Source organism: Lentimicrobiaceae bacterium, assembly GCA_023227965.1.
Lineage (GTDB): Bacteria > Bacteroidota > Bacteroidia > Bacteroidales > JALOCA01 > JALOCA01.
Map to the genome: position 1 here is coordinate 1 of JALOCA010000002.1, position 115,343 is coordinate 115,343.

Consider the following 115,343-nt stretch of genomic DNA (forward strand, 5'->3'; position numbering starts at 1 on the left):
TGTCCCATAGTCCACAATTGCTCCGGGTTGTACAAAAAGTTCTTCGCGTCCGCCGTAGGTGGTTTCCCCAATGGCAAGTTGGTGCTCATTCATGTTTCCGATTACCGAATAAGTATGGTTTACCTGTTTTATTTTACCAAGGTATTTGCCGGAATCCCATTCGTAAACGTCAACCATGCTCCCGTCGGGATAATCAGCTGTCGGGCGATAATATAATTCACCATACAGCACATGCGAATCGGCAGAGTAAGAAATCATGGTAGAACCATCGGTAGTAGCGCCTTTTGTAACAAGAAAATTGGTACAGGCAATGGCGGAAAACTGAATTCCCGATAACAGCAATGCAATTGCTATAGAAAACATCAATGTGTATTTTTTCATAGAAATAAGATTAATTAAGTGCCGCCAAAAATATTAAAAATTTTACATTAAGAATGTTTTTTAAAAATTTTACACATTACCAGTTGTTTATATTTTATTGTAGTCAAAACAAGAATCAGAAGATGCATTTCAACAGGTTTTTCGGATAAAAAACAACAAACCGGAAACATCAAAACAGAAACGATTTCTTAAAAGCAGTTAAGTTTTAAATTACCTTTACAAACGATTAAAACATCACCTTATGCTTAAAAAACCCACTAAAAAACAAACGAAAACTGCCAAAAATTCCTTTGTAAATACCGTTCTCGGCGTGTTTGCAGGCAACCCTTTCCAAACGTACAACTTCCGTCAGGTAGCTGCCAAACTTGGCATTAACGATAAAGCCAGCAAAGAACTTGTATCGAACATTCTACACGACCTGGCTATGAAGCAAACCATTATTGAAGTAAAGCGCGGTAAATTCAAGATGAACCCGGAACACATCAGCGAGATGCCTTCACAACATGAGGTTACCGGCATCGTGGATATGAAGCAAACCGGTAAGGCTTACGTAATGGTGAAAGACCAGCCGGAAGATGTTTTTATTACTTCCAACAATACCCATCATGCCTTGCATGGTGATACCGTGAAAGTCCGCCTTTTCCCGGCACGTAAAGGGCGCAAACCGGAAGGTCAAATTGTAGAAATTGTAAAACGTGCACATAATCAGTATGTGGGAATCATGCAAGTTACCAAAAAATTTGCTTTCCTCGTTCCTGATGCGCTCACCATTCCTGTTGACATTTTCATTCCACTCGAAAATCTGAACAAAGCTAAAAACGGGCAAAAAGCCGTTGCCCATATCACCGAATGGCCCGAACATTCCCGTAATCCTTTCGGGGAAATCATTGCCGTGCTTGGCGAACCGGGCAACAATGATGTGGAAATGAATTCTATACTTGCTTCCTTCGATTTTCCACTTTTCTTTCCAAAACAAGTGGAAAAAGAAGCCGGATCTATTCCTGCTGAAATTCCGGAACAGGAAATCAAAAAAAGACGGGATTTTCGTTCTGTTTGGACCTGTACCATTGACCCACCCGATGCCAAAGATTTTGACGACGCCCTTTCGTTACAAAAACTCGAAAATGGCAATTGGGAAGTAGGTGTCCATATTGCGGATGTTTCCAATTACGTAAAGCCTGGCTCTTCCATTGATAAAGAAGCTTTCGAACGTGGTACTTCTATCTATTTGGTGGACAGAACTATTCCCATGCTTCCCGAAAAACTTTCCAATAACTTATGTTCATTGCGTCCAAAGGAAGACAAGCTGTGCTTCTCGGCCGTTTTTGAAATGGATGAAAAAGCCCATGTGCTGAATGAATGGTATGGTAAAACGGTAATCTGTTCAAGTCGCCGCTATGCTTATGAAGAAGTGCAGGAAATGATTGAAGGCAAAGAAGGAGATTTCAAAAACGAGTTGATGATTCTGAATCATCTTGCAACACAACTGCGTAATATACGGTTTCAAAAGGGATCCATCAACTTCCGTTCACAGGAAGTGAAATTTATTTTAGATGAAAACGCAAAACCCATCGGAGCCTTTGTTAAAGAACAAAAAGAAGCCAACTGGCTGATAGAAGATTTTATGTTACTTGCTAACCGGAAAGTTGCCGAAAAAATTGGTAAGAAAACCTCTGCTAATGCTCCCAAAGCCTTTGTTTATCGTATCCACGACGTTCCTAATCCGGAAAAGCTGCAAAACTTTGTGGAATTTCTGAAAAAGTTAGGCTATTCCCTCAAAACCGGAACCCGTAAAAGTCTTGCAGACTCCTACAATAGCCTCTTTCAGAAGATTGTCGGCAAAGGAGAAGAAAACATGATAGAAACCATTGCAGTACGTACCATGGCAAGAGCCGAATACTCTACGCACAACATAGGGCATTACGGACTTGCTTTCGACTATTACACGCATTTTACCTCTCCCATCCGCCGCTACCCCGACCTGATGGTACACCGCCTATTGGAACGCTACATGGACAAAAAACCTTCCGTTGACCAAGAAGAATATGAAGAACGATGCAAACATTCTTCCGATATGGAACGCAAAGCTGTAGAAGCTGAACGCGCTTCCGTAAAATACAAACAGGCTGAATACCTGCTCGACAAAGTAGGACAGGAATTCGACGGTTTGATTTCCGGTGTAAGTAAATGGGGAATCTTTGTGGAATTAGTAGAAACACGCTGCGAAGGTATGGTATCTATCAAATACATGGACGACGATTTTTATTACCTCGACGACGAAAACTACCGCGTAATAGGTCAACAGTTCGGAAAAGAATACAAACTTGGCGACCCTGTCCGTATCAAGGTCCGCAAAGTGGATTTATCGCGTAAGCAAATGGATTTTGAACTGGTAAAATAATCTATTTGCTTTGTAAACAATCGTTACAAAATTTGCAATCCTTTCTTGTTTGGGTATTGTATATCTTATCAAGATTAACAAGACCGTTGCAAAAGTTGTGTTTCCTGACTTTGACAGTAATAGCTTTAGTTTTGTATAGTATTAAATTTTAGCTATATATGAATTTTGCATTACCCATTTAGGTGGCGCAAGTGTCAAAAAGATGTATTTTCGTATATGTTTATTATAAATCGGTCAGGTACAACCAGCGTTGTAGTGGTAAATAACCATGGTTTATACCAAGAAATCCGCACAATAGACTGTTGGTTTTGATGCAATACAGGTTGAGATATTAAAATCGGACTTCCGGCAAGCTGTACCACTCTGTTCAAAACTATGCTGCTAACTCCAAAACACAAATCTATTGCTTTGTTATTTGATGAAGATTTTTGGAGAAATTTTTAGGGTGACGCATTGTCAAAGTCAGGAGCGAAGCTGTAAACGGAAAACCGCAATGCGGAGCATAAAATACAAACGGAAATTTTTATAATATCGGAGGTTTATTTACTTCCGGGTTTTTATATAAACAGTGATAATCAAAAGGGTTCCCGATATTACTACTCCCATTGAAAATAGTCCAAACCGTACATTATCCAGCGTAGTACCTCCTATGTTTTTAGTATCCAGTCCATAATGAATACCAAGGACAATAAGGAAAATACCAAAAAACACCAATAACATATCCGTAACGAAACGAAGCTTCTTCTTTAGCTTGAATTTTACAATTTTTTCTTCAGCCATTTTCAAAACAATTTTGATTAATTAATATGCTTTGAGTTATTTTGCAAAGGTAGAATAAATTTAATTCTAAAAAAAATGCATCCATTTACCCATATTGATGAAAAAGGAAAAGCCCAGATGGTAAATGTGGGGCATAAAACTCCACAATTACGAAAAGCAAAAGCTTCGGGCGAAATTTTATTACAACCGCAAACTCTTGCGCTGATAAGTGAAAATAAAATCAAAAAAGGCGACGTGCTTACAGTTGCTGAACTTGCGGGAATTCAGGCAGCCAAACAAACTTCGCATTTGATTCTGCTCTGCCATCCGCTTTCGGTTACCCATGTGGCGGTAAAAACCCAGCTTACCGAAAGGGGAGTAACCATTACATCAGAAGTGGAATGTATCGGGCAAACCGGTGTGGAAATGGAAGCGCTTACAGCAGTTAGTGTTGCATTGCTTACCATTTACGATATGTGCAAAGCTGTTGACAAAACCATGCGCCTTTCCGACATTCACCTGGTTGAAAAAACAAAACAGACGATAAAATGGGAATAAAAAATCTTTTGATCTGTTTGAAACCCGGCGTTTCGCACCGTACTTTGGTATTTACGGCTGCTTTGATCTGGGGTTTTGCCGGACTCAAAATTTTATGGATCGGTATTCCGGGGCTTTTATATTCTTCCCATCACGTTGCTTTGCATTTTTCCATAGGATTAGCCGGAGTCATCCCCTTTTTCTATTTTGTTTTCCGGAAAGTTTTCCACAATCATCTTCGTCGGATAAACACTCTTATGGCTGATAAACCCTGTATTTTTTCTTTTTTCAGCTTCAAAAGTTATCTGCTAATGATTATGATGATTGCACTGGGAATTCTGGTAAGTAATTTCCACATTTTTCCCACTCTTGAAAAAAATATTTTTTATATTTCCCTGGAAATGTCATTGTTTACTTCCGCCCTACTGTTCTTTTGGGTGGGATTATTTTTCAACAAATAACTCATTATGTTAATCATGAATAATATTTCACCAATAAAAATATTATCTGTCAATATTTCTGAAAAGAAAGGAACCATCAAAAAACCCGTAAACGAGATAAAACTCGGACCGTTGGGTGTGGAACACGACGCCCATTCCGGAAAATGGCATCGCCAGGTGAGCCTTCTTGGAGTGGAAAGCATAGAAAAGTTTACCCGGCAGAGCGGCAGAGCGATTTCTTACGGAGAATTTGCCGAAAACATCACCACATCAGGTATGTTGCTTTATCAGTCCCATCCGCTCGACTGCTTTACTTTTGGAGAAACGGAGCTGGAAGTAACTCAGATAGGTAAAGAATGTCATGGCGACAACTGCACTATTTACAGGGAAGTAGGTAAATGTGTGATGCCTAAGGAAGGTATTTTTTGCCGGGTAATCAGGCATGGAATTCTGAGAGCAGGCGACAGCGGGCTGTACCAGCCAAAAGTTTTCAAAATTGCCGTAATTACTTTAAGCGACAGAGCTTATGAAGGCATTTACGAAGACCGTAGCGGAAAATGCATTGAAGAAAAAATGACGGAATTTTTCGGGTTACAAGACCGGAAAAGCCAGGTTTCCCGCCAGGTCATTCCTGATGAAAAAGAAAAGCTTTTGGAAGCTCTTCGCGAAAGTCTGAAAAACAAAGCCGACATCATTATTACCACCGGAGGTACCGGTATAGGCGAACGCGACGTCACCCCTGATATTATTAAACCATTGTTGGATAAAGAAATACCAGGCATTATGGAACTTATCCGGATGAAATATGGACAGGAAAAACCACAGGCTCTGCTCAGCCGGAGTGTTGCTGGTGTAATTGGCAAAACATTGGTTTACACTCTTCCCGGCAGCGTTAAAGCCGTGGAAGAATACTTTTCTGAAATTCAGAAAACGATTTTCCATTCCATATACATGCTCCACGGTTTAGATTTACACTAAAACCGGATTTTTTTACTTTTACCCGTCGAAAAAATATAACCATGACAAGAGAACAAGCCATTGAATTACTGCATAATTATGTAAAAAATGAAAAGATGCTTTTGCATTGCTATGCTTCGGAAGTTGTGATGAAAGCACTGGCACAAAAACTTGGTGAAGACGAGGGAAAATGGGGTATTGCCGGCCTGCTTCACGACCTGGATGTGGAAGTTACTAATGCCGATGCTTACACTCACGGATTAGAAACTGAAAACCTGCTTAAAGGCTTTGATGTTGACCCTGAAATAATTGACGCCATACGCCACCACAACGAAGTTGCTACCGGCGTAGAACGTAACACAAAATTTCAGCATGCCCTTGCTGCCGGAGAAACCATTACCGGGCTGATTTTTGCCACCACTTACGTTTATCCCGACCGTAAACTCACTAGCGTAAAGCCAAAATCCGTTGTAAAACGCATGAAAGAGAAAGCTTTTGCCGCTTCCGTAAAGCGCGAAAATATCCTCGAATGCGAAAAAATCGGCATCCCAATTGACGAATTTGCCGCCCTTGCCATTTCTGCCATGCTCCCTATCAGGGAGCAATTGGATTTATAATTTTTTTTTGACAAATGTTGTAGAATTAAAAAAATTTATACTTTTGCTTCGTAATTTTACGAAATACGAAATGAAACCAAATTATACTGAAAATCAAGTAAAACTTGCCCGTTTTGCCAAAGCGCTTAGTCATCCGGCACGTTTGCGCATCCTCGAAATGCTTGCCGGACAAAATTGTTGCTACAGCGGAAACCTGGCTACAGAATTGCCGATGGCTCTTTCCACCCTTTCGCAACATTTGAAAGAACTGAAAACCGCCGGACTGATCCAGGGTGAAATCAATCCCCCAAAAATCAAATATTGTATCAATCGCGAAAACTGGGAACTTGCCCGGCAACTGATGAATGGTTTTTTTGAAACAGAGATAAAAACAGAAGGTTCATGCAAATAACCTCATCTAAAATAAATTACAAAAAATACCTGCCGCTGGCTTTATTGCCGGTATGGTTTGCCATTTATCATTATCTGAAGCCGCTGAGCGATTATCTGATAGAAAAGGGCGCTTCGCTGGGAACAGCGCTGGCATTTATGATGGCGGTAATCGGACTTTCGCTGCCCGAGATGATTATTCTTCGAAAAGTATTAAAACTTCCGTTGATATTCACTTTTATAGGTGTGGTAGCCACCGGAATTATAATAATAGGATTTTTGTTTAACATAATATTTTAAAATATGAAAATTAAAGTTTTAGGAACAGGATGTTCCAATTGTAAAAACCTGGAAAAAGCAACCGTAAATGCTCTTGCAGAAATGGATTTAGCAGCCGAGGTAGAAAAGGTAGAAGATATTCAGAAAATTATGGCATACGGTGTCATGCGTACACCGGCACTGGTGATTGATGAAAAGGTTGTCTTAAACGGAAGAGTACCGTCGGTAAGCGAATTGAAAGAAATTATTGGAAAATATGCTAATTTGCTAATTAGTTAATGTGCTAATAAGATGATTGTTAATTAAATATCTAAAAATATGAAAAAGTTATGGATTCTTGTAGCCTTTCTGACGATTGGCACCTTGGTTTTCAGCCAGAAAACAACAACAAAAGCAACTACCCCAAAAGCAAAGGTTTTGGTTTATTATTTCCACGGAACGCAGCGTTGTCCAACCTGTCTTTCCATTGAAGCAAACACCAAAAAGACGTTGGAAACCTATTTTAAAAAAGAAATAGCAGATAAAACCATCGTTTTCTCGGTAGTAGATGTGGATGAAGCAAAAAATGAAAAACTTGCAGCAAAATACGAAGCCTCGGGTTCGGCATTGCATGTGGTACAGGTGATGAAAGGCAAAGAAAAGGATGAAGACCTGACCAATTTTGCATTCAGCTATTCGCGCAACGAGCCGGATAAATTCATCAAAGGGCTGAAGGGTAAAATTTCAAAAAAATTAGCTAATTAGCTAATGTGCTGATTGGTTAATTAAAAAATCACATCATGGAACCAAAGAAGAATGTCGTTTTGGAAAATTATTGTCCCGACTGCTTACAAGCATCATTGCTACTTCAAAAAAATATTAGCTAATTAACTAATTAGCTAATTAACAAATTAAATCATGGAACCAAAGAAGAATATTATTTTGGAAAAGAGTTTTGATTTTGCTTTACAGATTATTGAATATTCTGAATTGCTGGAAGAGAGCAAAAAATATGTGATTGCACGACAGCTATTAAAATCAGGTACTTCCATAGGAGCAAATCTACGCGAAGCCCAAAATGCTGAGAGCAAAGATGATTTTATTCATAAAATAAAAATATCGGCAAAAGAAGCCGAAGAAACAGAATATTGGCTGCTTCTGTGCAAACATTCCAAATCTTATCCCGATTGTGAAGTATTATTATCCGGAATAACAGAAATTAAAAAACTGCTCACCAGCATCATTGCTACTTCAAAAAAGCATTAGCACATTAACTAATTAGCTAATTAACAAATTATCACATTATGAACTTCCTCCAGCAACTTCTCGACAGCACAACCGCACCGATGCTAACGGCATTTCTTCTCGGTTTGATGACTGCCATCAGTCCGTGTCCGCTGGCAACCAACATCACCGCCATCGGTTACATCAGCAAAGACATTAAAGTCAAGCGAAAAGTGTTTATCAACGGTTTGCTCTACACTTTGGGCAGAGCAATCACCTACACCGGATTGGGTGTTATTTTATATTTTGGAGCAAGCAAATTCCAGATTTCTCGACTGTTTCAGGCAAATGGAGGAAAAATATTAGGTCCGTTGCTGCTCATCGTCGGGATTTTAATGCTTGATGTGATAAAATTCAGGTTGCCCGGTGGAGGTAGTCTCACCGATAAAATCAGCTCGAAATTAAAATTTAATTCCGGCTGGAGCGCCTTGCTGCTTGGGATTGTTTTTGCGATGGCTTTTTGTCCGTATTCCGGTGTGTTATATTTTGGAATGCTCATTCCCATCACCATAACGAGCGCAGGCGGACTTTACCTTCCATTGGTTTTTGCCATTGCCACAGGATTGCCGGTAATAGTCATTGCCTGGCTTTTGGCTTACAGCATTTCAAGCATAGGTTCATTTTACAACAAAATGAAAATCTTTGAAAAATGGTCAAGGTTGGTGATAGCTATTATATTTATCCTTGTCGGTATCTACTACATTTTAATTTATTTTTTCAAATAAATTTTCTATCAAAAAAATAAAATTATGTCTGAAACAAAAAAACCTGGTTTTATTATGTGCGTTTGCACTGGAAAATGTCCCGGATTTTCAAAAATGGATATTTGGGATTTTATAAATAGAGTGAGAGTTGAACTACCGGTTGAATATGGATTTATCCATCCGCAACTTTGTGAGGAAGACGGAGACCGGTTTTTAAATGATTTTCTTAAAGCGCACCGGAAAGTTGTTATCGGAGCTTGTGCTCAAAATATGCAACGCAAGATGTTCCGAGACGCTTTTGCAGAAGCCGGCCTCGACGTAAACAAAGATTTAACCGCAATTGATGTGCGCGACATGACTACCGATCAGGCAGTTGAAAAAGTCAATGCCGCACTTGAAAAATTGGAGGAGAAGAAATGAGCGAAACCACTTTCATGGGAGTTGAACGCGATAAAATCGATTGGAATCCAACCATTGATTATACAAAATGTGATTTTTGTATAGAATGCACCAAATTTTGTCCCCATCAAGTCTTTGAAGTTAGAAAAACTGAAAATATTAAATTGATTGTAAAGAATCCTAATAATTGTGTGGTTTTTTGCCGGGCATGCTCAAAGATTTGCGGTCCCGACGCACTATCGTTTCCTGATAAAAATGCGACGACTCAACGAATCAAGGAAATAAGAAAGGAGGAAAACAATGATTGAAAATTATGCCATCCTGCCCTGCAACGGTTTGGATAAATGCGCTGGAGCAATTTCAAGGGAAATAGCGATAAAATTGTGCGAAAACGCTAAAAATGAAATTATATGCCCTGTATTTTACAGAGTTGCTGAAGCGAAATACAATAAAATTGCGGGCGAACATCCTCTTTTAGTCATAGATGGCTGTCAGACCCGATGCGCGAGTAAACTTGCTGCGGAAAAGAATTTAAAAGTTTCCAAAAAAATAACAATAACCGAAGAAGCTAAAACCCATAATGTTGAATTAAAGAGCAACCTCAGACTTCTGAAAAATGAAAATGCTCTGATAGAAATAATATTAAACGGACTCAACAGTGCCGAAGAGAAAGCCGCATCATCTTCTGATAAAACAAATGCTTCGTACAATTTCGAATACGAAACATATCAAAAAGACAAATTCCTCTTCAGGGTACCTAAGAACCCCGAAATTTACTTTAATGAAAATGATTGCTGGGCTTATGTAATCGGAAACCGGGCCAGAATAGGCGTTACAGATTTCGTTCAACAAAACCTTTCCGATATTCTATATTATACACCGCCCGAAATTGGCGCGGAAAATGACCAATTCGGCGAAGTTGGTGAGATTGAATCGTCAAAGAGTGTAATCGATATAATTTCACCTGTTAGCGGTAAGGTTGTTTCTATAAATGAAACGCTCATAGAAAAACCGGAACTTATCAACGAAAATCCCTATGAATTGGGTTGGATTGCAGAACTTGAATTGACTGATTTTGAGAGTGACAAAGAACTCTTAGTCGGATTCGACAAGTATTTAGAAATAATGAAAAAAAAGTTGGAGGACTTAAATGCATAAAAAAGTGAAAGTTATCCCATGCAGTGGCATTGGTAAAGTATACGGTCTCATGGCAAGAGAAGCTGCTTTGAAAACAGTCCATGAATTATGTCCGGAAAAATCAGAAACAGTTTGCCTTGCTTACATAGTAACCGGCGACAAAGAAGCTAAAGAAAAAATCGAAGGTTATGATTGCATTACCGTTGACGGTTGCCCAAAAATGTGTGCTTCAAAAAATGTTTCAATAGCTGGAGGCATTATAATAGAAGAAGTTAAAGTCCTTGACACGGTGAAAGAACATAAAGGGAAAAAATTCGGTACACCTACACAGCTTGATGCTGACGGCGAAGTAGTAATAAGTGAAATCGCGGCTAAAATCGCAGCTAAAATAAATAAAATCAATTAAGTAAGGAGAAATATTAATGTCAAAAGTAGGTATATTATCATGCAGTGGCGAGGAATGCCTCGGCGGAACCATTTCAAGGCTCGCCACGAGAAAAGTTCTTGAGGAACTTAAATTTATCGATACAGTAACACTCTGTCTACCACTGTATCTTGCGGGCGGCGAAGAAGAAAGAACCTTTGCAAAAGTATTTCCAACAATATCGGTTGATGGCTGCGCTAAACTTTGTGCTAAAAGAAGCACTGAAAAATATAGCGGCAAGATAAACGGTTCTTTAGATGTTTCGAAAATCATAGGTAATAAAAACGCACTGAATACAGAAATCGTAAGGAATCAAGATCTTACAGATGAGCACCTTCAAATGGTAGATAAAGTTGCCAGCGAAATCGTAAAAATAATAAGCAGCTTGCCTCCAAATTCTTATTCCGGAAAATTTGGTGGATGTTCCTGCGGTAGTTGATGATAGTTTTAGGAAATCTTTACCTTTAAATAACCCCTAAGCGTACATTAATTAGCAAACAACATGATAACCAAAAAGATTTCACGGAAAAAATATACTTCTGAAAGTTGGAAAACGCAAAAAGGATACGGACTTGCCGATGGCAAGCCTGTTGTTTCGCTACAGGATTTATCATAATTGGGAAAACAAATGGTATCCAACTGTCGAATGGCTATGCCTGTTTCTTCAGGTTGGTACATCGGTTGAATTTTAATTGATTTTATGAATACATTCTCTATAAATAATAACAGGTAAATATTTGATTTTATATGTTTTATAACCTTGTAATAAAAAAACAAAATTATTTAACGTATTATTACGTTATTTCAAAATAAGACGTATTTTTGCGTCATAGAAATATTAATCTTAAAACCAATTGTATGAAACTTATTCGAAAAATCGTTTTTTTAATGATCTGCGGATCGTTAATGGTGTCCTGCAACAACTCACAAACATCGGCGAAAGCCAATAATACGGTATCTGCCGCGACTAATTTCCAAAAGGGAATTACACCAACGGAAAATAAAGCAGATGATAAAATAGCTGCTACCAACAAAGCAGGTAAAGTTGTCTTCCTTGTTGCTTTTGATCAGACAGGAAAAGACAAGGATAAGGCAATGGCTGTTGCCAAAAAAGTATCTGCAAAAAAATCAAAAACTATTGAAGTCATTGAATTAAATACTGCTGATGCAAGCAACAGAACATTGGTTAGCAAATATCGTTTAGCCGGTGCACCCATGCCACTTATTCTTGTTATTGATAAAAACGGTATTGCGTGCGGAGGGCTTACGTTAAAGGATGCAACGCCTGATGCCCTGCTAAAAATAATTCCTTCTCCAAAATACTCTGAAATAATGAAAGCTCTTGATGAGAAAAAAGCTGTTTTTGTTGTGGCTTATACGGAAAAAATGGTAGATAAGGCTAAGGCAATAGTTAATTGCAACGAAGCTGCCAAAGCAATGAATAATGGTGCCGTAGTGGTACAAATTAATATTGAAAGTAAAGAAGAAACAACACTTTTTGATGATTTAAAAATAAATACCATGTCGAAGGAACCACTTATTTATGTTATTAATAAGTCAGGTCAGGTAACCCAGACATTTGATATTAAAGCAAATAAAACTCAATTAACCGCGGCAGCCAAAAAGGTGGCAAGTAGTTGTTGCGGTAGTGGTAGCAGTTGTGCCCCCAAAAAATAGCAATTTTTTTTAACAATCTGTTTTTATGAATATTTATAAAATAGTTTGGTTGGAACTACTAAACCGTAAATCTCAACTGATCAGTGGCATACTGGCAATTACCCTTGGTATAGCTGTAATCGTTGCCATACAAAGTATTTCGAAAGTATCGAAAGAAAATGTGGCAAAAAAACTTGATAACCTGGGTGCAAACATTATGGTATTGCCGCAAGGCGGCAGCATTGACGATTATTATACATCGGATATTGATGCACCGACTATCCCAATGGATTATGTGGAGCGAATTTTAAACTCTACCATACAAGGAGTTGACAATATGTCGCCCAAACTTACCCGGCGAATAAAGGTTGGAGAAAACAGTATTGTTCTTACAGGAATTTTACCAAAAAGCGAAATTGCATCGAAGCCATTGTGGCAAAATTCAGGATTGTCGGGCAATGATGTTAAAGCCTCCTGCGCTCCCACAGCCGGGGCAAACAAATCATTAGGCTATAAAGATGAAAAACTACAGCGAAAAGTAATAGACACCTTGCAGCGACTGGATTGTTTAGCCGGTTCGCAGGCAGCCAAACAATTAAACCTTAAAGAAAACTCCAAGCTTTCCATTTCTGGCAAAGAGTTTAACGTGGTTAAAATTCTACCCGAAACTGGCACGGTGGACGACGACCGTGTATTTGCACATTTAGCGACTGTTCAGGAATTATTAGGTATTCCAAATCAAATAAGTGCCATCGAAATAATGGGCTGTTGCAACGCCATTTCGGAAGGATTGCTCGGAAAACTACGTAATATTTTACCCGATACCCGCATCACCACCATTAGTCAGATTGTTTCCACTCAAATAGAAACCAACCAACTGATGAATAAGGTTTCGTTGGTTTTTCTCATCATCATTTTCTTTGTTGGTAGTATTTCGATGGGTAATTACATGTGGGCTAATGTGAACGAACGAAAAAAGGAAATAGGCACCCTGCGAATGATCGGTGCATCAAAAAAAACGATTTATCAGTTATTTTTATTAAAAGCTTTATTTTTAGGCATTAGCGGTGGAATTGCCGGCTATATTGTTGGCACTCTCGCCGGTTTAATTTTAGGTCCTTATCTGGCTGGTATGGTAGTACAGCCGGTTTACATTTATTTACTATGGTCGGTTATTTTATCAATAATTATTGCATTTGCCGGAACAATAATCCCTGCATACATGGCTGCTAAGATTGATCCACACACTAATTTACAGGAGGCTTAAGAAATGATCATTAAAGTTGAAAAACTCACAAAACAATACAGACATAAAGACGGTTTGATTGATGCGTTAAGCAATATAAGTTTTGCTGTAGAAAAAGGCAGTTTTGTAACCATTACCGGACCTTCAGGTTCAGGAAAAAGCACCTTGTTGCTATCGTTGTTCGGGTTAATAAAACCCACATCCGGAAAGATATTTTTCAACGATGCGGAAATTAGTAATGCAACGGATAATGAATTAGCCGAAATCCGTCAGAAACACGTTGGTTTTATTATGCAAAATTTTGCCCTGATACCTTACCTGACAACCATTCATAATATAATGGTTCCCCTGACATTAGAAAAGATCAAAAAAAATGAGCAATGGGAACGGGCAATGGAAGTACTGAAATTTATCGGATTGGAAAATCGCGTAAATCATTTACCACGGGAATTATCAACCGGCCAGCAACAACGAGTGGCCATTGCACGGGCATTGGTTCATCACCCTTCGGTAATATTGGCTGACGAACCTACCGGAAATCTGGACCCTGCATTATCATTGGAAATACTCGATTTTCTAAAAAAAATAAATCAAACCAAAGGTATTACCGTGATTATGGTTACGCACAGCCCCGTTGCAGCCGGGTATGGAAACCTAAAAATTCATTTGAGTGACGGACATTTGTCAGAACAAAAAGTCAGGGAATCTGTTCTTGTTTCTTAATTTTGTAAAAAAATGAATTATGGCATACGCTAAAATAGACCTATTCGACACTGAACTTCAAACTTGTGCAGAGCTGTATAAAGCGTTGGCACACCCGGCACGGCTGGCGATATTAAAGTACCTGGCAGAAACCCGGACTTGTATCAGCGGTGATATTTCGGATGAGTTGCCCCTAAGCCGGACAACGGTAAATCAGCATTTAGCAGAACTTAAAAATGTCGGTTTGCTCATTTGGCATACCGAAGGAACCAAAACATTTTATTGTTTAAACCTTGAGAAAATTAAGGCTTTAAAAATAATGTCAGAGAAATTTATTAATGAAATCAATATTTCTGAAAATTGTAATTGTAAATAAAACTATTTAAGATGAAAATCCTGATTTTATGTACCGGTAACTCCTGCCGCAGCCAGATGGCTGAAGGTTTTCTCCGTTCGTTGCACCCGGAATGGAAAATCTTTTCGGCGGGCACAAAACCCGAAAAGGAAGTCAATCCTTTGGCTGTAAAAGTAATGGAAGAGGCTGAAATAGATATAAGCCATCATCAACCAAAAAATATTCAGCAATTTATTGGCTATGATTTTGATTATGTGATTACCGTGTGTGATAATGCCCGCGAAAGTTGCCCAATATTTACAGGGAAGGTTAAACATCGTCTGCATATCGGTTTTGAGGATCCTGCTGATGCCCGTGGCAATGAAGAAGAAAGGCTTGAAGTTTATCGTCGCATACGAAATGAGATAATGAATCAATTTGAAAATTTGAAAATAAAGAAGTTATGAGAAATGATAGAGATAATTTAATTGTGAAGCTGTCGCTTGAATTTGCGCTTGATATCATTGACTTTTCCGAATTGCTGGAGGAAAACAAGAAGTTTGTAATTGCAAAACAACTTTTAAAGTCGGGAACGTCAATAGGTGCAAATATCCGGGAAGCACAAAATGCTGAAAGTAAAGCCGATTTTATACATAAAATGAAGATTGCTATAAAAGAAGCCGATGAAACGGAATATTGGCTAACACTCTGTGAAATGTCTAAAAATTATCCTAAAAATGAACAGTTAAAAATAAAACTTCAATCCATGATCAACATTCTTTCTAAAATAATCAGTTCATCGAAAGCTATTTGAGGCATTTTCAAATTAAACCATTTTCAAATTTTCAAATTATAAAAATATGCCATCACAAAAAAAATTAAAGTTTCTTGATCGTTATTTAACGCTCTGGATTTTCCTGGCCATGTTTGTAGGGGTGATGTGGGGTTATCTCCATCCAGGAATTGCAAAGTTTTGGGATGCTTTCAGCTCCGGGACCACCAACATTCCCATTGCCATCGGGCTCATCGTGATGATGTATCCGCCACTGGCAAAGGTGAAATATGAAGAATTAGGTAAAGTTTTCAAAGACTGGAAGATATTACTTCTTTCGCTGGTACAGAACTGGCTCATCGGTCCGGTGCTGATGTTTGGGCTGGCAATTCTGTTTCTTCAGGATTATCCTGATTATATGATCGGACTGATTCTGATTGGCTTGGCACGATGTATCGCCATGGTGATTGTATGGAACGATCTTGCCAAAGGCGACACAGAATATGCTGCCGGGTTGGTAGCATTCAACAGCATTTTCCAGGTGTTGTTTTTCTCGGTTTATGCTTGGGTGTTTATCACCATTTTGCCCGGAGTATTTGGGCTGAAAGGCATGGAAGTAAACATCACCATCGGCCAGATTGCCAAAAGCGTTTTCATCTACCTTGGTATTCCTTTCCTTGCCGGCATCATTACCCGCTTTTCGCTTATCCGGCTGAAAAGCAAGGAGTGGTACCAAACACGCTTTATTCCAAAAATCAGTCCGCTCACGCTCATAGCTTTGCTGTTCACCATCCTGGTCATGTTTTCGCTCAAGGGCGAATATATTATACAATTACCATTAGATGTAGTCAGGATAGCCATTCCGCTGCTGATTTATTTTGTGGTGATGTTTTTGGTTTCCTTTTTTATGGGAAAGAAAATCGGAGCAGGTTACCCGAAAACGGCAACCATTTCGTTTACTGCCGCAAGCAATAATTTTGAATTAGCCATAGCTGTGGCTGTAGCCGTGTTTGGAATCAATTCCGGCGTTGCCTTTACGGCGGTAATCGGTCCGCTGGTGGAAGTGCCGGTGATGATAGGGCTGGTGAATGTGGCTTTGTACTTTAAAGGAAAACATTTTGCGAAAGCTTAAATTGTAATAGTATGAACCAATGGTTTGAAAATAAAGGATTAAAAATCGGAGAAGTAGCTTTTCTATCTCCCCGCCAGGCAGCCGAAGCCATTGAAAATGGCGCTGTTCTGGTTGACATACGGGAAGATTTTGAAATTGACATGAAAGCTTTTGCCGTGGAGCAGATTCTTTTTTGCGCAAACGGTAACCTGAAGTCGGATTTTCATTCTCTGCCTTTGGACAAACCGCTGATAATTGCCGATTCGGTAGGATTGCACAGCAAACCGGCGGCGCTTTTCCTTTTGGAAAACGGATTTACCGATGTGGCAGTGCTCAACGGCGGCATCGCCGACTGGGAACGCGACGGGATGCCCCTGCTTTCCGATACCAGTCAGCGGTTGAGCGGACAATGTATGTGCCAGTTGAAACCACGCGAAAAAAAGAAATAACCCGACCTTCCAGAGTCAGCCGAAGGCAGACCTGGAAGAGTCAAAAAAAATAAATAACCAACTCTGGAAGGTTCGCTTCCGGCGAACTTTACCAGGTCAAAAACCAAATAATTAATAACCATTAACAAACAAATCATGAAAACACCTGAAAAAATCAAAGAAATCGTACAGGAAAAGTACGGACAAATTGCTAACCAGAGCAAAGCTCAAAATGAAACCTCCCTCTGCGGATGCGGCACCTCCTGCTTTGGCGTTGAATACTCTGTATTTAACGAAGACTACAAAAATCTGGAAGGCTACAACCCCGATGCCGACCTTGGCTTGGGCTGCGGATTACCTACCGAATTTGCCCTGATAAAAAAAGGCGATACGGTGATTGACCTTGGCTCGGGAGCCGGTAACGACTGCTTTGTTGCCCGTGCCATCACCGGCGAAACCGGAAAAGTTATCGGCATTGATTTTACGGAAGAGATGATCAAAAAAGCCCGTGAAAATGCCGAAAAATTAGGTTTCAACAATGTGGAATTTCGCTATGGCGACATCGAGAAAATGCCCGTAACCGCCAATAAAGCCGATGTGATCGTAAGCAACTGCGTGCTGAATTTAGTTCCTGACAAGCAGAAAGCCTTTGCGGAAATTTACCGTGTACTCAAACCCGGCGGACATTTCAGTATTTCCGATGTAGTGCTCAGGGGCGAACTTCCCGAAAAGCTGAAGGATTATGCCGTAATGTACGCCGGATGTGTTGCCGGTGCATTGCCGCAGGAAAACTACCTTGGCATCATTGCCACAACAGGCTTTAAGGAAGTAAAAGTCCAAAAAACCAAGGTTATTACCCTGCCCGACGAAATCCTGCTGCAATATCTTGATAAACAAGAACTGGATGCTTACCGCAACAGCGAAAACGGCATTTTCAGCATCACCGTGTATGCCGAAAAACCGGGTTGCGGATGTGAAACGGGACGTTGCTAAATAATTTATTTAATTATAATTCAGTCAGCGATTTAAACTCTGACTGAATTATTCATCCTATTAATCTAATATTTTACCCTTTCTCACTGATCTGACGAAGCAGTTTTTCGTTTAAAATCGTTATTTCGCGATTTTTAATTTCGAGGATTTTTTCATTATGAAATTCAGTAAGAATGCGACTGGCACTTTCCCGTGTAATACCGGTCAAATCTGCCAGATCTTGTCGCTAAATAGGTAATGTAAACGTGTTGGAGTTATAAATTTGGTTTTTTATCACTTTGAGTGGGTAACATAGTAAGGATTGATTTTAGAGAAATTGGTATAAAGATGACTTCCAGGAACAGTCCGGAAAATTACCGAGGCATATCAACATCCATTATTGCCTGCTACTTAATCCAGGCTCTGATTATAAGATATTTAAGCATCCTTTTTGTTTAGTTATATATACTGGTTGTATGATTTTATAAATACAACAAAAACCATTATGGTAGTGGATATTCTGATGATTGAAATAGCATTCCTGTATCTTAGCTCTAAGGTTGCTGTATGATAGCTGTATGCTCCATAAAAAAAGAAGTAGTTTCTTCATATCGAAAAAGCTACTTCTTTTTAAAAAGCATTTAACAATTAAACTTCTTTTTCCTGTTCAGTAAGGTTACCCGGAATGTCAGATACACGAATAATGATTTTATCTCCTTCCAATGAATCGTTTACAGCCGTTGCTGTATATCTCCACCAGATGCTGCCTTCCTGCAGAGTAGCAGAACCACTTTCTACCTGTGTACCATCGGCATTTTGAATGATTATGGTAACTTCTTTTACTTCAAAATCATCAACGGCACGAATCTGGATGTAACTGCCGGGCTGACCGATATAATGGCTCACGTCTATCTCATCAATATGCGGAGCATTCATAAAATCGGCTACTGCTACATTATAGGCGGTTTCACCCTCTTTTGCAGAAGCTTCATAAGCTTCTTTGGTTGCCTCATTTGCTATTGCATTTTTTGCATAAAGTACTGCTTCCTGAAAGTGTAAACGGTGCCGTTCCTGTGCTTCACTCCATTCGGTTGTTTTCTTTTTAGGGGCTTGAGCTACATACGTTTTTCCTCCACGATTACGGAATACAATCAGGTTGCCCAGCTTCCCGCTGAGCCCTGTTGTTACAATGTTGTTTCCTACTTTTGCCATAATTGTTTACTTTTTATAGATTATTTTCTTGCCGGCAATGGTTTTGTGGTTGCTAACTAATTGAATGAAATATATCCCGGAGGGGAGGTTCAGTGATTTCATATTCATGCTTTGTGTGCTTTCATTCGTGACAGGGCCGGAATAGACAACCTTACCTAATGTATTCAGAATGTTTACGCTGCAGGGCTCATTGCCCGGGTTTTCAACAGTAAGAATGTCAGTTACGGGGTTGGGGTAGAAGCCACCGGATGAATTAACGGGTTCTTTCACACCTACCGTATTATTGATTTTGAAGGCAGGCGAAACAACCTGTTCCTGCTTGTTTCCGGCAGCATCCGTACAAACGATCCTTACATCGTACCAAACATCATTTCCCGCGTTTTCAATTCCTTCCAGTGAAGCCTCGTAATAGTCTCCAAATGCAGGCATTTGGAAATACTCGGGATATTTGGTGAGTTCGAGTTCTGTCCAATCATTCTGGTCGTACAGGCTGTAAGATAATTCAACCGTGTTGCCTTCTTTATATGCGAAATGGGATGATCCTGGTATGAATTCAAAGTCTCCGGCAGCCAAACGTACAGTTCCTTCAGCGGCAGAGGTAAAGCGGTCTGTTACTTTACCGGATATGTTGCGGAATTGCAGCATCTGTAAAGTAGGGGGAGTTGCATCTTCTGCTTCTTTGTCAAATATCACCTGAGTAATATTTTTACCGGCCAGGCCATCTACTTCAATATTGGAGTTGGTAAAAGTAGCCTCCAGAAGGCCGCTGTCGGGCAGGAAAAACTGCATAAAATCAATATAACTCCCGGAGAAAACGACATTGCTGTTTTGTTTTATTTCGACATGGGTATTGAAAAAATCACTTTCCCTTGTTTCGCCATATCTTCCTTTGTATTGCGTCTTAATCCTTACCCCTCTAACAGCTGAGACAGCGATTGGCGTATTGTTTCCCTGTTTGATATCCAAATTATCTGTTGAGGTGAACGAGAATTGAGGATGAAAAGGCAAAAATTTAAGCCCGGTTTCCGTATTGTAAAACGCATCGCCTAAGAAATACTGACCAAAAGAGAGATTTCCGGAACCATAGATAACTTCATTATCGTTTCCTGCCACGATGGCATTGCTGGTGATTAAAAAATCTTCTTCTCCACACTCGGGGTCTATTATTCCTCTATAATCTACCATGCTTGGAAAAACAAGCCAATCACTTGGATTTTCATCAAAAGGATTGTTTAGGTAAACTCTAAACCCTTCTTCGGGGTCTATCCCATTTCCTCCCATATTGGAAACCATCCAACCTCCTAAAAAACACCCTTCTTCCCAGACACTCAGGGTTGAAAACCCGGGATAAACGGCCCCTGCAGCTTCTCCCAACGGGCTTGGTTGAAACTTTTCCTGGAGGAATACCCAATCTTCGGGGTTGTTTTCCAAGTTAACAGATTCGGAAATTCCCGTCAATGTTTCATATTTGGTGAAATAATTGTCGCCTTCATATCCCATTCCAAATATGGTTTGTATGATGGAGTAACGGTTACTTACATCCGAAATATAAAAATTCCACACCGGTTCTTCATCTTCCGAATACCTACCGCTCCAATAATAGCTAAAATAGGCAGGAACAGAGTTGATAGGAGCAAAAAATAAGGAGCGGTCGGCCATTACCCCGGCGTTTCCTCCTGTAATAGTGCCTGTCCCGGGGTCATATATACCGGGTTCCAAAGGTTCTCCCGTTTCGTTATATATCGCGGTTGTGATGTGGTTGTCTGCTTCGGCCACATCGACCTCTATGGTGGTCTCTTCCTGGACATCCACAAGTTCTTTTATTACAATATGGCTTGTGCGGCTTGTGACCCCGCTGGTAAAATTAGCATAGATATCATAGCTGCCCGGTGGCACGTTTATGGTAACCGGGTTGGCTCCCTCCCAGAAAGCGCCATTCATATAACCGGTTTCATCAAAAACATTTATTACCCAAGGGGCTTCATATTGATCTGGGTCGAAAACCAAATTAATGTTTAAAGTAACGTCATCTACACTTTCCTTACCAACGAGTGTATTATTCTGGCCGGGCAGGTGGTTGAGGGTATAAACTTTCCTGCCGTTTTCATCCAAAATTTTTGTGTAATCATTGGAGTTAAAATAGTGCTTGTACTTTACGGAAGAGCCAGGCATTACCTGTGAATTTTCTTCTATAATTGACTGAGCGTTCAGTCCGCCATTGTTTGCCAGCAGAAAAACAATGACCATGAATTTCAAAAAATAAAAATATCTCATAGTAGTTAAATTTAAATGTTCTGCAAGAATACCTCATGTGATAATATAAACAAAAAAAGCACCTACCTCAAATCTCCTTTTTGCAAGGGAAGACACTTACCTCAAATCTCCTTTTTAAAGATTTTGTTTTACAAATTACAGAAAAACAGATAATGAACTACCTCGCTGCAAGCAGAGGGATATCAAAAAGAAAATTTATTTTTCTAAACACACCAAGGTGCGGGGAATAAACCCAAAGATCCCTCGGCAAAAGCCCGGGATCAGTTCGACTTTGTAATTCCAGTTCTCCGTCAGTCGACGGATCCTGAAATCACAGTCTCACTGATTTAAAACAGGCTAAACCAATTGTATATATCTACACCTTTGGGTATGTTGAGCTTTTTTCTGATAAAATACTTCTTATTTTGCACAGATTTGAGTGTGATAAATTTGTATCTGGCAATCTCGTGAGAGGGCATTTTTAACTTCAGCAAGGCGCAGAATTCAATATCAGACTGAATGATTTTCGAATTTATCTTAAGTAGTTTTTGAGTGAAATCGGGAAATACTTCGTCAAAATAGGGCATGAATGCCAGGTTATTTTTTTTCAACATTTCCAGAAGTCTTGAATAATCCTCCCCGTTTTTGCTTTCAGGATTTTCCTTCAAATACTCTTGGCTGATTTTCTCCTGGCGGGTCAAATTCCAGTTTTTCCTGATAATGAAAAACATAAAGATTGCCATCAACACAAGAAAAAAAACAAGCGCATAGATATATTGGTTTTTTTGTGTCTTTCCATTTTCATTCAGTAAGTTATGCAGGGATTTATTTTGATTTTCAGAGATGTCCAGTTTCAGTGAATCCCGTTTTGTTTCGTATTCTTTAACCTTTTCGCGCTCATTCAACATCCTGTATGCTTGAATGATATTATCATACAATTCTAAAATATTCAGATGATTTTTGTATCCTTTAACTTTTTCGGCTTCTTTAAAATATAAAACGGCATTTTTGTAGTCCGCTTTTTCCGTGGAAATCCGCCCCAACACCAAAAAATTAGAAAATTGGATATCATTTATGCTGTTTCCTTTATCTTTTGAAACAGATAATTTAACGTAATATTCTGCCGAATCTATATTTTTCAGATCAATAAAAACTCCGCTTCGGTTTGAATAGTCAATATACCGAAATTTTTCTTTCTCTTTTTCGTCCGTGAATTTTTCATACTCATGAGCGCTCAGTTTGAGATATTTGAGTTGATTTTCATAATCCTTTTGAAAATAATAATAATTAGAAAATGATATGAAAAGATTTACCCTTGTAAGGATAGTTATAAAATCTTTATTTTCAACCTTGTTGATAATATTTTTACCTTGTTTTAATTCCTCAAATGCTTTGACATAAAGTCCATTAAAGGCATAAGCGCTGAAAAGATATAGTTTTGCAGAAGTCTGATAAACAGGATTCTGGTAAGATTCCGCTTTTTGAAATAATAATTTTGCCGTAATCATTAATTTCTCAAAATTATTTTTCGATTCGTAATAAACACATTGAGTCGAAATAGCACATAATTCTGCTTCCTTATTTTTTTCGTTTTGTGCTTCCTGCATGATGATTGCAGCCTTTTGAAAAGCCTCTTCGGGCCTTGTAAAGACTAATCTGTCGTTCTCATATGCTCTTTTCAGTAAATCTTTTTGGGCAGTGGTTTCCTGCGAGAAGAGCATTGCGGTTCCCAAAAAGAAGATTGCCAATATTGCATAATACTTTATCATAAAAACAAAATTAAGTTTTTTATCACCTAATCCTTTTTTAAAAACCGGTTTAGAGTCTGTTTTATGCTGCTCTTTTTGAGGTAGATTATTTTTAAACCCAAATCCGTCATTAGAAAGTGCATTAAATTGTTTGTCAAATATTTATATTATGAATTTTCTAATGACCATCATTAGAAAATTCATGATTTATTTCATTGATTAAATGTATGATACTTCAAATTATTAGAATTTAAATGACGGATCTGAGATGATCAAATAGACCATATCTTAACCTGGTTGCTAACTTGTTTACACATGAACCCAATCGCCTTTTCAGGTAAATAAAGCCAATAAAATTAGATATGTTTTATACACCTTTTCAACCTTTTTAAGGTACATATTATTTAATGCAATTATAAGAATATTTTTTCAACAGATTATCAAATGAACCTGAAATATTTTGAAAAACTTTTTTTGCTTACATGGGCGTATGCAGTTTTGCTACTTTTATATTCTACGGAATCACTACTGATGCGTTAAAATTAATCACAAAATAAATCGTATTGTTATTTGACATTTTGATTGGCTTGTACCTCGGTAAGCAGTTCCTTAACTGAAGTTTTATCGAAAGCAGATATTCCTAAAATTTGCATTGTTTCGTAAACCGACAAGTTGGTTTTGAGTGAATGCTTGATATATGCCACAATCAGATAAGTGCAGATAGCCACCCATATATGAATGTTTACTGCATTTTCTGAGTGACCCCATAATCTTTTGATGGTGAGGTTCTGCTTTATCCATTTGAAAAACACCTCTATTTGCCATCGATTTTTGTATAAACGTGCAACTTCAAGGGCCGATACGTCAAAATTGTTGGTTAAAAACACGAGCAATAAGGCTTTTTCTTGGTCGTAATATTCAACAAGCCTAAGGTTCTCCGGGTAAAGTTTTTTAGACTTATACCCATTAAGTTTGATGGTTTTATCACCTTTTAACCCCATTGAATCATCAATATTGAAGTTTCTTTCGATTTCAATATAATCGAGCGATATTTTTGCTCTGGTTACAAAATATGCCCCTACTTTATGGATATTGTACAATGCGAGAAAATCGACATAAGCCTTATCCATCAAATAAATAGCATTAGAAACTGGAATGATCTCATCAAGTGCGTTGCTGTCATGGTATTTACCATCGGTAATAAGGATAAAGGTCGGTATGCTACCCCGCAAATCAAGCAAGGTATGGACTTTTATTGCACCCCGTGAGTATTTTCCAGGTGCCCATTGGAACAACTTGATGCTAAGCGATATCGTTGTCGAATCTAAAGCAAACACATCATTGTCAATGTCGATATTGGAGATTGGGGTATCTTGATAAAGAGGTCTTTCCAGTTTTATCAGATACTCTCCAAAATCAGCAAATATGTGCCAATTACGATTTTCATTTGCCCGCGATAAAGTTGATTGTTCAACATGTTGCTTAATACCCAGATGATAAAGCTTCTTCTTGTGAGCTTTAAGACATAAACAAATATCACGTAATGAATTAAGAGAAGTCAGTTGACCAAAGAAAAGTTGTAAAAACTGGTTCCAACAATTCAAATTTCTGATCCTGTGGTCACCATTATACCGATTTACACATTTTTCAAACTCATACCTGTTGACAAATTGTAAAAGCTGGGTGAATACATACTTACCTGAATTCATAATCATGCACTTAAAAAAATGCAAAACTACAGGTCAATTCAAATCAAAAAATCAAAGAACGATTATATTTGTTTTTATATCAATTATTTACAACTAATTTTGAAAAGTTAACGCATCACTAGTATTCATTGATAATGTTTTTACTTCCAAATAGCAATCTGTCCCGGGTTTAATCCTGCACGAAATGAATATTTTTTCTTCCCTTGTTTATCAAAACAATATACTTCACCTGTATTGATAAATCCGTGTGCATCGCTAATGAATACATCACCTGAATACTTATCCACTGCTATGCCATACACGGTTTCTATTTCAGTACCATCGCTGACAAACTGATTGCCGATAAGTTTCTCGTTTTTAACATCAATCAACATAATTTTTGAGCCGGAGCCAGTAATGTAATCGTAATAATAAACATAAGCTGTATCGCCATTAATGGCGAGGTTAAGTGCTTCCAGGTCGGGAAAGGTATATTTCAACTGGTCGGTTTTGCTATCAATTACCTGGAGGCACATTTTTATTTTTCCGTAATTACCACGTGAGATTACGTATAAATCACCATAATCATCGGCAACGATGCGGTAAGGATTGATGCGAACAGTAATTTTCTTAACTTCAGATTGTGTGGCAATATCTATCACCGAAACAGTACTATCGTAATCCGGAGCATCCAGTCCACCGGAATTGGAAACATAAATTTTACCGTTTGTTATAGCGATTCCGTCAGGATTATTTCCTGTAGTAATGTAATTTTCTATTTCGAGTGTTGCTGTATCCACCACGGCTACCGTTCCATCGAAACTGCAAACGTAGGCTTTGTTTTTATCGAAAGCAATGTACCGCGGCTGGCGTGGTGTATCTCCATTGAAAAAAGGAATTCTTTTTATACTCACACCTGAAGCAGCATCCACCACTTCCAACTGGCTCGAAACATTTACCACGATATATATTTTACTTCCGTAAATGGCAATGTCATTACCCGTATCGCCAAGTTTACGACCGTTTTTAGCAAGGAAATAATCCGTTTGAGCCGCTGAATCGAAAAAATTGAAAAAGGTAAGCGAAGCATTATTCATGTTGAAGAGTCCCTCGTTGAGCACATAAATCGCTTTTGCAGGTTCATTACCGGATTGCGGGTCGTCCGGGGCAGATGGTTCTTTTTTGCACGAGGCAAACAAGAGCGGCAATAACAGCAGGGGTAAAAAATATTTCTTTATCATATTCATACAGAAGGTTATTGTTTTAATATACTACGGTTATGGCAAAAGCATAGGCGCGTCCCGGCATGGGGAAACTACGTATTACTTCATATTGGGTATCAAATAAATTACTGATCTCTCCTTTCAGTCTTACAGAATATAAGGTTCTTTTTATTTCATAGAGCAAAGACACATCGCTCGTCCACCAGGAAGAAAGCATATTCTCATAAATATTTTCTCCAAGCACATAGCGATAGCCATTATACAAAGCGTTATAACTTAAAGAAAAAGAACGATAGGTTGCGGAAGCCCTTGCCGAGAAAGTTTCGTAAGGGATATATGGAATTTGCTGATTGTAAGTGGAAGAGTTCTCGTCCGTAACATCAGTAGCTTCCTGGTAAGTATAATTACACGAAAGTGCATAGCTGATATCCCAAAGCGGGCGGGTTTTCATGTCATACTGCAATTCTGCACCCCGAACATCCACTTTACCAATATTCCGCATCGACCAAACAAAAAGATTTTTGGTAGGAACAGCCACAATTTTATCCTTTACATAATTGTAAAAAGCATCCGCTTTCAGCGACACATAATCAATAAAGTCAAAATTACAGTAAGCTGTCAGCCCAAGGTTGTATTCCCTGGCATATTCAGGATTCAGTTCATTGTTTCCCACAAGGGTATAATATAAATCGTTGAAAGTAGGCATACGAAAGATGTCTTTGTAAAGGAATCGTATTCTAAGCGAAGGAAAGTCCATCAGCTTGTACCCGGCAGAAAACGAAGGACTGAGAATGCTTCGCGAAGGTGCAGATTTTCCCTTTTCTGTTTCGTCGTGCACCAACGTAGCAAGCAGGTTGCCGTTACATTCTATTCTGTTACGTGAATACTGCAGGGCAAAAACATTAAGAAAAGAATAACGGATCGGGGTAACAAAATCATCCAAATTAGCATCCAGCTTATTTATAAAGAAATCAGAAGCCAATGATAAACGAAGCGAATCAACCGGTTTCCAGGCAACAACCTGCGAAAAATAATATTCCTGCTGAAGATAATGATTATCCAGTTTTCCACTTGTATTCAGGTAGTCCGGGTCAAGATAGCGCAGCCAGTTACGCGAAAACTTCAGGTTGGTAAGCCATTCCCAGTGTTTTTTATTGTTACTGCGGAACTGAAGATTGGCAAAAAAGTCGCTGTTCCAAAGCCGTTGCGAGGCAAAGGGATTGTAATAAATTACTGCACCCGGTAATCCCCTTTCCGAATTGTAATAATATAGTTTCAGCGAAAGCTTAGAACTGTCGCAAAGCACCGAAACCACACTTCCGTTAATGTTCAGGGATTCTATATCAGAATTTTTCCGTTTTTGCGTAGAATCATGGTTGTTACCATAGTCTATTTTTACCGGATAATCTCCGGCAGCACTGGTATAATCGAAGGAAAAATCAGAATAAGTAGTTTTATTCCAACGATTTTGTATGGTAAAAACCGGATTAAAAAGACCGAAAGAGCCTGCTTTTATTCCGGCTTTTACATTTATGTTTTTATTGATAAAGGCAGGTTTTTCTGATTGTATGCTGATGATGCTCGCTGATGCATAATAACGTGCAGGCAGACAATGGGCAGAACTCTGTCCAATAATCAAAGACACATCGTTGGAATTTCCGGTTGATACTTTTCCCAGGTCAATTTGTCCGGTAGCCATGTCGCTGAAAGGTACGCCATCCATGAATACACCTGTATGATTGGCTCCCAAACTTCGTACCATCACCGTTTTTAAGCCACCTATACCACCATAATCTTTGAGTGTAACCCCTGAAAAAGTCTTAATGGCATCGGCAGCAGTATTTCCGGCAATCCTTTCCAGTTCAATTTTGGTAAGGGTTTGCATGGGAGTTATTGACTTGTCTTTAAGCAGTGTTTTTGTGCCGGTTATTTCCACGCCTTTTAGCCGGAGCGTATCCCTTACCGGTTTCTGGGCAAAAGATACTCCAAAGCTAAAGCTGATACATAACAATACTACAAACCGGCAATTCATTGCAAAAATTTATATAAAAGCTCTGTGCCTTTCGATTTCGCTCAAGGCACAGGGATTTTTAATTATCAGGTCTGATTATTTTTTTATTAGTTTAACTGTACTTATTTCCGTTCCATTAATTACCCTCAGCAGGTAATATCCTGGTTTTAATGCAGAAGTGTTTATCATAAAAGATGCCTCCGTACATTTCTTACACAATAACTGCTTGCCGGTAACATCCAGCAAAGTAACTTCACTTTCTTTGGCATTGCTTACATAACAATAGTCAGCACATGGATTGGGATAAACATGAATATCTGTTTTTGCAACAGGATTATCGTTAATACCATAAGTACCACTTGGCAACAAGGCTAAATTATCCATGCAAAAATAGGCAGGAGTATTTATTCCGTATAAACCGGCATCGGTTGATTCAACGTAACAGTCCAGTTTCGTTACCTCATCAAGTAAAGAAAGGTCAACCCACCGCCAGTCTTTTACCACATAATCCTGTGAATTATCTTCAAAACGATAATCGGCAAGATAAAAAATTACGGAATCGGTAATGATATTCTGGCTATCATATCCGCGTACGATCAAACGGTACCAATCCGGGTCGTTGCCTGTGACTCCGCCAAATTTTTTGGCATAACCATCTCCGTTGATCATCGAAAGAGCCGTATAAGTATCATTTGTAACATAAAAACCTGAAATATGATGCGAATGATTATCCGTAAAATTGATTTCTGCAGGGATAGGTACATTACCGTTCATCCAGTCGGTAGCAACAAAGCATACGGCATAGTTGGTAGAATCGCCATCCACGCCGGCAGTTTCCAGGGCATCCCTTGTATAGGCACTGTATTGGTTAGTATAACCTGCTGTTGACGTATCGTTCATCGAACTGTAAGCAAAACCATTCCACGAAAAATATGTATTGTCGTAAGTATTGGAAAAATGAGCCACCCCGCTGTTGAATCCGCCGGTTCCATCGGAACCATTCCAGTAAGAATTGGCATCTAAAGTCAGATCGTTAAATGTTGACATAAGATAAGGTGTTCCGGCATGGATAATTCCTACTGCATCCAGGTCGAAGCCACAGGAATAATACGGTGTAGGCCAGGGATCATTAACTTTATGTCCTTGCGAATCGTAAGAGCAGTAAGGTTCAAGAATATTTCCAACCACATCTGTAATCTTAACATAACGTATATTGTTTATGTCTAAATTGGCAGAATCAGCAAGGTCGGCAAGATCGAAAGGAGTACCATAACCCTGACGGTATTTCCCTGCGAGGTTATTAATCTTGGTAGGATTCAATGCATCATAGCCTCCTACCTGGGTAGTTTCATCGGTAAGCGATACCGATGGAAACCTTACGAAATGAGTACCATCAGAACTTACTTCCACAAAAGCAAGTTCGAGAAAAGCATCACTAAACCCATTTTCAAACACGGCAAAATCAAATCCATCCCCGTTAATGATAGTACGGTCAAAGGTTAATATGGCATAACCACCATCACCTAAGCTTGCTACGTCCATAGAACTTTCCTTTGCCTGCCCTAATGTGATGGAAGGCGTTCCGAAAGAAGCATGATTGTAACCTCCGTAAGTTATAGTAGGATCATCTATTTGAATCAATCCTCTGTGTACCTCGCAACCCGTAGCCCAGGATTGAAAAATGGCAGAATCCCATTTGATAGCCGTAGAACCTTCCTGACCGGCAGCGGGAGGATATTGAGCAAACAGCAATATGGACGAAAACATTAATAAAACGGATAAAGTAATTTTTTTCATTGTATAAAATTGTATTGATTAATGATTTTTATGAAACAATATGCTTGCTTTGCAATGCAGGAATCCGGCTTTGCAAAAATTCAAACAAACCAAATAACAACCCAATATAAACCAGATCGCCAATAAGAGTATGGGAAAAGAATGGAAGTCCGGCTACGTAACAAGCCATTAGTCCTGCCTGGGTATGTGGATACATGACGGTGGAGAACCATACACCAAAGTTGGAAACAATAAAGAACAGTAAGGATGCCGAGAGGCTTGCCACAAGCATGCTTTGTACTTTCACTTTCCGGATAAGAAAACCCGACAGCAAAACGATGAGTGCAAAAGTCCCGTAAGTGAAATAAAACCCGTCGTAAAACAACACAAACTGGTGGTAATACGAGTAGTTTAGCAAGATATCACTCAGCCATAGCGAAACAAGCGGAACAAGATAAGCCATATACCTTTTGGAATAATAAATTCCGCCAAACAAGGCAATGGCTGCAACAGGCGAGAAATTGGGTGGATGGGGCAGCAGGCGGCAAAGTGCCGTAATTACAATAATAAACGCAATGACTCTATTACGAAGATGTACATTTTTCTTGTTGATCATACCTGATATAATTTTAGTTTGTAAATACTTTCAATCACATCATCGTTGACAGGTATAACAAAACCCCTCAACAAAACGGTAACCAAAACGGGAAAAGAAAAATAAAGAATGATTATAGTATATTCTTTATTCTTCGCCTTTCACCCGAAAGCTACGAATTATTACATGCGGCAGGTCTTCTGGCTTGTTCTGTTTTAACCGGCGCCTTCCCATCCCATAAACGGGGCAGTGGCAAGAGGAGTGATTAAAATCTGATAGAACTTACAGCTACGGGGATAGCTCCTGTTTTCCACAGGATTCCCTTTTAATCGGCTAAGAACCGTATGCAAGGCAAAAATACATTTTTTATTTACTTCGTTGCGGCAATAAAAAAATAAAAATATTAACCAAGGGTTGTGAATATCGTTTCTCTTTCCAGAAAATAAAAAGGGATGGACAATGCCACCCCTTCTTATATCAACGATAAAATCCTATAACTTTTTAACAGCTTCTTATTTATCTGACTTGTCAGTGTAAAAAAAATCAACAACTTCCTACACCCTGAATTTTCATCTTTAAATTTACCAAATCAAAAAGTTGCATTCGTAATTATCTACTCAACCCAAAGCACCAGCCCTTTCAGGTATTCGCCTTCCGGGTGAAATGCATTTACAGGGTGGTCGGGCGACTGGGTAAGGTGGTGCATAATGCGCACATTACGCCCGGCTTCAATGGCAGCCGACACCACTGTGGAAGTAAACAAATTCCTGTCAATAGCCTGTGAGCAGGAGAAAGTAAACAGCAAACCACCTGGTTTAATATGCTTTATAACCTGATAATTGATATATTTATAACCTTTTATCGCTTGTTTGCGCTGGCTTAAATGTTTGGCAAAGGCGGGTGGGTCTAAAATAATAAGATCGTATTTTGCTGGCAGGTTTTCGAGATATTTTTTAGCATCTGACACTATTGATTGATGCCTGTCACCGGTAAAACTATTAATGGCAACATTTTCTTCCGTAAGTTCTATGGCTTTTCGCGAGCTGTCGAGCGACACCACCCTTTCAGCCCCCGCCTGCAACGCATACACCGAAAAGCCTCCCGTATAGCAAAACATATTCAGCACATTCCTTCCTGCAGCATAGGTTGCAAGCAATTGCCGGTTGCAGCACTGATCGAGGAAAAAGCCCGTTTTTTGCCCCTGCTCCCAATCAATATGAAAGCGGTGATTGTTCTCCTTAATAATAGTACTGCTTTTTTCTCCTTTCAGGTATTCGTTTTGCGTAGCTATTCCCGGCAGGGTTTCGCAACTTTTGTCGTACACGGCATCAACTTTTTCGCCCAGCACTTCGGTTATGGCGTCGGCTAACTGATGTCGCAGTGCATACACCCCAGCAGTATGCGCCTGAATAACAACAGTAGAAGCATACACATCGGCAATCAGCCCGGGTATTCCGTCGCCTTCGGTAAAAAAAAGCCGGTATGCATTGGTAGCATCCAAACCACTTGCACCTATACTTTGCCGGTAAACGAACGCTTTCCTGATTTTTTCTTTCCAGAAAGCATAGTCGGCATCGGTACGTTCGAAAGAAAAGATTTTAACGGCTATTGAATTATGCTGATAAAAACCGGTAGCCAGGTATTCCCCTGTTGCCGAAAACACTTCTACAATATCCCCCTCCTGTACCTTTCCTTTTATCTTATCAATGGCTCCCGAAAATACCCAGGGATGAAAACGACGCAAAGGCTCTTCTTTACCTTTTTTCAGTAGTATTTGTGTAAACATGTTTATTGTTTTCCTGCAAAAATACGGTGTTTACAGGGTATAAGTGAAGTAAAATTATGTATATTTGCAGGTAGATTGAACATCGTTCAAATCTTTCCAATTGATTATATGTATTTTAAAAAAAAAGAAATATTTTTTTTATGATGTATATTTTTGGTAAAACTTAGTATTTTTGCATTTCTAAAGTATCATTAACCCTATAAAACAAACAACTATGAAAAAGTTTTTATTCATTTTATTGGTAATTCCAATTGCTTTTGGCTGTAATCAAAAGAAAATTAAAGATTTAGAACTAAAAAATGACAGTCTTACAAGCCAGGCACAATTGAAAGATACCACTATCATGTCGTATCTCAAATCGTTCAATGATATCCAAAGTAATCTCGATTCTATCAAGGGACGCGAAATGGTTATCAACGAAAGCACTTCCGGTAATGTGGAAATGAAACCCAACACACAGGAAAAAATTCTGAACGATATTCAGATTATCAATGATCTGATGCAACAGAACAAACAAAAATTAGGTGCTTTACAGGCAAAACTGAAAAAATCGAACGTTAAAGTGGTAGAACTGGAAAGAATGGTAGAAAATCTTACCAAACAAATTGCCGACAAAGATGCCGAAATTATTACCCTGAAAGAACAACTCGCCAAGTTAAACCTTGACAATGAGAAATTGAATGCCAGCGTTAGGGAACTAAATGCGAGAACCGATGCGCAGACAAAAACCATCAATGAACAAACTTCAAAAATTAACGAACAAACTACTGCGCTCAACACTGCTTTTTGGTGCATAGGTACCAGAAAAGAACTGAAAAAGAACAATGTAATTGCCCGTGGTGGAAAATTGCTTCCCAACTTTAACAAAAATTTCTTTACCAAAATTGACGTTACCCAGGTAACATCTATCAATATTGGCGGAAAGAAAATCAAAATGCTCACCACCCATCCTTCTTCATCCTACAAAATGATAGGTGATAAAAAAATCGAGAGCATAACCATTACCAACCCGCATGAATTTTGGAGCACCTCCAAATTCCTTGTGATTGAAGAATAAATTTGCTTTTTAGATAGTAAAAACCCGTTTCCGGAAAAGAAACGGGTTTTTTTTATACGTTTGTGAGAAAATTGCATTCTGCAAAAAGAATGTCCAATAAAAGAAAAACATGATAAAAATCCATAAAATAGCCCTCGCAGCCGGAATAGTACTCCTGGCATTTTTAGCATGGTATTTCAGCACCATTGTTTCCTATATTTGTATAGCTGCTATCGTTTCGTTTATCGGGCAACCGATGGTAACCCGGCTCAATTCTATCCATATCAGGAAACGGAAATTACCTCCCGTCGTCAGCACCCTAATCACCTTATTCCTGTTGCTACTGGTGATTACCTTATTCATTCTGTTATTTGTCCCCCTCATAGCGCATGAAGCGAAAGTTCTTTCAGCCATTGATTACAACAAAATGCTTGAAGATATTCAGGTTCCTCTTGCCCGCCTCGAAATGATGCTGAATGATTATGGCATACTTGCACATGGAGAAACCTTGCAATCGGCATTAAAAACTCAGTTACGCTCTATCATTGATGTTGCCACCTTTTCCGATTTTTTCGGACAAATCATCAGTTTTACAGGTTCTTTTTTTGTGGGATTATTTTCAGTGCTGTTTATCAGTTTTTTCTTTTTGAAAGATGAACATTTGTTTTACAAAGGAATAATGCTGCTTGTCCCTTTGAAATACAAAGAACAAACCTCACGTGTGCTCGACGAAACCAAGCACCTGCTAAGCCGGTATTTTACAGGTTTAATTATCGAATTGATAAGCGTAATCGCATTACTGAGCATAGGACTGAGCATTCTGGGAGTTAAAAACGCACTGATTATGGCGTTTTTTGGAGGAATAATGAATATCATTCCCTATGTGGGTCCGGTTATCGGCACTTCGGTAGGGGTAATTCTGGGTGTTGCAGGTAGCCTTGATTCAGGATTAACTACGGATTTGCTGTGGCTTACCCTGTTTATCATTGCCGTTTTTGGCATTACCAATAGCATTGACGGAATGCTTCTTCAGCCTTTTATTTTTTCAAATAGCGTAAAAGCCCATCCCCTCGAAATCTTTCTGGTAATTTTAGTTGCCGGCAGCGTTTCGGGTATAGTAGGTATGATTATAGCTATTCCCGTTTATACGGTTATCCGCATCGTGGCGAGGGAATTTTTTAGCCGGTTCCGCATTGTAAAACAACTTACCGATAAAATGTAAAAGGGGGCAAAAGCCCATGAAAAAGTGGATTATACGGCTAAATAATTGTTACTCATTGCTTAATTTGATGACTTTCAGGCGTTTGCTCAACCTGAGTAAACTTGTTTTGAGTTATTTTATGAGCGTGATACTGAAAAAGCCTGTTTACTGGGGTATGCCTTTTTCGATAGCAATTGAGCCTGTAGCTTTTTGCAATCTGCAATGTAAAGAATGTCCTACAGGGAAACAAAACCTGCAACGGGAAACCGGTACCATGGAATTCGACGTTTTTAAAAAAATCATTGATGACCTTCCCCCTGAAGTGTTTTACCTTACTCTTTATTTCCAGGGAGAGCCTTATCTTAATAAGCATTTTTTCGAAATGGCGGCTTACGCCTGTTCCCGGAGGCTGTATGTTTCTTCTTCTACAAACGGACATTTCCTCGATATTAACAGTGCCCGCAACACCATTAATTCGGGTGTTCACCGGCTCATAGTGTCGCTCGACGGTACCGATGTCGAAAGCTACTCATCTTATCGTACCGGTGGCGACTTTAATAAGGTTACGGAAGGAATACTTACCCTGTCGGAACAGAAAAAACAATTGAAAAGCCTGCACCCTTATCTTATCGCACAGTGCATTGTGTTACGAACCAATGAGCACCTGCTTGGAAAATTTCAATCATTGAGTAAAAAACTTGGTGCCGACGCCGTAAGCATAAAAACCGCCCAGTTTTACGATCTCACCGACAGTAACCCGTTGATACCTTCACTTGAGAATTATTCGCGCTATAGCCGGGATAGTCAGGGTATGTACCATATCAAAAATCCGCTGCATAATCATTGTTTCCGCATGTGGAGTGGTGCTGTAATTACCTGGGATGGCCAATTATTGCCCTGTTGTTACGACAAAGATGCTTCGTACACGTATGGAAATCTTAACCGTGAACCCTTCCGCCGGTTATGGAAAAACGAAAAGGCTTCCGCTTTCCGAAAAGCAGTTTTTTCACACAGGAAAGCGATAGATATTTGCCGGAATTGTACCGAATAGTTTCCGAAACCTTTTAAAAACAAAGAGATTCGCTACCACAAGGATAGCGAATCTCTTTTGTATGAAAGGGCTTTTAGGTTATTTTTTTAGTGTCATGGGTTTGCCTAAGTAAAAGTCGAGAACTTTAGTTTTGAAAACGTAATCGTATTTCGATTGCAGCAACTCGGAATGAGATTTATTCAGTTCTTTTTTGGTATTGTTATAATCAACAGTATTAAGCAAGCCAACGGTAAATTTTTGTTCTGAATATTTAAAGGCTTCTTCCGAAGCAGCCACTTTTTTCCCGGATGCCTGGTATCTGTTGAGCGATGCCTTGGCATCAGCATAGGCTTGCTGGATAGTTTTCCTCAGGTTATTTTCGGCAAGTTGAAGGTCGAGTTCGGCACTTTTAATTCCAATTTTTGATTTATTGATATTGGTGCGAACCTGCCAGGTATTAAAAATAGGGATATTCAATGAAAGTCCTATGGATTTATTGTCGTTGTCTTTAATTTGATTGGAGAACGAACGGGTTTTGTATTCGTAATCATAAACCGGTTGCAAAATTTCTTCCCCACTTTTTGTTTTTAATACAGAAATTTCATATTTACCAGTTCCCAGTTGACTGGCATCTTTGCTGGCACCAGAGTAGCCTGTAGCCCAGCTTCCTCCCAAAGAAAGTGTAGGGTATTGATAACCACGTACACGTGCAAGCCCCAGTTCAGAACTTTTTACTTTTAATTTGGCACTTTTTATTTCTGGCTGGTTGTTAAGGGCAAAATCATAAATTTTATCAGGATTTTCAAGCAAATAAGATTGTTCTCCAAGTGAAATTTCAGGCTTTTCGATGCTGAAGCCGTTAACTGAAGGCAAATCCATCATTTGGGCCAAACTAAGATACGCCAGGTCGAGCTGGTTTTGTGTTTCCACAACCGACAATTCTTCAGTGGCAGCCTGGGCTTCAATTGTAAGGAGATCGCCATTGGCAAGAGTTCCGGCTTCTACCATTTTTTGCATACGGGCTACCTGCATCTGTGTAATTTCGAGCTGGTTTTTGTTTACATCAAGCATTTCGGTATAATACAACACCTGCAGGTACATCGTAGCGATACTGAGTGCAATATCATTGGCATATTTTTCTTTATCCAGTCGGTTGTAGTCGAGTTTTACCATGTTCTGGCGGATAGTATTTATTTTTTCAAATCCGTTAAAAAGGGTAATGGAACTTTGCAGGTAAAAGTTGTTGGATTGCACCCGTTCGGTAGCAAACTGATTGGTGTAACGGTCAATGGTTTGTCCATAATTATAGGAATGAGTGGCACCTCCGTTAAGGTCGGGAAGAAGCCCCATTTTGCTTTGCAAAAGATCGGCATCGGCATTGTCAATAGCCAGTTGTTGCTGTTTGATCTGCAGATTCTTTTCCATGGCATACTGAATACAATCCTCAAGAGACCAAAGTTTTTGGGCATTGGCAGCCCAACTTGTGATCAACACCAGTAAAAAAATAATGATGGGTTTTTTAATCATATAGATATATTTTTTTTAATTAGCCATTTAATGTTAAAATATCATGCCAGTTTTAATAATTATCTAATTTTCATTTACTTATAATCTATCCATTTTTTTTGAATGTTCATGCCCGCTCAAAGCAAGTACATTTCCGGACAGGAAAAACCGGAGTATTGGATTTCTTTGCAACGACAAGGTAAATTTCAGAAATTTATTGTCATCTTTGTAGAACAAACGCATAAATTTACACAATAATATTTTTCTGGTATGAAAACAGTAAATTTTTCTGGTTTTTTTATATTTTTAGTTGCATTTTTTGGAATTCCATCATTGGTTTTTGCAGATAAAAATCCGGGCGACAGCCTCGACGTTATTCATTATGACATTCATTTACAAAATATTGATATAACTAGCCAAACCATTGAAGGATTCACTACCCTTACTCTTACCCCCAAAACGGCTACCCTTGCTGAGTTACACATTGAACTCTTAGCATTGACGACCGATTCGGTTAAGGTAAATGGTATTTCAGCAGATTTCGAGCAAGCGAACAATATCTTGCTGAAAGTTATTCCACAGCAGCCTCTTATGATGGGCGATACTGCCGAAGTTTGTATTTACTACCATGGTCACCCGTTTACCGATGCTTCCGGTTGGGGAGGATTCCATTTTTCAGGAAATTATGCATTCAACCTCGGAGTGGGTTTCGATTCCAACCCTCACAATTTAGGCAAAGCCTGGTTTCCCTGCATTGACGATTTTACTGACCGTGCCCTTTACGACATGTATATTACTGTTGCCGACGATATTACAGCAATTTGTGGAGGCACTCTCATCAGCGAAACCTCTAACGGAAACGGAACAAAAATATTCCATTGGAAAATGGCAAACGATATTCCCACTTACCTGGCTTCTGTGGCTGTGGGCAGTTACGTAGCTGTTCGCGATACTTTCGACGGCATGAACCAGCGGGTTCCCATCGCCATTTATGTGCGTCCGGCTGATTCGGTTAAAGCCGTAGGTTCGTTTGTACATCTGAAAGAGATATTGGCAATTTACGAAAACCGTTTCGGCCCTTATTCCTGGGAAAGAGTTGGATATGTTGGCGCTTCATTAGGCGCAATGGAACATGCCACCAATATCACGTATCCAAATTCAAGTATAAACGGGAATACTACTGACGAATGGCTTTATGCACATGAATTATCACACATGTGGTTTGGCGATAAAGTTACCTGTGCCAGCGCCGAGGATATGTGGCTTAACGAAGGTTGGGCTGTATTTTGTGAATCGGTATTTAAAGAAGGATTGTATGGCAAACAAGCGTACAAGGACAATATCCGCAGCAAACTCAAGGAAGTTTTGCAATTTACACATCATACAGATCTTGAATACAGGGCGATATACGGAATACCTCCTGAATTTACCTATGGAAGTACCGTTTACGATAAAGGAGGGCAGGTAGCCCATACCCTGAGAGGCTATCTTGGCGACAGTTTGTTTTTTGACGGAATAAAAGGCTTTCTTACCGAATTTGTTTATAACCATGCATCTTCCTGGGATTTGCGTGATTATCTCACTGCACGTACAGGTATTAACTTAGATGCCTTTTTTGAAACATGGATTTTTACCCCGGGATTTCCCCATTTCTCGGTAGATTCGTTTACTGTAGTACCTACTGATAATCAATACAATGTTACTGTTTATACGAAGCAAAAAGCCAGAGGAACAAACCATTATTCCGCAGCTAACCGTGTGGAAATTACTTTTCTTAACGACCAATGGAACTTCACAAGTGATACCATGATTTTTTCCGGTTTAACCGGACAAAAAACTTTCCAGTTGCCTTTCGCACCCGAAGCCGTACTTATGGATGCTAACGACAAACTGAGCGACGCAGTTACTGCCTATTCCGATACTATAAAAGGAACAGGTTTAAGGGAATATCCCGATTGTTTTTTCAAACTCGATGTTCAGAATGTTTCGAATTCTGCTTTTCTCCGTATCGAACACAACTGGGTAGCTCCTGATTCGCTTAAAACTCCGCAGTATGGACTTACGCTTTCCGATTACCGCTATTGGAAAGTAGATGGGATTTTCCCGGCAGAATTTTCAGCCAATGGCTGGTTTAACTATAACAAAGGCTCTTATCTTGATAATACCCTGATTACTGACCCCGACGATTCTTTAGTAATCCTTTATCGTCCTTCACCGGCTTCCGACTGGCAGGCAATTGCTTTCACACGTATCGGTCCATGGGGCATAGGAAATGTCATCGTGAATAATCTGCAAAAAGGGGAATATACACTTGCCGTTTGGGACGAAACAGTTGCAGGAGCAGGCGAAAAGAAAAACAAAGCAGGAGGTTTTTTATTGTATCCCAATCCCTCAGGAAGTGATGTTATTATTGAATATAGCATTGAAAAAAAGGGGGTGATGGAAGTATATTCTTTAGCAGGAAAAAAAATGGATGCCTTCAGGCTTTCCCCCGGAAAACATCAGTATTGCTATAAACACAGCCAACTTACTTCCGGCACATACCTGCTGAAAATGCGGCTCGATGCGGGTGAAGATTACATAGTTAAAAAGTTGGTAATTCACTGATTTACTATCAGCCTGAATCCAATCCCGTGGACATTGATTAATTCTACATTGGGGTCGTTTTTCAGATATTTTCTCAGTTTGGCGATGTAAACGTCCATACTTCTCGCATTAAAATAACTGTCGTCGAACCAGATTTTTATCAATGCATAGGAACGTTCAACCACCTCTTGCATGTTTTCGCATAAAAGCATCAGCAAATCCGATTCTTTTGACGTGAGTTTCTGCTCAAACCCTGGAAATGTAAGTAATTGGCGGTTGTAATCAAAAATGTAATTTCCAATTTGGAAAACTGTATTATCGTTGCTTCTGAGAGATCCTGTTCGCCGGATAATGGCTTGTATTCGCATTAACAGTTCATCCATGTTAAAAGGCTTGGTGAGATAATCGTCGGCGCCTACTTCAAAGCCTTTCAGTTTGTCCTCAGGCATTGTTTTTGCCGTAAGAAAAAGGATCGGAATCTTTTTATCGAGGCTTCTTATATCTTTAGCAAGTGTAAAGCCATCTTTTACAGGCATCATAACGTCAATAATGCAAAAATCGAAATTGTGTTCTTTAAATGCAACTAAAGCCTTCATTCCATTATCACACAATGTAGTAGAATATCCTTTTGCTTCAAGAAACGTTTTGAGAATACTCCCGAGGTTGGGGTCGTCTTCTGCTAATAAAATGTTTACTTTTCTCTTTTCCATTACATTTATTATTAATTTTCACGGTTATTATCTAATGGTAAAAATATTTTAAATATTGAGCCCTTTTTCAATTCACTCTCAACGGTAACGCTGCCATCATGTTTGTTTACAATAGCTTTTACGTAACTAAGACCTAATCCAAATCCTTTTACATCGTGTACATTTCCTGTGTGGACCCGGTATAAATTGTCAAAAATTTTCTTCTGATTTGATTTACTGATACCAATACCGTTATCTTCTACGGTAATCATTATTCCTTCACTTACATTACCGGTCGAAATCATTATTTGTGGAGTTACAGGGGTATATTTATTTGCATTATCGAGTAAATTATTGATAACATTAGTTATGTGTTCTTTATCTGCAAACAGGCAAAAATTAGTTGCATTCAGTTCCATCTGAATTTTGCCTCCTTTTTTATCAACCTGAAGCGAAAAGTTTTTTACAACCTCTGCAATAATACTATGAATATCAATTATTTCTTTTTTAAGCTTTAATTGCCCTTTTTCTATTACCGCTGTTTGGAGTATTTTTTCTGCCATACTACCTAAGCGTTTGTTTTCCTGACTGATAATATTTATATAGTTTTCCTGTATGTTTTCCATTTTACGGACGTCATTATCGTTAAGCGCCTGGCATGCTAAAGAAATTGTCGAAATAGGTGTTTTAAACTCGTGCGTCATGTTATTGATAAAATCACTTTTCATTTCTCCGAGTTTCTTTTGCCGGATGATGGTAGTGATGGTATAAGAAAAAAGCAGGATTATTACAATGATAAGTATGATGGAAATAAGAAGCATACCTGATAATTGTGTAAAAAGGTAGCGTTTTTCGTGCGGGAAATACAGCAACAGGTATTCCGGTGAAAAAGACAAATCGCTGGGAAAAAGCTGAAATCCAAAGCCCCTGCTGAATAGTTTTTTTGAATACTGTCCTGTTTTTTCATACACTATACGGTTTTGTATGGCACTGTAGATTCCGAATTCGTAACTGGTTTCTATACCATTTTTTTTTAGTTCGTATGATAATAATGAATCAATAAGTACAATATTTATTTTACGAGTACCGGGCTTAACCTTATTAAAATTCATCAAATCATCAAAGACCTCGTCTATCAACGAAAATTTAATTTTCATCAATTCCTTAAGTCTGTGCCGGCTCATTTTACCGGTAATGTTTTTTGTGTTCCCGTTTAATTTACCCGACCGGGTTTTTTCAGCATAAATAGGTTTGGCTTCCGCCTTAGCTGCTCCGTTTTCAGTAATAATAGTCGTATCGAAATGTTCTACCGTTTTGTTTTCCGATTTCTGTGTGTATTCAATTTCGACTCTTTCAGAAGAGTAGCTAAAAATACTATCGGGCGCAGACAGCCGTTGACGTTTTTTAAATTCATTAAAATACAATGTATTAATTGAATCAATGGCTTTAAAAAGATCGGTTCCTCTTTGGTTCAGGCTCATCCGGTTATGAATTTGACCGGAAAGTTCAATTTTTTCAAGATTATAAATTACCCTCGAAACCGATTCCGTTACACTTCTTTCAAAATTAGCTTGTTTTACGGCAATAGCATTTTTTATCCAGTACATCTGAATTCCCACTAATGCTACCAACACAAGGCTGATAAGTACCGAAATAAATACTATTATTCTTTTATTCATTGCAGCAAAGTTACAGCTTGAGAATCAAATTATTCAGCAATTAACAAAATTTAACGATTTTTATATCTGATTAACAAGGAGTTTTATTTTAAAAATCGTACTTTTGTTGCACGCAACATCATCAAGTATCCGGCAAATTTAAGGAGAAGTAAAAGATAATATTGGTTAACCGAAATTTTATATGTTGTTTGTTTTGAAAAATGCGACATTTGTAAGTCGCATTTTTTTATTTTACCCTTTTGATTATATTTGTACTCGTAAAGTCAATATATAAAGTATGATAGATGTAAAAATTGATATTTCGAATGCTTTAGGTTTTGTTTCCATGGAAACAATCCGTTCTCTGCAACCTGCTATCAGCCAAAGCCATTTATCTCTGATAGAAAAGACTGGCAAGGGAAACAATTTTACAGGATGGGTACAACTTCCTCAAAATACCAGCCCGGACTTTCTTTCCACTATTGAGCAGGAAGCACTAAAAATAAAAAAAATTGCTGAAGTGGTAGTAGTTATCGGCATCGGGGGATCGTATCTTGGCGCAAAAGCTGTAATTGATGCTCTTTCACATCATTTCAGCAGTCTTAAATCTACCTGGGAAAGTCCCCTAATTTTATATGCAGGACAAAATTTGAGTGAAGACTATATTTCCGACCTTATCGAAATATTAAATACTAAAGAATATGCAATTATAGTTATTTCAAAATCAGGAACTACTACCGAACCGGCTGTAGCTTTCCGGATTTTAAAAGACCATATAAAGAAAAAGTATGGTAAAAATGCGCTCAAGAACCGCGTCGTCGTCATTACAGATAAAGAAAAAGGTGCGCTCAAAAAACTTGCTGACGACGAAGGATATACCACTTTTATCATTCCTGATGACGTGGGAGGACGTTATTCGGTATTCACCCCGGTAGGATTATTTCCGATAGCCGTTGCAGGATTCAACATCCGCAAACTAATAGCCGGAGCCCAACTTATGCAACAATACCTAACCTCGCAATCGGGGATGGTAGTTAACCCGGCTGCTTTGTATGCAGCAACACGAAATGCTTTATATCGTAAAAGTTTTACAACAGAAATATTTGTAAGCTACGAACCCCGCCTTTTATACCTTGCCGAATGGTGGAAGCAATTATTTGGTGAAAGTGAAGGGAAGGAATTAAAGGGAATTTTTCCGGCAACCGTAAGCAATACTACCGACCTGCATTCAATGGGGCAATATATTCAACAAGGGCAAAGGAATATTTTTGAAACTGTAATAAGTGTAAAAAATCCTGACAAAACAATCATAGTTCCCTTTGAAAAAGAAAATTCTGACGGCATTAATTTTCTTGCCGGTAAAAGAGTGTATACCATAAACCATAAAGCTGAATTGGGTACACTTCTTGCCCATATTGACGGAGGAGTACCCAATCTGGTGGTTGAAATTCCATCCATAAACGAATATACACTGGGACAACTACTGTACTTTTTCGAATATGCCTGCGCTCTGAGTGGTTATCTGCTACAGGTTAATCCTTTCGACCAACCTGGTGTAGAAGATTATAAAAAAAATATGTTTGCTCTATTGGATAAGCCTGGTTTTGAAGAAGAATCCCAAAAAATAAAAAAGCGTTTATTACTCTAATACCCAACAACTCATGAAAAAATTTGCAGTAGTTCTTGCCGGGTGTGGCACTCTGGATGGCGCCGAAATTCATGAAGCCACTTTACTTTTGTTAGCCATTAAAAAAGCTGGTGCTTCTTACGAAATATTTGCACCCGATATACCTCAATATTATGTAATAAACCACATTACAGGCGAAGAGATGCCTGAAAAACGTAATATTATGGTAGAAGCAGCCCGGATAGCCCGTGGAAAAATTAAAGAAATAGATACTTTTTGCCCCGACCAGTTTGACGTCCTTGCTTTTCCGGGAGGAACCGGTTTTACAAAAAACATGTGCAACTTTGCATTCAAAGGAGCAGAATGTGAAGTACATCCGAAAATTTCCCGTGCTATTTTAAAAATGGCAGAAACAAAAAAACCCATTGCTGCTATGTGTATTGCCCCGGTAGCCCTTGCCAGGGTTTTAAACAATGTACAAATTACCTTAGGTGCCGAACCTTCCAAGGCAGTGGATGCAATTAAAAAAATGGGCGCCAGGCATATTCCTTCAACGCATGGAGAAGTTGTTTATGATGAAAAATATAACGTGTTTACCACCCCTTCTTATATGCTTGATGCAAGTATAACCGACGTGGCAGAAGGTGCAGACAAACTGGTAGCAGCCATACTTTCACATTTAGGATAAAAAAACCCGTACGTTAAACGTACGGGTTACCCATCAAATTATGAGAAAATTAGTGTAAAAACATTTCGTCTCTCACAATATCATTATTCATCAAAATCTGCTTTAGAAGGAACCTCAGGCGCAGATATATTGATGTTACCTGTAGTATCAATATCGGCTGTTGTAGGTATCTCAGGTGCAAGATATTGAAATTCTGCATTTTCAATTGGTGCTTCAGAAGGTATTTCAGGCTTTGCTTGCAAAAGAAAGGCAAATGGCTCCAACATAGTAACAATTTCATCAAAACGTGCTTCTATAGGAGTTGCAGGTGTAAGTCGCAGATAAGAAGGAGGAATACTGTTTTCTGTCTTATTTACTACTGCTGCATTGGCAATCTGAAGGCTTATCATTGCTGCTGCTATCATGGTAAAAAAATTTATTTTCATGGTTTTTTGGTTTTTATGTGGTTGTTTCTATAATCGTGCCAGAAATTTTATTTGTTTGATTTTTAATTCTGTATATTCTTTATAATGTATTAACTATTTTATTTTTGTTCGTTTAGATAAGCAAGTGTTCGTTTTTGTGCACTCTTTGTCTTTTCTGGCTTGTATGTATCAGACGTTGTTTAAAAACATTTGTTACATACTAATACAAATATTTATATAACAATCACTATATCTTTAATTTATAATGATTGCCCTGTCTTTGCACAAACAAAAAAAGAGAAATTGTTTAATACAAAACAATGAATAATTAACCAGAATGCAGGAGTAAGTATTTTGTTCGCTACAGCTTACCTTCAACAACAATTACGATTTCACCTTTTACAGGTTTTTCTTTATAAAGATTGATTAATTCTGCCAGGGTAGTTCTTTGGGTTTCTTCATATATTTTGGTAAGCTCGCGACTTAAACTGGCTTTTCTTTCGGGTCCGAAAAAATCGGCAAATTGTTCCAGGGTTTTAAGAATACGGTGGGGAGATTCATAAAAAACAAGAGTATAGGGAACTTCCGCCAGCCATTTTAATCGGGTTTGCCGTCCCTTTTTGTGGGGAAGAAAACCTTCAAAAATGAATTTCTCGCAAGGCAATCCCGAATTGATAAGTGCGGGAACAAAGGCAGTAGCTCCGGGAAGGCACTCTACTGCAATACCTTCACGCAAACATTCGCGAACAAGCAAAAATCCCGGATCCGAAATTCCCGGCGTGCCCGCATCACTTACCAGAGCTATCGTATTTTCAACGTGAAACTTCGCAACAATGTCTTTTACAACTTTATGTTCATTAAACAGGTGAAACGAAAACATGCGGGTGGTAATTCCATAATGGGCAAGAAGTCTGGAAGTGTTCCGGGTATCTTCCGCAAAAATCAAGTCCACCTCTTTCAAAATTCGTAATGCCCTGAGAGTAATATCTTCCAGGTTGCCTATAGGAGTGGGAACCACAAATAATTTTACCATTGTTTTTTACAATGAGGTTATATATGTTGTGAGCAGGCGAAAAAGATCGGCATATTCTGTTAAGGGAAGTTTATCGGGAACATCATATAAATTATGGTATTCGGTAAACTCTTTTCCCTGGGTGTATATAAATATGGAAGGAATATTGTTTTTATGAAAATAATAATGATCACTCCCCTGTGATTCTCCTCTCTGAAACACCGCATTCAGATAGTTTTTTTCTTTGTTCAGGGCATTTAATTTCTCCCATACCAGGCTATAAACCTTTCCGTTTGCTACTCCTATTCCTTCGCTACCCGTTCCTACCATGTCGAGGTTAACCACCAGTTTAATGTTTTTTAATGGGAAAATAGGGTTTTCGCAATAGAATTTTGAACCCAGTAAACCGGCTTCTTCTCCGCTAAAAGCCATAAAAGCCAGTGAATAAGCTGGGCGATTCCATGGTTGAGAAAAATAACGAGCCAAATCAATTACCATGGCGGTTCCGCTTGCATTGTCGTTTGCACCGGGAAAATATACTTTTTGCCCCATCTGACCAAGATGATCATAATGTGCACAAAATACAATAAAGGTATCCGGCTGAACAGTACCCGGTAAATATGCGAGCACGTTTTGGCTTATATAATTTTCAACATAATGGTTTTCAATTTGCAGAGAAATAGTTTGGGCTTTTGCAGGAAATTTTGATTTTTCAATTTCTATCTCCGGATGGGTGCCTACTTTCTTTGAACCCGATGCGCTCCAGCTTACTTTTTCATCTTTAAGAATAACTACCCCTTTTACCGAATTGACAATAATTTTTCGTAATGAATCAGCCAGGGCTTTTTGCTTTTTATCCTTAATACCTGCAAAATCGTTACGCGAATACGCCACAAAAACATCCTTTTTATCTTGTTTGCTAAATTTGAACAATTTATTGGGATTTGTAATGGTCTTTTTATCCAGTAATACCAATGGGAAACTACCTTTGGTGGAAGGAGAAAAGCCAGCAACCATGTAATCATATCCGGGTACAAGTTTTTTTCCGTCTATTGTTACACTGATTTCTCCATCAAAATTATTAATTGGAAAACTAAAATGCTGGTAATAATTTTCTGTAAGAGGAGGTAAACCAAGTGAATCAAATTGCAATCTGATAAACGATGCTGCGAGTTTATCTCCATTATTGGTGTATCCCCGCCCAAACATTTCGGGTGATGCCAGTTTGTTAATAATTTTTCTTACCAATTCACAATCTTGTGAATATAATAATTTATTTATTAATAAAATAATTAATATAAATAAAATAAGTTTCTTCACTTCAATATTTTTATTTTATAAAACGACGCGATACAAAAGAATTTAACTTTGCAAGAGAAGGTAAGTTTTCGTTCCAGGTCTTATCAAACTGTAATTGATTCAAATAATCAGCGGCTTGTTCAAATGTTGCAAAATTATTCAGTTTGTTGATGGCTTCGTCATATTCTTTCATATTGCCTTCGAATAGTTCGTTCATAATGATAAATTTATCATTAATACCTATGGCATTTTTTAGATTGACAATTTTTTTCTGCTCCATTTGCTCAACAAATCTCATATCTTTTTGCTGATTTTTAATCAAATTATCATATAACGAAACCGGGGTATCCGAAGTAGAAATGTTGCGCTGCAATGGTGATGTATCAAAAAGTTCTGGTGCCACAGGTTCTATTTTGTCTTTTGTTGCCGGAATCTCTAAATCGGGAAAAAGCGAAACGGTGTTGGTTCTTTCTTCTTCGTTGTTTGCAACGGGAGTGGTTTCTGTTTTTTCCATTATATTTTCCTTGAAAGCATTTTCGGTGAACTTTTTTTCAACTAAAGTAGGTTGCTGCGCATTTTCTTCTGGTTGATGCTCCTGAAAATACATCGGGGCTTCATTAGGTTTTGCGACATCAAGAATCTCATTTTCACTAACTTTAACTAATAACGTGATATCCTGGTAAAAATCTCTTATTTTTTCCAATAAAATATCTAACTCAATTTCCGGAATTTTATTTTCAAACCCGTTCACTACTCTTAGCTGATTTTCAATAGAATGGAATTTTAAATTGGCTTTATCTCTGATAATCTTTTTTTGCATGACATCTGGTTTTATAGGATTAAACAAAATGCTTGTATAAATTTGCTTTCGAAATTCTTTTCAAAAATAACGCTAAAATTAAACTTTATACATTTTTATTCATGTTTTTAGAAAGAAATGCTGACAAACAGCAACGCAACGGATGGATAGAACTGATTTGCGGTTGTATGTTTTCGGGCAAAACAGAAGAACTTATCAGAAGGTTGAAACGTGCAAAAATTGCCCGGCAAAAGGTAGAGATATTTAAACCGGAAATAGACATAAGATACGATGTCGTCAATGTCGTGTCACACGACGAAAATTATATTGTTTCCACTCCTGTGCAAAGTGCTTCCGAGATATTATTGTATAGCAACTCGGTAGATGTTGTTGGTATTGATGAAGCCCAGTTTTTTGACTCTGATCTCTCAGCAGTATGCAATCAACTTGCTGACAATGGACTCAGGGTGATTGTAGCCGGACTCGACATGGATTTTATGGGTAAACCTTTTGGACCTATACCTGCATTAATGGCTACTGCAGAATATGTTACAAAAGTACATGCCATTTGTATCCGTTGCGGAAATCTTGCCCACTATTCGCACCGCATCATTGAGAACAATAAATTGGTACTTCTGGGTGAAAAAGACAGCTATGAACCCCTTTGCCGAAGTTGTTTCACAAAAGCGATACGATAAAAATTTTATAATGATTTATTTTTGTATTTTTAACGATCAATTCAACTTGGAAAATGATAAAACTGGTAATCATTGATGATGAAGTAAGATCGAGAGATTCAATACACCAAATGCTTGATAATTACTGCAATGATGTTTTTGTGGCAGGAGAAGCCGGAAGTGTAAAAGACGGAATCAGACTTATCGAAGAGAAAAGCCCCGATGTGGTTTTATTAGATATCAGGCTGCCTGATGGGTCAGGTTTTGATCTGCTACGCCAAATAGGGAAAATTGATTTTGGAATCATTTTTATTACAGCATACGAAGAATATGCTATTAAAGCTTTTAAATTTAATGCTATTGATTATATTTTAAAACCGATAGACCCGAGCGATCTGGTGAATTGTATTGAAAAGTCCAAAAAGGTTGTTGAACGGGAAAACATTCAAGATAAACTGCAAATACTACTCGATAGTCTGGATATGCCTTCAAAAGAAGAAAAAGTCATTGTTTTAAGAACTAATGACAGTGTGTATCCAGTGAATATCAATGATATAATACGTTGTGAATCGGAACGGAACTATACTTATTTCTATTTCACAAACGGAGAAAAACTCCTTGTTTCAAAATCTATGCGCGAATATGCAGACGAACTTGTAAAACATAATTTTTTTCGTATTCACCAATCGCATGTAGTAAACTTGCGGTTTATTAAAAGATATAACAAAGAAGATGCAACCTGTATCTTAAAAGATAATTCGTTGGTTCCCGTTTCGTGGCGAAAACGTGACGAATTACTCGAATTATTCAAAAAATTATAATTTTTTTTTGCGAATATACAATAAACTCTAACGAATAATGCTCAAATCCGAGCGTTTGAAAAATAGTTGCCTTTTCCTTTTTTTAATGTTATAATATTGCAAATTGGATATTAGTGCATAGTGAAGGTATTTTTCGCAAGGATAATCTTTTGCTTTGCTCCCATCCTTTGCAATTAATTTCATAAAAAAATAACCCGGCAATGGAATCCGCATTCAAATTTGAAAGATTCAAGGGTGGAACTTTTTTTCATTCCGAGGTTATTGAAATAAATAATATGTTCATTACTTACCAAAAACATGGTGTCTTTTTAAAGCCCTGTACCATTGCAATACCCCTAAACTATATTACCGATGTAGAACTTGAAAAAAACGTTTACCGGACAAGCATTATTATTAAAAGCTATTCCGATAATAAAATAATGGCACGTGGTTTTTCAAAAAAACAAGCGTTAAGAATAAAAAAACTTTTAAATAATTAATTCCCTCCTTTTCAATTTAAGTAATCATCCACAGCCTGAGTCCCGAGTCATTTGCAAAAAGCAATCCGTATCCCTCCTCCCTTTCGGGACTCTTTTTTCTTATCTATCGTTTTTTATTGTTTTTTTTCCCAATTTTGCATTAGTGATTTTGATAATAAGCTATGGCTGGTTTTGATAATATACGTTTTCAACTTTTTGACGACCCCTTGAAGTTTTATAACTCCTTACTTGCCGATATTCAAAATGCAAAACAATATATTTATATTGAAACTTATCGTTGGGGAAACGACCAGATTGGCATCAAATTCAGAGATGCAGTAACTGCCAAAGCAAAAGAAGGGGTTGAAGTAAAATTACTTCTCGATTCCTGGGCGACCCAAGTTACTATTCCTTTTTTTTCCCATCTTGTTCAATATGGAGGAGAAGTACGTTTTTATAAAAAAATTAAATTTTATTTCGACTTTTTTACAAAAAATCACCGACGCAATCACCGCAAATTATATCTTATTGACAATAAAATATCCTATATTGGTTCCCCCAATTTAACTGGATATTCCATCAACTGGAGGGAATTAATCATAAAACTGGAAGATAATATTACGTTTAAATTAAAAAAATCATTTTTAGATAGCTATAAAATATATAATAAATACATATTTAATAAATTTTCATTTAAGAAAACTATCCATCATAAAAATTTTGAAATCATTCAAGATATTCCTTCTATTTATCGTCAACAAATAAAAAAAAGGTATGAAAAATTGATTTTAGAAGCAAAAAAGGAAGTAATTATAGAAACCCCTTACTTTTTGCCAGGTTACAAATTGCGTAAGGCAATGATTGATGCTTCGGAACGCGGTGTTGAAGTAAAAATTATTGTACCCGAACATTCCGATGTTCGTAGTGTGGACATTTTACGAAGCCGCTATCTTGGGCCATTGCATAAAAGCGGAGTGAAAATAATGTTTTATTATCCTAATAACTTGCACGCTAAATGCTTGCTTACAGACAATCGTACTTTTGTAATCGGAACCCCAAATTTCGATTACAGAAGTTTCCGTTATCAGCATGAAATTGCCTTGCTGGGACAGCACCCAGAAATCATTCAACAGATTCAATTGCATGTTAAAGAAACACTTGGCAATTGTATTGCATTTAATTACGATAAATGGCTTAAACGACCTTTAATTGAAAAGCTTTTCGAACACCTGCTTATTCCATTCCGTCACCTGTTTTAGTAATTACTTTACTAAAAGAAAATTTCATTTATAAAAAAAGCGAGGATAAATCCTCGCTTTTTATTGTTTTCTATGGTTTCTAAGGCAGATTAAGCAATTTTGATTTCTTTTGTCAAGTTTACAGCCTCTTGCTTTTTGGGCATTACAATTTCCATGATGCCATTTTTGTATTCAGCATTAATTTTTTCTGAATCAATGGTACGAGGAAGCGTAAACGAACGGCTGAATGCTCCATACGAAAATTCTCGGCGGGTATAATTGCTTTCTTCTTCTGTTTTTTCATATTCTTTTTCAGAAGAAATGGTCAGGATGTTGTTTTCAAGATTAATTTTAAAATCTTCTTTCTGCATACCCGGAAGCGCCAGTTCAAGTACGAAGCTGTCTTTCTTTTCGATAATATTAGTAGCTGCCATGCAACCACAGTTCACTTTGTGCATTGTACCGAATTCTTTATCAAACAAGTTGTCGAAAATGTCGGTTAAGCTCGGTTGTGTCCATCTGATGAGTGCCATAATTTTGTTCTCCTATTGTTTAAGTTAATTTTTTGGTTTATTTTCTTTATTGTTTTCATGTAGGGGAACTATCAAAAGCTATTCCAAAACCAAAATATTTACTAAATTGAATAAAAATGCGCCATATTGGCACTATTAATGGCCAATATATTAATATATGCGCCATATTGGCACTTTGATTGTATATAATAATAAATTTATTCAAATAGTGAATATATAAACCTGTTATTATATATTTATAATAATCTGTTATTTTTTACATACATAATTATATTTTAATGAATAATTGATATTTATATATGAATTATTAAAATATTACACATTATTTATCTTATTTTTTTAACGAGTTTTCCCAAGATATTATCTCATTAATAGATAATAATAAATTTACAGCTAAAGTCTTAAAAATTAATCCTGATAACCTGAATTCGGGTTAAGGTTGCAAACCATTCTTATAATATTTCAGCATGTTATATTTTGCAGTAGGTAATGAATGTTAATAGAATGTTGACTTTTAATAAAAGATTGTCCATGAGGCATTAATTACAACATAGTTTATAGAAAGTGCTATAATAAAAAGTAAAAGCAAAAAATATTGGGTTTGTGCTTTTGGAATATACAAATTAAATTTTGATTTATGCAATAAGTCAATAAAAAGGCTGTTCTGGAAAGAACAGCCTTGGTGCTTTTTTTAAGATTTTATTTACAGGCGAAGTTTTTTATAAGTTCCTTTCGGAAGAGCATCTTTGTGAACCATAATGGATATGGTTTTGTATTTTACATAAGCTTCGGAAGCATAAAAGTATCCGTCATAGATATTGGATGTATTCCATGAATTTTTCACCAGGTAATATTTTGTACCATTCTGGTCGTGAGCAAATCCTACTATCTGAATTCCGTGATCATCAGTAGTTTGATAGTTATCATAAGCTTCCTGGCGGATTTGAGGGGTGATAATTTTTTCCTTACCCGGTTTTTCGAAAGTATAAAGTTGGTTGGTTTTTTCTTTTTCCGACAACTTATCCCATTTATCTCTTTCGGTTTTGGTCATCGCAGAAGTATCTGTTTCAGGCACTATGGCAACACCATTTTTCCACGAAAAACCTTTTTCGCTAACATCGGCTGCCCAGGCAATGCTGTAGCCGTTGCTTAAAGCATTATCTATTACCAACATCATCTCGTCGAGGGGTAAATTATAAGAGGTTCCGTTAGCCCAGTTGTCAGGAAGTTCGATTGCAAATTTTTCGTAGAATGGATGATGCAAAAACGACGTGATAGAAACATAATCACCAGCATATAAGCCAAGACTTTTGGCAAAATTTTCAGGTGTGTATTCTTTATTGTTATAGGTGAATTTTTCAGGAACTTCTCCCAGGTAAGCATCCAGGATTCCCAGGTAACCTTTAAACCAAACCGGGCTGATTTTATTGTTTTTATTCTTAATCACTCCGTCGAGGTAATCTTTTAATACTTCGTCCATTTCACCATGGATGGGTTTCTTTTCCCCAATGGTAAGTCCGGTATAAGATTGTTCAGGGATTAATCCGTAAGTAGCCAAAGTGTGTAATACGTCGTGGTTTTCGCCACCGCCACCAAAGTTGCATTCGCCGTGGTAACGAACATATTTTACGGCTTTTTCTTCATAAGCCTTACGAACACAATACATTTCCGAGAAATCGTATTCTGGTTTTCCCATACGGAGCAATTCCGATTCGAGGAATGCAAGGGTGGAATAACTCCAGCAGGTTCCGGAACTGTATTGATCCTTGACAGGAGTTGCTTTTACTTGTTTGTCAATGGTAAAAACATAACCGGAGTCCTTTTTTGCTTCGGTTTGTGCCAAAGTAGCCATGCTGAGCAACACTGCCACAGAAAGGGTAAATAAACGAATAAAACGTTGGAATTTCATAATTTATAAAATTTATTAGGGTTATAATCAATGGCAAAAATAATAAGATTATTCTTTATGCCGACATTTTTAGTATTTTCGCAAGCTTAATAAAAATTAGGATTATGCTACGGACACACACTTGCGGCGAGTTGAATATTAATGATATAAATAAAAAAATTATCTTGAGCGGATGGGTGCAAAAATCCAGAGACCTGGGGGGAATGACTTTTATTGATCTGCGCGACAGATATGGTATTACCCAATTAGTGTTCAACATGGAAACCAATGCCACGCTTTGTGAAAAAGCCCGTAAGCTGGGTCGTGAATTTGTTATTTCGGTAAGTGGAGCCGTAGCCGAAAGAAGCAATAAAAACCTGAGAATGCCCACGGGTGAGATAGAAATCATCGTGGATAACATTGAGATTCTAAACGAATCGAAGCTTCCTCTTTTTACCATCGAAGATAATACTGATGGTGGAGAAGAGCTTCGTATGAAATACCGTTACCTCGATTTGCGAAGGAATTTTAATAAAAACAACCTGATACTCCGCCACAAAATGGCAATAGAAACCCGTAATTATTTGAATAATATTGGTTTCTTGGAAATAGAAACGCCATATCTTATTAAATCAACGCCTGAAGGTGCCCGCGATTTTGTGGTGCCAAGTCGGATGAATGCGGGCGAATTTTATGCTTTGCCACAATCACCACAGCAGTATAAACAATTGCTGATGGTTGCCGGGTTCGACCGTTACTTCCAGATTGTACGTTGCTTCCGCGACGAAGACCTGCGTGCCGACCGTCAGCCGGAATTTACCCAAATTGACTGCGAAATGTCTTTCGTTACCCAGGATGACATCCTCGATACTTTTGAAGGACTTACCCGCCAGCTTTTTAAAGCCGTCAGGGACATAGAGATTGGCAAACTTCCACGTATCCCTTTTTCGGAAGCAATAAAACTGTACGGCAGTGACAAACCGGATATCCGTTTCGAAATGCAGTTTGTTGAACTGACAGATATTGTCAAAGGCAAGAATTTTAAAGTGTTTGATGATGCCGAGCTGGTGGTGGGAATTTGTGCCACAGGTTGTGGCGAATACACCCGCAAGCAATTGGATGCGCTTACCGATTTTGTGAAAAAACCACAGGTTGGTGCCGGTGGATTGATTTACGTGAGATATCAAAATGACGGACAGTTGAAATCTTCGGCGGATAAGTTTTATTCTACTGATGACTTAAAAGCCTGGGCTGAACGCTTTAATGCTCAACCCGGTGATTTGATGCTGATTCTGGCAGGTACTACACCCAAAACCCGTAAAGCCCTTTCTGAACTACGCCTCGAAATGGGAGAACAGCTCGGACTGCGTGATAAAAATAAATTCTGCCCGCTTTGGGTTGTTGACTTTCCTTTGCTTGAATGGGACGACGAAACGCAGCGTTACTACGCTATGCACCACCCGTTTACCGCACCTAAACCTGAAGATATTCCTTTCCTTGAAAGCGATCCGGGAAGAGTACGCGCTAATGCTTACGATATCGTAATCAATGGTGTGGAAGTTGGTGGCGGTTCCATCCGTATCCATAACAAAAATTTGCAGAAGAGAATGTTCAGCGTTCTTGGGTTTACGGATGAAGATGCACAAAAACAGTTTGGATTCCTGATGAATGCTTTTGAATACGGCGCACCTCCTCACGGTGGCATTGCCTTTGGCTTCGACCGCATGTGCACACTTTTTGGTGGTGGCGATTCTATCCGCGATTTCATGGCTTTCCCCAAAAATAATGCAGGCAGAGATATTATGTCTGACTCTCCGGCTCCTATTTTTGACGAACAATTAAAAGAGTTACATCTGAAAACCACTGTATAATATTTTCATGGAAAATTTAAAGCCGGTTTGGGAAGACCACTATACCGTAAACTGGTACGAAGCTGATCCCAGAAGCAGGGCTTCGCTGGTTACCATTTTAAATTATCTGCAGGAAACTGCCTGGCGGCATGCCTGCCATCTGGGATTTGGATTCAGAGAAGGTAACGAAATCAAGCTGGCATGGGTAGTGATAAGACATATGATTCACATTCACCGATATCCGAACTGGGGTGAAGAAGTGATTGCAAAAACATGGCCCAGCGGAGTGGATGGCTTGTATGCCCTTCGTGATTTTGAAATTTTCAGCTTGGAAGGGGAACTGCTGGTATCGGCAAGTTCGTGGTGGCTTATCATTGACATGAAAACCCGTAAAACGCAATCGCCTGAAATGATTGAGAATGTTGATTCTTTGGTAAATATGAAAAAAGCCATCGAAGAAACGCCTCCCAACCTGGATGTGAACGGGAATTTTGAACGTATTGCTATGCATACTGTGAATTATACTGAATTAGACATGTATCGGCATGTTAATAACTCCCGATATGCCGAATGGCTTCTGAATGCCTTGCCTCTCGAATGGCATAAAACACATTCCATCAGGGAATTTGTTATCGAATATCTGCACGAGTGCAAGCTGAAAGATGAAATAACGATTGAAGCAAACTTTTCTACACCAGATCAATTTAATTTCAGAGGGATACGGAGTAAAGATGACAAAATGGTGTTCCGCGTGCGAATTTCCTGACACTAAAAAACGTTAATTTAATCATTATACTGACAAATTTTACATTAATTCAGCCATTATACTGACAAATTTTACATTAATTCAGTCATTATACTAAAAATTTTACTATTTTTGTAAAAAAACAGAAATGGAAAATATTCACCGTTTATTACAAAAAGTGATTACCGAAAATCTGACTTCAAATAAAGTATGTATGTTGCTTGGAGCCAGAAGGGTTGGCAAAACCGTATTGATTAAAGAAATCCAAAAATCATTTCAGGGAAATGTGATGTATTTGAATGCGGAAGATATACCTACCCGGCAGGTGCTTATGGAAAGAAGCATCTTTAATTATCAAAGATTACTTTCGGGTGTAGATTTATTAATTATTGATGAAGCACAAACGATTAAGGATATTGGCAAAATTTTAAAACTAATTGCCGATGAAGTTGAAAATATTAAAATATTGGTAACCGGTTCTTCCGCATTTGACTTATTAAATCTTACCGGAGAACCTTTAACGGGCAGAATGAAAGTTTTTTATCTGTATCCTTTTTCCCAATCAGAACTTAGTTCGTCGGAAAATGTTATTCGGATTAAGCAAAGTCTTGAGGAAAAACTTATTTATGGAGTTTATCCGGAAGTATATTTGTATAACTCTTATGACGAAAAGAAACAATATTTGTATAATCTTGTTAATTCCTATTTATTAAAAGATATTTTAGCACTGGATGGTTTGCGGAATACTTCTAAAATGTTTGATTTATTGAAACTATTGTCATTTCAGGTGGGAAAGGAAGTAGTTTATGATGAATTGGCAAAACAATCTCAGCTAAGTAAAAATACTGTAGAAAAATACATTGAATTATTATCAAAAGCTTTTGTTGTATTCAAACTTGGCGGATTCAGCAAAAATCTCAGAAAAGAAATCAGAAAGGCAAACAAATGGTATTTTTATGATAATGGGATACGTAATACATTGATATCTAATTTTAACCCTCTTTCATTACGAACGGATACAGGAGAGCTATGGGAAAATTACATCATCAGTGAAAGGATGAAAAAAAATTCTTATAATCAGCAAAATGTAAACTATTATTTCTGGCGGACATATGATCAACAGGAAATAGACTTTCTTGAAGAGTACGATGAAAATCTGAAAGCTACAGAAATAAAATGGAAATCAAAAGAAGTTAAAGTACCAAAAGCTTTTAAAGATGCTTACCCGGAAGCAAAGTTTCAGGTAATAAATCCGATGAATTATCTTGATTGGATTTCATAGTATCAAAACAGCTTATCTTTGCAAAAAATTTTCGCCTTGCAATCTATTGAAATTATGTCGCCAGTAGGCTCATATGAGAGCCTGATGGCTGCCTTACAAGGTGGAGCGGGATCGGTGTATTTTGGTGTTGGCAAACTCAACATGCGCTCCCGTTCTTCTGCTAATTTTACCCTCGACGACCTTAAAAAAATCGCTTCCCTTTGTAACAAAAAGGGTGTAAAGACTTATATTACACTAAATACCATCATTTTTGACAACGAACTGGACGAAATGCACCACATAGTGGATGCCGCCAAGGAAAACGGTATCACTGCCATCATCGCTTCCGACCTTTCGGTGCTGGAATATGCCCGCCAACAAGGTGTGGAAGTTCATATTTCCACCCAATGCAACATCACCAACACTGAGGCTGTAAAATTTTATTCCCAATACGCTGATGTGATGGTAACTGCACGTGAGCTAAACCTTGAGCAGGTTGCTGCAATCATTAAAAATATCAAAGAACAAAATATCTGTGGCCCTTCCGGGAAACAGGTTAGGATAGAAATTTTCTGTCACGGAGCACTTTGCATGGCCATTTCCGGCAAATGTTATCTGAGCCTCGACAATTTTCATGCTTCGGCAAACCGTGGTGCTTGCCTACAGCCTTGTCGCCGTTCGTACGTGCTTACCGATAAAGAAGAAGGTTACCAGATTGAAGTGGATCACGATTACCTGATGTCGCCCAAAGATTTGAAAACCATTGGTTTTTTAGATAAGATACTACATGCCGGAGTTTCTGTTCTGAAAATTGAAGGACGGGGGCGCAGTGCCGATTACGTAAAAACCGTTACTCGTTGCTACCGCGAAGCCGTGGATGCCTATTTTTCCGGAGAATTTACTTCCGAACACATAGCCCGCTGGGACGAACAATTGAAAACCGTTTACAACAGAGATTTCTGGGACGGTTATTACCTGGGACGTAAAATGGGTGAGTGGACAGAGCAATATGGTTCGCAGGCTACCCAAACCAAGGTTTACGTCGGCAAAATCAATAACTACTTCAGTAAACTGCATGTAGCAGAAATTAAAATTGAAACCCAAACGCTGAATGTTGGCGATGAATACAAAATCATAGGTTCAACCACCGGGGTGCTGGAAGGCATTGTTGAAGAGATTCGGCTGGAAGATAAATGCATTGCAACCGCCGGAAAAGGCGATGTGATTTCCATGCCTGTGCCGGGAACGGTACGCCGTGCCGACAAACTGTACAAAATCATTTCTAATTTTTAGCAAGAACAATTTATGGAACTTTGTAATTTTCATACACATACCACCTATTGCGATGGCAAGGCGGCTCCGGAAATGTATGTAGAAGAAGCCATCAAACAAGGTTTTACTGCCCTGGGTTTTTCCGGTCATGCGCCTTATCCTTATGAAAATGATTTTGCCATTTGTTACGAAAAGCTGGATGATTACTGCAACCATATCCGCAGACTAAAAGAAGAAAACAAGGAGCTAATAGAGATTTACCTCGGACTGGAAACCGATTATATTCCGGGAATTACTACGGATTTTGCTGCGCAACGCAGGCAAAGTAACCTGGAATACCTTATTGGCTCGGTGCACCAGGTACAAAATATTGATTATCCGGAGTTATGGTTTATTGATGGTCCGCACGTGAAAAGTTACGACGATGGCTTGCGGGATATCTTTAAAAACGATGTTAAAAAAGCCGTTACTTCTTTTTATCATCAAACCAACGAGATGATACTTACCCAGGAGTTTGATGTGTTGGGGCATTTCGATAAGATAAAAATGCACAACCACAATCGTTACTTCCTGGAAACGGAGCCCTGGTATGTGAAACTGGTGGACGAAACCATAGATTTAATATCCAGAAAAGAGCTCATTGTAGAGGCAAATACCCGTGGTGTTTACACAAAACGATTCAATGGCACTTATCCTGGTGTGGAAAAACTGGAGAAGCTATACATGAAGAAAGTTCCAGTGCTCATCAGCAGCGACGCTCATGCACCTGCCGAAATCTCCGCCGAATTTGAAGAAACCCGTTACCTATTAAAACATATTGGCTTTCGCAAGCAGATGCGGCTTACCGCCAATGGCTGGGAAAAAACGGATTTGTAAGCTGTTTACGGTAAACTATTTTTAAATTCCTGGTAACGTTCAGGAAAAGTACTTTTATGCACGCCACCAAGCCCGTTAAAAACTTCATTGATTTTTTCGAGACGCTTTTCGTCGGAAGGATGTGTACTCAAAAAAACAGGTACCTGCGACTGTCCCATCATTTTTGAAAAGAAATCGCCAAGGCTTGCTGCATCGTATTCCGTTTTATACAAATATTTTACAGCATATTCATCGGCTTCGTATTCGTCGTCTCGGCTGAAGGCGAGCGATGATAAGCCTTCTGCCAAACCTGCAGCTACGCTGGCAATGGTGGAAGGACTATCGCCAAGCACTGCACTTAACAGAATGTCTATGCCATACGTATAAGTCAATTGTTTGGTAGAATGGCGGCGGTCGGCATGAGCCATTTCGTGTGCCATTACTCCGGCAAACTGGGCTTCATTATCTAATAACTTGATTATTCCTGTATAAACGTAAATATTTCCACCCGGCACACAAAAAGCATTGACTACCGTATCATTTTTGATAATACGGCATTTCCATCCAAAGTCGTTGGCGTGTTTTAATTCCCCTAAAGCAAGAATGGTATTTCGAATGCGATACAGATGCTTGTAAGCCGTTGGATACTGTGTGGAATCGAGCAACGGATATTCCTGTGGTTTGCTCAAAATTTCCTGGTCAACCTGGTTGCCGAAAGTGATATCATCCTGAAGGGAGAAAATATTGATGCCTCCGCTATCCTTGGAGCAGGAAATAGTTACCACCGATAATATTAGTACCAGAAACAGGGATTTAAAAGTGATAAGGTTTTTCATCCGAAAATAATTTGTTATTAATATGCCGGATGGAGCTCGCATGTAATTATTTTCATGCAGGTTTGTGTTTTTATATAAACATGCTCGGTTCATATCTTTATTTTTTAAGTCATAACATTTCAAAGATAATTATTTTTTCGACAGGTTAAAAATACAATTTTTGCCTTAGGCGAGCCCCTTTTTTTGACAAAAAACATCTATTTACCAGATTATTTTCTCCTTTTTGTTCATTAATAGGAAAATAACATTACCTTTGCCGCCATTTTCAGCGGGACGGAAACGGATGGTTGGTACACTGGCATCTTTCTTAATAAAAATATACGTTTTTCTCCCGTATTATCAATTATAATTTTAAAAATCATTCCGTTCATAAGTCAGTAATTTTTGTGGAAACGGAATAATACAAGGAGAAATTTAATGTCATCATTTACTGAAACCGGGCTTTGTCCGGAAATTCTTTCTGCTATTGCAGAGCTTGGGTTTGAAGAGCCCACACCTATTCAACAAGAAACAATACCCGTTCTTTTAACTTCCAAAAATGATTTGATTGCCCTGGCACAAACCGGAACAGGGAAAACTGCCGCTTACGGTATGCCGCTTATTCAACTTACCGACATGCGGTCGGACAAAATACAAACACTGGTGCTTTGTCCTACCCGTGAACTGTGCATGCAGATTACTTCCGATTTAGAAAAATATTCAAAGTTTATCAGCAACTTCAAGGTGATAGCTGTGTACGGAGGTGCGAACATTTCCATGCAGATAAAACAACTGAAAGAAGGAGGACAAATTGTTGTTGGAACTCCGGGACGCGTTTTAGATCTCATCAAAAGAAAGGTTCTGAAAGTAAATAACATCAAATGGCTGGTGCTGGACGAAGCCGACGAAATGCTCAACATGGGCTTTAAGGAAGACCTCGACCAGATACTGAGCGACACACCCCCGCACAAACAAACACTGCTTTTTTCGGCTACTATGCCCGCAGATATTCTTGATATTGCTGAAAAATACATGGATAATCCTGACGAAATTTCGGTGGGAAAACGGAATGCCGGTGCCGAAAATGTAAATCATGAATATTATATCGTTCATGCCAAAGACCGTTACCTCGCCCTGAAACGCGTGGTGGACATTAACCCGAAAATTTATGGTATTGTTTTTTGCCGTACACGGCAGGAAACCAAAGAAATTGCCGACAAACTGATTGCCGACGGCTATAATGCCGATGCCTTGCATGGCGATCTGTCTCAATCGCAGCGCGACCACGTGATGAACCGTTTCCGGATAAAAAATCTGCAACTGCTGATAGCTACCGACGTGGCTGCCCGAGGACTGGATGTACACAACCTCACTCACATCATCAATTACAACCTGCCTGATGAACTGGAAGCTTACATCCACCGTAGCGGACGTACCGGACGCGCCGGTAAACGCGGTGTTTCCATCTCAATTATTCATACCCGCGAAACCAACAAGATTGCTACTCTGGAAAAAATGTGCAGCAAAAAGTTTGAACGGAAAATGATACCCAATGGAAGGGAAGTTTGCGAAAAGCAACTTTTCAACCTGGTGGACAAAGTGGAACGCATAGAAGTGGACGAAACCCTGATTGAACAATATCTGCCTGCCATCTTTAAAAAACTCGATTGGCTGAGTCGCGAAGACCTGATAAAACATTTTGTTTCCCTTGAGTTTAACCGTTTTCTTGAATATTATAAAGATTCGGAAGACCTGAACGTGAATGTTCGCAGAGACGAAGAAAGAGGTGGGAAAAGTAGAGGTGGGAAAATGGCGTTTTCGCGTATGCGCATCAACATTGGGCATAATATTAATCTTACCGTGCCACGCCTGATAGGTGTTATAAACGAAGTAGTCCGCAACCGTAACATCGTCATAGGTAAAGTGGAGATCATGCGCACGTTTTCCATCTTTGAAGCCGATATCACTCACAAAAATGAAATTCTGAAAGCTTTTCGCAATGCCATAATGGATGGTGAAGAATTGGTGGTGGAACCTGCCGGTGAAGGAAGACCTTCTAACGACCGTTTCGGGAAAAAAGATGATGGTGGTTTCAAAAGAAAAAAAAGAAGAGAGAACCGCCGTTGGGAATAATTTTTCTTTAATCGGTAGTCATCATATCTTGTCAGAGTCCGTTTTGTTAAATCTGGGTTTACCGTGCTGTAATGTTTAGTACTGCTCATAGTAATACAACGTTACTTACTATTCATTAGCAGTAATTTTTTAACCGTTATATAAATGCATACAACAGAAAACAGGGCTTAACCCATAAGGGGAAAAGTTAAATTTAATGGTTAACCTTTTAGCAAACTGCCTTGGTAAGCGTATTCCCGGCTTTGAATTTTACTTTTTTACCATCTTCCGTTGTTTCAACGGAAAACATTCCGAAACCATTAAGGTCAACATCAGTGCTCTCTACCAAAGTCTGGGTAATAATGGTTTCAGCACTATCAAATGCCAGAGTCAAATTCGTTACAGACAAACCCGTAGCCTGCGATACCGAGTTGATTAATTTTTCTTTGTTCATGGTGTTTATTTCTAATGTTATTATACAATGCCTCGATTTTGGAGTGCCTAAATTTTTAAGTTATTATCATATGGAATCAAAAATAGTTCAAAAACTTTTATAAAAATACAACTTTTTAGTATAGGTATATTCAACTCCCTCATATTTTTAAATTGCCCATTTTAAAATAGCCTTTAAATAAAGCTTTTTTAATGAATTTCCATAAAAGGTATTATCTCTTTAAACAAAAAACTTACTTAGCTATATAAAAAGTTTACTTAGTAACCGGCATGTAGGTTAGGCATCGCAAACCCAACTGCCGGCAGGCTCATAAAACTGACATATGAAACGAGAGAAATTGTATATGACTTATGTTACATTAATGATAAAACCTGTTACATTGGTATATGATGGTTGAAACATTATTGATGTTTATCATTACATCAATATATAAAATGCAAACAATAACATATGAATATCAAACATTAATGTATGAATGCCAAGCATTGAAGGATGAAAGCCAAGTATTAAAGGATGAATATCAAACATCAATAGATGAAAGCCAAGCATTAAAGGATGAAAGCTAAGCATTAAAGGATGAATACCAAACATCTTATGATAAAACCTGAACATCTTATGATGAATGCCAAACAACTTATGATGAAGGCTAAACAACTTATGATGATGATAAGTGCCTTGAGTTTGGAGTATCTCAAAATGCCTAAAGTTATAGATTGCTTTCCAATTACTTGCTAAATGCTTCAGTGCTTGATTAAGTACTTTAGGCATTTGTAACTATAGCTCACTTTAAGTACTAATTAGTTACAAAAATTTAAGCATTCCAAACTTTGGGTATTTCTAACTTTTGTTTAGCCGATATACAAGTGTGTAATTGCATTATAAATAGTAAGAATATTCAAAGGCTTAAATCGGGCACTGCGGTAATTATGGCAGATACATTGCAAAATGTTTTATTCCAGCCTCGATAAAAGACGCACCTTCTTTAACAAAACCATACCTTTCATAAAAAGGCATTGCCCGCACCTGAGCATGCAGATATACTTTTTTTACCATCGGAACCACGTCAGCAAGCACTTCTTTTAGTAAAGCCGTTCCTATACCTCGGTTTCTGAATTCGGGCAACACGGCAAAGCGCTCTAATTGTATGCCTTTATCGGTTTCGCGCCAGCGGGCAGCTCCAACGGGAATTTCGTTGTACAACACCAGGTAATGGTTCGCTTTTTCCTCATTATCGTATTCGAGCATCGGGTCAACGCCTTGTTCTTCCACAAAGACCTTACGGCGTATGTTTGCCGCTTGTTCAAAAAGTGTTTTTTCGTTATAGTCGAAAGCTATAATTCGTATCATGCGGCTAATGTAATAAAAGAATTTGAAATAGGGAATATTAATAAATAAACAAGCGCGGGAGGAATACCTTATTTCTCAACTTTATTCTTAGTCTTATTTATTGTTATAGAAATTCATAGCAGTATCAATCCCGCTTGTAACAAAGCTTTTAATAGCATCAACAATTAGCGGAATCCGCTCTGACATCAGTTTTTCTTCCTGTTTTGTCCAGCGCCCCAGCACGTGTTCCACCTGGAATCCACGGGCAAAATCGCTACCAATGCCTACGCGCAACCGGGGAAACTCGGTGGTGCCCAAAGTTTCGATAATATGGTTCATCCCGTTGTGGCTTCCGCCACTTCCATGGGCTTTTATCCGTATGGCACCAGGGTTAAGGTCAATATCGTCAGTAACCACAAGGGTGTTTTCCAATGGAGTTTTTGCTGCCTGCATCCAATAACGAAAAGCCTTTCCGCTTAAATTCATATAAGTGGAAGGTTTTATAAGGATAAGATTTCTTCCTTTAAATTTGGACTCGGAAACATAAGCATAACGTTCAACCCTGAAAGTTGACTGCAATGACTGTGCCAACGCATCTAACACAACAAAACCGATGTTGTGGCGGGTGTTGGCGTATTCTTCGCCTACGTTCCCGAGTCCAGCAATAAGATATTTCACTATTGTTTAGGAGCTTCGACTTCTGTAGTACCTTCGGCAGCAGCACGGGTGGGAACCACACTAGCTACAACCGAACTGGCAAGATCAAGTAACTGGATATTTTCTACCTTAATGTCATTTATCTTTATCATTTGTCCTATATCGAGGTCGTTAATGCTGATGGTGATGTCGTCAGGAAGATTTTCAGCCAGTCCTTTCACTTTCAATTTCCTGTATTTTTTCTGCAACTTACCACCTTTCAAAACTCCGGGAGCCGTTCCGGTAATAATTAAAGGAATGCTGATAACAACGGGTTTGCCGGGAATGAGTTCCAGAAAATCGGCATGCAGAATGCTGTCGTTTACCGGATGGTACTGTATGTCCTGAAGGGTGGCATTAATTTCTTTACCGTCCACAACAAGTTGTACAAGAAAAGTGTTGGGGGTAAACAGGAGTTTGTCGAATTCTTTCGCATCGGCAACAAAATGCAACTGTTCTTTTCCACCATACAAAACACAAGGAACTTTTCCCTGCATACGGTTTCTTTTTGCATCTTTTTTCCCTACGTTCCCACGGAGGGAACCGCTAATAGATACTGATTTCATAAGTAATTGTGTTAAGATTATAAATTAAGATTAAATGATTTCGTTAAAATTTAAAAATAGAACTGATAGACTGATGCCGGTGTACTCTGCCAATGACATCAGCAAGCATATCGGCACAACTCAGTACTTTTATTTTATTGTTTTGGCATCTCTGGGGTATGGTATCAGTAACAAATATTTCTTTAAATACTGATTTTTCAATTTTTTCGCAGGCACTTGCCGATAAAACGGGATGGGTAACAAATGCCCGCACACTTGAAGCTCCGTTTTCTTCCATCAGTTTGGCTGCTTTGGTAAGGGTAGTAGCTGTATCTACAATATCATCCAGTAAAATAACGTCTTTTCCTTTTACATCGCCTATGAGTGCCATGTCGTCAATCTGGTTGGGTTTAGTACGTTGTTTATAACAAATAACAAAAGGTACTTCCATAATCTTTGCATAAGCGGCTGCCCTGCGGGTACCCCCGGTATCGGGAGAAGCAAACACAAGGTTTGGTATGTGCATTTGCCTTATGTAGGGAATAAAAATTGAGGAAGCAAACAGATGATCAACCGGAAGGTCGAAAAATCCCTGAATTTGGTCGGCATGTAAATCAATGGTAATAATACGGTTTACTCCAGCAGCAGTAATCAGGTTTGCAACTAATTTGGCGGCAATAGATACACGGGGCTTGTCCTTGCGGTCCTGGCGGGCAAAACCAAAATAAGGAATTACGGCAACAATATGTTTTGCCGATGCCCTTTTGGCAGCATCTACCATTAGCAGCAATTCAAAAAGGTTATCTGAAGGCGGAAAAGTGGACTGAATGATGAAAATATCGTTTCCCCGGATGTTTTCCTCATAAGAGGGTTGAAATTCACCATCCGAAAAATCGGTAAATTTTACATCACCTAATTTTTTTCCATAGCTTACTGCAATTTTTTCGGAAAGATAGCGGGTAGCCCTTCCTGAAAAAATGTTGACCATAGTTGCCATTTTATACCAATTTTAATAATGCTTTATCCGTATTTTGAGGGCACAAAAGTAATAAATTTTAATTACCCTGCAAAAATAGCACGATATAATTCAATACATTAAATTAAAATATTTCCCCATTGCAAAAACTTGCAGTAACAAAAAAAACTGTATATTTGCTGCCCTTTTCGCTCTTTACCATGCCCGGATGGCGGAATAGGTAGACGCGTTGGTCTCAAAAACCAATGAGGTAACACTCGTGCCGGTTCGATTCCGGCTCCGGGTACACATTGATAGAGCTTTCTTGTTTTCAGGAAAGCTTTTTTAATTGGAATACATTTTTTAGTTGCGAAAACATTTGCCTACTTTTACCCGTTATTGTATCTTCTAAAAATTCATAATATATGGGAAATAAAAAATTTTCAGTGTATTTGCCCATTCTACTTGCCCTTATGCTGGCTACCGGAATATTTATTGGCAATTCTCTTAACAAACAGAGAGATGCAGGAAGAAAAGACAAAATCACAAATGTATTACAATATATTTCAGAAGAATATGTAGATACGGTTAACAGCGAAAAGTTGGAAGCTTCCGCTATCGAAGGTATGCTTGAAAGCCTGGATCCACATTCGCAATACATTACTGCAGAAGATTTCAAAGAAGCTAACGACCCGTTGATGGGTAAATTTGAAGGGATAGGCATACAGTTCAGGATAGAAAAAGACACCATTTTCGTGGTGAATACTATACCCGGAGGACCGTCGGAAAAAGTGGGGATAATGGCTGGCGACCGTATCGTAAAAGTAGATGGCAAAAATGTAGCCGGAATGAAAATTACCGAACGTGAAGTGATGAAAAAGCTGAAAGGTCCCCGTGGAACCAAGGTGAAAGCAAGTATTTTACGTCGCGGAATTCACGGACTCGCTGACTACACCATCCTGCGTGATGTAATTCCAACCTACAGCATTGACATTGCTTATATGCCCAAACCTGGTATTGGATACATCAAAATCAGCAAGTTTTCGGCTACTACCCACAAAGAATTCCTGGAAGCTGCCAGCAAATTAAAAGCCGAAGGAATGAAAAAGATGATACTCGATTTAAGAGGCAATTCGGGCGGTTTTCTGGATGCCGCCATCGGGCTTGCCGACGAATTTCTCCCCAATAAGAAATTGATTGTTTATACGGAAGGGTTACATCAGAAACGGGAAAAAGCCTTTGCCAGTGGTGAAGGAATTTTTGAAAATGAACCTTTGGTAGTTTTAATTGACGAAGGCTCGGCTTCTGCCAGCGAAATTCTTGCCGGAGCCATCCAGGACAACGATCGGGGAACCATCGTCGGACGCCGTTCTTTTGGCAAAGGATTGGTACAGCGTCAGCTTGATTTACCCGATGGGTCTGCCGTTCGCCTTACCATTGCACGCTACCACACTCCGACAGGCAGATGTATTCAGAAACCTTATAAAAACGGCATTGAACAGTATTATAACGAAGCTTACCAGCGTTACCTTGATGGGGAAATGGAAAATGCCGACAGCATAAAATTTGAAGATTCTCTCAAATTTAAAACTCCCAAAGGACGTATCGTTTACGGCGGCGGCGGCATTATGCCCGATGTGTATATCCCCTTAGATAGAAACGAAAATTCTAAGTTTTACATAGGAGTGTTTAATAAGGGATTGGTTTACCAGTATGCCTTTGATTACACCGACAAAAACCGCAAGGCACTTGGACGTTTTAAAAACTGGCATGATTTTAATGAAAATTTCCAGGTAACTCCCTCTATGTGGAACGAATTTTTACAACTTGCTGCCAAAAACAATATTAAAAAGGTTACCAGCGACAAACCTGGCTCCGACGAACGGATTAAGCAGCTCATAAAAGCTTTCATTAGCAGAAATATTCTGGACGACCAGGGATTTTATCCCATTTATCTTAAAACGGATAAAACATTTTTGAAAGCAATTGAACTTTTGTAATTTCTTCATGTTTTACAATAAACAACTTTAAATCTTATAACTATGCTTTTTGAATTACCTTCTCTTCCTTACGCCATGGATGCTTTGGAACCGTATATTTCCAAAAATACCATTGAGTTTCACTATGGTAAACATCATCAGGCTTATGTAACCAATCTTAACAAACTGGTTCCCGGTACCGAATTTGAAAACGCCACCCTCGAAGAAATTGTAAAACGTGCTACCGGTGGTATTTTTAACAATGGCGCCCAGGTATGGAATCATACTTTTTACTGGAGTTGCTTAGCTCCCAATGCAGGAGGTGAACCTTCCGGTTTGCTTGCCGACAGGATTAATCGCGATTTTGGCTCGTTTGCTACTTTTAAAGAAAAATTCAGTGCTGCCGCAGCCACCCTTTTTGGATCTGGCTGGGCATGGCTGGTTAAAAATGCCGATGGCAAACTCGAAATTATCCAGGAAAGCAATGCCGGAAATCCTTTGCGAAACGGGTTTATTCCATTGTTAACCTGCGATGTATGGGAACATGCTTATTATCTGGACAAACAGAACCGCCGTCCGGATTACATCAGCGATTTCTGGAATCTGATAAACTGGAATACCGTTGCCCAGCACCTAAAATAACATTTTTTAATTAACCCCCAAAATGAATGAGTCATTGATAATGACTCTGATAAGGCATTTCGGACAAGTACTTGAACTTGAAAAATTCAGTGGTAAAAAAACTGATTATTTGTCAAAGGTACTTTATATTTTAAATATTATAATACTAAAATAAATTCTTTTTTTGTTGATTATTTTTTGCAATAAAGAATAATAAAATACCCGAAATAAATAAAATAATACTAATTATCTGGGATGGTGATAAGGATGAGTTTAAAATTGATCCCCGGTCGTCGCCTCTTAAATATTCCAATAAAAATCTGAAAATTCCATAAAATATTAGATAAACTATTGTTCGGTAATTAAATGAAATATATTTAATTAATATAAAAAATAATAAAAAGAGGAATATGCTTTCATATAATTGTGTGGGATGAATTGGAAGAGCACCTTTATAAAAATCGTAAGGGAGGCTGTTTTTAGGAAATACAACACCGAATATTGAATTTGTAGGGCAACCGAAGCAGCACCCGCCCAAAAAGCATCCTATTCTGCCAAATGCATGGGCAACAACCAGTGATGGTATCGAAAAGTTAATAAAAAATAAAATATTTAATTTTAAAAAATAAGAAATAAGTAAAAAAACTAAAATACCTGTAACAAATCCGCCATAAAAAGTTATACCACTTTGCAGAAGATTATGTATGGTAAATGGCTTGTCGTGATGAAATAAAAATTCAAAAATATCGGCACCTATGAAACCTATAATAAAAGCGCAAATCAACGAAATGTAAAATTGGGACTCAGTTTTTTGCGATATTTTTTCTTTCTTCATCTGGCTGTCGAGAAATAAAAAGGCAGCAATCATACCTAAACCAAGACATATATTATATGAGCCTATTGAAACATTATCAAATAATTTTATTATTTTTAGCATAGTGTATTATTAAAAAAAAGAGGTTAATAAAATATTTATCAACCCCTTTCAATTTAAAAAAATACCCGATTAAGGTACGTCAACTTCTTCTTTTTTGGTAATAGCCATTATACCTCCGATAAGGAAGAGAATAAGCATTGCCAAGTTCCAGAACCATGCAGCAGGGCAAAGGAATATTGCTACTAAAGCTATTACAGCAGCAATAATCATGGCTATCCCTGAAATTACGGGCTGTGATTTTGCAAGAATACCAAAAATTAAGCCGATTAAACCTGCTAAAATAACAGCAATCAAGCCGGGTGTACCTATGCCAGCAGTAGCTACGGCGCAAACTGCAGAGCACACGATTGATGGAATACTTACAACAAAGCCAATAATTCCAAGAATTAATGGAGCCGTAGAGGTTCCTTTTACTTGTTTTCCCATAAGTAATGAATTTTAAATTAATTAATCAGTTAATTTATTATTGTTAGTTAATATTAAATTAAAAATATTTTTTATTTTGATAGTTACCTCTTTAATATATTTAAATAACACTAAATTTGATAATTATAATACAAATAATTTGAAAAATTTGAATTTTATTAAAAAATTAAACAACAAATAAGCATTTATAATAATAAAAAAATAGTATTATTATACAATCATTAAAAGTTTAATAAAATATCAACTATTAAAAATTACTTATACAAGCACAAATATAAAACCTTTTTTAATAATAAATTTCAAAATTTATCTTTTAAAACAAATTTTTTTTGTAACAACTAAAAACCAAGTGCATATTATCACATATAGTATTGTTATATAATTAAATAAAAATTAAAAGTTTCATTACCATTTGTATTATTTATAAACATTCTACAAAGTCAAAAAATCAAAAGCACAGATAAACCGCTTATTACGAAATACTATGTTTTTATTCAAACAATTATTTTGCAGAGAAGATTAGCTATACATAAAAGAATAATAAGGTATATTAACCTGTGAAATTTTTAAATGAACCTAAATTAGAAAAATTATTTCCCTGGTTTATAATGTGCCTCTGTTAAAATACGTTGCGAATCTTGATTTTTCATCAGTTGCATAGGGGTAACATCTGGATTGTTTTTCATGTATGCACGGACTATTTGCCATCCTATCCAGTTTCCGGTTTTTGCAGGCGATTCGGTAGAAAAATCAGCAGTAAAAGGTCCATCGGTTACAAACTTGCTGAAAGCCTGAAAATACGTTGAATACAGTAACTTATTTTCAATCATAAATATCCATATATTTTCCTCATTTTCGAAGCACCATTTCAGTTGCGAAGAAGTGTATCCTATTTTCACCTCGTCGCTGAGGGCAGGAAGGGTAAGATCGGCAAAATACAGTTTTTTCCCTTCACGTATCATTTCGTCGAGCAGGGTTTTGTTATCCATATCGGGTATTAAATCGGTGGAAGCAATCTCTTTCATACAATCAGGGAGAATAAATTCGCGACTCATCCGGTTTATTTTATACACAGGAATACCTGTTTCGAGATAGGATTTGAATTTTTTACCCAGATACATATCCAATGCAATTATCAAGGTACTGTCAATGTATTTAACAGGGAATTCCACATCGGCATAATTAGACACATAGGTATAAACAGCAGGTTGTGGTTTGCCGAGAAAATAATGCCTGTAATACCGGAAAGCTTCGGTAAAAGCCAATTCAATACCGGAAAGATCGGGGTACAATACCTGACAGTACCGGCTTACCTGTATCACCTCGGGATCGGTGATAAAGTCGTGCATTTGCATTAAATTTAAGGTGTCATCCAAATCGCCCCCCAAGAAAAACGGAAACTTCGGGGCAAGGGTTTTCAATTGTTCCTGCAAATTACCGGGGTCAACGGTAAAAAGGGCAGAATCAAAACGGAAGATGTAAACGGGGATATTTTTAACATCCGAAACATCAACCTTCCCTTTTGTGGAACTTTTGCATCCTGCAATAAAGGCAAAACACAACCCTGCTGCCAGTAATAACAGCGGCAGTGTTTTTATTGTTTTCATAAAGAGACAACTGTTTTAGTAAATTTTCCAGCCGAGGCTTACCAAAAAGATATTGTTTTTAAAATCCTGATCAGAAGGTTTGTATATATCTTTAACACCCCATTCATAACGAACGTCGAGAGTAAACATCAAAACATCTATGCCTGCACCTGCCTGTATTGCCCAGCTTGCATCTTCCAAATCATTTTTTGGAAATTTTACACCTGTTTTGGTGTCAATATTCTTATCGTACACAAACGAAGCTACAGGTCCTGCCATCACCCGTAAGTTGGCAAGCTTGGCATCTGCCAGTTTATAACCAATAAGCAATGGAATATCAACGGTATTCATCGTAATACTGTAATGGGTATCCCCTCCGTCGGCTTTTAATTCGCCACCTTTTTTTGTAAAATATATTTCGGGCTGGATGTACATTTTTTTGGCACTTAAGCGACCAAATACTCCAAACTGGTAACCGAGAACAGCATCTTTTGTTTCATCAACATCACTGTTCAATTTTGAAGATGTAAAACCTGCTTTTATCCCAAAAGATAAAGGATTTTGCGAAAAACCCCATGTTGCTGCAAGCAACACTATTGTTAACAAAAAGTATTTTTTCATGGGTATAATTTTATAATAAAGGAAGCCTATTTTAAGTCTTCCTGTTTGTTTCACCTGCAAAGATAATGGATTTACACAAATTACTGACAAAACCTATAGGAATAATATTTTAATAAAAAAATCAGGTTGCATAAAAAATTTGTACTTTTATTACGTGAAACTTTAAAATCATATACTATGAAAAACAATTATTTTTTAAGAATGCTTTTCCCTGTTTTGTTTCTTGTAATGTTTGGAGCTTCTCCGGTGTTGAAAGCGCAGGAAGAATTTGCTGATTTTATCAATCAAAGCAAAGAAGATGTGAATACTATTGTGAAAGCATATGGTGGTCCTATGCTGAAAGCCATAGGTAATAACTATAACAATGGATGGTACAGTACTGCCGACCCCCTGAACCTCGGACGTTTTGATATCCGTTTTGTGGGAACTGCTTCCTTCTGCCCTAAAAGCGATCAAAGTTTTAATTTTAACGATTTAAATCTTCGTTATTTACAAACTGCTCCTGGTTCTCCCGAAAAAGTTCCTACTGTTTTTGGGAAAAAGAATCAGCAGGCAAAAATTCAGGTATTGGCAAGTGTACCAGGATATGCAGATAGTTTAAAAGTTACGCGTACCCAGGTGATACCAACGGCGGGAATCAATTTTATGCCGGGGATAGTTCCGCAAATCAATGTAGGGTTAATAAAAAATACGGAACTTATGCTGCGTTTTCTCCCTGAAATAAAAGTGCCGGTTACGGGCGACCAATCGTTGTACACCAGCTCGTGGGGACTGGGAATCAAGCACGACATCAAACAATGGATTCCCTATTTTAAAAAGCTGCCTATCAGTATGTCGGTTTATGCTGCCTATGCAAACACAGGTTTATACGCCAAGGGTCCTTTTCTTACCCCAGAAGACCTTCCGGGTGGCTACAACAATCCCGAGCCGAAGGATTATGATGCTCAGAAAATAAATTTTAATACTACTTCCTGGAATGCCGGAATTATTGTTTCCAAAAAAGTTTCCGTTCTTACTGTGTTTGGAGGAATAAACTTTTCTTCATCCTCAAGCAGTCTCGACATGTCAGGGTACTATCCTTACGTAAAACCTTTAGAAAATGATGAATATGAAATAGCCCATATCGAAAAACCTGTTGATATAAAAACCAATACTTCGCAATTGGGTATCAATGCTGGTTTCCGTTTGAAATTAGCCATCGTAAGTCTTACTATCCAGGGCACTTATGCCCCGGGTGGGTACAGTTCGGCTACGGCTGCCCTTGGGTTTGGCTGGTTTAACTAAGAGACCGATGCCTTTCAGACGATGATAAGGGTATGGTTATTCCTTTATTTATACAACTTCTGGAACTTTATTTTATTTTTGCTTCCTTACTTCTAAAATTTTTCACATGAAACAAATGTATTTAACCCCAGTAAACAAGGATAAAGATTGTTGCAAGCGAGCTACCTCACACCTTATTAATATAAACTTACTACGGAAACAACGTAATTACGTTTTGTTTATTCTTATTTTTCTGATGGTGAGTATACATGCCGGGGCGCAAAAGACCAATTATAACCTTGGTTTTCGTATTGCGCCCAACCTGGGATGGCTGAAACCTGATGCCGAAGATTTTGTGTCAAAGGGTTCACATCTGGGGTTTTCATGGGGCTTCGTCAGCGAATTTGAACTTACCGAAAACTATTTGCTTGTTACAGGATTTAACGTATTGCAAAACAGGGGAGAATTGAAATACCGTGAGCAAATGGCTATACCTCCCGATTCAATTTTGCTTGAAGGCTGGAATCACCGGAAATATTCACTTAAATATTTACAGATTCCTCTTACATTGAAACTTCGCACCAACGAACTTGGATATTTCCGGTATTATGGTCAGATTGGACTGGGTACCGGATTTTTAATCTCTGCCAAAACCGATGAAGATTTTTATTCGGGAACGCAAACCAAAGGCAGTGAGAATAAAAATATTTATGACGATATTTCAAAAATACGGCTATCACTTCTTCTTGAAGCAGGGGTAGAATATAAAATTGAAGGTTTCAGTACATTGGTTTTTGGTATCCGTTTCGACAATGGCTTCACCAACGTGCTGTCCTTTGACAATTACTACTTGAATGATGTTGATCCCTTTGCCATTGGCAACACAGTGGAACTCACCCTTGGCATCCTCATCAACCCATAATTTTTACAGATGAAAATTGCTCTTGCCCAGCTCAATTACCATGTTGGTAACTTTGCTGCCAATGTTTTAAAAATAAAAAATACTATTCGCAAGGCAAAAGAATGCCAGGCAGATATTGTTGTTTTTGCTGAATTATCCGTTTGTGGGTATCCCCCCCGTGATTTTCTTGAATTTTCCGATTTCATCGAGCAATGCCACAACGGCATTGACGAAATTGCTTGCGAATGTACAGGCATCGCAGCCATAATAGGTGCGCCCGGTATCAATCCCAACGAAAAAGGGAAACCTCTTTTCAATTCGGCATATTTTCTTGCAGAAGGTAAAGTTTGGGCAATACGGCATAAATCGTTGCTTCCTAATTATGATGTATTCGACGAATACCGCTATTTTGAACCTAACCGTAATTTTGAGGTTATCAATTACCATGATCAAAAAATTGCACTTACAATTTGCGAAGACCTATGGAATATTGATAATGACCCTCTTTACACAGTAACACCTATGGATGTACTTTCCGACCAGCGTCCTACGATGATGATTAATATTGCTGCATCTCCTTTTCATTACAACCAGGATGCCGTCCGGAAATCGGTACTCACACGCAATGCCCAAAAATATGGTCTGCCGTTAGTGTATGTAAACCACGTGGGTGCACAAACTGAGCTGATTTTCGACGGGGGCTCACTGGTGGTGGATAAAAACGGAAACATCAGCAGCGAACTCAGCTATTTTGAAGAAGATTTCAAGATAATTGATATTGATGAAAAAACTGCTGATACGGGTTATTCCGGCACAAAGGCAGATAAAATACAATGGATACACGATGCGCTTGTTTTGGGTATTCATGATTATTTCGGGAAAATGGGTTTTCAGAAAGCTATACTGGGTTTGTCTGGAGGTATTGATTCGGCAGTTACCCTTGCTTTGGCTTCGCAGGCTCTGGGAAATAAGAATTGCCTCGCAGTGTTGCTCCCGTCCCGTTTTTCGAGCAACCATTCGGTGAACGACGCACGTTTATTAGCCGAAAATCTCAATGTCTCTTACCACATTATCAGCATTGAAGAAGCTTATAAAAGCCTTGAAAACACTTTACAACCCTACTTTGCCGGTTTGCCTTTCGGATTGGCAGAGGAAAATGTACAGGCACGCATACGCGCCGTAATTCTGATGGCACTTTCGAATAAATTTGGATATATTCTTTTGAATACCTCTAATAAAAGCGAAGCTGCTGTGGGTTATGGCACTCTGTATGGCGACATGTGCGGCGGCTTGTCGGTTTTGGGCGATGTATACAAAACTGATGTGTTTGCCCTTGCACGTTACCTGAACCGCAACGGCGAAATCATTCCAGAAAACACTATTATAAAACCTCCTTCGGCTGAATTACGTCCTGGGCAAAAAGATTCGGATTCACTACCCGAATATTCCATACTCGACCGAATTCTCTTCCAATATATTGAAGAAAGAAAAAGCCCGCGTGAACTCATTGACGCAGGCTTTGACGAAACTATTGTACGAAAAGTGCTTCGAATGGTAAATACCAACGAATGGAAACGTTACCAAACACCTCCAATACTCCGCACTTCACCAAAGGCATTTGGCATGGGCAGAAGGATGCCTATTGTGGGAAAATATCTTTTTTAGATAGAATCCACAGCCACTATTTCGGGAATGGCTTTCTTAACGGCTTCTTCCACCCCGTTCTTCAGAGTCATCTGGCTGTAAGGGCACGAACCACATGCCCCCTGAAGTTCGACTTTAACGACGTTTTCGCTTGTTAATTCAATAAAACGGATATCGCCTCCGTCAGCCTGAAGGTAAGGACGGATTTGGTCAATAACATTTTTAACTTTAGCAGTTAATTCGGGATTTGTATTCATTTTTTTGAAAAATTATCGTGTAAAAATTTAATTTATTGTTGCAGGATAACAGGTTTTGTTGCAGGAAGGCTGACATTGCGGATTGCTACATATCGGGCTACATTTTGAGCAAGAGTATGGAAAGCTATGCCGGTGGCAGAACTTTCATCCAGGGCAATAGGGTTTCCATTGTCGCCCGACTCGCAGATGCTTTCAACGAGCGGGATTTGACCAAGCAGGGGCACGCCGGTTTCTTCGGCAAGACGTTTACCTCCTTCTTTTCCAAAAATGTAATATTTATTTGTTGGCAGTTCGGCAGGTGTAAAATACGACATGTTTTCGATAAGACCCAAAACAGGCACATTTACATTTTCCTGTGTGAACATGCTCAATGCCTTGCGTGCATCAGCCAGGGCAACTTCCTGCGGAGTGCTCACAATGCAAACCCCCGTAACGGGAACCTGCTGCACCAAAGTAAGATGGATGTCACCAGTTCCGGGAGGCATGTCAACCACCAGGTAATCCAGTTCGCCCCATTCCGAATCGTGAAACAACTGGCTGAGTGCATTGGAAGCCATAGGCCCTCTCCAGAGCAATGCTTTGGCAGGGTCAACAAAAAAACCAATGGAAAGCAATTTTATTCCATATTTCTGTAACGGGATCATTATCTGTTTTCCATTTTCTTCAACAACTGAAGGATGCCCGTTCATCAAATCGAACATCAACGGAACCGAAGGACCATAAATGTCAGCATCTAACAAACCGGTTTTTGCCCCGGTTTTTGATAATGCTACTGCAAGGTTTGCTGCTACTGTTGATTTGCCTACTCCACCTTTTCCTGAAGCCACGGCAATGATATTTTTAACATTTCGAAGCATACTTTCGGTTGTGCTACGGCGGGTGGTTACCCGCGAGGTCATTTCTATTTCCACATTGGCATTGGTATCAATAAGGTTATGAATAGCATTGATACAATTCTGTTTTATCAACGACTTCATAGGGCAGGCGGGTGTGGTAAGAACCACGCTGAAGCTGATTTTATTTTCTTCGGTTTTGATGTTTTCAATCATCCCAAGACTCACCAAATCCTTTTTGAGGTCGGGATCGTGAACTGTTTGTAAAGCATTTAAAATCTGATTCTCTGTATATTGCATTATTATTTCCTGATTATTTAGACTGCGTAAAAATAGATAAAATACCATAACGGTTGCAAACCGGCTAAAATTAATATTCCGGGTAAAAAAGTGTGGTAAAATTATAAACTCACGAGGGTAAAAAAGGTTTTTGCAACGGTATCATTAAATAAGTCCTAAATCTAAGTTACATTTTTTATAATTTGTTTAAAACAATCATTAACCTGAACTTAGGTTATTACGCAAAGTTTACAATTTCGCACCTCTGGCCTGCACTCACGAGGATAAAATATGAACTTTTAAGAATCAGAGTCTATCAAACCTGTTATGCTTTCTTGGAGAAAAATGAGAGGGGTCAGTTAAACCGGTATCCTATGCCAGATTCGGTAATAATATGCTCGGGTTTAGCCGGGTTGTCTTCTATTTTTTTGCGTAGTTGTGCCACAAAAACCCGCAAGTATTGCGTTTGTCCGGTATAGCCATGTCCCCAGATTTCCTTTAATATATAATGATGGGTGAGTACTTTGCTCGGATTTTTTGCCAGTAGTACTAACAGCGAAAATTCGGTAGAAGTAAGTTTGATAATTTCGTCCTCTTTATGAACAATATGGTTTACCAAATCTATTTGCAGAGTGGAATAAACGAGAACGGTATCGGTATTCTCGTTTTGCTGAACCTGCCTGAAAGCCGAGCGTATGCGTGCAAGCAGCTCGCCACTGCGAAAAGGCTTGGTAAGATAATCGTTGGCCCCGTTGTCCAGTGCCTGCACTATATCGTCTTCCAAATTTCGTACTGATAGGATAATGATGGGATGGGAATACCACTCCCTCAACTTTTTCAGCACACTTTGACCATCCTCATCCGGAAGACCCAAATCAAGCAAAATAAGGGACGGATTTAAAGTAGCTGCCGCCACTATGCCCTCTTTGCCGGTGCTTGCCTCTGCCACCTTGTAACCATTGGCATTAAGGGTTATTTCGAGCAGGCGTCTTATTTGCACTTCGTCATCCACTATCAGTATGAGGTTGCTGTTTGTCATGGTTTTTTATGGCATTAATGTAAAGTCTGGAGTTTCAGAAGGAATACGTACGGTAATGATTGAGCCACCATTTTGCCTGTTTCTTATGTTAACGGTACCATTATGTGCTTCGGTAAAGCCTTTTACTATGGAAAGTCCTAATCCGGTCCCGCCGGTTTGTGTTCCCGCCACACGGTAAAACTTATCAAAGACATGTGGGATAGCTTCTTTGGGAAAACCAGGCCCGCGATCCATCACCTGCATGATAAAATTGGGCTTATCGTAATACATTTTTATCCGGAGTGTAGTTTCAGGCGGAGCATATTGCGTGGCATTGAACACCAGGTTGTATAAGATTTGTTCCACCAATCCGAAATCAATAAATACCAGCGGGATATCGTCGGGTATTACCACTTCGAGTGAGAAATGTTGCAGTTCGTTGCGGAGGTTTTCGGTAACTTTGTTAACCAAATCGTGCACATCGTTCCAGTCCTTGCGTGGGGTTATCCTTCCCGATTCCAGCCTCGACATGTTGAGCAGATTTTCTATCAGCCTGTTCAGTCTTTCGGAAGCAGTAAATATTTCGTTGCAAAGACGGGAATAGCTGTTTTTATCATAATCAACAGAAAGCAAAGCGTCCGAAGCGCCCATGATGGTGGCAACCGGAATGCGCAACTCATGCGAAATAGAATTGAAAAGAGTTTTGTACAGCTTGTCCGATTCGTCTAGGATGGAAGCCTTGCGGGCAAGTTCATCCAGAAACTCACGTTCCAGCGCATTGGAAAGCTGCGCTTTGAATGTCTCCCAAAAAATTTCTTCTTCTCCGCTTAAAGCCTTGGAATGCTCTACGGCAACTACCCCCACCCGCAAGCGACTTCCATTGAGCGGATAAAAAGTATAATTGGTAGAAGGAAGGGTGTCGGTATATTTTCCGGCACTTTTGGCGTGTATAAAACTCCAGGATGCAATGCTCATCTCCGACTCTGACAAGTGGATCGGGCTTTCGTGGGCAATGCGATGTTGCAGTTCGTTGTTGCTGCTCTGCAGGATAAATGCAGCTTCCACCTTAAAATATTTTTTGATGTTTTTCAGGGCGGCATTTACCACCCCGTTTAATCCTGATGCGTAGGAGAGTTCTTTTGTGAGCTGGTAGAGCGCACTGGTTCGTTCTTCCCTTACGCGCGTCATCCGTTCCTGTTTGCGGACTTTGGCCGTTAAAATACCGTTGAGCAATGCAATAATAAAATACATGCCCAGCATCAGCATATCTTCAGGTCTTTCTACATGAAGGGTGAGTGAAGGCGGAATGAAAAAATAATCCCACAATAAGGCGCTTAACGTAGCTGCCAGCAAAATAGGGCCTATTCCCAAAAACATGGCAAGAATGGATACGGTAAAAAGCAAGGTGTATGCTACCACCTGGTATCCGAAAAATTGTTTCATGGGATAAAATACCAAAGCGGTAACAATAGTTATGAAACCCGCCAGGAAATATTGCGAAAAACCTGATGCAAAGGATGGAAAAGTTATATATCGCAAGTATTGATTATCGGCGGGGCCATCGGCTCCCATTACATATACATCAATATTTCCACTATGGCGTACAAGGCGATTGATAAAATTTCCAAGTCTTAACAATGAAAAAAGGTTTCGATGTTTTGGTTTTCCAATGATAATGTGGGTGATGTTTTCGCGCTGGGCTATGTTTAAGATGGCTTTTACAATGTCGTCGCCGGAAGTGGAAACATACCTTGCTCCCAGCATTTTTGCAAGGCGAACATTTTTATTCAACTGTTCTTGCCTGGCCGGCGAAAGTTTGTTGGGCGATTCCACATAAAGTGTCATCAGCGTAGCTCCCATGGTGTAGGAGAGACTTTTGGCCCACCGGATAAGTCTGGCAGATTGTTTGCTTGGTCCAATTACAGCCATCAGGTGTAAGCCTGATTTCCATGGCCCGGGAATACGTTTTTGCTGCATGTATTCCCGTAGCTGTTTGTCAACCCTGTCGGCTACCATGCGTAATGCCATTTCGCGCAAAGCAGTAATATTTCCTTTGCGGAAAAAATTATTGATGGCTTCCGCCGAACGTTCAGGAGTGTAAATTTTCCCTTCCGAAAAGCGCTGAAGCAATTCTGCCGGAGTAATGTCCACCAGCTCTATCTCATCGGCTTGTTCAAAGATTTCGTCGGGCAGGGTTTCCCGAACCGATATTCCGGTGATTTGTGCTACCGTATCCGACTTGCTTTCGATGTGCTGAACATTTACGGTAGTATAAACATCTATTCCGCTGTCAAGAATATCCATTACGTCCTGGTAGCGTTTCAGGTGGCGGCTGCCGGGAGCGTTGGTATGGGCAAGTTCGTCCATCAGCACAATCTGCGGGTTGCGATCAAGGATAGCTTCCGCATCCGGCTCATGAAATGTCTTTTCTTTATAAACTATTTCGGCACGTGGGATTTGTTCCAGCCCTTCCAGTAATTCTTCGGTTTCCTGACGATGATGGGTTTCCACATAGCCAATCACGATGTCCACTCCTTTCGACTTATCAATCTGTGCTGCACGAAGCATGGAAAAAGTCTTTCCTACCCCGGCACACATCCCGAAAAAGATTTTCAGTTTTCCCCGTTTACTTTTTTCTTCTTCTAATTTTAAAGAAGCTAATAGTTCACCAGGGCTGGGCTTATGTTCTTCGTAGTGATTCATGGCGTTTTATCAAGAGCTAAATTAAGCATAAAAACATTTACACGGGCTTCTCCAAGAAGAGAAAACTGCGGCAATTCTGTTTTTTTAAGAATAAGCTCTTCTAATTGCCTCTTTTGCTGCTTGCTGAAACTTCTTGCAGCAGCAATTCTATCCATTTGGAGCAAAGCTGCCCGCGGAGAAATATGCGGATCTAAACCGCTTGCCGATGCAAAAACCATTTCGGCGGGAACGACGGTGTTAGTCCGAAGGTTGTTTCCGAAGACAAAAGCCTTACGTCTTTTTTCTGCAAGATTTTTAAGCTTTTCACTGGTAGGACCTAAGTTGGAACCTCCCGAAGGCAGGGTGTTGTAATCCGTTGCCGAAGGTCGCGGCCAGAAATAGATGCTGCTATCGGTCTTTTGTCCGATGAGTTCCGAACCGAGGAGCCTTCCATCCTTTTTTACCAGGCTTCCGTTTGCCTGATGGGGAAAAATGAGCTGTGCCAATCCGGTTATCATCAAAGGATAAAGAATGCCGGTAAGAATTGTAAAAGCCAGCAGCATTTTAACTGCAATCATTCCTTGTGATTTCATTTTCAAATAATGTTAAAATAAACGAGCAACAGGTCAATCATCTTTATTCCGATAAAAGGCACTACTAAACCTCCGGCGCCATAAATCAGTAGGTTACGGGTAAGAATAGCATTGGCAGACAAGGGACGGTATTTAATCCCTTTCAGAGCCAAAGGAATCAATAGTATGATAATAATAGCATTAAAAATAACCGCACTCAGGATAGCACTTGCCGGAGAAGTAAGCCTCATCACGTTGAGGGCGGATAAAGGACCCGGCAGATTGCCTGTTGCGTAAAGCGAAACTGCAACTGCGGGTATGATGGCAAAATATTTAGCCACATCATTGGCAATACTAAAGGTAGTCAGGGCGCCACGTGTCATCAGCAACTGTTTCCCGGTTTCCACCACTTCAATAAGTTTGGTCGGATTACTGTCCAGGTCCACCATGTTGCCGGCTTCGCGGGCAGCCTGGGTTCCGGTGTTCATGGCAAGCCCGACGTCTGCCTGGGCAAGTGCCGGAGCGTCGTTGGTTCCGTCGCCTATCATTCCTACTAAGTGTCCGTTAGCTTGTTCCTGGCGAATGCGGTACAATTTATCTTCCGGTTTTGCTTCTGCAAGAAAGTCGTCCACCCCGGCTTCAGCAGCAATAGCAGCGGCGGTCAGCGGGTTATCGCCGGTAATCATTACCGTTCGGATACCCATAGCCCTTAATTGGGCAAACCGCTGTTTAATACCACCTTTTACAATATCCTTCAGATGAATAACTCCCAGCACACGGTTGTTTTCGGCAACTACCAAAGGTGTTGCTCCCTGCTTTGCCAGCGAGGCAACTATTTCCTCCACTTTCTTTGGGAAAAAACCATTGTTGTCTTCGATGAATTTTTTCACCGTATCGGTTGCTCCTTTCCGTATGCTCCGGATGGAGCCATCTGGCTGCCGTATGTCCACTCCGCTCATCCGCGACTGGGCGGTAAAAGGAATAAATGTGGTTTCGGATGGATGAATTTCTTTTCCGCGAAGGTTAAATTTTTCCTTGGCAAGCACCACAATGGAACGTCCTTCGGGAGTTTCATCGGCAAGGGAAGATAGTTGTGCAGCATTTGCCATTTGTTCCGGGCTTATTCCTTCGGCAGGAATAAAATCCGTTGCCATTCTGTTTCCTAAGGTTATGGTACCTGTTTTATCTAAAAGGAGAACGTCAACATCCCCGGCAGCTTCGATGGCTTTGCCACTGGTGGCAATCACGTTTTTTTGCAACAAACGGTCCATGCCGCTGATGCCGATGGCACTAAGCAGCCCTCCGATGGTAGTGGGAATCAAACATACCAATAAGGCAATCAGTACAGATAACGAGAGATTATGTTGCATAGGCTGTTCGGATGCCGCAAGGTCGTAGCCGAAAAAGGCAGGTAAAGTAACTACTGCCAGCAGAAAAATGATGGTCAGCCCCGACAAAAGGATGGTTAAAGCTATTTCGTTAGGTGTTTTTTGCCGTTTGGCACCTTCTACCAGGGCTATCATCCGGTCGAGGAATGTATTGCCCTGTTCGGATGTAACTTCTATTATTATCCTATCGCTTATCACTTTGGTGCCACCGGTTACTGCACTACGGTCGCCGCCGCTTTCGCGAATTACCGGAGCCGATTCGCCGGTGATAGCCGATTCGTCCACGCTGGCAATGCCTTCTATTACTTCTCCATCGGCTGGAATAATATCCCCGGTTTCGCATACTACCCGGTCTCCCCGTTTAACTTCTGTCGCACCAATTATCTCTTCTCTTCCGTTAATCAACTTACGGGCTTTGGTTTGTGTGCGGCTTCTCCGGAGGCTGTCTGCCTGTGCTTTTCCTCTTCCTTCGGCTATGGCTTCAGAAAAATTGGCAAACAGTACCGTAAACCACAGCCAAATGGTAATCTGAAAATCGAAGGAGGAAAAAGTACCTGAAAAAATATCCATCACCACTAAAAGACTGGTTATGGATGCGCCGATGGCTACAATAAAAATGACAGGATTTTTCACTAATGTCGCCGGATTCATCTTTTTTAAAGCATCAAGCAGTGCTTTCTCAAATATCTTACGTGTAAATAAACGCGTTTTTTTATATTCTTTCGGTGTCATAATATCATCATTTAAAAGGTAATACCACTATTCATCAGTAAATGCTCCATTACCGGTCCCAGCGAAAGTGCCGGGAAAAAGGTTAATCCGCCTACAATCAGTATCACGCCTATTAGTAGCATAACAAACAGCCAGTTATCGGTACGAAAAGTGCCGGCGGAAAGTGGAGTGATTTTTTTACGTGCCATATTTCCTGCAATGGCAAGCACCGGAATGATGATTCCAAATCGCCCGATAATCATTCCTATGGCTATGGTAAGATTGTAAAAGACAGTATTGGTGTTTAAACCGGCAAATGCACTTCCGTTGTTTCCTGCTGCAGAACTGTAAGCATATAATATTTCAGAAAAACCATGAGGTCCGGTATTGTTTAGTCCAGCCAACCCGGGTGCAAACCTGCACGCCCATGCCGTAAATACAAGTACTACAAAATTAGGAGCCAATACTGCTATCATTGCCATCCTTACTTCGTAAGCTTCAATTTTTTTACCGAGATATTCTGGGGTTCTTCCCACCATCAGTCCTGCAATAAATACCGTAAGTATGATAAAAACAGCCATTCCGTACAAGCCTGCACCAACACCACCAAACACCACTTCCCCGATCATCATATTAAAAATAGCTACCATTCCGGCCAGGGGTGAAAAACTGTCGTGCATGGCATTTACCGAACCGTTGGAGGCATCGGTGGTAACTACCGACCATAACACACTGTTGGTAACCCCAAGCCGGGTTTCTTTTCCTTCCATACATCCGGCAACGTGCAATGCTGCATTATAATGATATTCTGAATAAAAGGAGGTAATCAGCCCGGCAGAAAAAAGGATGAACATTACCAGGAACAATGTCCACCCATGCCGTAAGGAACCACTAAGTTTTCCGTAGGTGATGGTTAAAGCCGATGGGATAAGAAGGATGGCAAGCATTTCGAGGAAATTACTTAAAGGTGTCGGATTTTCAAACGGATGGGCACTGTTTGTGTTGAAAAAACCTCCTCCGTTGGTTCCCAACTGTTTGATGGCAATCTGGGAAGCTGCTGGACCTAAGGGAATGGATTGCTTTGCTCCCTGTAAAGTTTCGGCAGTTTGGTAAGATGAAAAAGTTTGCACCACGCCTTGTCCTACCAGCACTATAGCCAGAAGCAGGGATAAAGGTAAAAGGACATACACCACCGAGCGGGTAAGATCTGTCCAGAAATTGCCAAGAGTTTCGGTAGATTTACGGGTAAGCCCCCTCAGCAATGCCAGCAGAACGGCAATACCGGTGGCCGCACTTACAAAGTTTTGTACCGTTAATCCAAGCATTTGCACCAGATAGCCCAGGGTAATTTCTCCACCATATGACTGCCAGTTGGTATTGGTCATGAAACTTACGGCGGTATTCAGAGCAAGATGCCACGAAACATCCGGCAAGTGTTGCGGATTGCCTGGAAGTTGATTTTGAAATAGCTGTAGCAGAAATACCACAAGAAATCCGAAGAAGTTGAAAAGTACAAGTCCCCATGTATAGGTTTTCCAGTTCATCTCCTGGTTTTCGTTTGCCCCTGTAAACCGGTAGATTCCTTTTTCAAGCCATCCAAATACTGGTTTCAGAATGTGTTTCTCATTCATAAAAACTTTAGCCATAAACAATCCGAGCAAGGGAGCTAAAGCGAGCAATCCGATTATGTAAATCGCTATCTGGACTAAATCGTTCATATTTTTTATAGTTTAAATTTTGTATGAAAAAATTTCTCAATAAACAAAGTCAGCCAATAGCTGATGAAAAAAACAGCAATTAATCCGCCAAAAAATTCGACAAGTGTAAATACCATTTGTTTAAAATTTATCGGGTTTAAACAAAGTGTAAACAAGGTAAATAAGAAGTAATAAGGCAATAATAGCCCCACATAGGTAAGCAAACGTATTACCCGACATAATGGATAAAAGCAACATCCGGAGAACACCGGGTTTTAACAATGTTGATAAAATAATTGCATTCATATCGTCATAAATTCAACGATACAAAATTATAATCCAAGGTATTAAGAAAATATTAAAAAAGCATTTGCGGGTATAAAGATTTTATAAAATACGGCATTTCCCCTAAAACTGGAAATAAGAAGTAAAAAACTGTTATGTATTCGATACAGAACTGTCAAGGGAAAATAATACGGAAAGAAACAAGAAGAATGTACTGTTTTTCAACAACTATACTTTTCAGGCATTGATTTCAACGATTTAGGGCTGCAAGAATTTCCTTTTCATATTTAGCTACATATGCCGAAGACGGTCTTTCGCCGCAATGCCGGCAGGCAATATCGTAAGCGGAGTTGATGGTTCCGCATTTGCTGCAGGTATATTTCGCCAGAACTTCCTTATTCCAGATTTCAATGCCTCTGGAAAGCAAACATGCAGTATCAGAATATAAATCCATACGATGCGGGCGTTCCTGTTTGAATTTTTCGAGTGTTTCGCATGGGTATTCGTCACATTGTCCGCAATAATCAATATTTTTTTCTGCAATACATTTCAGGAAGCTGCACTGCTGGCAATGTCCTGCCCGTTTTTCGCTGCGACAGCCATTGCATTTCATTACCTCGACCGGAACATTCATTCTTGAACTGATAAATTCCAGCCGTTTCATATCTTCCCGGGTGCCTATGTATATTGAACAAACCTGGCAATGTAAACCGCAGGCGGAAGAAATTTTTATTAACTGAGCGTTAGTTTTTGTTTCCATTTTTTAAATTTTTGGCAAAAATAAGAGGATATAAAAATTATGAATCATTAAATTGGGTGAATGACTGATTCCTTAAATTGAATGCAGGATTAAATCATACCTTTGCATACTTTTTCCATAAACAGGATAATGACAGTAGATTCCACAAAACACGATGCCTATGCAGCACTGAGGATACCCGAATTCAGGTTGTTTCTTTCGGGAAGATTCCTGCTTACTTTTGTCATCCAGATGCAAAGTGTAATCATCGGCTGGCAGGTATATGAAGTTACAAAGGATGTTCTTGCATTGGGATTCATAGGTTTGGCTGAGGCAATTCCGTTTCTTTCAGTTGCCTTGTTTGCCGGATGGGCTGCCGACAGGTTCAACAGGAAAAAAATAATCATGATTTCCACTTTTACGTACTTGCTGGGAGCCGTTTGCCTGCTTTTGCTAAGTTATCGGTTTGCCAGCCTGTATGCACAATTTGGAGTCATACCCATTTACACTATTATTTTTGTTACCGGGATAGGAAGGGCGTTTTTTTATCCTGCCCAAGCAGCACTTATGGCACAATTAGTTCCCCGGAGTTTATACCCCAATTCATCAACATGGAACAGTACCATTTGGCATATTGCAGCGGTAAGCGGTCCGGCTGCCGGAGGACTGGTTTATGGTTTTGCAGGAATACACACGGCTTATTTTTGTGTCGTCGGCGGTGTAATCCTTTCGCTGATAATGTTTTTTTACGTTAAAAATAAGCCACTTCCACCGATTGTAAAAGGAGAAACCCTGATACAGGGGCTTGGTGCTGGCATCAGGTTTGTCTTCAGCAACCAGATAATATTGGGAGCCATTTCTCTTGATATGTTTGCCGTTCTTTTTGGGGGTGCTGTTGCACTATTACCTGTTTTTGCATCCGACATTCTGCACACAGGACCGCAAGGATTAGGCTTTCTACGGGCTGCACCGGCTTTGGGTGCCATTGGTATGGCTTTGTTTCTTGCTTACCATCCTCCCCTGAAATCGGCGGGGCGAAACCTCTTGCTGTCAGTGGCAGCATTTGGCATCTGCATCATTGGTTTTGCGCTTTCCCGTAATTTTTATCTTTCCCTGGCATTGCTTGCTGTTGGCGGGGTATTCGACAATGTAAGTGTGATAATCAGGCATACCATACTTCAACTTTACATCCCCGACAATATGCGTGGAAGGGTGATGGCTGTAAACAGCATTTTTGTCGGTTCTTCCAACGAAATCGGTACCTTCGAATCGGGATTGGCTGCGCGGCTGCTGGGACTTATTCCCTCGGTAATCTTTGGCGGAAGTATGACGCTGGCTGTTGTGGGCATAACTGCCAGAATTGCTCCCAATCTTCGCAAACTGAGTATTGTAAAACAATAACCATGGTAGAAGTTTTTGCTGTACAAACCCTCAACGAAGATGCTTACCAACAGGTAAAACCCGTTTTTATGCGGCTGCTTCCTTTGAATTCACAGGAAAGGACGGAAAGTTATACTCATCCTGCATCGCAACAACGGACTTTGCTTGGAGAGGTACTGACACGCAAAATAATTTCACAAAAAACAGGCATTGCTCCTGACAAATTCTTATTTTCACTTAGCAAACATGGCAAGCCTTATCTGAATGATTTCCCGCAACTGCATTTTAACATTTCCCATTCGCACGAATGGGTGGTTGTTGCTGTTGCTTCTGCTCCCGTTGGAATTGACGTGGAAAGAATCAGAAAACCCCGCCTTGATGTAGCCTTGCGTTTTTTCAGCGAGGAAGAAAAAAACGTTTTGCTAAAACTACCCGATGAAGAACAGACGCAATATTTTTACCGGCTTTGGACCATTAAGGAAAGTTACCTTAAGTTAACGGGTGAAGGCTTAACAGCATCACTCAACACATTTACCGTAAAGCAACAGAATGAAAATTTTGCCATTTTCAAAGAGGAAGTAAAACAAAATATACACGTAAAAATATATCCCGGTATTCCCGGTTTCTGCCTCGCAGTTTCGTCAGAAGAAAATAGTTTTGCCGAACTTGTTAATACGGATATTTCTTTCCTGGCAGGCTGAAAACTCAGTCAACCGGTTTTAACCGGGAACAAAAACAATGCTCCCCGTATCGGTTAACGGACCATCGTAAAGTTCAATTATTTGTAATTCGCAGGAATTTATCATTTTCTTCACTTTTTCACCTTCGCGGTAATATTGAAGGCTTCCGCAGATAAAAACCGTATCCTGAAAAATGCCACAGCATCCTCCGAAAAAACCATTTGCAAATCCTTCAAGTACTATACCTTCGGGATTAACATACAAAATCTGGGCTTGCTGGTTAAGCAGTTTTCTTTCAATACCCCGGTCGGAAGTGATGAACCGTTTTCCGGGTAGGGCTAACAAATTGCAACGGGCGTAGCCCTGATTAACGTTTACCCAAAACCGGTTTCCCACATTTTCCTTTATAACTACATCGGTTACATGAATATTATGAATCAGAAAATCATCTGTTACCACGGCATTGTACCGGGCGCTTCCGGGGTAATTGCTCTCAACCATTTTTTTACCACTTCGGAAGCTTATGCTGTTTTTCTCAAAAAAATTAAAATATTCCTGAGGAAGGTTTGGTGCCGTAAAAAGGCATGAATCAAAATTGCAGAAAAAAATGTCAGGATGTCCCGAGATGGCTGGGTAAGCAATGTTACTCGTTTGTAATTCAATCAAATTGCCAAACTTTGAAAGATTTTGCTTTGCCGACGAAGGCATTTTTTTGTCAATTATAATCCACATAGTAATTTCTGTTTTTCAATGCAGGGTCGGCTGTAAATCTAACTTTGCGATAGAATTGCAAAAGTCGTTTCCGGTTTGCTGCTCCATAACCTATTGCAAAATTTAATTCGGTTGGAGAAACAGAAACTTGTATTTCATTTTTATCCGAATGAATGCAGAGAGGTGCAAGCAAGTCGTTCCATATTTTGGTAAGCACCAATTCCCTGAAAGAAACATGAAAAGGTCCGGCAATGAGTTGGCTTCGGGTAAGCAATCCTTCTGAGGGATGCAATCCTATGCGCAGGATTCTGACATTTTTTTCTTCAAAAACAGGAATAAGAAGTTTAACACGCTGCACGGCTTCCGGAAGAGAAAGTGGCTGGTATTTACCTTCGTAATACATTTTTGCAAGAGGTGTTTTCCTGATAACCAAAACCGGGTAAATACGCGTGTTAGCAGCACCAAGCGCAACTATTTCCCGGGCAGTAGCCACTGATTTTTCTGGCGTGTCACCAGGTAAGCCAACCATCATCTGCAATCCTAACTCTATTCCCTCATCAAGTATTGCCTGCGATGCTTTTTCTATATCCTCAACGGTATGCCCCCTGCCCGAAAGGCGTAATACTTCGTCGTCGAACGACTGCGCTCCCAACTCAACTACTTTGACTTTATATTTTTTAAGTAACGCAAGAATTTCTTTATTGATGTAATCGGGTCGTGTTGAAACCCTAAGGTGCTGCACCCTTCCGTCTTCAACAAAGCGGAAAGCTGCTTTCAGGTAATCTTCCATTAGGCTGAAAGGAAGCCCTGTAAAACTTCCGCCGTAAAATGCAATTTCCACCCGCGAATTTTCAGCAGGAATACCCTGTAGATAAGCCGTAACTTTTTTGATGACATCTTCCGGCTTCGGTATGCTAATACTCCCGGTAATTTTTTGCTGGTTACAAAAAATACACTGGTGAGGACAAGCCAACTGGGGAATAAAATTAGGAATAATGTAGTATGGCAGGGCATTGTTGGAAAGCATAAACAAACATAAGCAAAATATTAACAGAAAAGCACAGAACTAATCATAGGAAAGCATTGTTACATCCAACGGATAATTTCCGGGGTTTCAATTTTACCTGCAACTTCATATTTACCTGCTTTCGGTCATTTTAAATAAAATCCGTTTACCTTTGCATAAAAATACCCGTATGCAATCTGACAAAATTAGGCAACTTTCACGGGAGCACCTTTCAGAAATTACTGTCATCCGGCGGCATCTGCATGCCCATCCCGAACTGTCGGGCAAAGAATATGAAACTTCGGAAGTTATTGCCACCCAACTTACCCGCATGAGAATTCCTTTTCGCAAAAACATAGCCGGAACTGGTTTGCTTGGAGTTATTGAAGGGAAAAACCCCGGAAAAACCGTTGCCTTGCGTGCCGATATGGATGCACTTCCCATAACTGAAAAAAACGAAGTTACTTATGCTTCATGTAACGAAGGAGTTATGCATGCTTGCGGACACGATGCTCACATGGCTTCTTTGCTCGGAGCTGCCATGATTTTGCAACAACTCAGAGACAGTTTCGATGGGAAAATCCTTCTTATTTTTCAGCCTTCCGAAGAAAAATACCCCGGTGGAGCCATTCAGATGCTTCAGGAAGGAATTTTTGAAAATGAAAAACCCGATTCAATAATCGCTCAGCATGTTCTTCCTACTCTCGAAACGGGTTTTGTTGGAATGAAAGCAGGAAAATATATGGCGTCAACCGACGAAATTTATATCACGGTTATCGGTAAGGGTGGACATGCTGCAACCCCCGAACTACTTGTTGACCCGGTGCTCATTTCAGCACATATCCTTGTAGCTTTGCAAAGTATCGTTAGCCGGAACGCCCCACCCCACATCCCTACGGTACTTTCTTTTGGAAAAATAGTGGCAAACGGACGCACAAACGTCATCCCCGACAAGGCGGAAATGGAGGGCACTTTACGTACTTTCAATGAAGAATGGAGGAAAAAGGCACATAAAAATATTACCCGTATTGCCACCTCTATTGCCGAAAGCATGGGTGGCGAAGCAGAAGTTTTTGTTGACAAAGGCTATCCTTTCCTTGTAAATGACGAAAGGCTAACCCAACGCGCCATGAAATATGCTGCACAATATTTAGGTAAAGAAAAAGTTAAAGAATTAGACATCCGGATGACCGCAGAGGATTTTGCCTATTTTTCGCAGCAAGCACCTTCACTGATGTATCGCCTCGGAATTGCCAATGCCAGTAAAGAAATAACATCAAATCTGCATACCAACACTTTCGATATTGACGAATCGAGCCTCGAAACCGGAATGGGGTTGCTCGCTTGGTTCGCCATTTGTGAACTTGCTGTGTAAATAAGCAACACCTAAATTCAAGATTGTCCATAGAGAATTCATTATTGATCTCCTGATAGAGAGAATTCACAGAAATAAAAAATCCTTTCTACGGATATTAAAACCCTGACGGATTTTAGATATGCCTTCCGGCATTTTTGGCAAACAGTTAAGCAAACCAGACGATTATGCCCGCACTTTTGCCCCTCTAACCTTTAAGCAGAAAAAATATTAAATAAAAATCAATTGCAAATAGCCCAATAGCTTATTGACTAACTAACACAATCTTTTAACCCCCAAATCCTATTTTCTAATCCTTTAAAATATTTTCTCAATAATCCATTTCAAAAACTGTAGCTTTGCGTTATGATTTTAGTTACCGGAGCCACGGGATTGCTGGGTTCGTACCTGATAAGCGCATTACTGAAGCGTGGAGAAAAAGTACGGGCGCTCAGGCGTAGCAGTACCGATATGCGTATGTTGCAAAAAGTTTTATCATACCAGAGTGAAAACCCTGAAGCATTATTTTCTGCAATTGAATGGTTGGAAGGTGATGTATGTGATGTGTATTCCCTCGAAGAAGCCATGAAGGGAATATCGCAGGTATATCATTGTGCAGGTATAGTATCGTTTGAACCACGTTTCAGGGAAATGATGATGAATACCAACGTAAGAGGAACGGCGAACGTGGTAAATGCCGCATTGCATTGTGGTATCGACAAACTATGCCATGTAAGCTCCGTTGCTGCACTTAGCCGAACTGAGGCAGACGAAGTCATTGACGAAAATTCCACATGGAAACCTTCCGGGCACAATTCTGTTTATGCCGTCAGCAAATACAATGGCGAACGCGAAGTATGGCGGGGAATGGAAGAAGGACTTAATGCTGTAATTGTTAATCCCTCGATAATAATCGGCTATGCGGGAAACAACAGCGGAAGTTCTCAGTTGTTTTCCACTATTGATGCCTGCTCCTGGTTTTACAGCAACGGGGTTAACGGTTTTATTGATGTACGCGATGTGGCAAGCTGTATGATTACATTAACCAACAGCGATATCAGCGGGAAACGTTTTGTGCTTTCGGCTGAAAATCTGAGCTACCGTCAACTGTTTATTTTTATTGCCGCACAACTGGAGAAAAAGCTCCCTTTTATCCGGGCAGGCAATGGTTTGCTCAGCCTTGTATGGAGAATAGAAAAATTACGTTCCTTGTTGTTGCGAAGCCAACCCATGATTACCATGGAAACAGTCAACACTCAAAAAAACAGGTATTTTTATAACAACAATGCAATAAAGCAAGCAACGGGTATTAATTTTATACCAATAGAAGAAAGCATATCCTATTTTTGCAGTAAATATTCAGCCGACAAACCATGGTTTCATTGCAGGGAATAAAAAACATCATTTTCGATTTTGGCGGAGTCATCCTTAATCTTGATTTTAAAGCCGGTGAAACTGCTTTTGCCAGACTTGGGGTAACAGATTTTGCAGAATTGTATTCGCAAATTAACCAGGTGCATATTTTTGATGACCTCGAAAAGGGCATCATCAGTCCAACAGAATTTAACAGGCGGATACATGTGCTAATCAACAAGGATATAAGCGATGAAGACCTTAATATTGCCTGGAATTCCATGCTGGGAGAAATGCCGCCCCAAAGAATCCGGACGCTGTTGCGATTGAAAAATATCTACCGCACATTTTTGCTTAGCAATTCCAATGCTATCCATTATGCCGTATTTGTAAAGGAGTTGCAGGAAAAATACGGCTTTGCTTCTTTCGACGAATTGTTTGAAAGGGTGTACTTTTCGTTTCGTGAAAGGATGAAAAAACCCGATCCGGAAATTTACAATTATGTATTACACACCAGCAACCTGATTCCGGAAGAAACTTTGTTTATAGAGGATACTGAAAAGAATCTGGTGCCTGCACGCCAGTTGGGCATACACACGTACTTGTTGCAGCCTGGTGAAGATATTTCCACATTGTTTTAATCACAATTCGTTATTCTGTATCATACGATAAATGGTGGTTTTACCAATCCCCAACTTACTAGCAACCAATCGTACTTTGTTGTCATATTTTTGTAGAAAGTGATTGATAATTTTTTTGTTATACTCTTCCAGTGTAGTTTCCTGCAAAAGAAAATCGCTCATGGTTGTGGCAGAAGTAAAAGAAATATCATTTTCGTCAATAGTTTCGGTGTTGGTCATTACGGCTGCCAGTTCAACAATTGCTTTCAGTTCGCGGACATTTCCCAGATAGGGATATTTTTTTAACTTTTCAAATGCATTCGAACTTATGGTAAGCTTTGGCATTTTATTTTTTTTGCAAAATTCATCCGCAAAATATTTTGCCAATAGAATCAAATCGTTTCCGCGTTCACGAAGCGGAGGAAGTTCAATGGGCAAACCCAGCAAACGATAATACAGGTCTTCCCTGAAATTACCTTTTCTCACTTCGTCTACCAGGTTTTTGTTAGTAGCTACCACTAATCTTACATCCAAATTAATAGTTAGGTTGCTGCCGATGCGTGTAATTTCTTCTTCCTGAAGGGCTCTCAGGAGTTTCGACTGCATATTGAGGTCCATATCGGCAATTTCATCGAGAAAAAGAGTACCCTTGTTTGCTTCCTCAAATTTACCAATGCGACGGGAAATTGCCCCGGTAAAAGCGCCTTTTTCGTATCCAAACATTTCGCTTTCTATCAATTCTTTGGGGATAGCCGTAACATTTACGGCAATAAAAGGCATTTTACGCCGTGGGGAGTTAAAATGGATGGCTTTGGCAACGAGTTCTTTTCCTGTACCGGTTTCCCCCGAAATAGATACGGTAATATTGGTCTTTACTGCTTTTTCTATAAGAGTAAAAATTTTATGAATTTGCGGACTTTCTCCTTTTATCAGGTTCTGATATTCGTATTTTTTCCCAATTTCCTCCTCCAGTACGGATATTTTCTGACGCAGACGCTGATTTTCACGAATGTTTTTAACAATATTCCACAAACGGTCTTTGGTATCCTGATCTTTGATTACATAATCGTATGCCCCTTTTTTTAATAGTTCTATCGCCGTGGAAATGTCCTGCTGCCCCGAAACAATGATTACCGGTAAATCAGGATTGAATTCCCTGATGCGGTTAAGAGCTTCTAATCCATTCATCCCAGGCATATTATAGTCGAGAGTTACTACCGAAGGATTTTTATATAAGTTGGCTAACAGGCTTTTCCCGTCGCTAAAAACTTCCACTTCATAATCAGGATTAAGAGCAAGGTAATGGGCAAGAATTTTGGCAAAAACAAAGTCATCTTCTACGATAAATATTTTAAAATTACCTTCCATACGCTTAAAAATTTAAACAGGCTAATGTATAAAAATAATTTTAATTATGGGGATTATTCCCGTTATGAAAGAAAAATACAGACAATTCATTAAAAATTTAGTTTAAAAATTGTTGTTTAGAGAAGTATTTTAAGTATGTGGCGATAGATGAAGTTTGGGAAGATGTCTTTGGCGAAATATGTAAAAAATATTTAAAAACGGAATGTTAAATAATAAGTAAAATGATAATGTTGTTTTTTTACTTTTGTACACACTTAATCGAAAAGCATTTATGGTAGACACCTCCAGGTTTGTAAGGGCAAAGAAACATTTGGGACAGCATTTTCTGAAGGATGACAACATTGCCCGAAAGATAGTAGGAAATTTGTCGCCCGGAACAAAAAATGTGCTGGAAATCGGAGCCGGAACTGGCAAACTCACCCAGTATCTGCTACAGCAACCTTTTGAAAATTTCTATATCATAGAAATAGATACAGAATCAGTGGATTATTTGCTGGTACATTATCCAGAATTAGCTCCCTGGATTATTTCAGGCGATTTTTTAAAAGTGGATATTACAAGAATATTGGAAGGAAATTTTTCTTTAATCGGGAACTTCCCATATAATATTTCGAGCCAGATTTTTTTTAAAGTGCTCGAAAACCGTAACCTTGTTACCGAAGTGGTAGGCATGGTGCAGAAAGAAGTTGCTGAGCGCATTGCTGCGCCGCCAGGCAGCAAAACCTACGGGATTTTGAGCGTGTTGCTTCAGGCTTTCTATACTATTGAATATCTGTTTACTGTTAACGAAAATGTGTTTTCTCCACCACCCAGGGTGAAATCTGCTGTTGTCAGGCTCAAACGCAATACTGTGCAGCAACTGGATTGTGATGAAATTTTTTTCTTCAAGGTAGTGAAGACTGCCTTCAATCAAAGACGGAAAACCTTGCGTAATGCCCTGAAAGGAATTGCTACCAAACCTGAAGTACTGCAATCACCCGTTTTTGAACTTCGGGCAGAACAACTTTCTGTGGCGGATTTTGTGAATATTTGCCGGATGCTGTAAAAAAGAGATAAAGGGCAGGGAAATAATATTTTTTTTAATCCAAACCCATTCTTTCTATCTTTGTTTCTCTGAAATAAAAACTATCGGATATGCCTTTTTTACAAAAAGAAAAACTGTTTTCACGCAAATGGTTTAAAGCTTACGGATTAATTGCTTTTGGCGCCCTGTCGGTAGCTGCCGGCTATGTGTTGTTCATTACACCCTACAAAATTGTTCCTGGTGGAGTTTATGGAATATCCATTGTGTTGCATTATATCATAGGTACTCCCGTAGGGCTTGTTGCATTGGCATTTAACATTCCACTTACCATACTTGCCGTAAAAATTTTGGGTCCGCGTTTTGGTCCGAAAACCGTTACGGGCTTTGTGCTGACTTCGGTTTTTGTAGATTCAATTGCATTGTACACCGATAACAAACCTCTGGTAGAAAACGACCCGCTTTTGTCGTGTATTTTCGGGGGATTGCTTATAGGACTGGGAGTAGGTTTTATTTTCAAGGCAAAAGCCACCAGCGGCGGCTCGGATGTTATTTCGATGATATTGAACAAATATACAAAGGTTCCTGTTGGTCAGCTTATAATGATAGTTGATTCCGTTATCGTTCTTCTCAGTTTTGTTGCTTTCGGCGACTGGAAAATTCCCCTGTATTCATGGATTGTAATTTTTATAATTGGGAAAGTTGTGGATGTGGTGTTGCAGGGCTTAAGTTACGACAAGACTGTTTTCATCATCTCTGACAAACATGAAGAAATCAGGAATCGCCTTATCAACGATGTGCATCGCGGAGGAACATACATCTCCGGTTCTGGCATGTACAACGGTGCCGAAAAGAAGATAATTTTTACAGTGGTAAGCCGCAGAGAACTCTCGATGCTCGAAGAATTCATCCACCAGATTGATCCGAATGCATTTCTTACTGTACTTGAAGCCAATGAAATTCTGGGGAAAGGGTTCAAATCTCTTGAGGAAAAATTGGCAGACTAAAGATTTTGTCGTTTTTCACTAAAATGAATTCTTACTTTCAATAGCTTATTTCCCTATTTTTGCAGGCAGGAGAAATTCCAGGAATGAGAAAAACGAAGATATTTGCTTTACTTTTTTTGTTGTTTTTATCTGAATTTCTTTGTGCGCAATCGTTAACCCAAACCATCCGGGGAAGGATAGTGGATAAAATTACCAAGCAACCACTTCCGTTTGCCAACGTGGTTCTTCCGGTTGGTGAAAATTTTATAGGTGTTGCCACAGATATTAATGGTTATTACCGCCTTGAAAAAGTACCTGTCGGCAGGCAGGAAATAAAAGTGTCCTACATCGGTTACAGGTTAATAAACATCCAGGTAACGGTAATTTCTGCCCGCGAACTCATCCTCGATATCGAGCTGGAAGAAGCTATTGTAACTGCCGGTGAAGTTACCATTACCGGAAATTCAAATAAGGAGCGACCTATTAATGAAATATTAAAAGTAAGTTCCCGACTTTTTACCGTAGAAGAAACGCAGAAGTTTGCCGGCACACGCGGCGACCCTGCCCGCATGAGTATGAACTACGCCGGAGTTTCTGGTGCCAACGACCAACGAAACGATATCATCATCCGGGGAAATTCTCCTACAGGCATTCTCTGGCGGATAGACGAAGTGGATGTTCCCAATCCCAACCATTTTGCTGCCTTGGGAGCTACTGGCGGACCGGTAAGTATCCTCAACAACAATATGCTTGCTAATTCCGATTTTATTACCGGAGCCTTTCCGGCAGAGTATGGCAATGCTCTTTCCGGAGTTTTCGACCTTAAAATGCGCTCCGGTAACAACGAGAAACGGGAATATACCGGGCAAACCAGCTTCAATGGGCTGGAACTCGGAACGGAAGGTCCCTTCAGCCGCAAAAACGGAAGCTCGTATATTGCCCATTATCGCTTTTCCTCGCTCCAGCTTGCCGATGAATTGCTTCATGCCAACCTGGGCACTTCCGGCATACCAAAATATCAGGATTTTACCTGTAAACTGAATTTCCCGGGCAAAAAAGGAAATTTATCAGTATTCGGAATCTGGGGACACAGCAGTATTGACATGCATGGAAGTCGTGATGAACATTCAAGCCTTTATTCCATCGCAGGACAGGATTTGTCCAATACTTCCGATATGCTGACAGGTGCTGCTACTTACACTCATACCCTAAATACTTCTTCTTTTTTAAAAATTATTATTTCCGGAAGTCATCAGAAAGGGGCTACGCATACCGACACACTCGATAACAACAATACGCTTCACAAGTATTATAATGAAAAGTTCATAAACAATATATTGAATGTAACCGCTTCTTTTACCAAAAAATTCTCTCCCCGCATTTCATCAAAAACCGGTTTCAGCATCGATTGGATGGCATTCGACCTTTTTTCGGAATATTATCCTGTGAAAGAAAACCGCATTGACAAAGAAAGTGATTTTTCGCAGGGGATAACACTTCTGAAAGCTTATACACAATGGAACCTGAAGATTAACGAACGTTTGTCGCTGACACCCGGCTTGCACTATCTTCGTTTCGGAATAAATAATTCCGAATCTTTAGAACCGCGGGTTTCTCTTTCGTGGGTAGTTTCCGGCGTGCAAACCCTGAATGCAGGTTACGGATTGCATAGCCGTCAATTACCTTTGTATGCCTATTATTATGATACAAAGCTGAGTAACAATGAGGTTATTAAGACCAACAAAAACCTCGATTTTATTCGTACCCATCATTTTATTGTTGGCAGCGACAGGAGCCTCAACGAAAACCTCCGTTTGAAAACAGAGGCTTATTATCAATATCTTTATAATGTTCCTGTAGAAAAACGTAGCTCCTCTTACAGCCTGGAAAACATTGGTGCAGAATGGCAGTTTGATTTACGCGACAGCCTTAAGAATACCGGTACCGGCAAAAATTACGGAATTGAGCTTACATTGGAAAGGTTTTTCAATAGAAGCTATTATTACCTGCTTTCCTTTTCGTTATTCGAATCAAAATATGAAGGCAGCGACGGAGTAGAACACAACACTGCTTACAACGGAAACTATGTTGCCAATGCTTTGCTGGGCGGAGAAATCAAGTTAAAAGAAGCCAAACATTATTCTACATTGTTGCTGGATACCAAAATTACTATAGCCGGCGGGAGACGTTACACCCCCATTGACATAGAAGCTTCCAGACAAAAGAACTCCACGGTTTATCTGGAGCAGGAAGCTTACAGCAGGCAGTTTCCGGTCTTTTTTAAAGCAGATTTCAGGCTGGGCATCCGCTTTGGCGGGAAACGCATTTCGCAGGAAATACAAATTAATATCGAAAACATCACCGATTACAAAAACGGTATCTTCCGTTACTACAACTGCAAAACGGATAAAGTGGAAACCATTCATCAGTATGGCATCTATCCGCTATTATTCAGTAGAATATATTTTTAACTGATTTTTAGCGTCTGAGGATTGCGACACCCAAAATACTTTAGACATTCTAAATTCATGGCACTAAGTATTTTTATTCCAGGTTCCACACAACGCCTTCTTTGGTGTCTTTAATGCTGATTCCGGCTTTTGTCAACTGGTTGCGGATAAGGTCGGAAGTGGCAAAATCCTTGTTGGAACGGGCGTTTTGCCGTATGGAAAGGATCAGTTGCATAAGGTTATCCACCAATTCTGTTTGTTCTCCGGCAGCTTCGGGTTGCAGACCAAGAATTTCTATGGCAAATACTTCAAAAATTTCTTTCAGAAAAGCAATATCTTCAGCCGAAAGCTGGAGTTTTTTATCATAAGCTGAGTTAACAATACGAACGGCTTCAAACAGGTTTGCTATGAGAATAGGACTGTTCAAATCGTCGTTCATTGCTTCGTAGCATTGTTCTTTCAGTTTGCTGATGTCTTCAGTAGAACTTGAAGCCGGAATAATTTTAGGCAACAGGCTGATGGCGGCAAACAAACGTTTCAACCCTTTTTCAGCAGCTTGCAGGGCTTCGTTGGAAAAGTCGAGCTGGCTGCGGTAATGTGCCTGGAGAATAAAGAAACGTATGGTCGCGGCACTGTAAGCCTGCGTAAGTGAAGCATGGTTTCCACTAAAAAATTCCGACAAGGTGATGAAGTTGCCAAGGGATTTGCCCATCTTTTGCCCGTTGATTGTAATCATGTTGTTGTGCATCCAGTAGCGGACAGGTTCCTTGCCGTTGGCAATTACCGATTGTGCAATCTCCGACTCGTGGTGTGGAAACATCAAGTCCATGCCGCCGCCGTGAATGTCGAACTGTTCGCCGAGATATTTGGTTCCCATGGCGGAGCATTCGAGATGCCAGCCCGGAAATCCATCGCTCCAGGGTGAATGCCAACGCATGATATGTTCAGATTGTGCTTTTTTCCAAAGAGCAAAATCAAAAGCATTGTGTTTTTCTTCCTGCCCTTCCAACTCACGGGTATTCGAAATCAAATCTTCCAGCACCCGCCCCGACAATTTGCCGTAATGATATTTCTGATTGTATTTTTCTACATCAAAGTAAACAGAGCCATTAGATTCATAAGCATATCCTGCGTCGAGTATCTTTCGAATAATTTCCATCTGCTCCATGATATGCCCCGAGGCACGAGGTTCTATACTTGGATTTTTCACGTTGAGCAAACGCATGGCATCGTGGTAGCGGTCGGTAAAATATTGTACCACTTCCATTGGTTCCAACTTCTCCAGACGGGCTTTTTTGGCAATTTTATCTTCCCCTTCGTCGGCATCATTTTCAAGATGGCCAACATCAGTAATATTTCTTACATAGCGAACTTTATAACCGAGATGCTGTAAATATCGGAATAAAAGATCGAAGATGATGGCGGGACGTGCATGCCCCAGATGGGGATCGCCGTAAACTGTAGGTCCGCACACATAAATTCCTGCAAAAGGAGGGTTCAATGGTTCGAAAGGCTCTTTTTTCCTTGAGAGTGTATTGTACAGGTATAGCGAATTTTGCATTGCGGAAATTTTCATTGATTGGACGGACAAAGGTATTAATTTTCACGACAGGTAACGTACTGTTAAGGAGTAAGGATAAATTTTGTCAGTGAAATTCAATTTACTTTTGGCAGTTACATGATTATCGCGTATGTTTGGTTGATTAAAAATGATAAAATTTATTCCGGGAATTTGCAGGGTAACCTTTTGAAAATAAAAGACAGAGAGCTGTTCAGGCAGCAATGTTTACAAAAAAACTGTTGTATCGTAATCCCCACCTATAACAATGGCGGCACCCTTGAAAAAGTGGTACGGGAAGTGCTGTTGTTTACTTCAGGAATAATAGTGGTAAACGACGGTTCTACCGATTCTACTTCTGCAATTCTGGAAAAATTCAAAGAAATAGAGGTAATTACCCATGCAAAAAATCTGGGTAAAGGCAGCGCTTTGCGAAGCGGTTTTGCTTATGCCATTAGGTTGGGATACGAACATGCCATAACTATAGATTCCGATGGACAGCATTTTCCGGAAGACCTTCCGGTTTTTCTGGAAAAATTAGATGAAGAGCCAGGGTCGTTGATTGTAGGTTCACGTAACATGCAACAAGAAGGTATTCCGTCGAAAAGTAGTTTTGGGCACAGGTTTTCCAATTTTTGGTTCTGGGTAGAAACAGGCATTCGCTTGCCTGATACCCAATCGGGTTACCGATTGTACCCCTTGCATCTTCTGAAAAATATGCGTTGGTTTACCCGTAAATTTGAATTTGAAATTGAAATTTTAGTCAGGGCGGCATGGAAAGGCATCCCGGTAACCTCAGTACCCGTAAAAGTAATTTATGAACCCAAGGAAACCCGGATATCACATTTTCGTCCTTTCAGGGATTTTACAAGGGTGAGTATCCTTAACACTATCTTAGTTTTCATTTCATTGCTCTGCATTTACCCTTTTCATTTTTTTAAAAGTTTCAATAAGAAAAACATACAGAACTTTTTTCAAAACCAATTATTTAATGCCAACGAACCCAAAAGAGTCAAAGTTTTTTCGGTAATGCTGGGAGTTTTTATGGGCGTGGCTCCGGTGTGGGGATATCAAATGGCATTGGCACTGTTATTGGCTTATCTACTTAAACTGAATAAAGTTATTACATTTATCGCTTCCAATATCAGTATCCCACCTTTTATTCCGGTAATTTTGTGGCTGAGTTATGTTGTGGGAGGATGGATTATGCCCGGAAAAGGAAGTTCGCTGCAGTTTAATGCAGATTTATCGTTTAATATATTGAAAAATAATTTAATACAATATTTAACGGGTAGCATTATTTTAGGAATTGCTTTGGCATTGGTTTTCGGAAGTATCACATATATCTCTATTTTGTTGCATCGTAAGTATAAAGAAGGAAATATGGATAATAATACTTAAAATGGGGAAAATATTTAACATATTATATACTATATTTAGTAAACATCGTTGGATATTTGGTATTTCAGTTGCCCTACTTTTTATTGCAGGGGCATATTTTGCCTTGAGGATACGAGTGGTGGAGGATGTTACACAATTTATCCCCGAGGATAAAAAAATTGAAAAGCTGAATTATGTTTTTCAGCATCTTAAATCTACTGACAAGCTGATAGTTTCGGTGTATGATAATGATAGTGTGCATTCGTCGCCCGAAAAACTGATAGCTTATGCCGATAGCCTAACCACTTTTCTCGAAAAAAATTATTCTGGTTATATACGCGGGATACGTTACAAGGTTTCGGATTCGGAAATGTACTCAATTTATGATCTGTTTTATAGTAACTTTCCTGTATTTCTCGAGGAAAGCGATTACCTACGGTTAGATAGTCTAACAGAAAGCAAACAAATTCGTGAACATTTGCACAAAGACCTTCAAGCCCTGATGATGCCTGGAAGTTTTACCATGAAAAAATTCATTCTTGGCGACCCTGCAGGATTTATGCCACTTGTGCTTAATAAATTAAAGCGGCTAAAGGTTGACGATAACTATATAACTTACAACGGTTGTATTTTTTCGTCCGACATGAAAAACCTCATGCTTTTTATTGTGCCTTTTTATCCGGTAAACGAAACTTCAAACAATGCGAGGCTGCTTAAAGCAATTGACAGGCAAACGAATAAACTTTCGGAAGGTTCTTCAGTCAGGGCAAGATATTTTGGAGCCGTTGCCGTTGCGGTAGGAAATGCCAACCAGCTTAAAAAAGATTCAATACTTACTTTAAGCCTGGCAGGTTTAGTTATAGTTGTGTTTATCAGTATCTTTTTCAGGAAAAGGTTTGCCTGGCTGGTCATATTTTTACCGGTAGTTTTCGGAGGAGTTTTTGCAATGGCAATACTTGGCTTTATCAAGCCTGATCTTTCAGCCCTGGCACTTGCAGCCGGTTCAGTAGTTTTTGGCATAGCCCTGAATTATTCCATGCACATTTACAGCCATTTTCAGCATACCCGCTCGGTACGAACGGTAATAAGCGATCTTTCAACTCCGCTAACTATCGGAAGTTTTACTACTATAGCCGCTTTTTTGTGTCTTCTTTTAACAAAATCGGAAGCATTACGCGATTTTGGAGTGTTTTCAGCACTTACACTTATTGGTACTATCTTGTTCTCACTGATAGTGATGCCCCATCTACTTCCATTGCAAAAAACACATCCCATTCCAAGTAAAACAGCCCGGTGGGTCGAAAAAATTGCCGGATACCAGTTACCAAAGCATAAATTATTTGTATTATTTCTTTTAATTGCTTCGATTGTATTATTAATTTTTTCGCAAAAAACCGGCTTTGAAAGCGATATGGCAAAAATGAACTACATGAGCCATAAACTTTTAGATGCCGAAAAAAAGATTAATGCCATAAACAATTCCACATCGGGCAGCTTATATCTGGTTTCAACTGGTAAAACGTTGAATGAAGCTCTTTTAAATAATGAACTTGTTTACAACGGGTTGAATAATTTAAAACAAAAAGGCGCCATCAGCCGATTTACTCACGTAGGTTCATTTCTTACAGACGATTCGATTCAAAAACAGCGAATCTCGCGCTGGAATGCTTACTGGACTCCCGAAAAAAAGAGAAAATTTACTCAGAACCTGAAAATTTTAGCACATGAAACAGGCTTTTCGTCAACGGCTTTCAGCGAAAGTTTGCAGTTAATAAATAAAACTTACACAGTATTAGGTTCAAACGATATTAACCGGATTAATGGTACTTTACTTAATGAATGGGTAACCAAAACGCCAACAATGAGTATGGTGCTTACACAGGTGGTTGTTAATCCTAACCACAAAAAAGAGGTAAAAGAGGCTTTTATAAACCATGAAGACGTAACTGTACTCGATAAATCCGTTTATTCTAACCTGTTCATCACTCTCATCAGTGACGACTTCAACATGATATTGTGGGTTTCATCTCTTCTCGTTTTTGCGACCCTACTTTTTTCATACGGTAGAATCGAACTGGCTTTTATTACATTTATTCCCATGCTGTTGAGTTGGGTTTGGATAACCGGGTTTATGGGAATATTTGGCTTGGGTTTCAATATAATAAATATTATTATCTGCACATTTATTTTTGGTTTGGGCGACGATTACAGTATTTTTGTGATGGATGGACTTCAACAGGAATACAAATACGGAAAAAAACTTCTTTCGTCGTATAAAACTGCCATTTTTTTGTCAGCGTTCACCACCATCACCGGAGTAGGTGTGCTGATTTTTGCAAAACATCCGGCTTTACAATCAATTGCCCTTGTTTCTATCATCGGAATGATTTCGGTAGTTTTTATTTCATACACTATTGAACCCTTGATGTTCAAATTTTTAGTTAATGCAGGTAAGCATCGCAGAAGTGAGCCTTCGGCATGGTTCCTTATTTTTTATGCACCCATTTTTTATGGATTTTATGTAGCAAGTTGTTTTGCCACCATTATTTTTTGGTTTCTTATTCTGCAATGGCTTCCTATTGGAGAAAAAAGGAAGAAACATATATTCCATTTCATGATGATGTACCTTTCGAGGGCTACAATTTTTGTGATGTTCCTTGTTCGCAAAAGGATCATTAATTTCGACAAAGAAATTTTTGCCAAACCCTCGGTAATAATTTTTAATCATCAAAGTATCATTGACATACCGCTTACAATGATGTTTTCGCCCAAGGTAATAATTCTTACTACCGACTGGGTGTGGAAACATCCGCTGGTTGGAAAAATTGCAAGAGCAGCCGATTTTTATCCTGTTTCGCAGGGAATTGATAACCTGATAGACCATTTGCGCAAAAAAGTACACGAAGGATATTCTTTACTCATGTTTCCAGAAGGGCATCGTTCCCCCGATTTACATATCAAGCGTTTTCATAAAGGGGCTTTCTATATTGCCGAGCAACTTGGTTTGGATATTGTACCTGCAGTTATGCATGGTACCGGTGAGTATGTTTCAAAAGGAGAATTTTTGGGGAAAGTCAGTACCATAACTGTTAAATTTCTGGATAGAATTACCCCTGACGACCCGCACTTCGGAACTTCACTTGCCGAAAAAGCCAAAAATATAGGATTGTATTTCAAAGATGAACACGAAAAGCTACTCGATACGTTTTACAGGCTGCCTGTTTATCAGAAGAAAAGAGTCATAAAAAACTACATTTACAAAGGTCCTGTTCTTGAGTGGTATGTTCGTGTAAAACTAAAACTCGAAAACAATTATAGTTTGTACCATCAGTTGCTGCCCCGCGAAGGAGTTATAATTGATGCCGGCTGTGGATATGGATATATTTCCATTATGCTTGCTTTACTTTCGCCTAAGAGAACAATAACGGGGGTAGATTTTGATGAAGAAAAAATTGAGGTTGCACGGCATTGCCTTACCGGGAAAAACAAAGTAACTTTTAAATGTGCCGATGTTTCAGATTATTCTTTTCCGAGAGCCAATGGAATAATACTTAGTGATGTGGTACATTATCTTAACGAAGGTGAACAGGAAAAACTATTTAATAATTGCATAGCCAGCCTTCAGCCCGGAGGGGTGCTTTTGATTCGCGAAGCAGACAGTAAAATGCAGAAACACCATAAGGTTACCCTTTTTACTGAATTTTTTTCCAATCTTTCGGGATTTAACCATAGTAAACATCACCAGTTGTATTTTACTTCGGCTGCAAAAATTCAGCAATTGGCGAAAAAAAATGCAATGGATTTTAAAATATATGAAAAATCAAAATTTACATCTAACTTATTAATTGTACTTACAAAACCAGAAAATAGCTAATGCAAAGATACGACGTAGTGATAGTAGGCAGCGGGCTTGGAGGCTTACTTTGCGCATATATCCTTGGTAAAGAAGGAATGAATGTTTGTGTTTTAGAAAAAAATAAACAATTTGGAGGCTGCTTGCAAACATTTACCCGAGACGGTTGTGTGTTCGATACTGGTGTACATTATATCGGAAGTCTCGAACCAGGGCAAATACTTCACCGGTATTTTTCATACTTCGGATTGATGGATAAACTCAATATCAGAAAACTTGATGAAGATGGTTTCGACCATGTGTGTTTTGGCAACGATGGTAGCGAATATCCTTTAGCCATGGGCTATCATCATTTTATTGAAACCCTCCACCGGTATTTCCCTGACGAAAAGAAAGCATTAAGAACTTATGTAAGCAGACTAAAACATCTTGCCCGTTCATTTCCCCTGAATAACCTGAGAGAAGGGAAAAGCCTACTTTCGGAAGCTGATTTTTTTAAAGATAACACTCGTAATTTTTTACAATCTATTACACAAAATACCCGATTGCAGAATATTCTTGCTGGCACGGGCTTCCTTTACGGTGGTGTAGGCGAAAAATCACCATTGTATGTGCATGCACTGATAAACAATTCTTTTATCGAAAGTTCGTGGAGAACCGTGGATGGAAGTTCGCAAATGGCGCGACTGCTTATCGGAGGAATTACCAGCATGGGAGGAACCGTGCGAAATTCTGCCGAAGTAGTAAAATTAGTTAGCAATAACGAAGGCATAACCCAAGCAGTATTATCAGATGGAGAACAAATAGCCGCTTCGAATTTTATCTCGAACATTCATCCTTCGGTAACCCTTAAAATGCTGAATACTAAATTTATCAGGAAGGCATATAGTGAACGCATTGATTCACTCGAAAATACTGCTTCGGCTTTTATTATTTATGTCTGCCTAAAAAAGGACACGTTCCCCAAACTTGGTTACAACGTATATTATTACAACCACGAAAACGTGTGGGATGCCGTTGCCTACAACCCCACGTTATGGCCCGAAAGTTATGTACTGCTACTCCCGAAAATTCAATAGACGATAAATATGCATCTTCAGCCATAATAATGTCTTATATGCAATATTCTGAAGTAAAACAATGGGAAAGCACCACGGTAGGCAACAGGGGCGAAAGTTACCTTGAGTTCAAAAAAAATAAAGCAGAATTACTGCTCGACCTTGTTGAAAAAAAATTTCCTGGTTTCAAAAGATGCATCAGCAGTTATACAACATCTTCACCTCTGACTATCCGCGATTACACCGGTTCGAAGGAAGGCTCTATGTTTGGAATTTTACGAAACTGCAACGACCCATTTCGAAACATGATATTTGCCAAAACAAAAGTTCCTAACCTATATTTCACTGGGCAGAATATTGTTTTGCACGGTATTCTGGGGGTTACAATAGGTGCTGTAGCTACCTGTGGCGAAATGGTAGGGATTAACCATCTGATAAGCAAAATAAATAATGAGGGATGATGAAACGCAAATTGAAAAAAATATTTTTCTATACACTGATAGTTTTTACTTCAATGATATTAATAATTTTTATTTGTGAAAAATGGGTTTGGCGGCTCTCTCCTCCCGAAGTGAAGGATTTTTCTGCCCTGCAAAGGGAAAGAACAACTGTTTCCCCTGATTTTTATGTACTTGGAAATAGTTGGCTCAGAAAGAATTCCGTAGGATTATGGGAAATGTATGTCGAAGGCGATCCCTTTACTATGGGTGTAATAAACGGGAAACTAACGAAGGAACTTATCAATTATCAGGAAAATGTTTTTGTTAACCAGATACAAACTCTTATTCCTTCAAAATTTTATCAGAAATTTCTCAATGTATTTGTCAGTTTTTTTAACCGTAAACTCGATTCCCATATCCCCAAAGAATATCTGACTGAAATTTACGGGATTTCCTTCTCGGCTTCACATGCGTACGACCGTTATGGAAGTCCCTACCATCGCATATTAAATTACCATGCCGCACACGACATGGGACATGCCCTGCAGAATCTACACATGGTTGGCTGCACTTCCTTTTCGGTATGGAACGATAAATCGGAAAACGGCAACCTGTTAATTGGAAGAAATTTCGATTTCTACTTCGGCGACGATTTTTCCAAAAATAAAATCATAGGTTTCTACAACCCTTCAAAGGGTTACAAATTTATGACGGTAGCATGGGGCGGTATGGCAGGAGCCGTATCAGGAATGAACGATCAGGGACTTACCGTTACCATGAATGCTGCCAATTCGGATGTCCCCTTAGGAGCAAAAACGCCTATAACATTGGTTACCCGTGAAATATTACAATATGCTGCCAATATCGAACAAGCTTATGCCATCGCCTGTAAACGGGAAACCTTTGTTTCGGAATCGTTGATGATAGGCTCGGCTGCCGATAACAAAACGGTCATTATTGAGAAAGATCCGAAGCAAACAGGTTTGTTCGAAACAAACACCAATTATATTGTTTGCACTAACCATTTCCAGGACAAAATTACCGGTAGCAGTCCAAAAAATCGCAAATTTATGCGGCAAAGTTCTACAGTATACCGTTACAGACGTGTGGAAGAACTATTGCAACGAAAAAGCCGCCTTTCTGTTACCGATTTTGCAACCCTGCTTCGTAACAGGAACGGCATGCACGACAAACCAATAGGAATGGGAAACGAAAAAGCAATTAATCAACTGATTGCTCACCATTCAATCATTTTTGAACCGGCAAAACTTAGGGTTTGGGTTTCCTCCAATCCCTGGCAGTTAGGAAAATACATCTGCTACGACCTGAGTAAAATTTTCACTGAACGCAGGGGAATGAAACAAAACAGGGAAGTTTGTGAAAAATCTTTTAATATCCCTGAAGACCCATTTTTGCAATCGGAAGACTATAAAAATTTTGTATTTTACAAGAAAACATTGACTGATATTACAAATTATATATATTTTGGTACCGGAAAAGAGCCGATAACTTTGGACTTGCAAAAGTTTGAAAAATCGAATCCGTACTATTTTCAAACGTATGCAACCCTTGCCGATTATTATTTCAAAAAGAAGATGTATACCTCTGCCTACAGGTACTGTACCCTTGCATTGGTTTGTGAAATTCCTGCCATTAGCGAACGAACGAAAATCAAAAATACTGCCCTTGCTTGTTTAAAGAAATTCAGGTAATACGCATCAGAAAACCGGAAAAGAAAATTAAGACTATGAAAATAAAACTGATTTATCCCAAGTGGACAAAACTGGAAGGACAAACCCATTTTAACCTGCCTCCGCACGGTCCCGTGGTTTTTGCTGCTACGCTTCCTGATTATGTAGAGATAGAATTTACCGATGAAAATGTTGAGCCCCTTACAATCACCGACGACTGCGACCTGGTGGCAATCTCCATGATGCTTACCACCCAGATAAAACGGGGTTGGGAAATTGCCGAAACCTATCATAGCTTAGGCAAAAAAGTGATTTTCGGAGGTATTTCTACCATGCTGCACGCAGAAGAAACCCTGCAACATGCCGATTCTGTTTTTCTTGGCGAAAGCGAAGGTAGAATGGAACAGGTACTCGACGATTTCAGAAAAAATCGCCTGCAAAAAGTGTATAACTTCATGAACAACCGCCCTGACATAGCCCTTGTAGGACCTGCCCGCCGCGACATTCTTAAAAGCGAACTTTATTACCATAAAGGAGTGCAAATGGTAGATTTGTTCCACGCTTCGCGGGGATGTCGTTTCAGTTGCTACCCGTGTGCCGTTACCTATCTCGGCGGAAGAGAATTTCGCCCGAGACCTCTGGACAAAGTGATAGAGGAGCTTGAAACCATACAAAACAACCGGCTTTTTATAGTAGATAACTCACTGGCACAGGATACTCAATGGGAAAAAGACCTTTTCAGAGAGATGATCCCCCTGAAAAAGAAATGGTGCAGCCATACTATAGAAGATAAACCCGAAGTGCTTAATCTTGCTGCACAGGCAGGCGCCTGGTATGTGTACCAGGCAGTGTTCGACACCTCCGACTATATCAAAGACCGTATTAAAATGTACCACGACTATGGCATAGGCGTAGAGGGTACTATTTTATTAGGACTCGACAACCAGACGGAAGACGACATTCTACGCCTTATTGACTTCCTGCTCGAAATTGACCTCGATCTTGCCGAATTTACCGTGATGACTCCTTTTCCCCATACCAAAGCCTGGGATGATATGATTCGTGAAAAACGGATTTTTAATTTCGACTGGAACGACTATAATGCCGGCAAAGTGGTATTTCAGCCCAAACACATGAGCCCTGAACGGCTGCAGGAACTTTTTTACCTTGCCTGGGATACCTTTTACAAAGATGAATCACAAGCCCAGAAAATGTTCAAACTCTTCCGGAAAGTGATAGAAAAAGAAATCGAAGACGGAACCTATCGCTCACGCCGCCAGGATTTGGCAGATATCAGTTTCGGGAAAAAAGTTACCAGGGGAAGTTAATCATTAACGTTTAATCAGCATTTTATCATTTTGCATGAAAGAAAAAAATAATTTAACCGATAGTATTTATCGTTTCAAAGGCGAATGGGACATGGACTCGCAATGCGGTTTAAAAATTCACAGGGCAAAAAACGGCATGACCATAGTTATAGCCACCGACTTGTACAACGAAAATCCGGGTACTTCCGTTACCCGTTGGAATGCCCCCTTAGCTACAGCCATTGCCGCCGAATACCAGATCCCCCACAATAAACTGTATTTTATTGAGCATACTCCCGACCGTGGCTCGAAGCTTACTTTTTACACTGAAACTTTTTACCATGTTTCTTTCCTTTCCGACGGCGAAAAACTTGTAGATCCCAACTGGGAAAAGCTTACCCGTGAAGAAGTGGAAACAATGTTGTCTTCCTGAAAAAACACATGAAAACTTTTACCCAGTTTCTGCCCCCTGCATGGACAATGCAGGTATTACAATGGTTTCGCAATGGTTTATACAAGTTGCGGATGCACATGGTTCCCGGAGGAATTGCCCTATTTGAAATCGTTCACGATTTTTGGTATGCCAGGGCGTTGGGCGTTGCCGCCGAATTGGACATTGCAGGCTTACTGAAAGAAAAACCCCTGCACATTGACCAACTGGCTGCGCTTACGCAAACCCATTCGCCTTCGCTGTACCGCCTTATGCGCACGCTGGCAAGCCGGGGCGTTTTCCGCGAAACTGAGAAAAATGTTTTTCACCTTACCTTTCTTGCCAGGGCATTGCTCGACAAGGAAGATGGCATGAAGTACCTGATACAAAGCCATACCAGTGTTACACAATTGCAAAATTTCGGCGAACTGCTCCATTGCGTACGTACAGGCGAAAATGCTTATGTAAAAAGATTCAATACCCATGCTTTCGATTTCATGACTGCCAATCCTGCCGAGGCGGCGGTTTTTAATAAAGGCATGAGCAATGCTTCGCGGTTGTTTGCCAAAGCCCTACTTTCGGCTTACAGTTTCAGAAATTTTAAAAAGATAGTGGACATCGGAGGCGGAAACGGAGTATTGCTTTCTTCCATACTTTCACGATACCCCTCGGCAACAGGCATACTTTTTGACCTGCCACACGTTATCGAAAACGTTGACACTTCGCTACACGATGGGGATACAATATCTTTGCGTTTGCAATTGTCGGTGGGAGATTTTTTTGAAAATGTACCCTCCGGTGCCGATTTGTACATTTTGAAAAATGTGCTTCACGACTGGGACGACAGCCATTGCATTTTACTATTGAGTAAAATCTGTTCGGTTATCGAAAATGGGAGTCGCCTGCTGGTTATCGAAAGCATTATTCCGGAAGGAAATACTCCTTCGTTTGGGAAAATGATGGATTTGCTGATGCTTACAGGTACGCAGGGCGGCAGGGAACGTACGCTTGCCGAATACAAAAAGTTATTTGCCGAAGCTCAACTGCACTGCCGACGTGTGGTGCATACCGTAGCTCCTTTTTCGGTAATGGAAGCAATAAAAAAGGAAATGCCAGGGTAAGTATTATTGTATTGGTTTCCGTTAATAAACGCTCTTTAATCATAATGATACCAAAGGCATCTGTGGTTTCAGATACCTGTATGGCGGTGCCAAGGTCGTTGCAAGGCAAAAGTTTATACAAAGTATTGTCATAGTGTTGTTTATAACGATAAATTTGTTATATTTGCAGTACTTTGAGGGATGGCTATGCTAATTCCAGTGCTATTTTCATCATCCCGGTGAAAGCCGTTTGACGTTCCTGGGCGCTGGTGCGTTCACCGGTAAAAAGATTATCACTTACGGTGAGCAAGGCAAGTGCCTGTACACCAAAGCGTGCAGCGAGGGTATACAAGGCGGCGGCTTCCATTTCCACTGCCAGAACACCATGTTTTCTCCATAAAAAATATGGGTCGTTAATGTGTTCATCAAAATAAAAGAAATCCGATGAAAGGATATTACCCACATGATAAGGCAAATCCAATTCTTCGGAAAGGGCTTTGGCTTTCTGTAACAAATTAAAATCAGCAATAGCTGCAAAATCCATACCACCAAACCGCAATTTGTTAACATTGGAATCGGTGCAGGCTCCCATTGCTATTACGAGTTCCTTTACCTTAATATGTTCCTGCAAACTACCACAGGTACCTATCCTGATTAGTTTTTTTACCTGGTAATCGTTAATGAGTTCGTTTACATAAATAGAAATGGAAGGAATACCCATACCGGTTCCCTGTACCGATATAGTTTTGTTGTTGTACTCGCCCGTATAACCGAGCATTCCCCTTACATTATTGTAACAACGTGGATTTTCTAAAAAATTTTCGGCTATAAATTTTGCACGTAGCGGATCGCCGGGAAGGAGAACGGTTTTGGCTATTTCGCCGACAGGGGCTTCGATATGTATGCTCATGATTATTGTTTTATTATATGCATTTTACGTTCAAGTATCTGCTTCCGCCCGGGACCCGTGGAAATCATTTCAAAATGAATACCCGTTTCTTTTTCAAGAAATGCGATGTAATCTTTTGCAGCCCCAGGTAATTGGTTAAAAGTTTCTGCTTTTTGCAGGTTTTCCATCCAGCCCTGCATTTCGGTATAAACGGGATGCAGAAGTTGACCAAGTATATCAGAAGGTAGATAATGTATTTTTTCAGTTTTCGATTCGTAATGGGTACAAATATTTATCTTATCGAAGGTATCAAGGACATCGGCTTTGGTAAGGATAAGATCAGTAACACCGTTAAGCATTATTGCATAGCGCAGTGCAGGCAGGTCAAGCCATCCGCACCTGCGTGGGCGACCAGTGGTAGAGCCGAATTCCTTACCGAGGTTCCGCAATTTTTCTCCGGTTTCATCTTCCAGTTCGGTGGGGAAAGGTCCACTTCCAACACGGGTGCAGTAGGCTTTTACGATTCCGTAAACCCGGCTTATCTTGTGGGGAGCAACACCCAGCCCGGTACAAGCTCCGGCTGTAATTGTATTACTGGATGTTACAAAGGGATAAGAACCAAAGTCCACGTCGAGTAATGTTCCCTGAGCACCTTCGGCAAGCACTTTTTTCCCTTTGGCTATTTCGGCATTGATAAAAATTTCGCCTTCCACAAAATGGAAGAACTTCAACTTTTCGAGCGAGGCTAACCATTTTTCTTCATACTCAGCAAACGACATTCCATTAAGTTGAAAATCTGTATATGAAAAATGATAGAGTTGGGAAACCAACGATAAATGGTAATTTTTCAGTTCGTTATATTTTTCCCGGAAGTCGGTTCTGAAAATTTCACAAATTCTCAATCCGGAACGTGCGGTCTTGTCGGTATAAGTCGGTCCAATTCCTTTCAAAGTAGAACCAATTTTTGCACTTCCCTTTAGTGATTCGCTGGCAACATCAAGCAGACGATGTGTGGGCAAAATCAAATGAGCACGATTGGATATCAGCAGATTTTTCTTGGGGTCGGCTTTTTTTTGTTGTAAATCTTCAATTTCCTTAACAAGGAGGAAAGGGTCAATAATCACTCCGTTGCCAATCAGGTTCACTATTTCCGGGTGAAATATTCCTGACGGAATTGTATGTAAAATTTGTTTCTCTCCCTCTATTTCAATGGTATGCCCTGCATTAGGTCCTCCCTGAAAACGAGCGACAATGTCATATCGGGGGCTGATGACATCCACAATTTTTCCTTTGCCTTCGTCTCCCCATTGTAATCCTAACAGTACATCTATCATTTTGGTTATTTCTTTTCGGTCAAAATCTCTTCTTTTTTTTCATTACATGTTCCGTAAAAAGTGAGAGAGTGATGTGTTATATTCATATTGAACATTTTACTTACCGACTCCTGGATTTCCTGAATACGGGGATCGCAAAATTCGAGTAATTTACCAGTGTCGAGGCATAAAATATGATCATGTTGGCTGAATTTATAGGAACGTTCAAATTGGGAGCCACTATGCCCAAACTGGTGTTTGATAACTAATTTACAATTGAGTAGCAGTTCGATGGTATTGTATAGTGTTGCCCTGCTAACCATATATTTGCTGTTTTTCATCCGGATGTACAGGGTTTCTATGTCGAAATGTCCATCGGTTGAATAAATTTCTTTGAGTATGGTAAAACGTTCGGGGGTTTTGCGATGTCCATGTTGAGTAAGGTATTCTGTAAAAAGTTTTTTTACAGCTTCAAAAGTCATTTTATCGGTCGGTTTCATCCTTTGAAAATTTGGATAAAAGTAAAAATAATTTTGTTTATTTGGTATAAATAAAAATAATTTGTCCTTTTATATTCAATTTATTCTGCTTACCCGTGATACCCCTTTTATTTTTTTCAATTGTGCGATTAAAATGTTAAGATTCTCAGCATTATGTATAAATAGCATAATTTCTCCTTCGGTTACGCCTTCGTTGCTACTAAAGTGAAGCGAACGAATATTCAGATTGTGTTGTTCGGC

At 39.4% G+C, this 115,343-nt stretch carries 107 protein-coding genes, 1 tRNA gene and 1 riboswitch (1 of these 109 running past the window's edge); of the genes, 63 read left to right on the top strand and 45 right to left on the bottom strand.

From position 1 onward, the window contains the following. The coding region (locus tag M0R21_00815) for a C69 family dipeptidase (protein ID MCK9616357.1) at positions 1-381 on the bottom strand (381 nt) is incomplete at its 3' end. Between the two features lie 241 nt (positions 382-622). On the opposite strand from M0R21_00815, the gene rnr reads away from it, so the two are divergent. Continuing rightward, positions 623-2,782, top strand: coding sequence for a ribonuclease R (gene rnr / locus M0R21_00820; GenBank protein MCK9616358.1), 2,160 nt, complete (start codon positions 623-625; stop codon positions 2,780-2,782). 543 nt (positions 2,783-3,325) lie between these two features. Here the strand turns inward: rnr and M0R21_00825 are convergent. Then, a complete protein-coding gene (locus tag M0R21_00825) occupies positions 3,326-3,562 on the bottom strand; it encodes a hypothetical protein (GenBank protein ID MCK9616359.1) in 237 nt (78 codons plus the stop codon). Between the two features lie 75 nt (positions 3,563-3,637). Between M0R21_00825 and moaC the strand changes: the two genes are divergently transcribed. The 23 genes from moaC (at position 3,638) to M0R21_00940 (ending at position 17,909) form a co-directional block, all read left to right on the top strand. Continuing rightward, positions 3,638-4,099 (top strand): cyclic pyranopterin monophosphate synthase MoaC, encoded by a 462-nt coding sequence (gene moaC, locus M0R21_00830; protein MCK9616360.1) that lies wholly within the window; start codon positions 3,638-3,640, stop codon positions 4,097-4,099. Then, entirely contained in the window at positions 4,090-4,539 is a 450-nt protein-coding gene (locus M0R21_00835; GenBank protein ID MCK9616361.1) for a hypothetical protein, read from the top strand. The genes moaC and M0R21_00835 overlap by 10 nt, the downstream gene beginning before the upstream one ends. 15 nt (positions 4,540-4,554) lie before the next feature. Continuing rightward, complete coding sequence (locus M0R21_00840) at positions 4,555-5,496, top strand: molybdopterin-binding protein (GenBank protein MCK9616362.1); 942 nt, start codon at positions 4,555-4,557, stop codon at positions 5,494-5,496. 41 nt (positions 5,497-5,537) lie between these two features. Further along, positions 5,538-6,092: an HDIG domain-containing protein gene (locus tag M0R21_00845; protein MCK9616363.1), complete on the top strand. Its 555-nt coding sequence runs from the start codon at positions 5,538-5,540 to the stop codon at positions 6,090-6,092. 70 nt (positions 6,093-6,162) lie between these two features. Beyond that, on the top strand, positions 6,163-6,483 hold the full coding sequence (locus M0R21_00850; protein ID MCK9616364.1) for a metalloregulator ArsR/SmtB family transcription factor: 321 nt from the start codon (positions 6,163-6,165) through the stop codon (positions 6,481-6,483). Next, positions 6,474-6,761 (top strand): permease, encoded by a 288-nt coding sequence (locus M0R21_00855; protein MCK9616365.1) that lies wholly within the window; start codon positions 6,474-6,476, stop codon positions 6,759-6,761. Before M0R21_00850 ends, M0R21_00855 begins: the two co-directional genes overlap by 10 nt. A 3-nt stretch (positions 6,762-6,764) precedes the next feature. Beyond that, entirely contained in the window at positions 6,765-7,019 is a 255-nt protein-coding gene (locus M0R21_00860; GenBank protein MCK9616366.1) for a thioredoxin family protein, read from the top strand. Between the two features lie 39 nt (positions 7,020-7,058). Further along, on the top strand, positions 7,059-7,484 hold the full coding sequence (locus tag M0R21_00865; protein ID MCK9616367.1) for a nitrophenyl compound nitroreductase subunit ArsF family protein: 426 nt from the start codon (positions 7,059-7,061) through the stop codon (positions 7,482-7,484). A 153-nt stretch (positions 7,485-7,637) separates the two neighbouring features. After that, the gene (locus tag M0R21_00870) at positions 7,638-7,985 is read left to right on the top strand and encodes a four helix bundle protein (GenBank protein MCK9616368.1); all 348 of its coding nucleotides are present in this window, start codon (positions 7,638-7,640) and stop codon (positions 7,983-7,985) included. A 38-nt stretch (positions 7,986-8,023) separates the two neighbouring features. Then, on the top strand, positions 8,024-8,728 hold the full coding sequence (locus tag M0R21_00875) for an aromatic aminobenezylarsenical efflux permease ArsG family transporter (protein MCK9616369.1): 705 nt from the start codon (positions 8,024-8,026) through the stop codon (positions 8,726-8,728). 24 nt (positions 8,729-8,752) lie between these two features. Beyond that, entirely contained in the window at positions 8,753-9,127 is a 375-nt protein-coding gene (locus tag M0R21_00880) for a hypothetical protein (protein MCK9616370.1), read from the top strand. Between the two features lie 279 nt (positions 9,128-9,406). Beyond that, entirely contained in the window at positions 9,407-10,264 is an 858-nt protein-coding gene (locus tag M0R21_00885) for a hypothetical protein (GenBank protein ID MCK9616371.1), read from the top strand. Then, the gene (locus M0R21_00890) at positions 10,257-10,649 is read left to right on the top strand and encodes a putative zinc-binding protein (GenBank protein ID MCK9616372.1); all 393 of its coding nucleotides are present in this window, start codon (positions 10,257-10,259) and stop codon (positions 10,647-10,649) included. Before M0R21_00885 ends, M0R21_00890 begins: the two co-directional genes overlap by 8 nt. 16 nt (positions 10,650-10,665) lie before the next feature. Then, on the top strand, positions 10,666-11,106 hold the full coding sequence (locus M0R21_00895; GenBank protein ID MCK9616373.1) for a putative zinc-binding protein: 441 nt from the start codon (positions 10,666-10,668) through the stop codon (positions 11,104-11,106). A gap of 419 nt (positions 11,107-11,525) precedes the next feature. Continuing rightward, entirely contained in the window at positions 11,526-12,344 is an 819-nt protein-coding gene (locus M0R21_00900; GenBank protein MCK9616374.1) for a hypothetical protein, read from the top strand. Positions 12,345-12,369: 25 nt separating this feature from the next. Then, positions 12,370-13,590 carry an ABC transporter permease gene (locus M0R21_00905; protein MCK9616375.1) on the top strand — a complete coding sequence of 407 codons (1,221 nt, stop codon included), beginning with the start codon at positions 12,370-12,372 and terminating at the stop codon, positions 13,588-13,590. A 3-nt stretch (positions 13,591-13,593) separates the two neighbouring features. Beyond that, positions 13,594-14,292, top strand: a complete 699-nt coding sequence (locus tag M0R21_00910) for an ABC transporter ATP-binding protein (GenBank protein MCK9616376.1) — start codon at positions 13,594-13,596, stop codon at positions 14,290-14,292. Positions 14,293-14,311: 19 nt separating this feature from the next. Continuing rightward, on the top strand, positions 14,312-14,647 hold the full coding sequence (locus tag M0R21_00915) for a metalloregulator ArsR/SmtB family transcription factor (protein ID MCK9616377.1): 336 nt from the start codon (positions 14,312-14,314) through the stop codon (positions 14,645-14,647). A gap of 11 nt (positions 14,648-14,658) precedes the next feature. Beyond that, positions 14,659-15,072 carry an arsenate reductase ArsC gene (locus M0R21_00920; protein ID MCK9616378.1) on the top strand — a complete coding sequence of 138 codons (414 nt, stop codon included), beginning with the start codon at positions 14,659-14,661 and terminating at the stop codon, positions 15,070-15,072. Continuing rightward, a complete protein-coding gene (locus M0R21_00925) occupies positions 15,069-15,419 on the top strand; it encodes a four helix bundle protein (GenBank protein ID MCK9616379.1) in 351 nt (116 codons plus the stop codon). The genes M0R21_00920 and M0R21_00925 overlap by 4 nt, the downstream gene beginning before the upstream one ends. Before the next feature lie 46 nt (positions 15,420-15,465). After that, positions 15,466-16,509: an ACR3 family arsenite efflux transporter gene (gene arsB, locus M0R21_00930; GenBank protein MCK9616380.1), complete on the top strand. Its 1,044-nt coding sequence runs from the start codon at positions 15,466-15,468 to the stop codon at positions 16,507-16,509. Positions 16,510-16,520: 11 nt separating this feature from the next. Next, a complete protein-coding gene (locus M0R21_00935; GenBank protein MCK9616381.1) occupies positions 16,521-16,937 on the top strand; it encodes a hypothetical protein in 417 nt (138 codons plus the stop codon). Between the two features lie 135 nt (positions 16,938-17,072). Then, the gene (locus M0R21_00940) at positions 17,073-17,909 is read left to right on the top strand and encodes an arsenite methyltransferase (protein MCK9616382.1); all 837 of its coding nucleotides are present in this window, start codon (positions 17,073-17,075) and stop codon (positions 17,907-17,909) included. Between the two features lie 627 nt (positions 17,910-18,536). Here M0R21_00940 and M0R21_00945 read toward each other — a convergent pair. From M0R21_00945 to M0R21_00985, 9 genes are all read right to left on the bottom strand, one after another. Beyond that, the gene (locus M0R21_00945; protein ID MCK9616383.1) at positions 18,537-19,100 is read right to left on the bottom strand and encodes a hypothetical protein; all 564 of its coding nucleotides are present in this window, start codon (positions 19,098-19,100) and stop codon (positions 18,537-18,539) included. 6 nt (positions 19,101-19,106) lie between these two features. Then, complete coding sequence (locus M0R21_00950; GenBank protein MCK9616384.1) at positions 19,107-21,374, bottom strand: T9SS type A sorting domain-containing protein; 2,268 nt, start codon at positions 21,372-21,374, stop codon at positions 19,107-19,109. A gap of 326 nt (positions 21,375-21,700) precedes the next feature. Then, positions 21,701-23,122, bottom strand: coding sequence for a hypothetical protein (locus tag M0R21_00955; protein ID MCK9616385.1), 1,422 nt, complete (start codon positions 23,120-23,122; stop codon positions 21,701-21,703). Between the two features lie 545 nt (positions 23,123-23,667). After that, complete coding sequence (locus M0R21_00960; GenBank protein ID MCK9616386.1) at positions 23,668-24,810, bottom strand: IS4 family transposase; 1,143 nt, start codon at positions 24,808-24,810, stop codon at positions 23,668-23,670. 140 nt (positions 24,811-24,950) lie between these two features. Then, positions 24,951-26,030 carry a hypothetical protein gene (locus M0R21_00965; protein ID MCK9616387.1) on the bottom strand — a complete coding sequence of 360 codons (1,080 nt, stop codon included), beginning with the start codon at positions 26,028-26,030 and terminating at the stop codon, positions 24,951-24,953. Positions 26,031-26,052: 22 nt separating this feature from the next. Then, a complete protein-coding gene (locus tag M0R21_00970; protein ID MCK9616388.1) occupies positions 26,053-28,044 on the bottom strand; it encodes a TonB-dependent receptor in 1,992 nt (663 codons plus the stop codon). 75 nt (positions 28,045-28,119) lie between these two features. Next, on the bottom strand, positions 28,120-29,820 hold the full coding sequence (locus M0R21_00975; GenBank protein MCK9616389.1) for a DUF4465 domain-containing protein: 1,701 nt from the start codon (positions 29,818-29,820) through the stop codon (positions 28,120-28,122). A 28-nt stretch (positions 29,821-29,848) separates the two neighbouring features. Then, positions 29,849-30,415 (bottom strand): hypothetical protein, encoded by a 567-nt coding sequence (locus M0R21_00980; GenBank protein MCK9616390.1) that lies wholly within the window; start codon positions 30,413-30,415, stop codon positions 29,849-29,851. Positions 30,416-30,566: 151 nt separating this feature from the next. Beyond that, a riboswitch (cobalamin riboswitch) is annotated at positions 30,567-30,754 on the bottom strand. A 253-nt stretch (positions 30,755-31,007) separates the two neighbouring features. Then, positions 31,008-32,180 carry a class I SAM-dependent rRNA methyltransferase gene (locus M0R21_00985; protein ID MCK9616391.1) on the bottom strand — a complete coding sequence of 391 codons (1,173 nt, stop codon included), beginning with the start codon at positions 32,178-32,180 and terminating at the stop codon, positions 31,008-31,010. 214 nt (positions 32,181-32,394) lie between these two features. Here M0R21_00985 and M0R21_00990 point away from each other — a divergent pair, with 214 nt between their 5' ends. From M0R21_00990 to M0R21_01000, 3 genes are all read left to right on the top strand, one after another. Next, positions 32,395-33,237 (top strand): hypothetical protein, encoded by an 843-nt coding sequence (locus M0R21_00990; protein MCK9616392.1) that lies wholly within the window; start codon positions 32,395-32,397, stop codon positions 33,235-33,237. Between the two features lie 109 nt (positions 33,238-33,346). Continuing rightward, complete coding sequence (locus tag M0R21_00995) at positions 33,347-34,438, top strand: AI-2E family transporter (GenBank protein MCK9616393.1); 1,092 nt, start codon at positions 33,347-33,349, stop codon at positions 34,436-34,438. A 16-nt stretch (positions 34,439-34,454) separates the two neighbouring features. Next, positions 34,455-35,468 carry an SPASM domain-containing protein gene (locus M0R21_01000; protein MCK9616394.1) on the top strand — a complete coding sequence of 338 codons (1,014 nt, stop codon included), beginning with the start codon at positions 34,455-34,457 and terminating at the stop codon, positions 35,466-35,468. Between the two features lie 78 nt (positions 35,469-35,546). Here M0R21_01000 and M0R21_01005 read toward each other — a convergent pair whose 3' ends face one another. Then, positions 35,547-36,974 (bottom strand): TolC family protein, encoded by a 1,428-nt coding sequence (locus M0R21_01005; GenBank protein ID MCK9616395.1) that lies wholly within the window; start codon positions 36,972-36,974, stop codon positions 35,547-35,549. 249 nt (positions 36,975-37,223) lie between these two features. On the opposite strand from M0R21_01005, the gene M0R21_01010 reads away from it, so the two are divergent. Next, positions 37,224-39,560 (top strand): T9SS type A sorting domain-containing protein, encoded by a 2,337-nt coding sequence (locus M0R21_01010; GenBank protein ID MCK9616396.1) that lies wholly within the window; start codon positions 37,224-37,226, stop codon positions 39,558-39,560. Here M0R21_01010 and M0R21_01015 read toward each other — a convergent pair. Then, positions 39,554-40,249, bottom strand: coding sequence for a response regulator transcription factor (locus tag M0R21_01015; GenBank protein ID MCK9616397.1), 696 nt, complete (start codon positions 40,247-40,249; stop codon positions 39,554-39,556). The genes M0R21_01010 and M0R21_01015 overlap by 7 nt on opposite strands. Positions 40,250-40,260: 11 nt before the next feature. Continuing rightward, on the bottom strand, positions 40,261-41,907 hold the full coding sequence (locus M0R21_01020) for a HAMP domain-containing histidine kinase (GenBank protein MCK9616398.1): 1,647 nt from the start codon (positions 41,905-41,907) through the stop codon (positions 40,261-40,263). 277 nt (positions 41,908-42,184) lie between these two features. Between M0R21_01020 and M0R21_01025 the strand changes: the two genes are divergently transcribed. Together M0R21_01025 and elbB are read left to right on the top strand one after the other, a co-directional pair. Further along, on the top strand, positions 42,185-43,534 hold the full coding sequence (locus M0R21_01025) for a glucose-6-phosphate isomerase (protein MCK9616399.1): 1,350 nt from the start codon (positions 42,185-42,187) through the stop codon (positions 43,532-43,534). Positions 43,535-43,547: 13 nt separating this feature from the next. After that, complete coding sequence (gene elbB / locus M0R21_01030; protein ID MCK9616400.1) at positions 43,548-44,201, top strand: isoprenoid biosynthesis glyoxalase ElbB; 654 nt, start codon at positions 43,548-43,550, stop codon at positions 44,199-44,201. Positions 44,202-44,284: 83 nt separating this feature from the next. Here elbB and M0R21_01035 read toward each other — a convergent pair whose 3' ends face one another. The 4 genes from M0R21_01035 to M0R21_01050 form a co-directional block, all read right to left on the bottom strand. Next, positions 44,285-44,626, bottom strand: a complete 342-nt coding sequence (locus M0R21_01035) for a hypothetical protein (protein ID MCK9616401.1) — start codon at positions 44,624-44,626, stop codon at positions 44,285-44,287. 340 nt (positions 44,627-44,966) lie between these two features. After that, complete coding sequence (gene rsmI, locus M0R21_01040) at positions 44,967-45,638, bottom strand: 16S rRNA (cytidine(1402)-2'-O)-methyltransferase (GenBank protein ID MCK9616402.1); 672 nt, start codon at positions 45,636-45,638, stop codon at positions 44,967-44,969. 6 nt (positions 45,639-45,644) lie between these two features. Further along, a complete protein-coding gene (locus tag M0R21_01045) occupies positions 45,645-46,937 on the bottom strand; it encodes a M28 family peptidase (protein MCK9616403.1) in 1,293 nt (430 codons plus the stop codon). A gap of 10 nt (positions 46,938-46,947) precedes the next feature. Continuing rightward, positions 46,948-47,736: a hypothetical protein gene (locus tag M0R21_01050; protein ID MCK9616404.1), complete on the bottom strand. Its 789-nt coding sequence runs from the start codon at positions 47,734-47,736 to the stop codon at positions 46,948-46,950. 101 nt (positions 47,737-47,837) lie between these two features. Here M0R21_01050 and M0R21_01055 point away from each other — a divergent pair, with 101 nt between their 5' ends. From M0R21_01055 to M0R21_01070, 4 genes are all read left to right on the top strand, one after another. Further along, a complete protein-coding gene (locus M0R21_01055; GenBank protein MCK9616405.1) occupies positions 47,838-48,413 on the top strand; it encodes a thymidine kinase in 576 nt (191 codons plus the stop codon). A gap of 53 nt (positions 48,414-48,466) precedes the next feature. Further along, a complete protein-coding gene (locus tag M0R21_01060) occupies positions 48,467-49,213 on the top strand; it encodes a LytTR family DNA-binding domain-containing protein (GenBank protein ID MCK9616406.1) in 747 nt (248 codons plus the stop codon). Between the two features lie 200 nt (positions 49,214-49,413). Next, positions 49,414-49,692, top strand: a complete 279-nt coding sequence (locus tag M0R21_01065; protein MCK9616407.1) for a hypothetical protein — start codon at positions 49,414-49,416, stop codon at positions 49,690-49,692. Between the two features lie 161 nt (positions 49,693-49,853). Next, positions 49,854-50,930 (top strand): phosphatidylserine/phosphatidylglycerophosphate/cardiolipin synthase family protein, encoded by a 1,077-nt coding sequence (locus M0R21_01070; protein MCK9616408.1) that lies wholly within the window; start codon positions 49,854-49,856, stop codon positions 50,928-50,930. A gap of 89 nt (positions 50,931-51,019) precedes the next feature. Here M0R21_01070 and M0R21_01075 read toward each other — a convergent pair whose 3' ends face one another. Together M0R21_01075 and M0R21_01080 are read right to left on the bottom strand one after the other, a co-directional pair. Continuing rightward, positions 51,020-51,442, bottom strand: coding sequence for an Hsp20/alpha crystallin family protein (locus M0R21_01075; protein ID MCK9616409.1), 423 nt, complete (start codon positions 51,440-51,442; stop codon positions 51,020-51,022). 703 nt (positions 51,443-52,145) lie between these two features. After that, positions 52,146-53,351 carry an aminopeptidase gene (locus M0R21_01080; GenBank protein MCK9616410.1) on the bottom strand — a complete coding sequence of 402 codons (1,206 nt, stop codon included), beginning with the start codon at positions 53,349-53,351 and terminating at the stop codon, positions 52,146-52,148. A 104-nt stretch (positions 53,352-53,455) separates the two neighbouring features. Here M0R21_01080 and aspS point away from each other — a divergent pair, with 104 nt between their 5' ends. The 5 genes from aspS to M0R21_01105 all read left to right on the top strand — a co-directional run bounded on the left by aspS (position 53,456) and on the right by M0R21_01105 (position 59,334). Further along, positions 53,456-55,201: an aspartate--tRNA ligase gene (gene aspS / locus M0R21_01085; GenBank protein ID MCK9616411.1), complete on the top strand. Its 1,746-nt coding sequence runs from the start codon at positions 53,456-53,458 to the stop codon at positions 55,199-55,201. A gap of 7 nt (positions 55,202-55,208) precedes the next feature. Next, complete coding sequence (locus tag M0R21_01090; GenBank protein MCK9616412.1) at positions 55,209-55,946, top strand: thioesterase; 738 nt, start codon at positions 55,209-55,211, stop codon at positions 55,944-55,946. 127 nt (positions 55,947-56,073) lie between these two features. Next, complete coding sequence (locus M0R21_01095) at positions 56,074-57,207, top strand: ATP-binding protein (GenBank protein ID MCK9616413.1); 1,134 nt, start codon at positions 56,074-56,076, stop codon at positions 57,205-57,207. 54 nt (positions 57,208-57,261) lie between these two features. Continuing rightward, positions 57,262-58,479 carry a U32 family peptidase gene (locus M0R21_01100; protein MCK9616414.1) on the top strand — a complete coding sequence of 406 codons (1,218 nt, stop codon included), beginning with the start codon at positions 57,262-57,264 and terminating at the stop codon, positions 58,477-58,479. 12 nt (positions 58,480-58,491) lie between these two features. Then, positions 58,492-59,334, top strand: coding sequence for a histidinol-phosphatase (locus M0R21_01105; GenBank protein MCK9616415.1), 843 nt, complete (start codon positions 58,492-58,494; stop codon positions 59,332-59,334). A gap of 5 nt (positions 59,335-59,339) precedes the next feature. On the opposite strand, the gene M0R21_01110 is transcribed toward M0R21_01105, so the two are convergent. Further along, entirely contained in the window at positions 59,340-60,149 is an 810-nt protein-coding gene (locus M0R21_01110; GenBank protein MCK9616416.1) for a M48 family metalloprotease, read from the bottom strand. Positions 60,150-60,566: 417 nt separating this feature from the next. Between M0R21_01110 and M0R21_01115 the strand changes: the two genes are divergently transcribed. Next, complete coding sequence (locus tag M0R21_01115; GenBank protein ID MCK9616417.1) at positions 60,567-62,261, top strand: DEAD/DEAH box helicase; 1,695 nt, start codon at positions 60,567-60,569, stop codon at positions 62,259-62,261. Positions 62,262-62,469: 208 nt separating this feature from the next. Here M0R21_01115 and M0R21_01120 read toward each other — a convergent pair whose 3' ends face one another. After that, entirely contained in the window at positions 62,470-62,694 is a 225-nt protein-coding gene (locus M0R21_01120; protein ID MCK9616418.1) for an HU family DNA-binding protein, read from the bottom strand. Positions 62,695-63,080: 386 nt separating this feature from the next. Between M0R21_01120 and M0R21_01125 the strand changes: the two genes are divergently transcribed. Continuing rightward, the gene (locus tag M0R21_01125; GenBank protein ID MCK9616419.1) at positions 63,081-63,260 is read left to right on the top strand and encodes a hypothetical protein; all 180 of its coding nucleotides are present in this window, start codon (positions 63,081-63,083) and stop codon (positions 63,258-63,260) included. 358 nt (positions 63,261-63,618) lie between these two features. Here M0R21_01125 and M0R21_01130 read toward each other — a convergent pair whose 3' ends face one another. The 4 genes from M0R21_01130 to M0R21_01145 form a co-directional block, all read right to left on the bottom strand. Continuing rightward, positions 63,619-64,041: a GNAT family N-acetyltransferase gene (locus tag M0R21_01130; GenBank protein ID MCK9616420.1), complete on the bottom strand. Its 423-nt coding sequence runs from the start codon at positions 64,039-64,041 to the stop codon at positions 63,619-63,621. Positions 64,042-64,134: 93 nt separating this feature from the next. Then, a complete protein-coding gene (gene pth, locus M0R21_01135) occupies positions 64,135-64,698 on the bottom strand; it encodes an aminoacyl-tRNA hydrolase (GenBank protein ID MCK9616421.1) in 564 nt (187 codons plus the stop codon). Continuing rightward, positions 64,698-65,282, bottom strand: a complete 585-nt coding sequence (locus M0R21_01140) for a 50S ribosomal protein L25/general stress protein Ctc (GenBank protein ID MCK9616422.1) — start codon at positions 65,280-65,282, stop codon at positions 64,698-64,700. The genes pth and M0R21_01140 overlap by 1 nt, the downstream gene beginning before the upstream one ends. 43 nt (positions 65,283-65,325) lie before the next feature. Continuing rightward, positions 65,326-66,258, bottom strand: coding sequence for a ribose-phosphate pyrophosphokinase (locus M0R21_01145; GenBank protein ID MCK9616423.1), 933 nt, complete (start codon positions 66,256-66,258; stop codon positions 65,326-65,328). Positions 66,259-66,439: 181 nt separating this feature from the next. On the opposite strand from M0R21_01145, the gene M0R21_01150 reads away from it, so the two are divergent. From M0R21_01150 to M0R21_01160, 3 genes are all read left to right on the top strand, one after another. Next, a tRNA-Leu gene (locus M0R21_01150) sits at positions 66,440-66,523 on the top strand. A 118-nt stretch (positions 66,524-66,641) separates the two neighbouring features. Next, positions 66,642-68,216: a S41 family peptidase gene (locus M0R21_01155; protein MCK9616424.1), complete on the top strand. Its 1,575-nt coding sequence runs from the start codon at positions 66,642-66,644 to the stop codon at positions 68,214-68,216. Positions 68,217-68,258: 42 nt separating this feature from the next. Continuing rightward, positions 68,259-68,837, top strand: coding sequence for a superoxide dismutase [Fe] (locus tag M0R21_01160; protein ID MCK9616425.1), 579 nt, complete (start codon positions 68,259-68,261; stop codon positions 68,835-68,837). A 985-nt stretch (positions 68,838-69,822) separates the two neighbouring features. Here the strand turns inward: M0R21_01160 and M0R21_01165 are convergent. The 3 genes from M0R21_01165 to M0R21_01175 all read right to left on the bottom strand — a co-directional run bounded on the left by M0R21_01165 (position 69,823) and on the right by M0R21_01175 (position 72,386). Then, on the bottom strand, positions 69,823-70,179 hold the full coding sequence (locus tag M0R21_01165; GenBank protein ID MCK9616426.1) for a hypothetical protein: 357 nt from the start codon (positions 70,177-70,179) through the stop codon (positions 69,823-69,825). Between the two features lie 590 nt (positions 70,180-70,769). Beyond that, positions 70,770-71,786: a hypothetical protein gene (locus M0R21_01170; GenBank protein ID MCK9616427.1), complete on the bottom strand. Its 1,017-nt coding sequence runs from the start codon at positions 71,784-71,786 to the stop codon at positions 70,770-70,772. A 15-nt stretch (positions 71,787-71,801) separates the two neighbouring features. Continuing rightward, entirely contained in the window at positions 71,802-72,386 is a 585-nt protein-coding gene (locus M0R21_01175; protein ID MCK9616428.1) for a PorT family protein, read from the bottom strand. A gap of 177 nt (positions 72,387-72,563) precedes the next feature. On the opposite strand from M0R21_01175, the gene M0R21_01180 reads away from it, so the two are divergent. The 3 genes from M0R21_01180 to M0R21_01190 all read left to right on the top strand — a co-directional run bounded on the left by M0R21_01180 (position 72,564) and on the right by M0R21_01190 (position 76,215). Further along, on the top strand, positions 72,564-73,670 hold the full coding sequence (locus M0R21_01180; GenBank protein MCK9616429.1) for a hypothetical protein: 1,107 nt from the start codon (positions 72,564-72,566) through the stop codon (positions 73,668-73,670). 106 nt (positions 73,671-73,776) lie between these two features. Then, positions 73,777-74,571 carry a PorT family protein gene (locus M0R21_01185; GenBank protein MCK9616430.1) on the top strand — a complete coding sequence of 265 codons (795 nt, stop codon included), beginning with the start codon at positions 73,777-73,779 and terminating at the stop codon, positions 74,569-74,571. A gap of 9 nt (positions 74,572-74,580) precedes the next feature. Next, positions 74,581-76,215 (top strand): NAD+ synthase, encoded by a 1,635-nt coding sequence (locus tag M0R21_01190; protein ID MCK9616431.1) that lies wholly within the window; start codon positions 74,581-74,583, stop codon positions 76,213-76,215. Here M0R21_01190 and M0R21_01195 read toward each other — a convergent pair. The 8 genes from M0R21_01195 to M0R21_01230 form a co-directional block, all read right to left on the bottom strand. Next, entirely contained in the window at positions 76,212-76,451 is a 240-nt protein-coding gene (locus M0R21_01195; protein ID MCK9616432.1) for a NifU family protein, read from the bottom strand. The two genes, M0R21_01190 and M0R21_01195, sit on opposite strands and share 4 nt — an antisense overlap. 32 nt (positions 76,452-76,483) lie before the next feature. Next, entirely contained in the window at positions 76,484-77,584 is a 1,101-nt protein-coding gene (locus tag M0R21_01200) for an Mrp/NBP35 family ATP-binding protein (GenBank protein MCK9616433.1), read from the bottom strand. Positions 77,585-77,918: 334 nt separating this feature from the next. Then, positions 77,919-78,602: a response regulator gene (locus M0R21_01205; protein ID MCK9616434.1), complete on the bottom strand. Its 684-nt coding sequence runs from the start codon at positions 78,600-78,602 to the stop codon at positions 77,919-77,921. Between the two features lie 6 nt (positions 78,603-78,608). Next, positions 78,609-81,284: a sensor histidine kinase KdpD gene (locus M0R21_01210; protein MCK9616435.1), complete on the bottom strand. Its 2,676-nt coding sequence runs from the start codon at positions 81,282-81,284 to the stop codon at positions 78,609-78,611. After that, the gene (kdpC, locus tag M0R21_01215; GenBank protein ID MCK9616436.1) at positions 81,281-81,856 is read right to left on the bottom strand and encodes a potassium-transporting ATPase subunit KdpC; all 576 of its coding nucleotides are present in this window, start codon (positions 81,854-81,856) and stop codon (positions 81,281-81,283) included. The genes M0R21_01210 and kdpC overlap by 4 nt, the downstream gene beginning before the upstream one ends. A 2-nt stretch (positions 81,857-81,858) precedes the next feature. After that, positions 81,859-83,955, bottom strand: coding sequence for a potassium-transporting ATPase subunit KdpB (gene kdpB, locus M0R21_01220; GenBank protein ID MCK9616437.1), 2,097 nt, complete (start codon positions 83,953-83,955; stop codon positions 81,859-81,861). Positions 83,956-83,966: 11 nt separating this feature from the next. Beyond that, positions 83,967-85,652, bottom strand: a complete 1,686-nt coding sequence (kdpA, locus tag M0R21_01225; GenBank protein ID MCK9616438.1) for a potassium-transporting ATPase subunit KdpA — start codon at positions 85,650-85,652, stop codon at positions 83,967-83,969. 514 nt (positions 85,653-86,166) lie between these two features. After that, on the bottom strand, positions 86,167-86,676 hold the full coding sequence (locus tag M0R21_01230) for a DUF3795 domain-containing protein (protein ID MCK9616439.1): 510 nt from the start codon (positions 86,674-86,676) through the stop codon (positions 86,167-86,169). Between the two features lie 129 nt (positions 86,677-86,805). Between M0R21_01230 and M0R21_01235 the strand changes: the two genes are divergently transcribed. Then, entirely contained in the window at positions 86,806-88,056 is a 1,251-nt protein-coding gene (locus M0R21_01235) for an MFS transporter (GenBank protein MCK9616440.1), read from the top strand. A gap of 2 nt (positions 88,057-88,058) precedes the next feature. Then, the gene (locus M0R21_01240; GenBank protein MCK9616441.1) at positions 88,059-88,736 is read left to right on the top strand and encodes a 4'-phosphopantetheinyl transferase superfamily protein; all 678 of its coding nucleotides are present in this window, start codon (positions 88,059-88,061) and stop codon (positions 88,734-88,736) included. Between the two features lie 18 nt (positions 88,737-88,754). On the opposite strand, the gene M0R21_01245 is transcribed toward M0R21_01240, so the two are convergent. Beyond that, entirely contained in the window at positions 88,755-89,447 is a 693-nt protein-coding gene (locus M0R21_01245; GenBank protein ID MCK9616442.1) for a hypothetical protein, read from the bottom strand. Beyond that, a complete protein-coding gene (locus M0R21_01250; protein ID MCK9616443.1) occupies positions 89,431-90,453 on the bottom strand; it encodes a radical SAM protein in 1,023 nt (340 codons plus the stop codon). The genes M0R21_01245 and M0R21_01250 overlap by 17 nt, the downstream gene beginning before the upstream one ends. A gap of 169 nt (positions 90,454-90,622) precedes the next feature. Between M0R21_01250 and M0R21_01255 the strand changes: the two genes are divergently transcribed. The 3 genes from M0R21_01255 (at position 90,623) to M0R21_01265 (ending at position 93,780) form a co-directional block, all read left to right on the top strand. Beyond that, positions 90,623-91,807 carry a M20 family metallopeptidase gene (locus M0R21_01255; protein MCK9616444.1) on the top strand — a complete coding sequence of 395 codons (1,185 nt, stop codon included), beginning with the start codon at positions 90,623-90,625 and terminating at the stop codon, positions 91,805-91,807. A 345-nt stretch (positions 91,808-92,152) separates the two neighbouring features. Then, positions 92,153-93,181: an NAD-dependent epimerase/dehydratase family protein gene (locus M0R21_01260; protein ID MCK9616445.1), complete on the top strand. Its 1,029-nt coding sequence runs from the start codon at positions 92,153-92,155 to the stop codon at positions 93,179-93,181. Further along, entirely contained in the window at positions 93,160-93,780 is a 621-nt protein-coding gene (locus tag M0R21_01265; protein MCK9616446.1) for an HAD family phosphatase, read from the top strand. Before M0R21_01260 ends, M0R21_01265 begins: the two co-directional genes overlap by 22 nt. On the opposite strand, the gene M0R21_01270 is transcribed toward M0R21_01265, so the two are convergent. Next, positions 93,781-95,127, bottom strand: a complete 1,347-nt coding sequence (locus M0R21_01270; protein MCK9616447.1) for a sigma-54 dependent transcriptional regulator — start codon at positions 95,125-95,127, stop codon at positions 93,781-93,783. It lies immediately after the preceding gene. A gap of 271 nt (positions 95,128-95,398) precedes the next feature. Here M0R21_01270 and rsmA point away from each other — a divergent pair, with 271 nt between their 5' ends. The 3 genes from rsmA to M0R21_01285 all read left to right on the top strand — a co-directional run bounded on the left by rsmA (position 95,399) and on the right by M0R21_01285 (position 99,605). After that, positions 95,399-96,172 carry a 16S rRNA (adenine(1518)-N(6)/adenine(1519)-N(6))-dimethyltransferase RsmA gene (rsmA, locus tag M0R21_01275; GenBank protein ID MCK9616448.1) on the top strand — a complete coding sequence of 258 codons (774 nt, stop codon included), beginning with the start codon at positions 95,399-95,401 and terminating at the stop codon, positions 96,170-96,172. 89 nt (positions 96,173-96,261) lie between these two features. Next, positions 96,262-97,155, top strand: coding sequence for a YitT family protein (locus tag M0R21_01280; GenBank protein MCK9616449.1), 894 nt, complete (start codon positions 96,262-96,264; stop codon positions 97,153-97,155). Positions 97,156-97,238: 83 nt separating this feature from the next. Further along, a complete protein-coding gene (locus M0R21_01285; protein ID MCK9616450.1) occupies positions 97,239-99,605 on the top strand; it encodes a TonB-dependent receptor in 2,367 nt (788 codons plus the stop codon). 73 nt (positions 99,606-99,678) lie between these two features. Here the strand turns inward: M0R21_01285 and cysS are convergent, their stop codons facing one another. After that, positions 99,679-101,145: a cysteine--tRNA ligase gene (gene cysS, locus M0R21_01290; GenBank protein ID MCK9616451.1), complete on the bottom strand. Its 1,467-nt coding sequence runs from the start codon at positions 101,143-101,145 to the stop codon at positions 99,679-99,681. Positions 101,146-101,262: 117 nt separating this feature from the next. On the opposite strand from cysS, the gene M0R21_01295 reads away from it, so the two are divergent. From M0R21_01295 to M0R21_01330, 8 genes are read left to right on the top strand one after another with little or no spacing between them, the layout of a single operon-like run. Further along, positions 101,263-102,543: a DUF2062 domain-containing protein gene (locus tag M0R21_01295; GenBank protein MCK9616452.1), complete on the top strand. Its 1,281-nt coding sequence runs from the start codon at positions 101,263-101,265 to the stop codon at positions 102,541-102,543. Between the two features lies 1 nt (position 102,544). Continuing rightward, positions 102,545-106,396: a 1-acyl-sn-glycerol-3-phosphate acyltransferase gene (locus tag M0R21_01300; protein ID MCK9616453.1), complete on the top strand. Its 3,852-nt coding sequence runs from the start codon at positions 102,545-102,547 to the stop codon at positions 106,394-106,396. After that, positions 106,396-107,454 carry an FAD-dependent oxidoreductase gene (locus M0R21_01305; GenBank protein ID MCK9616454.1) on the top strand — a complete coding sequence of 353 codons (1,059 nt, stop codon included), beginning with the start codon at positions 106,396-106,398 and terminating at the stop codon, positions 107,452-107,454. The genes M0R21_01300 and M0R21_01305 overlap by 1 nt, the downstream gene beginning before the upstream one ends. Next, positions 107,412-107,894: a hypothetical protein gene (locus M0R21_01310; GenBank protein ID MCK9616455.1), complete on the top strand. Its 483-nt coding sequence runs from the start codon at positions 107,412-107,414 to the stop codon at positions 107,892-107,894. Before M0R21_01305 ends, M0R21_01310 begins: the two co-directional genes overlap by 43 nt. Beyond that, positions 107,891-109,585 (top strand): C45 family peptidase, encoded by a 1,695-nt coding sequence (locus M0R21_01315; protein MCK9616456.1) that lies wholly within the window; start codon positions 107,891-107,893, stop codon positions 109,583-109,585. Before M0R21_01310 ends, M0R21_01315 begins: the two co-directional genes overlap by 4 nt. A 35-nt stretch (positions 109,586-109,620) precedes the next feature. After that, the gene (locus M0R21_01320; protein ID MCK9616457.1) at positions 109,621-110,892 is read left to right on the top strand and encodes a radical SAM protein; all 1,272 of its coding nucleotides are present in this window, start codon (positions 109,621-109,623) and stop codon (positions 110,890-110,892) included. Between the two features lie 34 nt (positions 110,893-110,926). Then, a complete protein-coding gene (locus M0R21_01325; GenBank protein ID MCK9616458.1) occupies positions 110,927-111,304 on the top strand; it encodes a hypothetical protein in 378 nt (125 codons plus the stop codon). A gap of 8 nt (positions 111,305-111,312) precedes the next feature. Beyond that, the gene (locus M0R21_01330; protein ID MCK9616459.1) at positions 111,313-112,422 is read left to right on the top strand and encodes an acetylserotonin O-methyltransferase; all 1,110 of its coding nucleotides are present in this window, start codon (positions 111,313-111,315) and stop codon (positions 112,420-112,422) included. A gap of 184 nt (positions 112,423-112,606) precedes the next feature. On the opposite strand, the gene deoD is transcribed toward M0R21_01330, so the two are convergent. The 4 genes from deoD to M0R21_01350 all read right to left on the bottom strand — a co-directional run. After that, on the bottom strand, positions 112,607-113,311 hold the full coding sequence (gene deoD, locus M0R21_01335; GenBank protein ID MCK9616460.1) for a purine-nucleoside phosphorylase: 705 nt from the start codon (positions 113,309-113,311) through the stop codon (positions 112,607-112,609). A gap of 2 nt (positions 113,312-113,313) precedes the next feature. After that, positions 113,314-114,624: an adenylosuccinate synthase gene (locus M0R21_01340; protein MCK9616461.1), complete on the bottom strand. Its 1,311-nt coding sequence runs from the start codon at positions 114,622-114,624 to the stop codon at positions 113,314-113,316. Positions 114,625-114,629: 5 nt separating this feature from the next. After that, entirely contained in the window at positions 114,630-115,103 is a 474-nt protein-coding gene (locus tag M0R21_01345; protein MCK9616462.1) for a transcriptional repressor, read from the bottom strand. Positions 115,104-115,178: 75 nt separating this feature from the next. After that, positions 115,179-115,343: the 3' end of a RelA/SpoT family protein gene (locus M0R21_01350; protein MCK9616463.1), read on the bottom strand. Its footprint extends 2,091 nt past the window's final position; only the last 165 of its 2,256 coding nucleotides appear in the window; the start codon falls outside the window, past its right edge; its stop codon occupies positions 115,179-115,181.

Coding starts and splice junctions, on each gene's coding strand:
- M0R21_00945 (MCK9616383.1), bottom strand. CDS start 19,100: ATGGCAAAAGTAGGAAACAACATTGTAACAACAGGGCTCAGCGGGAAG.
- M0R21_01320 (MCK9616457.1), top strand. CDS start 109,621: ATGAAAATAAAACTGATTTATCCCAAGTGGACAAAACTGGAAGGACAA.
- M0R21_00875 (MCK9616369.1), top strand. CDS start 8,024: ATGAACTTCCTCCAGCAACTTCTCGACAGCACAACCGCACCGATGCTA.
- aspS (MCK9616411.1), top strand. CDS start 53,456: ATGCTACGGACACACACTTGCGGCGAGTTGAATATTAATGATATAAAT.
- M0R21_01130 (MCK9616420.1), bottom strand. CDS start 64,041: ATGATACGAATTATAGCTTTCGACTATAACGAAAAAACACTTTTTGAA.
- M0R21_01200 (MCK9616433.1), bottom strand. CDS start 77,584: ATGCAATATACAGAGAATCAGATTTTAAATGCTTTACAAACAGTTCAC.
- M0R21_01065 (MCK9616407.1), top strand. CDS start 49,414: ATGGAATCCGCATTCAAATTTGAAAGATTCAAGGGTGGAACTTTTTTT.
- M0R21_01315 (MCK9616456.1), top strand. CDS start 107,891: ATGATGAAACGCAAATTGAAAAAAATATTTTTCTATACACTGATAGTT.
- M0R21_01185 (MCK9616430.1), top strand. CDS start 73,777: ATGAAACAAATGTATTTAACCCCAGTAAACAAGGATAAAGATTGTTGC.
- M0R21_01005 (MCK9616395.1), bottom strand. CDS start 36,974: ATGATTAAAAAACCCATCATTATTTTTTTACTGGTGTTGATCACAAGT.
- M0R21_00850 (MCK9616364.1), top strand. CDS start 6,163: ATGAAACCAAATTATACTGAAAATCAAGTAAAACTTGCCCGTTTTGCC.
- M0R21_01015 (MCK9616397.1), bottom strand. CDS start 40,249: ATGGAAAAGAGAAAAGTAAACATTTTATTAGCAGAAGACGACCCCAAC.
- M0R21_00825 (MCK9616359.1), bottom strand. CDS start 3,562: ATGGCTGAAGAAAAAATTGTAAAATTCAAGCTAAAGAAGAAGCTTCGT.
- M0R21_00995 (MCK9616393.1), top strand. CDS start 33,347: ATGATAAAAATCCATAAAATAGCCCTCGCAGCCGGAATAGTACTCCTG.
- M0R21_00900 (MCK9616374.1), top strand. CDS start 11,526: ATGAAACTTATTCGAAAAATCGTTTTTTTAATGATCTGCGGATCGTTA.
- M0R21_00970 (MCK9616388.1), bottom strand. CDS start 28,044: ATGAATTGCCGGTTTGTAGTATTGTTATGTATCAGCTTTAGCTTTGGA.
- kdpB (MCK9616437.1), bottom strand. CDS start 83,955: ATGACACCGAAAGAATATAAAAAAACGCGTTTATTTACACGTAAGATA.
- M0R21_00855 (MCK9616365.1), top strand. CDS start 6,474: ATGCAAATAACCTCATCTAAAATAAATTACAAAAAATACCTGCCGCTG.
- M0R21_01160 (MCK9616425.1), top strand. CDS start 68,259: ATGCTTTTTGAATTACCTTCTCTTCCTTACGCCATGGATGCTTTGGAA.
- M0R21_01180 (MCK9616429.1), top strand. CDS start 72,564: ATGAAAAACAATTATTTTTTAAGAATGCTTTTCCCTGTTTTGTTTCTT.
- M0R21_00955 (MCK9616385.1), bottom strand. CDS start 23,122: ATGATAAAGTATTATGCAATATTGGCAATCTTCTTTTTGGGAACCGCA.
- M0R21_01170 (MCK9616427.1), bottom strand. CDS start 71,786: ATGAAAACAATAAAAACACTGCCGCTGTTATTACTGGCAGCAGGGTTG.
- M0R21_01235 (MCK9616440.1), top strand. CDS start 86,806: ATGACAGTAGATTCCACAAAACACGATGCCTATGCAGCACTGAGGATA.
- elbB (MCK9616400.1), top strand. CDS start 43,548: ATGAAAAAATTTGCAGTAGTTCTTGCCGGGTGTGGCACTCTGGATGGC.
- M0R21_00860 (MCK9616366.1), top strand. CDS start 6,765: ATGAAAATTAAAGTTTTAGGAACAGGATGTTCCAATTGTAAAAACCTG.
- arsB (MCK9616380.1), top strand. CDS start 15,466: ATGCCATCACAAAAAAAATTAAAGTTTCTTGATCGTTATTTAACGCTC.
- M0R21_01310 (MCK9616455.1), top strand. CDS start 107,412: ATGGCCCGAAAGTTATGTACTGCTACTCCCGAAAATTCAATAGACGAT.
- cysS (MCK9616451.1), bottom strand. CDS start 101,145: ATGCAAAATTCGCTATACCTGTACAATACACTCTCAAGGAAAAAAGAG.
- M0R21_01305 (MCK9616454.1), top strand. CDS start 106,396: ATGCAAAGATACGACGTAGTGATAGTAGGCAGCGGGCTTGGAGGCTTA.
- M0R21_01020 (MCK9616398.1), bottom strand. CDS start 41,907: ATGAATAAAAGAATAATAGTATTTATTTCGGTACTTATCAGCCTTGTG.
- M0R21_01295 (MCK9616452.1), top strand. CDS start 101,263: ATGATTATCGCGTATGTTTGGTTGATTAAAAATGATAAAATTTATTCC.
- M0R21_00975 (MCK9616389.1), bottom strand. CDS start 29,820: ATGAAAAAAATTACTTTATCCGTTTTATTAATGTTTTCGTCCATATTG.
- M0R21_01280 (MCK9616449.1), top strand. CDS start 96,262: ATGCCTTTTTTACAAAAAGAAAAACTGTTTTCACGCAAATGGTTTAAA.
- M0R21_01120 (MCK9616418.1), bottom strand. CDS start 62,694: ATGAACAAAGAAAAATTAATCAACTCGGTATCGCAGGCTACGGGTTTG.
- M0R21_01245 (MCK9616442.1), bottom strand. CDS start 89,447: ATGTGGATTATAATTGACAAAAAAATGCCTTCGTCGGCAAAGCAAAAT.
- M0R21_00890 (MCK9616372.1), top strand. CDS start 10,257: ATGCATAAAAAAGTGAAAGTTATCCCATGCAGTGGCATTGGTAAAGTA.
- M0R21_01050 (MCK9616404.1), bottom strand. CDS start 47,736: ATGCAAAAAAAGATTATCAGAGATAAAGCCAATTTAAAATTCCATTCT.
- M0R21_01055 (MCK9616405.1), top strand. CDS start 47,838: ATGTTTTTAGAAAGAAATGCTGACAAACAGCAACGCAACGGATGGATA.
- M0R21_01010 (MCK9616396.1), top strand. CDS start 37,224: ATGAAAACAGTAAATTTTTCTGGTTTTTTTATATTTTTAGTTGCATTT.
- M0R21_01145 (MCK9616423.1), bottom strand. CDS start 66,258: ATGGCAACTATGGTCAACATTTTTTCAGGAAGGGCTACCCGCTATCTT.
- M0R21_01300 (MCK9616453.1), top strand. CDS start 102,545: ATGGGGAAAATATTTAACATATTATATACTATATTTAGTAAACATCGT.
- M0R21_00870 (MCK9616368.1), top strand. CDS start 7,638: ATGGAACCAAAGAAGAATATTATTTTGGAAAAGAGTTTTGATTTTGCT.
- M0R21_01060 (MCK9616406.1), top strand. CDS start 48,467: ATGATAAAACTGGTAATCATTGATGATGAAGTAAGATCGAGAGATTCA.
- M0R21_01125 (MCK9616419.1), top strand. CDS start 63,081: ATGATGGTTGAAACATTATTGATGTTTATCATTACATCAATATATAAA.
- M0R21_00845 (MCK9616363.1), top strand. CDS start 5,538: ATGACAAGAGAACAAGCCATTGAATTACTGCATAATTATGTAAAAAAT.
- M0R21_00965 (MCK9616387.1), bottom strand. CDS start 26,030: ATGATAAAGAAATATTTTTTACCCCTGCTGTTATTGCCGCTCTTGTTT.
- M0R21_00885 (MCK9616371.1), top strand. CDS start 9,407: ATGATTGAAAATTATGCCATCCTGCCCTGCAACGGTTTGGATAAATGC.
- M0R21_01075 (MCK9616409.1), bottom strand. CDS start 51,442: ATGGCACTCATCAGATGGACACAACCGAGCTTAACCGACATTTTCGAC.
- M0R21_00925 (MCK9616379.1), top strand. CDS start 15,069: ATGAGAAATGATAGAGATAATTTAATTGTGAAGCTGTCGCTTGAATTT.
- kdpA (MCK9616438.1), bottom strand. CDS start 85,652: ATGAACGATTTAGTCCAGATAGCGATTTACATAATCGGATTGCTCGCT.
- M0R21_01340 (MCK9616461.1), bottom strand. CDS start 114,624: ATGATAGATGTACTGTTAGGATTACAATGGGGAGACGAAGGCAAAGGA.
- M0R21_01255 (MCK9616444.1), top strand. CDS start 90,623: ATGCAATCTGACAAAATTAGGCAACTTTCACGGGAGCACCTTTCAGAA.
- M0R21_01265 (MCK9616446.1), top strand. CDS start 93,160: ATGGTTTCATTGCAGGGAATAAAAAACATCATTTTCGATTTTGGCGGA.
- M0R21_00840 (MCK9616362.1), top strand. CDS start 4,555: ATGAATAATATTTCACCAATAAAAATATTATCTGTCAATATTTCTGAA.
- M0R21_01105 (MCK9616415.1), top strand. CDS start 58,492: ATGGAACTTTGTAATTTTCATACACATACCACCTATTGCGATGGCAAG.
- M0R21_01190 (MCK9616431.1), top strand. CDS start 74,581: ATGAAAATTGCTCTTGCCCAGCTCAATTACCATGTTGGTAACTTTGCT.
- M0R21_01325 (MCK9616458.1), top strand. CDS start 110,927: ATGAAAGAAAAAAATAATTTAACCGATAGTATTTATCGTTTCAAAGGC.
- M0R21_01285 (MCK9616450.1), top strand. CDS start 97,239: ATGAGAAAAACGAAGATATTTGCTTTACTTTTTTTGTTGTTTTTATCT.
- M0R21_01080 (MCK9616410.1), bottom strand. CDS start 53,351: ATGAAATTCCAACGTTTTATTCGTTTATTTACCCTTTCTGTGGCAGTG.
- M0R21_00905 (MCK9616375.1), top strand. CDS start 12,370: ATGAATATTTATAAAATAGTTTGGTTGGAACTACTAAACCGTAAATCT.
- rsmA (MCK9616448.1), top strand. CDS start 95,399: ATGGTAGACACCTCCAGGTTTGTAAGGGCAAAGAAACATTTGGGACAG.
- deoD (MCK9616460.1), bottom strand. CDS start 113,311: ATGAGCATACATATCGAAGCCCCTGTCGGCGAAATAGCCAAAACCGTT.
- kdpC (MCK9616436.1), bottom strand. CDS start 81,856: ATGAAATCACAAGGAATGATTGCAGTTAAAATGCTGCTGGCTTTTACA.
- M0R21_01140 (MCK9616422.1), bottom strand. CDS start 65,282: ATGAAATCAGTATCTATTAGCGGTTCCCTCCGTGGGAACGTAGGGAAA.
- M0R21_00865 (MCK9616367.1), top strand. CDS start 7,059: ATGAAAAAGTTATGGATTCTTGTAGCCTTTCTGACGATTGGCACCTTG.
- moaC (MCK9616360.1), top strand. CDS start 3,638: ATGCATCCATTTACCCATATTGATGAAAAAGGAAAAGCCCAGATGGTA.
- M0R21_00895 (MCK9616373.1), top strand. CDS start 10,666: ATGTCAAAAGTAGGTATATTATCATGCAGTGGCGAGGAATGCCTCGGC.
- M0R21_01345 (MCK9616462.1), bottom strand. CDS start 115,103: ATGAAACCGACCGATAAAATGACTTTTGAAGCTGTAAAAAAACTTTTT.
- M0R21_01070 (MCK9616408.1), top strand. CDS start 49,854: ATGGCTGGTTTTGATAATATACGTTTTCAACTTTTTGACGACCCCTTG.
- M0R21_01165 (MCK9616426.1), bottom strand. CDS start 70,179: ATGGGAAAACAAGTAAAAGGAACCTCTACGGCTCCATTAATTCTTGGA.
- M0R21_00910 (MCK9616376.1), top strand. CDS start 13,594: ATGATCATTAAAGTTGAAAAACTCACAAAACAATACAGACATAAAGAC.
- M0R21_01195 (MCK9616432.1), bottom strand. CDS start 76,451: ATGAATACAAATCCCGAATTAACTGCTAAAGTTAAAAATGTTATTGAC.
- M0R21_01100 (MCK9616414.1), top strand. CDS start 57,262: ATGTCGCCAGTAGGCTCATATGAGAGCCTGATGGCTGCCTTACAAGGT.
- M0R21_01025 (MCK9616399.1), top strand. CDS start 42,185: ATGATAGATGTAAAAATTGATATTTCGAATGCTTTAGGTTTTGTTTCC.
- M0R21_01110 (MCK9616416.1), bottom strand. CDS start 60,149: ATGAAAAACCTTATCACTTTTAAATCCCTGTTTCTGGTACTAATATTA.
- M0R21_00960 (MCK9616386.1), bottom strand. CDS start 24,810: ATGAATTCAGGTAAGTATGTATTCACCCAGCTTTTACAATTTGTCAAC.
- M0R21_01240 (MCK9616441.1), top strand. CDS start 88,059: ATGGTAGAAGTTTTTGCTGTACAAACCCTCAACGAAGATGCTTACCAA.
- rsmI (MCK9616402.1), bottom strand. CDS start 45,638: ATGGTAAAATTATTTGTGGTTCCCACTCCTATAGGCAACCTGGAAGAT.
- M0R21_01035 (MCK9616401.1), bottom strand. CDS start 44,626: ATGAAAATAAATTTTTTTACCATGATAGCAGCAGCAATGATAAGCCTT.
- M0R21_00935 (MCK9616381.1), top strand. CDS start 16,521: ATGAACCAATGGTTTGAAAATAAAGGATTAAAAATCGGAGAAGTAGCT.
- M0R21_01000 (MCK9616394.1), top strand. CDS start 34,455: ATGAAAAAGTGGATTATACGGCTAAATAATTGTTACTCATTGCTTAAT.
- M0R21_00920 (MCK9616378.1), top strand. CDS start 14,659: ATGAAAATCCTGATTTTATGTACCGGTAACTCCTGCCGCAGCCAGATG.
- M0R21_01155 (MCK9616424.1), top strand. CDS start 66,642: ATGGGAAATAAAAAATTTTCAGTGTATTTGCCCATTCTACTTGCCCTT.
- M0R21_01250 (MCK9616443.1), bottom strand. CDS start 90,453: ATGCTTTCCAACAATGCCCTGCCATACTACATTATTCCTAATTTTATT.
- rnr (MCK9616358.1), top strand. CDS start 623: ATGCTTAAAAAACCCACTAAAAAACAAACGAAAACTGCCAAAAATTCC.
- M0R21_01095 (MCK9616413.1), top strand. CDS start 56,074: ATGGAAAATATTCACCGTTTATTACAAAAAGTGATTACCGAAAATCTG.
- M0R21_00950 (MCK9616384.1), bottom strand. CDS start 21,374: ATGAGATATTTTTATTTTTTGAAATTCATGGTCATTGTTTTTCTGCTG.
- M0R21_01175 (MCK9616428.1), bottom strand. CDS start 72,386: ATGAAAAAATACTTTTTGTTAACAATAGTGTTGCTTGCAGCAACATGG.
- M0R21_00990 (MCK9616392.1), top strand. CDS start 32,395: ATGAAAAAGTTTTTATTCATTTTATTGGTAATTCCAATTGCTTTTGGC.
- M0R21_01090 (MCK9616412.1), top strand. CDS start 55,209: ATGGAAAATTTAAAGCCGGTTTGGGAAGACCACTATACCGTAAACTGG.
- M0R21_00940 (MCK9616382.1), top strand. CDS start 17,073: ATGAAAACACCTGAAAAAATCAAAGAAATCGTACAGGAAAAGTACGGA.
- M0R21_00880 (MCK9616370.1), top strand. CDS start 8,753: ATGTCTGAAACAAAAAAACCTGGTTTTATTATGTGCGTTTGCACTGGA.
- M0R21_01330 (MCK9616459.1), top strand. CDS start 111,313: ATGAAAACTTTTACCCAGTTTCTGCCCCCTGCATGGACAATGCAGGTA.
- M0R21_00835 (MCK9616361.1), top strand. CDS start 4,090: ATGGGAATAAAAAATCTTTTGATCTGTTTGAAACCCGGCGTTTCGCAC.
- M0R21_01230 (MCK9616439.1), bottom strand. CDS start 86,676: ATGGAAACAAAAACTAACGCTCAGTTAATAAAAATTTCTTCCGCCTGC.
- M0R21_01270 (MCK9616447.1), bottom strand. CDS start 95,127: ATGGAAGGTAATTTTAAAATATTTATCGTAGAAGATGACTTTGTTTTT.
- M0R21_01210 (MCK9616435.1), bottom strand. CDS start 81,284: ATGAATCACTACGAAGAACATAAGCCCAGCCCTGGTGAACTATTAGCT.
- M0R21_00985 (MCK9616391.1), bottom strand. CDS start 32,180: ATGTTTACACAAATACTACTGAAAAAAGGTAAAGAAGAGCCTTTGCGT.
- M0R21_00915 (MCK9616377.1), top strand. CDS start 14,312: ATGGCATACGCTAAAATAGACCTATTCGACACTGAACTTCAAACTTGT.
- M0R21_01260 (MCK9616445.1), top strand. CDS start 92,153: ATGATTTTAGTTACCGGAGCCACGGGATTGCTGGGTTCGTACCTGATA.
- M0R21_01115 (MCK9616417.1), top strand. CDS start 60,567: ATGTCATCATTTACTGAAACCGGGCTTTGTCCGGAAATTCTTTCTGCT.
- M0R21_01205 (MCK9616434.1), bottom strand. CDS start 78,602: ATGACAAACAGCAACCTCATACTGATAGTGGATGACGAAGTGCAAATA.
- M0R21_00980 (MCK9616390.1), bottom strand. CDS start 30,415: ATGATCAACAAGAAAAATGTACATCTTCGTAATAGAGTCATTGCGTTT.